The following is a 113,071-nucleotide window of genomic DNA, read 5'->3' on the forward strand; positions in this document are numbered from 1 at the left end:
ACCCGGAGGCCAGCACATCACCCTGCCCGGCCCCGTAATACCCAGGAGCTCCGGTATCAGTACCGGAGAACTCCGCGGGCCCTACGGCCCCCACGGCCCCCGCGTCCTTCTCCAGCCCCACGCCCCCGCGTTCCTCCTCCGTCACACCCCCTTCCACGGAACTCTCCGGACCGGGCCCGGCAACCGGGCCGACCTGCTCGGAACCAGCCCCGGAATCCCTGGAATCCCCGGGATCCACCGCATCCGAGGGCTCCGAGGGCTCCGCGGAACCGGAGGCCACCGCGTCCGCCTCCGGCGCATCGCCCCCCGTCCCCACGACCCGGGTCCGTTCCGTCCACGCCCCGCCGTCCCACCACCGCTCGGAGGGAGGACCGTCACTCGTCTGCCCCGGGTCGGGGTACCACCCGGGTGGAATCGCCTGCGTCATGCCCCCACCGTATGAGGCGTCGGTGAAAGCCGTATGAGAGGGAGCCCTCCGACCCCCACGAGACCCCCTCGGACCCGCCACCGGTATGGCGCGTTCCCGACGTCCGTCACGCCGTCAACCCGGCGCCCCGCACAGCGGAGTTGACCCGGACCCCCGGACGACGCAGGCCGCGGGGCCCCCGTACCCCGCCCCCCTGTCACCCGCCGGGGGAACGCCTGCCCGGACCGGCCCCTAAGACCCCTCCACTACGGCTACGCTCAAGGTTTGTACGTCGTTCGGGCGACTCGGGGAGGTAACGGGATGACGGAGGCAGGGCCACAGCCGGCCACCTCGGCCGCCCTGTGGGAGCGCGACGCGGAAGTCGTCACCCTCACCCGGGCGGTGACCGAACTGCGCCACGGCACGGCGTCCACCGGCCGACTTCTGGTCTTCCGCGGCGAGGCCGGCCTCGGCAAGACCGCCCTGCTGGCCGAGACCCGCCGCCGCGCCGAGGCCGCGGGCTGCACGGTCTGGTCCGCCCGCGCCGGCGAGACCCTCCGCTCGGTCCCCTTCCACGTCGTACGCCAGCTCCTCCAGCCGGCCCTGCTCTCCCTGCTCCCGGAGGAGGCCCGCGACTACCTGGGCGACTGGTACGACATCGCGGGCCCCGCCCTCGGCCTGACGCAGCCGGGCCCGCCGCCCACCGACCCGCAGGGCGTGTACGACGGCCTGGTGGAACTCGTCCGGCGCCTCGCGGCCCGAGACCACCCCCTGGTCCTGCTGGTCGACGACGCGCACTGGGCGGACCAGGAGACCCTGCGCTGGCTGGCCGCGTTCGCGGAACGCCTCGCCGACCTCTCCGTCCTGGTCGTCGTCGCCCACCGCCCCGGCGAGGCCGACGAGGCATCCGCCCCGTACCTGACGGCGGTCGACGACCTCGCGGGCGACGCCGTACGCGGCCTCACCGCGCTCTCCCCGGCCGCCGTCGCCGAGCTGACCCGCGCGACGCTCGGCGAGCGGGCCGACGACCCGTTCTGCCGCGAGGTGTGGGCGGTCACCGGCGGAAACCCCTACTACACGGTCGAGTTGCTCGCCAAGGTCCACGACCGCGCCCTGGAACCCACCGAGTCCGCCGCCGAGGAACTGCGCACCATCAACAAGGCCGCCCACGACGGCGGTTTCGTCGCCCACCTCGAAGGACTCGGCATCGAGGCGACCCGCTTCGCCTGGGCGGCGGCCATCCTCGGCACCGACATCTTCGTCGACCACGCCGCCGGCATGGCGGGCCTCGGCCGCGCCAAGGCCGAGCAGTGCGTGGAGGTCCTGCGCACCGCCCGCATCCTCACCGCGCCAGGACCGGCGGACGACGGCGACCTCGTCTTCGTGCACCCGCTGATAGCGACCGCCGTCTACAGCAACATCCCCGAGTTCCTGCGCGGCGCGATGCACGGCGTCGCCGCGAAGGTCGTCCTGGACGCGGGCCGGGGCATCGCCGCCGCCTCCCGCCACCTCCTCGAAGTACACCCGGAGGGCGACGCCGACCTCGTCGAACAACTCCGCGAGGCCGCCCGCGCCCACCTCGCCGTCGGCGCCCCCGACGCGGCCCGCCGCTGCCTGGAACGCGCCCTCGCGGAACCCCCGGCCGCCGGAGTACACGCCCAGGTCCTGTACGAACTCGGCTGCGCGACCCTCCTCACCTCCCCCTCCCAGACCGTCGCCCACCTGCGCCGCGCCCTCCAACTCCCCGGCCTCGAAGGGGACGTGCGCCTGGACGCCGTCTGCCGCCTCTCCCAGGCCCAGATGCACAACAACGAGCTGGACGAGGCCGTCCGCACGGTCCGCACCGAGGCCGCCCGGCACGAACCGGGGCCCGCGCGGATGCGGCTGACGGCCGTCCAGTTCATGTGGGAGCGCCTCGTCCTCGGCGAGGCGTCCGCGCCCGGCAGCTCCGAACGGCTCGCCGAACTCGCCGCGACCTGCACGGGCCGCGACAACGGCGAACGCGCCCTGCTCATCCTGCGCGGCTTCGACGCGACCTGCCGGGGCGAGAACGCGGAGGAGATCGCCGAACTGTGCGACCGCGCCCTCGTCAACGGCGGCCTCGCGCCCGGCCTCGACTGGACCGACACCGCGTGGGGCATCGAACTGCCGATGATGCTCGCGTCCGCGTACGCCTACACGGACCGCCTCGACCGCGCCGACTCCCTCTTCAACGGCGCCCTGCGCGCCTACACCTCCGCCGGCTGGAGCGGCGGCCACCTCTCCCTCGCCCACGCCTACCTGGGCCTCGGGCTGCGCCGCCGGGGCCGTCTGCGCGAGGCCGAGACCTCCCTGCGCGAAGCACTGCGCCTCGCCGAACGCGTGGGCCGGGGACTGCCGTTGTACTGGTCGGCGATCTGCAACCTCGTCGACGTCCTCCTGGCCCGAGGCCACGTGGACGAAGCCTGGCGGACGGCCACCCAGTACGACTTCGTCGCGCCCTCCCCCTCCACGATCGTCCTCCCCGACCCCCGCTCCGTCCGGGGCCGCCTGCTCCTCGCCGTCGGCCGCACGACCGAGGGCATCAACGAACTGGAGGAAGCGGAGAAGGCCGCCGCCGCCCGAGGCCACCTCAACCCGGTCATGGTCCCCTGGGCACTCGACCTCGCCCGAGCCCTCGCCGTCGAGGACCCCACCCGAGCCGCCCGCCTCGCGGCCGACACCCGCACCCGAGCGGAACGCCTCGGCACGGACACGGCGATCGGCGAGGCCCTGCGCTGCGCGGCAACCCTCGAAACCGGCCAACGAGCGGTCCGCCTGGCCGCCCAGGCAGTCACCTACCTGGAATCCTCCCCCTGCCAGTACGAACACGCGGCGGCCCGCATCGAGTACGGCACCCTCTCCCGCTCGACCTCAGAACTACGCAGGGGCCTGGACCTGGCCCGAGCGTGCGGGGCGGACGGATTGGTACGGGAGGGGGAGGGGGCGCTGAGGGCACTGGAGTAGGGGGAGCGCGGTTGGCGCTGGGGCAGCGTGCTTTACAGGGCGGCGGCTGGAGCAGGTGTCTTTTCGGGCGGCGGCGGGGGTATGACTGCTTTTCGGGCGCCGGCTGGAGCTGGGTGCTTTCTCGGGCGCTGGGGTAGGGCTGCTCTTTCGGGTGGCGGCTCGGCAGGAGCGCTTTTTCGGACGTCAGCTGGAGCGGGGGTGCCTTCTCGGGCGGCGGGCGACCTGTGTCTTTTAGGGGCGCGGGGAACTGCGCGACCAGCCACGACGGCGCCGCACCAACCCACTCACAAGCCTCCCCACTCACCCCGCCTCTTCCTCCGCCAACACCCCCTGCGCAACGGCGAACGCCGAATTCGCGGCGGGCACCCCGCAGTACACAGCCGTCTGCAACAACACCGCCCCGATCTCCTCCGCCGTCAGCCCATTACGCCGAGCGGCCCGCACATGCATGGCCAACTCGTCATAGTGCCCGTGGGCAACCAGCGCCGTCAGCGTCACAAGACTCCGCTCCCGCCGCGACAACGTCTCATCGGTCCAGATCTCCCCCCACGCATACCGGGAGATGAAGTCCTGGAACCGCGAGGTGAACGCGGACTGCCGCTCCTGAGCCCGATCGACATGCGCATCCCCGAGCACCTCCCGCCGCACCCCCATCCCCGACCGAGCCGCACCCCCCAGATGCACGCGCAGCGCACTCAACACGGCCTCGGGACACTGCGCGGGAGCGAGATGCGCGGCCCCGGGAATCTCGACCAGCGTCGCCCCAGGAACCCCGTCGGCAATCTCCCGCGCATGGGCCGGAGGCGTTGCGGGATCCTCCCGCCCGGCGATCACCAGTGTCCGCGCCTGAATCTCCCCGAGCCGCTCCCGCACGTCGAAGGAGGCGAGGGCATCACAACAGGCCGCGTACGCACCGGAGTCGGTGGCGACAAGGTCCCGCAACAGCCCCGGCGCCCGGAACTCCCCGGCGAACCACCGCCCGGCGGTGCTCTCGACGAGCCACTCCATGCCTTCCGCCCGCACCCGCGAGGCCCGCTCCTCCCACGGCGCGGCCCCACCGAAGTGCGCGGAGGAACAGATCACGGCCAACGAGGAGACCCGCTCGGGATACTCCAGCGCCAACTGCATCCCCACAGCCCCGCCGATGGACACCCCGGCATGGGCGAACCGCTCGATCCCGAGGGAATCCGCCAACCGCACGACCAGCGCGGCCAGTTCACTCATACTCGCCCCGGCGGCGACCAACTCCGCGGCAGATTCCCCGTGCCCCGGCAGATCCCACCGCACCACCCGATGCGTCACCGACAACTCGGGCGCGACCCGGTCCCACAACGCGTACGAGGTCCCCACGGAGGGCCCCAGCAGCAACGGCGGAGCCGAAGCCGCCCCCTCGACACGGTGGTTGAGCAGCTTCTCGGTCAACGTCGCTCCAGCGCACGGTCGGTGAGAACACCGGCGAGCCCGGTGTAACGGACGGGATCGGCGAGCCCGGCGAGATCGAGCCCCTTCAACTCGGGCTCGTCCCCCAGCAGTTCGAGAAGCGACCGCCCTTCGCGGTACGTCCGCTCCGCCAGCGAACCCAGCAATTCCTTCGCCCGCCCCCGCCCGAGCGCGACGGACAGCTCGGCGGCGAGCCGCTCGGACACGATCAACCCGTGCGTGAGCCCCAGGTGTTCACGCATGACGTCCGGCAACACCCGCAGCCCCTCGACGAGTTGCACGGCATCCCGCGCGGCCCCGCCGACCAGCCGCAGCAGATCCCGCAGCGGCTCCCACTCGGCGTGCCAGGCCCCGGCCGGCCGCTCGTCCTCGGCGACCAGCGCCCCGTACAGGGTCGCCGCGAGCTGCGGCGCGCGCCGCGCGGCGGCCGAGATCAGCGTGGCCCGTACGGGGTTGGCCTTGTGCGGCATCGCGGACGACCCGCCCCCGCTGCCCTCGGCGACCTCCCCGACCTCGGTCCGCGCCAGCGTCAGCACATCGACGCCGACCTTCCCGAGCGCCCCCGCCGTGAACGCCAGCGAACCGGCGAGATCGGCGACCGGCGTCCGCAGCACATGCCAGGGCAACTCCGGCTCCCGGAGCCCGAGTTCCCCGGCGAACGCCCCCGGCAGCGCGCTCACGTCACCACCGCCGTACACGCCGAACGCGGCCAACGTCCCCGCCGCACCCCCCAGTTGCGCGGGCAGCGAGCGCCGTACGGCGGCCAGCCGGTCCCGCGCGTCCAGCGCCAGCGCCCGCCAGCCGGCCGCCTTGAGACCGAAGGTCGTCGGTACGGCGTGCTGGGTGAGTGTGCGGCCCGGCATCACGGTGTCGCGGTGCGCGGCGGCGTGCCCGGCCAGCGCGTGCGCGGTGCGGTCGAGGTCGGCGAGGACCAGGTCGAGGGCGCGGGCGGCGACCAGCATCGCGGCCGTGTCCAGGATGTCCTGGCTGGTGGCGCCCCGGTGCACGTACGGCCCGTACTCCGCGCCGACCGCCGCCGTGAGGTCGGCGACCAGCGGGATCACCGGGTTCCCGCCCGCCCGGGCCCGCTCGGCGAGGGCGCGCACGTCGAAACGCGCCGGGTCGGCGGCCCCGGTGACCGCGACGGCGGCCTCGGCGGGGGCCAGGCCCAGCGTCGCCTGGGCGCGGGTCAGGGCGGCCTCCGCGTCGAGGAGGGCGCGCAGATAGGCGGCGTCGCTCGTCGCGGCGGCGGCCGGGGAGCCGCTCCAGCCCGGGGCGAGCAGACCGTCGTCACTCACCGGAACTCCAGGAAGACCGTCTCGCCCTCGCCCTGGAGCCGTACGTCGAACCGGTACGACCCCGGCCCCTCCTCGGCCGCGACCAGCGTGCTGCGCCGCTGAGGCTCCAGCCGCGTCAGCAACGGGTCGGCGGCGTGCGCGGCCTCGTCGCCCGGCAGGTAGATCCGCGTGTACAGATGCACCAGCAGCCCGCGCGCGAACACGCACACACTGACGTACGGCGCACTCGCCCCGCGCGCCGCCGGGCGCAGCGTCCGCGCCGACCAGTGCCCGTTGCTGTCGGTCTGCACCCGCCCCCACCCGGTGAACTCCACGCCGTTGCGCCCGAGGAACCCGCCGGTCGCCGGGTCCCTGCGCATCGACCCGTCCACGTGCGCGACCTTGCCCTCGGGGTCGGCGCCCCACAGTTCGAGCAGCGCGTCCGGCAGGGGCTTGCCCTCACCGTCGTACACGTACCCCTGGAGGGTGATCGTCCCCGGGTGTCCCACCGGCGCGATCTCCCCGCCGCCGGGGAACGGCAGCGCGTGCCCGTAGAACGGCCCCACCGTGTGCGACGGCGTCGGCAGTGCCGGCCCGGCCGTGTCGATCCTCGTCATCAGCGTCCTTCTTCCATCCACGTCGCCTGCGGGCCGTCCAGCACGATGTCCCACCGGTACCCCATCGAGAACTCCGGCACCGACAGCCCGTGGTCGTACGTCGCCACGAGCCGCTGGCGCGCGGCGTCGTCGGTGACGGACTGGATGATCGGGTCGTACGGGAACAGGGGGTCGGCGGGGAAGTACATCTGCGTGACGAGCCGCTGGGTGAACGCGCTCCCGAACAGGGAGAAGTGAATGTGCGCGGGCCGCCAGGCATTCACATGCTGCCGCCAGGGATAAGGCCCGGGCTGAATGGTCGTGAACTCATAGAACCCGTCCTGATCGGTCAGCGTCCGCCCGACCCCGGTGAAATTCGGATCCAGCGGAGCATCATGCTGCTCCCGCTGATGCGCGTACCGCCCGGCGGAATTGGCCTGCCAGATCTCGACGAGCTGTCCCCGCAACGGCCGCCCACCCCGATCGACAACCCGCCCGGACACGGTGATCCGCTCCCCGACCGGCTCCCCGTGATGCTGCCGGGTCAGATCATTGTCGATCTCGGTGATGTCCCGCTCCCCGAAGGCGGGGGAGAAGAGCTCGACGAGTTCGGGATCTTTGCTGGTGTCTATGGTGACGAGGGGTTGTTTGGGGTGGCGCAACACGGAGGACCGGTAAGGGGCGTAGTCACGCCGGGGATGATGCTCGACGGGAGCCCCATCGCCGACCCGCTTCTCATAGGCGGCGCGCTCGGAGGCTATTTCGAGGTCAATATCATGCTGGGTGAGCGTCATGAAGGGGAGTGCCTTTCATCTTTTAGGGGCGCGGGGAACTGCGCGACAAGCCACATACGGCCCGCACTCGCCAACGAACGGAACTGGGCAGGACCTACCGCTCAAAAACCACCGCGAGCCCTTGCCCAACCCCGATGCAAAGCGTCGCAACACCAACCCCCGCTCCCTTCCGGGCCAGTTGATGAGCCACAGTCCCCGCCAGCCGAGCCCCGGACGCCCCCAACGGATGCCCAATAGCAATAGCCCCGCCCTGAGGATTCAGCACCGCAGGATCCAGCTCGGGCCACTCAGCCACACACCCCAACACCTGCGCGGCGAACGCCTCGTTCAGCTCCAGCACATCCAGATCCCCGTACCCCTTACCGGCCTTGCCCAGCGCCCGCCCGACCGCCTCGACAGGAGCCAACCCGAAGTACTGAGGAGCGATCCCGGCAACCCCCACAGCCGACACCCGGGCAAGAGGCTCACGCCCGCTCAGGCGAAGCCCTTCCTCATCGACCAACAGCACCGCGGCCGCCCCGTCGTTGAGCGGCGACGAACTCCCCGCCGTGACCCGCCCACCCTCTTTCCGGAACGACGGCTTCAACTTGGCCATGGCCTCCAGCGAGGCGTCCTCCCGCACACACTCGTCGATCCCGAAGGAAACGGCCTCCCCCTTCCGCTGCGGAACGGGAACCGCGGCCAACTCGACGTCGAACAACCCCTGTCGCCGAGCGGCCGCAGCCTTCCGATGCGACCCCAACGAGAACTCGTCCTGCTGCTCACGCGTGATCTTGTGCTTGTCGGCGATGAGTTCGGCCGACTCACCGAGCGGAATGGTCCACTCGGGCGCCATCTTGGGATTGACCATCCGCCACCCCAGGGTGGTCGAGTACAACTCGGCATTGCCCGCGGGGAACGGCCGATCCGACTTGGGCAGCACATACGGCGCCCGGGTCATCGACTCCACCCCACCGGCGACGACGACGGACGCGTCCCCGACGGCGATGGCCCGGGCCCCCTGGACCACCGCCTCCAGCCCGGACGCACAGAGCCGGTTGACGGTCACCCCGGGCACACTCACCGGCAGCCCGGCGAGCAACCCGGCCATCCGCCCGACGTTGCGGTTCTCCTCACCGGCCCCGTTGGCGTTCCCGAAGTACACGTCCGCCACGAGCGCGGGGTCCAGCTCCGGCGTCCGCGCGAGGAGTTCCCGGATCACATGCGCCCCGAGGTCGTCGGGCCGCACACTCGCGAGCCCGCCGTTGTACCGCCCGAAGGGCGTGCGGACCGCGTCGACGATGTAGACGTCCTTCATGCCAGACCCTCCGTCACGATCACTTTGGCCTCGGTCTTGTCCACGATCTCCTCGACCGTCACTCCGGGAGCGGTCTCGACGAGCACCAGCCCGTCCCCGGTGACGTCGAGGACCCCGAGGTCGGTGATGACCCGGTTCACGCACCCCTTGCCGGTCAGAGGCAGGGCACACCGCTCAAGAATCTTCGGCGACCCGTCCTTGGCGGTGTGCGTCATCACGACGATGACGGTCCGCGCCCCGTGCACGAGATCCATGGCCCCGCCGATCCCGGTGATCAGCTTCCCGGGAATGGCCCAGTTGGCGAGATCACCGCCGGCGGAGACCTGCATCGCGCCCAGTACGGCGACGTCGATGTGCCCGCCCCGGATCATCCCGAAGGACAGCGCGGAGTCGAAGAAGGAGGCCCCCGGCAGGACGGTGACGGTCTCCTTGCCGGCGTTGATCAGATCCGGGTCGACGGCGTCCTCGGCCGGGTAGGGCCCGGTCCCGAGGATCCCGTTCTCCGACTCCAGGACCACCTCGACGCCGGCGGGCAGGTAGTTCGGGATGAGCGTCGGCAGTCCGATGCCCAGATTGACGTAGCTCCCGTCGGGCAGCTCGCGCGCCGCCCGCGCGGCCATCTCCTCGCGTGTCCAGGCCATCAGCTGCTCACCGTCCGCTGCTCGATCTTCTTGTCGGCGGCCTGCCCGGGCGTCAGCGCGATCACGCGCTGGACGAAGATCCCCGGCAGATGCACCGCGTCCGGATCGATCTCCCCGGGCTCCACCAGCTCCTCGACCTCGGCGATCGTGACCCGCCCGGCCATCGCGGCCAGGGGGTTGAAGTTGCGCGCCGACTTGTTGAAGACGAGGTTCCCGTGCCGGTCGCCCCTGGCCGCGCGGACCAGCGCGAAGTCGGTCCGGATGCCGCGCTCCATGACGTACTCGACGCCGTCGAACTCCCGGACCTCCTTGGGCGGCGAGGCCACGGCGACACCGCCCGCGCCGTCGTACCGCCACGGCAGCCCGCCGTCCGCGACCTGCGTGCCCACCCCGGCGGGCGTGAAGAAGGCCGGGATGCCCGCGCCTCCCGCGCGCAGGCGCTCGGCCAGGGTGCCCTGGGGGATCAGCTCGACCTCCAGCTCCCCGGCGAGGTACTGCCGGGCGAACTCCTTGTTGGCCCCGATGTACGACCCGGTGACCCGGGCGATCCGCCCCGCCGCGAGCAGCACCGCGAGCCCGGACTCCATCGCGCCGCAGTTGTTGGACACCACCGACAGCCCGCCCGACCCGCGCGCGAACAGCGCGTCGATCAGCACCGTCGGCACACCGCTCAGTCCGAACCCACCGACCGCGAGCGACGCACCGTCGCCCACATCGGCCACCGCCTCCCGGGCCGTGGCGACCACCTTGTCCATCCGTCGAGCCCCATCTCTCCCATTGCTCAGCACACTGAGCATTTCAGCGAGGATGCCCACACGCTCCCACTGCGGCGAACCACCGTCAAGACCCTTGCATTGAAGCAGGTGAGACGTGTGCACGGAGTAAAGACAACGGTCGGACCCTGCGGGTATCGTTCAGTACACCAACGAATTCGACGAGGGGAGCGTCCATGGGCGCGGTGGACCTCACCACCCACCCCGGGCACCTGGCCCGGCGGCTCCAGCAGGCGCACTACCTGCTGTGGAACACGATGGTCTCGGAGGAGATCACCTCCCCGCAGTTCGCCGTCCTGAACACGCTCGTCGCCGAACCCGGCCTGGACCAGCGGACGGTGGGGGAGCGTGTCGGCCTGGACCGTTCGACGATCGCCGAGGTGATCAGCCGGCTCGGCAGGCGCGGCCTCCTCGACAAGGTCCGCGACCCGCACGACGGCCGCCGCTCCCTGCTGCGCCCGACCGAGGACGGCGTACGCGTCCACCGCAAACTGACCGTCCGTACGGCACGCATGAACCAGGTCTTCCTCGCGCCCCTGTCGGTCACCGAACAGGCCCTGTTCTTCGCGCTCGTGCAGCGGCTCGCCGACGCGGCGGAGGACCTGCGCCACCCCGGCGAACCGGCCTACGCGCGCGAGAGCGCCCCCTGACGCTCAGGACGCCCGCGCGAACACCACCCACACCTGCCCGCGCGCGAAGTTCACGCTCTTCCCGTCCCGCGTCGTGAACCGCGTCCCGTCCGCCGCCCTCGGCCGCTTCCAGACGACGTCGTACGCCCGCCCGCCCCGCAGGACGGTCGCCCGCCCGGAGCCGACGGTCTGCGGGTAGGGCGTGTGGTTGCCCAGGACGTCGTGGAAGCGGCTCCTGCGGACCTTCACGTACTGCACGACGACCGTCGCCGGGGCCACCCGCCGAGCCGTCGCCCCGTCCATCCGGACCAGCCAGCGCGCCCGGCTCGCCGACCAGGTGAACGTGAACCGGGCCGCCGGGTAGCGCACGGTACGGGAGCCCACGGCCCGCCCGCCCGAGGGCGCCGGCCCGAAGCGGAACCCGGTCGCGTCCAGCGCGGCGGCCCCCGGCGCCGAGCGCACCAGCCGTCCGGGGCGCAGGTAGAGGTTGTGGGGCGCCGACTTCGCGCGGCCCCGGTAGTACGCGCCGGACACCTCACCGGGCTCGATCGCCCTCAGGGGCGCCTTGTCGATCAGCGGGTGCAGTTTGCGCTGGGCGCCCGAGAACGCGAGCACCGGGCGGTCGAACTGGCGCAACAGCTCCAGGTCCGACTGGCGCGCGCTGCGGACCGGCCCGATCGCCTGCGGGAGCCTCGTCGCGTACACCGCCATCAGGCGGCTCATCCCGCCCTCGACCGGCTCGACGTACACGACGTCCGCCGCGTCGAGGCCGGTGTGCGGGCGGGCGGCGCGCGCGTTGTCGATCTTCACGGCGAGGACGGGGCCGGTGCGCGCGCGGGGCTTGAGGGAGCCGTTCACCGCGTCGTCGCCCGCGCGCGGGGCAGCGGTACAGCCCGCCACCAGGGCCGTCGTGAGGGTCGCGGTGAGCAGGAGGGCGGCTGTGCGCGCTGTGCGTGTCGTGCGTTTCGGGTTCGATCGTGTGATGTCCACGGGTGTCACCGGTCCGTATCCCTGAGGGGTGCGCCGAAGAGGTCGCTGGTGGCCATACCCGGTCAAAAGCGATCACGCTCGATCTCCTACGCCATTCAGGTGGCGGGCGTCCCCAGGATCTCCCCGAGGTCGTACCGCACCGGCTCCTCCAGCTGCGCGTACGTACAGCTCTCCGGCGTCCTGTCCGGGCGCCAGCGGCGGAAGCGGGCCGTGTGGCGGAAGCGGACGCCGTTCTCCATGTGGTCGTACGCCACCTCCGCGACCCGCTCGGGCCGCACCGGCACCCACGAGAGGTCCTTCTTCCCCGACCAGCGGCTCGGCGCCCCCGGCAGCCGCGCCGCCTCGTGCGCCGCCGCGTCCCCCCAGGCCGCCCACGGATGCCCCGAGGCGTCGGCCATCCGCAGCGGCTCCAGCTCCGCCACCAGCTCCGCGCGCCGGGCCATCGTGAACGACGCCGACACGCCCACGTGCTGGAGGGTGCCCCCGGCGTCGTACAGACCGAGGAGCAGCGAGCCCACCACCGGGCCGCTCTTGTGGAAGCGGTAGCCGGCGACCACCACGTCCGCCGTGCGCTCGTGCTTGACCTTGAACATCGCGCGTTCGTCCTGGCGGTACGGCAGCGTCAGGGGCTTCGCGATCACGCCGTCGAGACCGGCGCCCTCGTACTGCTCGAACCAGCGCTCGGCCACCGCCGTGTCGGTCGTCGCCGGGGCCAGGTGGACGGGGGCGGTCACCCCGGCCAGCGCGCGTTCCAGGAGGGCGCGGCGGTCGGCGAGGGGGACGTCCAGGAGGGCCGTGTCCGCGAGGGCGAGCAGGTCGAAGGCGACGAACGACGCCGGGGTGCGCTCGGCGAGCGTACGGACCCGGGAGTCCGCCGGGTGGATCCGCTCGGTCAGCGCGTCGAAGTCCAGGCGCCCGTCCCGCGCGATCACGATCTCCCCGTCCAGCACGCACCGCTCGGGCAACCGCTCCTTGAGTGCTGCCACCAGTTCGGGGAAGTACCTGGTCAGCGGTTTCGTCGTCCGGCTGCCCAGCTCGACGGTGTCCCCGTCGCGGAACACGATCGCCCGGAACCCGTCCCACTTCGCCTCGTACTGCATGCCCGGCGGGATCTTCGCCACGGACTTGGCGAGCATGGGCTTCACGGGAGGCATGACCGGCAGATCCATGGGTGAAGTCTCACTCTTAATGCGGTGAAATGCCTGATATGCGACCGTGGCCCCATGGGTGAAGCGGTCGAGCTGGAGGCGGGCGGGCGGACGGTACGGCTGTCCAGCCCCGACAAGGTGTTCTTCCCGGAGCGCGGATTCACCAAGCTGGACCTCGCCCGCTACTACCAGGCGGTCGCCCCCGGCATCCTGCGCGCCCTGCGCGAGCGCCCCACCACCCTGGAGCGCTACCCCGACGGTGTGACCGGCGAGAACTTCTTCCAGAAGCGCGCCCCCAAGAACATGCCCGACTGGATCCCCACCGCCCACATCACCTTCCCCAGCGGACGCAGCGCCGACGAGATGTGCCCCACCGAGGAGGCCGCCGTCCTGTGGGCCGCCCAGTACGGGACCCTCACCTTCCACCCCTGGCCCGTCCGCCGCGCCGACGTCGACCACCCCGACGAACTCCGCATCGACCTCGACCCGCAACCCGGCACCGACTACGACGACGCGGTCCGCGCCGCCCACGAACTACGGGCCGTACTGGACGAGTTCGGCGGACTGCGGGGCTGGCCCAAGACCTCCGGCGGGCGCGGACTGCACGTCTTCGTGCCCATCGAACCCCGCTGGACGTTCACCGAGGTCCGCCGCGCGGCGATCGCCGTCGGGCGGGAGATGGAACGCCGGATGCCGGACGACGTGACGATCAAGTGGTGGAAGGAGGAACGCGGCGAGCGGATCTTCATCGACTACAACCAGACCGCGCGCGACCGCACCATCGCCTCCGCCTACTCCGTACGTCCCCACCCGCACGCCCCCGTCTCCGCCCCCCTGCGCTGGGACGAGCTGGACGACGCGCACCCCCGGGACTTCGACCTCGCGACCATGCCCGCGCGCTTCGCCGAACTCGGCGACGTGCACGCGGACATGGACGAGCACGCGTTCTCGCTGGACGCGCTCCTCGACCTGGCCCGCCGGGACGAGCACGAGCACGGGCTCGGCGATCTGCCGTACCCGCCCGAGTACCCCAAGATGCCGGGGGAGCCCAAGCGGGTCCAGCCGAGCCGAGCCCGTACCGAGTAACAGCCTTTCAGGCAAAGGGAGTCGAGTCCTGTGGGCTACAACTCCTTGATCCTGACGTCCCGGAACGACACGACGTCCGTCGTCCCGTGGACCTGGAGCCCGATGTACCCGGCCGCGTACCGCCGGCCGTCGGTCCCCGGATCGTCACCGCGCGGCGGCTCGAAGACCTGACCGCCGATGTTGTCGAACTCGTTGATCAGCACGCCGTTGCGGAACACCGAGTAGTGCTGGTCGACCACCCGGATCTCGTAGTCGTTCCAGGTGCCCTTCTGGGTGACCTGTGCCCCGGCGAGTCCGACCCGGTCGAAGCCGTAGACCGACCCGGACTTGTACATGTCGCCGGTGGGCGAGTCGAACGCCTGGACCTCGTGCCCGTACTTGATGGCCACCCACTCCGGACGCGACTCCTCGGGGTGGTCGTGGACCCACGGGAACCGCACGAACACACCGGAGTTGGTGTTCGCGGTGCCCGGCGCGTCGTCACGCCACTGGAGGCGCAGCGAAAAGTCGCCGTAGGTGCGCTGCGGGAACCAGAGCATGCCGAGGCCCGCCCGGGTGGTGCCGCTGGTGATCGAGCCGTCCGCGTTCAGCGCGAACGAACCGCCGCCCACCTGCTGCCACTTGGCGAACGAACCGGCCGTGCCGTCCATGATCGTGCGGTAGCCCTCGGTCTGTCCCGGCGTACCGATCCCGGACCCCTTGGCCGCCGCGTCGATCGCGTCGTACTCGCGCTCGTCGACCACCCCGTCCCTGAACAGCCCGTCCAGGATGGTCTTCACGTGCTTGAGGAACAGCGCGTGGGACGTCCACTGCTTCTCGTCCTCGATCAACTCGTTGATCCTGCACCGGCTGCCCGTGAGCCGGTTCGGCACACCCGAGTCGACCGTCCCGACGATGACCGTCAACCGCTCGTCGAACTCGGGGCAGTTGGGCGCCGGGACCGAGCTGCCCACGACCGTGAAGGTGACGTTCCGCGCGGCCGCCGTGTTCCCGGCCTTGTCCGTCGCCCGGTACGCGAGCGTGTGCGTGCCCGCCCGGTCGACGACCACGGGTGCCCCGTACGCCAGATAGGGCCCGGCGTCGAGCGAGTACTCGATCCGGTCGACCCCCGAACCGCCCTCGTCCGTCGCGCTCACCGTGACGCGCGCCGAACCGACGTACGCGCCGTCGGAGTTGCGCGTCCCGCCGACGGTCGCCCCGGTCACCGGCGGGACCTTGTCGGGGGCGGGCGCGGCGACCACCGTGAACTGTACGGACTTCACGGCGGACACGTTGCCCGCCTTGTCGGTGGCCCGGTGGCGGACCGTGTGCGTGCCGAGCTGATGCACCATCACGGGCGCGGTGTAGGGCTGCCAACTCCCGTCGTTCACCGCGTATTCGATGGTGTTGACGCCCGAACCGGTGTCGGACGCGGTGACGGTGACGGTCGCCATGTCGATGTACGTTCCGTCGGGCCGCTGTTCACCGCTGACCGTGGCCGACGTCTCCGGCGCGGTCGTGTCGTCGCTCGGCGGCGTGACGACCGTGAACCGTACGCTCTTCTCGGCCGACACGTTCCCGGCCTTGTCGAACGCCCGGTAGCGGCCGGTGTACTGGCCGACCTGGTCGACGACGATCGGCGCGGTGTACGGCCGCCAGACGTCCTCGTCGCCGATCGCGTACTCGATCCGGTCGACGCCCGAGCCCGCGTCGGTCGCGCTGAGGGCGACGCTCGCCGAACCGACGTACTCGCCCTGGGCGTTCTGCGTGCCCGACACAACGGCATCGGTCTCAGGGGCCGTCGTGTCCTCGCCGGTGCCCTCGGTCACGACGAGGATGCCCTGCATCTGGCCGTGGCCGGGGATCGTGCAGTGGTAGAAGTAGCGGCCCGGGGTGAGGGTCACCTCGGCGGTGTGTCGGCCGCCCGTGTCGTCGAACGGGTTGGCCAGGATGTTGAGCTGGACGTCCCCGTTGAACTCGGGGTCGCTCGTCACGAACGTCAGCGTGTGCGGCATGCCGGTCGTGTTGCCGGTCGCCTTGCTGTTCTCGAAGACGATCGTCGCCTTGCCCGCCACGGCCGTCTTCGGCGCCGAGGTGTACTTGGTGATGTCGTCCCCGGCGGTCCAGGTCAACACCTGGTCCTGCGCGGTCTGTTGGCGTGCGCTGCTGGGCAGGGACTGGAGCCCCAGCACCATCAGCACGGCCGCCAGCAGGGCCGTCCACAGGCGTTGTCGTTGTCGTTGTTCCACCGTCACCACCCCCGCGCCAGTTGTCCGGCGGCCGGGGTCGGCCCGCCGCCCGTGTAAGTGACCTTCCACAGAGCCGACCTGGCGTCGGAGGTGAAGAAACCCCGCCCGTAGTCGAGGACGTAGAGCGCGCCGTCGGGGCCGAACTTCCAGTCCATGAGGTTCTTGATGCGGTCGTTGCCGACGGGCACGATCTTCTTGAGCGACTCGGAGTGCACGGGCAGTCCGCCGTCGCCCTGGTTCGCCGGGTCCATGACGACGGCGTTGCGCGGCTGGTCGCCGTCGTAGAAGTCGCCGACGAACCACTTGCCGTCCCAGTAGGACGGCCACTTGACGGCGCTCGCGGACGCCGTGTCGTAGCGGTACACGGGCCCGTTCATCGTCGCCTGGCCGCCGCCCTTGAGCCACGGCAGCAGGTAGGTGGCCTGCGACTGCTGGTAGGAGGGGATGCCGTTCGCGTCGCGCGGATAGTCCGGTGCGCCGCCCTGCGGCGAGTACCAGATGTTGTTGCCGGTGACCGGCGGCAGGTTGACCAGTCCGTCGTTGTTCGGTGACTCGTTCCTCGGGTGGTCGCAGTCGTACCAGCCGAGCGGCTTCGTCGGGTCCGGCAGGTTCCGGTCCCGGTAGGGCTGCTTGTTGCCCATGCAGAACGGCCAGCCCCGGTTGCCCGCCCGGGTGATGGCGGCGAACGTGTCGTACTTCGCCGGACCCCATGTCGTCGAGGGCGCGGGCGCGTCGGGGCCGACCCACCCGGCGTACAGGACGTCGGTCTTCTTGTCGACGAAGATGCGCGCCGGGTTGCGGACACCCATCACATAGATCTCGCCGCGCGTCTTGCCGCCGCCCTCGGCGGTCTCCTTGCCGGTGAACAGGTTGCCCGCCGGGAGGGTGTAGGTGCCGTCGGGCTCCGGGTGGATGCGCAGGATCTTGCCGTTGAGGTTGTTGGTGTTGCCGGCGGTGCGGCGGGCGTCCGCGAAGGAGACGCCCTTGTAGTTCGGCGCCGGGTTGTTGCCGGAGTAACCCTCGCTGAACTGGCTGGAGTTGTTGTCACCCGTCGCGATGTACAGGTTGCCCTTGGAGTCCCAGGACATCCCGCCGCCCGCGTGGCAGCAACTGTGCACCTGCACCGGCCAGTTGAGGAGCACTTTCTCGCTGTCCAGGTCCAGCTTGTTGTTCGCGAGGTCCAACGTGAAGCGGGAGACGCGCCGTTCGGCCATCCGCGTGTCCCGGTTCAGCCGCGAGTGGGGTGTGTAGTGCAGGTACACCCAGCCGTTGTCCTCGAAGCGCGGGTCCAGCTCGATGCCGAGGAGGCCCTCCTCGACCTTGATCAGCTCGTCGCCGCCGCCCTTGTTGCCGAAGACGGTCAACGCCCCTGCGAGCGTCACCTTCTTGGTCCTCGGGTCGTAGACGTGGACCTCGCCCTTGCCCTTGCCGATCTCCGGGTTGTTCCAGTCGGTGACCACCGGCTGGGAGGAGTCGGCGCCGCCCCGGCCGATGTACAGCACCCGTCCGTCGGGCGCGGTCACCAGGCCGTGCGGTTCGCCGATCTGGTCGTTCTGGCCCGGCTGGTTGGGCTGAGTCAGGCGCTCCGCCCGGTAGTTGGCGGTGATGGTGGCCTTGCAGTCGGCCTGTACGAGCCGCGTCGTCCACAGCAGGGCGCCCCGCAGATGCGCGCGGAACTCGGTCTCGTCGTACGAGGACACCGTGCCGCCCATGCCGGTGTAGAAGGACCGGCCGCCGTCGTAGTCACGGCACCAACTCACCGGGTGGTCCCAGCCGTTGGCGCCCGTACCGGGCTGGTAGGACCGCTCGCGTACCCGGGCGACCGTGTGGACCTCGCCGGACGGGTTCTTCGCCCAGTTGAACCACTGGTCGGCCCGCTTCCACTGCACCGGCACGTCCTTGGTCGCCGGATGCTGCCGGTCGCCGACCTCAACCACCGCGCGCTGCACGTTGGTTGGGCTCGACGCGGCCGGCCGGGCGCCGATCAGGCCGGTGAACCAGTCGGAGTACGGCTCGGCGCGGGCCGCGTCATGGACGCCGAGGAAACCGCCGCCCGCCTCCATGTACGCCTCAAGGCCCGCCTCCTGGTCCGGGTCGAGGACGTCACCGCCCCCGGTCAGGAACGCGACCGCGTTGTAACTCCCCAGCGTGGCACCGTCGGTGAAGATCCGCGCGTCGTCCGTCGCGTCCACCGCGAACCGCTGGTTGGCCGGACCCGTCAGGCCGATGCGCTCGATCGCCGCGATCCCCGCGTTCACGACCGGCGACTCGTCACCGGCCGCCGCGGAGCCGTAGAAGACCAGCACCTTCACATCCGCGCCGCCCGGGGGCGACTTGACGGACAGCGTTGTCGGGGGTGGCGGTTCCTTCGGAGGGACCGCCTGTGCGGCGGTCGGCGCGGACAGCAGCCCCGCGACGATCACCCCGGTGGCCAGCCAGATCCGTCTTCTCGTGCTCGATCCTCGTAAGTGCACGGGCACCTCCTCGGTCACGGCGGACAGCGCCAAGGAAGCTAGACCCCTTTGTGCCGTTCGCCAACACCTAAGGCCGGAATACCTCGAACTTTGTCCTGAGTGTGGATAAACAGCCCCAGGGCCGGTACCGTCTCACAGGTTCATCACAGGCAACCCTTCTCTGGACGGGGAGTTGAGGCATGGACGGACGCGGATTCGACCGACGGACCCTGCTCGGGGGTGCGGCGGCCGCCGCCTCGCTGAGCCTCGCGCCGAGCACCCGCAGCGCCGTCGCGGCGCCCCCCACCGGCACGGTCAGACACCTCACGATGTACGCCGAGAGACTCCCCGACGGGCAGTTCGGCTACGGCTTCGAGAAGGGCAAGGCGTCCGTCCCCGGCCCGCTCATCGAGCTGTACGAGGGCGACACCGTGCACATAGCCTTCGAGAACACCCTCGACGTCCCCGTCAGCCTCCACGTCCACGGTCTCGACTACGAGATCACCAGCGACGGCACGAAGATGAACCACAGCGACGTCGCGCCCGGCGCCACCCGGACGTACACCTGGCGCACGCACCTCCCCGGGCGCCGCGCGGACGGCACCTGGCGGCCCGGCAGCGCCGGGTACTGGCACTACCACGACCACGTCGTCGGCACCGAACACGGCACGATCGGCATCCGCAAGGGCCTGTACGGGCCGGTGATCGTCCGCCGCAAGGGCGATGTCCTGCCCGACGCGACCCACACCATCGTCTTCAACGACATGCTCATCAACAACAAGCCCGCGCACTCGGGCCCGAACTTCGAGGCCACGGTGGGGGATCGCGTCGAGTTCGTCATGATCACGCACGGCGACTACTACCACACGTTCCACATGCACGGGCACCGCTGGGCCGACAACCGCACCGGCATCCTGACCGGCCCCGACGACCCCACGCGCGTCATCGACAACAAGATCGTCGGCCCCGCCGACTCGTTCGGCTTCCAGGTCATCGCGGGGGAGGGGGTGGGGGCGGGCGCCTGGATGTACCACTGCCACGTCCAGAGCCACTCCGACATGGGGATGGTGGGGCTGTTCCTGGTGAAGAGGACGGACGGGACGATCCCCGGGTACGAGGGCGGGCACGGGGGTGGGCACGAGCACTGAGAACGGCGTAACACCCTTCTCCCCGGGGGCCGTTGATCCCCCGCCGGGTACGCGGTGACTATCCTGAACCGCACACCGGCACCGGAGGAGACGACGTGACCGACACCGCCCCACGTCCCACTCTGGAGGCCGTGGCCGCGCGGGCCGGGGTGTCACGGGCGACCGTCTCCCGCGTCGTCAACGGCGGCGACGGAGTACGCGAACCCCTCGTCGAACGGGTCCGCCGAGCCGTCGAGGAACTGGGATACGTCCCCAACCAGGCCGCCCGCAGCCTCGTCACCCGCCGCCACGACGCCGTCGCCGTCGTCATCGCCGAACCCGAGACCCGCGTCTTCGCCGACCCCTTCTTCGGCCGCCAGCTCCGCGGCATCAGCAAGGAGCTGACCACCCACGACAACCAACTCGTCCTGCTCCTCACGGAGGGCCGCGACGACCACGCCCGCGTCGCCCGCTACCTCGCGGGCGGACACGTGGACGGAGCCCTGGTCTTCTCCCTCCACCTCGACGACCCCCTGCCTGGGCTGATCAGGGGGGCGGGGGTGCCGATGGTCATCGGGGGGAGACCGGGGTGGGGTGTGGTGGGGCGCGGCGGGGGGTTCCGGGCGGACAGGGGCGCGGGCGAGGCGGCGCGGCGGAACGGAGGACTCCGGGGAGACGGGGGCGCGGGAGAGCGCGGTGGCGAGCCGCGTCGAGACGACGGTGAGACGCGTGAGCGGCGCCCCGGGCCGACGGGCAACGGTTCCGCGCCGGAGCGGCACACGGGCGCGTACGGCGGAACGCCGGGCGGTGAGCGTGGTGCGGGGCTGTATCCCGGCGGGTCCCTCTACGGTGACGAGGCCGGGCGGCGTTCCGGGGGCGGGACCCTCTACGTCGACAGCGACAACCGGGGCGGTGCGCAGGACGCCGTACGGCATCTCGTCGCCCTCGGGCGTACCCGGGTCGCGCACATCACCGGGCCGCTCGACCAGACCTCGGCGGTCGACCGGCTCGACGGGTACCTCGATGTCATGGGTGACACCGACCCGGCGCTGCTCGCAGCGGGCGACTTCACGCCGGGCGGCGGGGAAGAGGCGATGCGTGAACTGCTGGCCCGACGGCCCGGTCTGGACGCCGTGTTCGCCGCGAACGACCTCAGTGCCTCGGGTGCGCTGCGCGTCCTGCGGGAACAGGGCCGCCGGGTTCCGGAGGACGTCGCGGTGATCGGCTTCGACGACATGCTCCCGATCCCCGAACAGACCGACCCGCCCCTCACGACCGTCCGCCAGGACATCGAGGAGATGGGCCGTCTGATGACCCGCCTCCTCCTGCACCGCCTCGCGCGCACCCCCGCGGCGACCGACCCCGAGGTCCCCCTCCGGAGCGTGGTCCTGCCGACGAGGCTGATCCGGAGGGCGTCGGCCTGACGGCGCACCCTCCGGACGCCCCCGCCGGTCTGACGGAGCCTTTGGGACGCCCCGTCAGCGCGCCCGCCTCACCCCTCCTCCGGCACCGCGCTGGTGATCACCGCGAACCGCGCCCCGTACGGATCCGCCAGCTTCGCGAACCGCCCCACCCCCTCCAGATCCACGGCCGGTGTCCGCACGCTCCCGCCCCGCTCCACCGCCGTCGCGACCGCCGCGTCCGTGTCGGCGACCTCGAAGTACGGCAGCCAGTACGCGCTGTCCTCGTCGGGAGCGTCGGAGAGCGGCACGAAGCCGGCGAACATCGCGTCGTCACCCATGCCCTTGGGGTTCACGCAGGTGTACGTGCCGCCCGGGAACGGCATCGCGGAGGTCTCCAGGCCGAGCGCGGAGCGGTAGAACGCGGCCGCGGCGGCGATGTCGGCGGTGAACAGCTCGGTCCAGCACAGCGACCCCGGTTCGTTCACGACGTCGAGGCCCGGCAGCAGCGCGGGCTGCCAGAGGCCGAACACCGCGTCCGCCTCGTCCGCGAGGATCGCCATCGTGCCCTGCCCCAGCACCTCCATCGGCTGGACCAGCACCTTGCCGTGCGCCTTCTCGGCGGCCTGCGCGGTCGCGCGCGCGTCCAGTGTCTGGAAGTACAGCGTCCAGGACGGCGGCCCCTGCTCCTCGGTCGTCTGCATGCCGGCCGCGACGGTCCTCCCGTCGAGCTGGAAGAACCCGTACCCGCCCGAGTCCGGCCCCGCCGACACGAACCGCCAGCCGAACAGCGCGCCGTAGAACTCGCTCGCCCCCTCGATGTCGGTCGTCCCGAGATCGATCCAGTTCGGTGCGCCCTCGACGAAGTGTGTGCTCAGCATCGCCAGCCTCCTCGCTAGGAATCCCTGCCCTGCCGAGTCTTGCACCGCCCACTGACAATCGCCCCCGAACCTCCCGCGACCTGCCGGGACCCCGTTCGCCGGGCCTCGTACCGGCCCGTTGATCGGCCGTTGATCAAACGTTTTCCCGCACCCGGCACGATCCCGTCATGTCCACCGCCACGAAGCCCGTGCCCGACCTCTCCTGGCAGCAGGAGGCGCTGTGCGCCCAGACCGGGTCGGAGTTCTTCTTCCCCGAACCGGGCAGCTCGGTCCGCGAGGCGAAACAGATCTGCGGCCTGTGCCCGATCCGCCCCGCCTGCCTGGACCACGCCCTCACCCACGACGAGCAGTTCGGCGTCTGGGGCGGCCTGTCGGAGAAGGAACGCCACCACCTCAGACGCCACTGACGCACCACGCGTACGCGCCCGCGTACGGCGAAGGGCGACCCGGGAATCCCGGACCGCCCGTGTCACCGCGCTCGGCTCACCGCAGGGTCACGCGCCCGCGCGAGCCGCCATCCGCGCCTTGCGCGCCGCGAGCTTCTCGTCGAACTTCGTCGCCTCCGCGTTGAGCCCGCCCATGAACATGCCCAGCTCCTCCTGGGCCTGGCGCCCCTCGGGGCCGAGGCCGTCGATCTCCATGACCTTGAGGAAGCGCAGGACGGGCGCGAGCACGTCGTCGTGGTGGATGCGCATGTTGTAGACCTCGCCGATGGCCATCTGCGCGGCGGCCCGCTCGAAGCCGGGGATGCCGTGCCCGGGCATCCGGAAGTTGACGACGACGTCCCGGACGGCCTGCATGGTCAGGTCGGGGGCGATCTCGAACGCGGCCTTCAGGAGGTTGCGGTAGAAGATCATGTGCAGGTTCTCGTCCGCGGCGATCCGCGCGAGCATCCGGTCGCAGACCGGGTCCCCGGACTGGTGGCCGGTGTTGCGGTGCGAGATGCGGGTGGCCAGCTCCTGGAAGGACACGTAGGCCACGGAGTGCAGCATGGAGTGGCTGTTGTCCGACTCGAAGCCCTCGCTCATGTGGGACATGCGGAACTGCTCCAGCTTGTCCGGGTCCACCGCGCGCGAGGCGAGCAGGTAGTCGCGCATGACGATGCCGTGCCGCCCCTCCTCCGCCGTCCAGCGGTGCACCCAGGTGCCCCAGGCGCCGTCGCGGCCGAAGAGGCTCGCGATCTCGTGGTGGTAGCTGGGCAGGTTGTCCTCGGTCAGGAGGTTGACGACCAGGGCGATGCGGCCGATCTCGGTGACCTTCGACTGGCCCTTCTCCCACGCCTCGCCGTCCTCGAAGAAGCCGGGGAAGTTACGGGCGTCGCCCCAGGGGACGTACTCGTGCGGCATCCAGTCCTTGGTGACCTTGAGGTGCCGGTTGAGTTCCTGCTCGACCACTTCCTCCAGCGCGTACAGCAGTCGCGCGTCGGTCCAGCCGGCGGAACTGCCCAGGTGGGGAGAGGCGATCGTCACGAGAACTCCAGGGACGTGAAACGGAGCGGAACAGTCCGGCGAGCGGTGCCGGAACCTACGGGATCGTAGGCTACGAAACCGTAGGTTACGAGACCGTAGGTTAAGCGCGTTGTAAAGGTCGCTGATCAGCGGGGTCGCCGTCGATCTCCCGCGTACTGCGACGGCTCCGGAACCCGCAGGTCCCGGAGCCGTCCGAGTGACACCGTCAGCCGGTCAGTCGTACAGCCCGCGCAACCTTACCGAGAGGCAGGTCACACAGCCCTCCAGCTTCTCGAACTCGCTGATGTCGACCGTGACGACCTCGTGCCCGAGGTCGGTGAGCAGCTCGGCCGTCTTCGGCGCGCTCGCCGCCAGCAGCAGCCTGTGCCCGCCGAGCAGCACCGCGTGCGCGCCTGACTCCTCCGGCACGGACAGGAAGCGCGGGAACAGCGCCGGCCGGTCGACCTGCGGGATGTGCCCCAGCACCGTCCCGTCGGGCAGCGCGGTCACCGCCGACTTCAGATGCAGCACCCGGCTGACCGGAACGGCCACCACGCGCGCGCCGAGCGGTTCGAACGCGGCCCGCAGCTGCTGGATGCCCGCCGCGTTCGTCCGCCCGCCGCGCCCGACGTACACCGTGTCGCCGACCTTCAGGACGTCGCCGCCCTCCAGGGTGCCCGGCTCCCAGATCCAGTTCACCGAGCAGCCCAGCCGCGCGACCGCCTCCTCCACGCCGGCCGTCTCGCCGCGCCGGGAGCGTGCCCCCGGGCGGGTGATCAGGGCGACGTTGCGGAACATCACGACCGTGTCCTCGACGAACACCGCGTCCGGGCAGTCGTCGGCGGGCTCCACCTCGACCGTCTCCCAGCCGTGCGCGGTCAGCGCCGCGACGTACCCCTCCCACTGCTCCAGGGCGAGGTCCGGGTCGATCTTCTCGCGCTCGATGTGCGTGACCAGCCCTTCCGCGAGGCGCGGGCCGGGGCGGCGGATGAGGGCCTTCTTGCTGGGCACGTCCAGTTCTCCGAATCGGCTACGGCTTCCCGGTGCCCTGGATGGAGCACCGGTCCGCCATCATGCAGCCCCGCGCGCGTGGGACAAAAGCCCTCTCCTGAGGCTGTGGCTCAGCTGAGATACCGGAGGGTCACCCCGCGTCGCCCTCGCGCAGCTCGCCGTCCAGCTCCAGCCAGCGCGTCACCCCGATCGACCTCAGGAACGGCAGGTCGTGACTGGCCACGATCAACGCGCCCTCGTACGACTCCAGAGCCGTCGTCAACTGGCGCACGCTCGCGAGGTCGAGGTTGTTCGTCGGCTCGTCCAGCAGCAGGAGCTGCGGAGCGGGCTCGGCGAGCATCAGCGCCGCCAGCGCCGCCCGGAACCGCTCCCCGCCCGACAGCGTCCCGGCCCTCTGGTCCGCTCTGCCGCCCCGGAACAGGAACCGGGCCAGCCGGGCCCGGACCCGGTTGTTCGTCGCCTCAGGCGCGAACCTGGCCACGTTCTCGACCACCGTCAGCCCGTCGTCCAGCACATCGAGCCGCTGCGGCAGGAACCGCATCGGAACATGTACGGCGGCCTCGCCCGCGACCGGCGCCAGCTCCCCGGCCACCGTCCGCAGCAGCGTCGTCTTGCCCGCCCCGTTGCGCCCCACCAGCGCGACCCGCTCCGGGCCGCGCAGATCGAGGTTCCCCACGCGCGCGCCGTACACCGTCTCCAGGTCCAGCAGCGTCAGCACGCCCCGGCCCGGCGGTACGGCCGTGTACGGCAGGTCGACGCGGATCTCGTCGTCCTCCCGGACCGCCTCCGCCGCCTCGTCGAGCCGCTCCTTCGCCTCCGCGAGGCGCTCCTGGTGCAGGATCCGGTGCTTGCCCGCCGACTCCTGCGCGGAGCGCTTGCGCAGCCCCATGACGATCTTCGGCTCGCGCTTGTTGTCCTGCATCTTCTGCCCGTACTTCTTGCGCTTGGCCAACTTCATCTGCGCGTCGCTCAGTTCGCGCTTCTGCCGGCGTACGTCCGCCTCGGCGACGCGCACCATCCGCTCGGCCGCCTCCTGCTCGACGGCGAGCGCCTCCTCGTAGGCGCTGAAGTTGCCGCCGTACCAGGTCACCTCGCCCGCGCGCAGGTCGGCGATCTGGTCGACCAGGTCCAGGAGTTCCCGGTCGTGACTGACGACGACCAGGACGCCCGACCACGCGGTGACGGCGGCGTACAGGCGGGCGCGCGCGTGGAGGTCGAGGTTGTTCGTCGGCTCGTCCAGCAGCAGGACGTCCGGGCGGCGCAGCAGCAGGGCCGCCAGCCGCAGCAGGACGGACTCGCCGCCCGACACCTCGCCGATCGTGCGGTCCAGGCCGACATGGCCGAGCCCCAGCTCGCCCAGGGTGGCCACGGCACGCTCCTCGACGTCCCAGTCGTCGCCGAGGGTCTCGAAGTGCTCCACGGAGGCGTCACCGGCCTCGATGGCGTGCAGAGCGGCCCGCCGGCCGGCGATCCCCAGGGCCTCGTCGACCCTCAGGGCCGTCCCCAGGGTGACGTTCTGCGGGAGGTAGCCGACCTCGCCCGCGACCCGTACGGCGCCGTCCGCCGGGGTCAGCTCCCCGGCGATCAGCTTCAACAGGGTGGACTTGCCGGACCCGTTGACGCCGACGAGCCCGGTCCTGCCGGGGCCGAAGGCGAGGTCCAGGTCCTCGAAGACGGGGGTGCCGTCGGGCCAGGCGAAGGAGAGGGCGGAAGCGGTGATGGAATGACTCAAGGAAGCCTCGCGGTGTGCGCATGCGGTCAGGGGCAGACGCGTGTCGAGACACCGGAGGTCGGCTCGGGATGCCGTAGGGCCGCGGGGACGGCTCGTACGCCGAGGTCGGACGCAACGCACACAGCTCGCCGAGGCGGTGGCTGTGCGACGCGGTGTCTCGGGACCTCAGACGAGCAACGTCCTTCTCCAATCGGCGGCAACAGAAGCGAGATCAACCGTAGGGAGGGCGCTGTGGGGCTGTCAAAGGATTAAAACGAGCGATCAGAACGCGTCACGCATCAGCTCCGCCAGGTCGTGGTCCAGGTCCAGCTGGAGGTGTTCCAGGCCGACCGGGACCAGCTCGCTCGTCGCCTGAAGGAAGCGGCGTACGTCCGACGAGTGCACGTGCACGATCGCCGTGCCCTCCGGGGCGTGGAACTCCAGCACCGTCCGGTCGAAGCCGTACGGCCGCACCCGCACGTCCCCGTCGCCCTCCGCGTCCTTGAGGCCCGCCGCGAGCAGCTCGCGCGCGAACGTCCAGCACACGTCGACGCCCTCCAGCGTCGCCGGCGCCGGGAACGCCATCCGTACCGCGAACGGATCGGTCCGGTCGTACTGCAGCGTGGCGGGGATGCTCTGCATCCGAGGCGCGGCGGCGACCAGACGGGCCTCTACGGGCTGCTCGATGACGGTGGACATCGCCTTGCTCCCTTGTGACTGCTGGACGAACTTCCTGTCGGACGACACTCGACACTTCAAGAGACGCCGGAACCCCCCGATCCGTGCACATGAATTCCGAGTGACATCGGTCACCGTACGAGCGGGGCTCGTGGGACATCAGGGGTACCCGGAGGCGGAGAAAGCATGCGGGGCGGACGGACGGGGGCCTCTGGACGCACGCGCCGGTGTCCGCTAGCTTCGCCCGGCATGAGGCGCTCGGGGATCATGCGACGTGTGGCGGGCAAGGGGCGGAAGGGGGCCGTCCTGGGGGTGGTCTGCGGGGTGGTGCTGGCCGTGTCGGCCGGGACGCCCGCCCAGGCCGGTACGGCGTCGCCGGACGGCGCCCGGTGGGCGCTCAAGGACACCGGGACGCCCTCCGTACGGTTCCGGGGCCTCGCGGCCGTCAGCAGGGACACGGCGTGGCTCGCGGGGACGCAGGGGACCGTCCTGCGGACCACGGACGGCGGGGCGAACTGGCGGAACGTGTCGCCGCCCGGCGCGCAGGACCTCCAGTTCCGGGACGTCGAGGCGTTCGACGCGCGCCGCGCGGTCGTGCTGGCGATCGGCGAGGGCGAGGCGTCGCGGATCTACCGCACGGACGACGGCGGGGCGACCTGGACGGAGTCCTTCCGCAACACCGACGCGCGCGCCTTCTACGACTGCCTGGCCTTCTTCGACCGCCGCCACGGCCTCGCGATGAGCGACCCCGTGGACGGCAGGTTCCGCATCCTGTCCACGGCCGACGGCGGACGCACCTGGACCGTCCTCCCGGACACCGGCATGCCCGCCGCCCTCGACGGCGAGGCGGGCTTCGCGGCGAGCGGACAGTGCCTCGTCACCTCCGGCCCGCGCGACGTCTGGCTGGCGACGGGCGGCGCCGCCCGCGCACGCGTACTGCACTCCTCGGACAGGGGCCGCACCTGGACCGCCGCCGACACCCCGGTCCCGGCCGGCGACCCGGCCCGCGGCGTCTTCGCCCTGGCCTTCCGCGACCCCCGCCACGGCATCGCGGTGGGCGGCGACTACCGCCCGGACCAGCCCTCCCCGCAGGCGGCGGCCACCACCACGGACGGCGGCCGCACCTGGCGCCCCGCTCCCACGCCCCCGCCGTCCTACCGCTCCGGCGCCGCCTGGCTGCCCCACACCCGCGCCACGGCCCTGGCCGTGGGTCCCACGGGCACGGACATCACCACGGACGCGGGCCGTACCTGGCGCCCCCTGGAGGCCGGCTCCTTCGACACGGTCACCTGCGCCCCCGACCGCACCTGCTGGGCGGCCGGGGAACAAGGCAGGGCGGCCCGCCTGGAACGCTGATCCCGCGCGCGGGAGTTCAGCCGGCGTAGACCCTGCCCTGCTTCACCACGTAGTGCACGGGGTCCGAGCAGCCGATGGACGGGGTGAGCAGCAGGCTCACGGTGAGCGGCGCGGGCTCGGTGCTCGCGGTCGAGAACTCGCAGACGGCTCCCTTGCCGGTGAGCGGGTACCAGAACCAGCCGTCGACGTCGCCCACGGTGACGCGGTCCGACTCCGTCCAGGCGCCGCCCGCCTGCGTGTAGACCTGCAACCGCACGGAGGCGGCGTACTCGTCCTCCGTCGAACGCAGGGCGGTCAGGGTGATCCTGTAGTCGGTGCCGAGGGTGGTCGAGGCGATCTCGCGCGTGGTCGGCGGTATGGCGCCGGCCGCGGTCGAGGCGCCCGCGCCGGCGGCGCCGAGGCCGGCCGCCATCAGCAGGGTGAGGGCCGCGGCCGTGCCGCGACGGGTACGTGTCGACTTCATGAGTTCCCCCGTGGAACGAGTCGGTCCGGAACGTCGGAATGTTCCGTTGTGGGTGAAGACCCGTCAGACGCCCCAAAGGTTGCCCGGCGACTCCTCCCGTACCCTCGACCCACCATGACGACCGTACAGATCCCCGCCGGCTGGCCCACCACCGAAGCCGAAGCCCGAGCCGTCCAGGACGCCCTTCGCGCGCGCGTGGTGCTCGACGAACCCGGCCCGCCCCCAGGAACGGGACAGGTGACCGGCGTGGACGTCGCCTACGACGACGAGCGCGACGTCGTCGCGGCGGCGGCCGTCGTGCTGGACGCCGGGAGCCTGGAGGTCGTCGCGGAGGCCACGGCGGTGGGGCGGATCTCGTTCCCGTACGTGCCGGGCCTGCTGGCGTTCCGGGAACTGCCGACCGTCATGGCGGCGCTGGACGCGCTGCCCTGCGCACCGGGCCTGGTCGTGTGCGACGGCTACGGCCTCGCGCACCCGCGCAGATTCGGCCTGGCCAGCCACCTGGGCGTCGTCACGGGCCTGCGCACGATCGGCGTCGCGAAGAACCCGTTCACGTTCACCTACGACGACCCGGAGCCCGCGCGCGGATCGTCGACGCCTCTGCGCGCGGGCGACGAGGAGGTCGGCCGGGCCCTGCGCACGCGCGCGGGAGTGAAGCCGGTGTTCGTCTCCGCGGGCCACCGCACGACGCTGGACGCCGCCTGCGCCCACACCCTCGCGCTGACCCCCGAGTTCCGCCTCCCGGAGACGACACGCCGGGCGGACGCCCTGTGCCGCAGGGCGCTCCAGGAGGCCACGGGCGCCCCGGCGACCCGGAGCTGACGCACAGACCGATCTGAGTATCTGTACGGATGTGACGCCCCGCCGGCCCCGGCAGGCTGGCACCCATGACGAGCCACCGCGCCCCCAAGCCCCTCACCGACCCCGACCGCCCCGTCGAGCGCGCGGTCAACGCCGCCCTGATCCTCGCCGCGCTGGCGGGGTTCGGCTGGATCGTGGGCATGATCTACACCCTCGTGGAGTGGCAGATCTGACCTCCCTCACGTCCGGGCCGCCACCCGGAACCGGATCCCCGCCTTCTGCAACCGCCCGATCAACGCGTCCCCCATGGCCACCGCGGTCGTCACCTGCCCCGCCACCGGCGGCAGTTCGTCGACGGCCAGCGACACCGCGCTCTCCGCGAACATCTTCGCCGTCTCCCCGTACCCGGGGTCCCCGCCCGACACCTCGGTGAACACCCGCTGCCCGCCTCCCTCACCGACGAACCGCACGGAGAACCAGCTCCGCGCCCGCTTCTCCGCGTCCGGCCCCTCCCCGGGCTCCAGGCGCGCGGACAGCCACCTGCGCGCGGGCGGCACCTGCGCGGCGGCGACCAGCGCACCGACCCCGGCGACACCCCCGAGGGCGATCGGCAGCCGGCGGACGGCGGCGTAGTGCCGGTAGCGGAAGTCGGGCCCGTACCGGGGCAGCGCCCGTGCGGACCGGACGACGACCTGCGGATCGAGGGTGGGCAACGGCAGCGCCCAGGCCCCCACCTCGGACGCGAACCGGGGCGCTGAGGCGGGCGCGGTGGCCCGGCGCCCGACGAGCCGGGGCTCGTACCGCGCCCGGTCGCGTGCGGCGGCGAGCACCTGGCGCCCGCGCGCGAACTGGTTCAGCGCGGAGGCGAGCGTCCCGCCGGAGATCGTCCCGTCGGCGGTCACGAACCCGTCGACACTGATCGGCACCCCTTCGGGCAGCTGGCCCACCGTGAAGTACGCGCCCAGGTCGTGCGGCACGGAGTCGAACCCGCACGCGTGCACGATCCGCGCGCCGGTCTCCCGCGCGCGGGCGTCGTGCCGCACATAGGTCAGGTCGACGAACTCCGGCTCCCCGGACAGGTCGAGATAGTCGGCGCCGCTGTCCGCGCACGCGGCGACGAGATCGTCGCCGTAGGTCACGTACGGTCCGACGGTCGTGGCGACTACGCGCGCCTGCTCGGCGAGCGCCCGCAGGGACGCCGTGTCGGCGACGTCCGCGCGCAGCACGCCGACGCCTTCGCCGCCGGGCAGCCCCTCCCGCAGCCGCTCCAGCTTCGCCTCGCTGCGCCCGGCGATCGCCCACCGCAGCCCGTCGGGTGCGTGCGCGGCGAGGTACTCCGCGGTGAGCGTGCCGACGAAGCCGGTGGCCCCGAACAGCACGACGTCGTACGGGCGGTCTGCTTTCTTCGGCCTGCTCATGACACCCCTCGGGTCGTTGTCAGTGGCTGAGGCTAGCGTGGAGGGTGCGGCACGCGATCAAGCACCCGGACGGCCCAGTTTCCAAGCGCTTGCTCTTGTGTTCGACGGGAACACGTTCCTAGCATCGGCGGTGACGACAGCGAGGGGGCTGGATGACGACGGCAGGGCACGGACCGCTCGCCGGAGTGCGGGTGGTCGAGCTGGCCGGCATCGGCCCCGGCCCGTTCGCCGCGATGCTCCTGGCCGACCTCGGCGCCGACGTCGTCCGCGTGGACCGCCCCGGCCGCCCCGTCCTCGCCATCGACCCGGCGTACGACGTCACGAACCGGAGCAAGCGCTCCGTCGTCGTCGACCTCAAGTCCCCGCAGGGCACGGCGCTGGTGCTCGACCTGGCCGCCCGCGCGGACGTCCTGATCGAGGGCCTGCGCCCAGGAGTCGCCGAACGCCTCGGCATCGGCCCGCAGGAGTGCCACACCCGCAACCCCGCGCTGGTGTACGGCCGGATGACCGGCTGGGGCCAGGAGGGCCCCCTCGCGCACCGCGCGGGCCACGACATCGCGTACATCGCCGTCACCGGAGCCCTCGGCCTCACCGGCACCCCCGACCGGCCCCCGCCCGCCCCCGCGAACCTCCTCGGGGACTACGCGGGCGGCTCGCTCTACCTCGTCGTCGGCGTCCTCGCCGCACTCCACCACGCGCGCGCCACCGGCACCGGCCAGGTCGTGGACGCCGCGATCGTCGACGGCACCGCGCACCTGACGGCGATGCTCCACGGCATGCTCGCGGCCGGCGGCTGGCAGGACCGGCGCGCGGCCAACCTCCTGGACGGCGGCTGCCCGTACTACGGCACGTACGAGACGGTCGACGGCGGCCACATGGCGGTCGGCGCGCTGGAACCCCAGTTCTACGACGAGTTCACGGCCCTCCTCGGCCTCGACGGCTTCGCGGACGCCCGCAAGGACCTCGCCCGCTGGCCCGCCCTGCGCGAGGCGGTCGCCGCCCGCTTCAAGTCCCGTACCCGCGAGGAGTGGACGGCCCGCTTCGAGGGCTCCGACGCGTGCGTGGCCCCCGTGCTGTCCCTGCGCGAGGCCCCGCACCACCCGCACCTCGCCGCGCGCGGCACCTTCACCGACCACGGCGGCATCACCCAGCCCGCTCCCGCGCCCCGCTTCTCCGCGACCCCGACCACGATCCGCACACCCCCCGCCCGGCCGGGCGCCGACACGGCGGACGTGGCCAGGGACTGGGGGATACCGGGACTCGCCACCGACTGACCCGCGCGACCGAACCCACCCCGAAAGGCCCACCCCTTGAGCACCGAAGCGTACGTGTACGACGCGATCCGCACCCCGCGCGGGCGCGGCAAGGCCACCGGCGCGCTGCACGGCACGAAACCGATCGACCTGGTCACCGGCCTCCTGCACGCCCTCCAGGAGCGCCTGCCGAGCCTCGACCCGGCGGCGATCGACGACATCGTGCTCGGCGTCGTCGGCCCGCACGGCGACCAGGGCTCCGACATCGCCCGGATCGCGGCGATCGCGGCGGGCCTGCCGGACACGGTCGCCGGGGTCCAGGAGAACCGCTTCTGCGCCTCGGGCCTGGAAGCCGTCAACTCGGCCGCCGCGAAGGTCCGTTCCGGCTGGGAGGACCTCGTCCTCGCGGGCGGCGTCGAGTCGATGTCCCGGGTCCCGATGGGCTCCGACGGCGGCGCCTGGTTCAACGACCCGATGACCAACCTGGCCGTCGACTTCGTGCCGCAGGGCATCGGCGCCGACCTCATCGCCACCATCGAGGGCTTCACCCGCCGCGACGTCGACGAGTACGCGGCCCTCTCGCAGGAGCGCGCGGCGACCGCCTGGAAGGAGGGCCGCTTCACGCGCGCGGTCGTCCCGGTCACCGACCGCGCGGGCCTCACCGTCCTCGACCGCGACGAGCACCCGCGCCCCGGCACCACCGCCGACTCCCTCGCCGCCCTGAAGCCGTCCTTCGCGGACATCGGCGAACTCGGCGGCTTCGACGCGGTCGCCCTGCAGAAGTACCACTGGGTCGAGAAGATCGACCACGTCCACCACGCGGGCAACTCCTCCGGCATCGTCGACGGCGCCGCCCTCGTCGCGATCGGCTCGAAGGAGGTCGGCGAGCGCTACGGCCTCACCCCGCGCGCGCGGATCGTCTCCGCCGCCGTCTCCGGCTCCGAGCCGACCATCATGCTCACCGGCCCCGCGCCCGCCACCCGCAAAGCGCTCGCCCGCGCCGGGCTGAGCATCGGCGACATCGACCTCGTCGAGATCAACGAGGCGTTCGCGGCCGTCGTCCTGCGCTTCGCGAAGGACCTGGACATCCCCCTGGACAAGATCAACGTCAACGGTGGCGCTATCGCGCTCGGCCACCCGCTGGGCGCGACCGGCGCGATGATCCTCGGCACGCTCGTCGACGAACTGGAGCGCCAGGACAAGCGCTACGGCCTCGCCACCCTCTGCGTGGGCGGCGGCATGGGCATCGCCACCATCGTCGAACGCGTCTGACCCCCTCCCGACGGATCACCGAGAAGGCACCCCGATGAACTCCACCACCATCCGCTGGGAACAGGACCGCGAAGGCGTCGTCACCCTCGTCCTCGACGACCCGGACCAGTCCGCGAACACCATGAACGCCGCCTTCCGCACCTCCCTCGCGGCGGTCACCGATCGCCTGGAGGCCGAGAAGGACACCATCAAGGGCGTCATCGTCACCTCCGCGAAGAAGACGTTCTTCGCAGGCGGCGACCTGCGCGACCTGATCCGCGTCACCCCCGACACCGCGCAGGAGCTCTTCGACGGCGGCCTGGAGATCAAGCGCAACCTGCGGCGCATCGAGACCCTCGGCAAGCCGGTCGTCGCCGCGATCAACGGCGCGGCCCTCGGCGGCGGTTACGAACTCGCCCTCGCCTGCCACCACCGGATCGCCCTCGACGCGCCCGGCACGAAGATCGGCTGCCCCGAGGTCACCCTCGGCCTGCTCCCCGGAGGCGGCGGCGTCGTCCGCTCCGTACGCCTCCTGGGCATCGCCGACGCCCTCCTGAAGGTCCTCCTCCAGGGTACCCAGTACAGCGCCCCCAGAGCCCTCCGGAACGGCCTGATCGACGACGTGGCCGGCACCCGCGAGGAACTCCTCGCCAAGGCCCGCGCGTTCATCGACGCCCACCCCGCCTCCCAGCAGCCCTGGGACCGGCCCGGCTACCGCATCCCCGGCGGCACCCCGGCCAACCCCAAGTTCGCCGCCAACCTGCCCGCCTTCCCCGCGACCCTGCGCAAGCAGACCGCGAACGCCCCCTACCCGGCGCCGCGCCGCATCCTCGCCGCCGCCGTCGAGGGCGCCCAGGTCGACTTCGAGACCGCGCAGGTCATCGAGGCCCGCTACTTCGTCGAACTCGCCGCCGGGCAGATCTCGAAGAACATGATCCAGGCGTTCTTCTTCGACCTCCAGGCCGTCAACTCCGGCGCCAGCCGCCCCCAGGGCGTCGAACCCCGGCCGGTCCGCAGGGCGGCCGTCCTCGGCGCCGGGATGATGGGCGCGGGCATCGCCTACGCGTGCGCGCGCGCCGGCATCGACGTCGTCCTCAAGGACGTCACCGCCGAGGCCGCCCGCAAGGGCAAGGGCTACTCCGAGAAGCTGTGCGCCAAGGCCGTCGCCAAGGGCCGTACGACCCAGGAGAAGGCCGACGCGCTGCTCGCCCGCATCACGCCCACCGCCGACCCCGCCGACCTCGCGGGCTGCGACGCGGTCATCGAGGCCGTCTTCGAGGACGCCTCCCTCAAGCACAAGGTGTTCCAGGAGATCCAGCACGTCGTCGCCCCCGACGCGCTGCTGTGCTCCAACACCTCCACGCTCCCCATCACCGCCCTCGCCGAAGGCGTCGAACGGCAGCGGGACTTCATCGGCCTGCACTTCTTCTCGCCCGTCGACAAGATGCCCCTCGTCGAGATCATCAAGGGCGAGCGGACGGACGACGAGACCCTCGCGCGCGCCTTCGACCTGGTCCGGCAGATCCGCAAGACGCCGATCGTCGTCAACGACTCGCGCGGCTTCTTCACGTCCCGGGTGATCGGCCACTTCATCAACGAGGGCGTCGCCATGGTCGGCGAGGGCATCGAGCCCGCCTCCGTCGAACAGGCCGCCGCCCAGGCCGGCTACCCGGCCAAGGTGCTCTCCCTGGTCGACGAACTGACCCTCACCCTGCCCCGCAAGATCCGCAAGGAGTCCCGGCAGGCCGTCGAGGAGGCGGGCGGCACCTGGACCGCGCACCCCGCCGAGGCCGTGGTCGACCGCATGGTCGACGAGTTCGGGCGCGAGGGCCGCAGCGGGGGCGCCGGCTTCTACGACTACGACGAGAACGGCCGGCGTACGGCCCTGTGGCCGGGCCTGCGCGAGCACTTCACGCGCGCGGGCGCCGAGATCCCCTTCCGGGACATGCAGGAACGCATGCTGTTCGCCGAGGCCCTCGACACCGTCCGCCTCCTGGAGGAAGGCGTCCTCACCTCCGTCGCCGACGCCAACATCGGCTCCCTCTTCGGCATCGGCTTCCCCGGCTGGACAGGCGGCGTCCTCCAGTACATCAACGGCTACGAAGGCGGCCTCCCCGGCTTCACAGCCCGAGCCCGCGAACTCGCCGACCACTACGGCGACCGCTTCACCCCGCCCGCACTCCTCGTCGACAAGGCGGAGAAGGGCGAGACCTTCACCGACGCATGACACCCCCTCCCCTCGGCCCGGGACCAGCCACCACCCTCGGCCCGAGGGGATTGTCAGTGCCGTCGCCTACGGTGGTCACATGCCGGAGATCACATACACGAGGGGTGACGCCACGACACCATCGGTGAAGGGCGTCAAGGTGATCGCCCATGTCTGCAACGACATCGGGGGATGGGGAAAGGGCTTCGTCCTGGCCCTGTCCCGCCGCTGGCCGGAGCCGGAGACGGCCTACCGCGCCTGGCACCGTGACCGCGCGAACAACGACTTCGGGCTGGGCGCGGTCCAACTGGTCCAGGTGGAGCGGTACTTGTGGGTCGCCAACATGATCGGCCAGCGGGGGACCAGGACCGGCAGCAAGGGGGTCCCGGTCCGGTACGAGGCGATCGACGCGGCCCTGGAGCGCCTGGCGGAGCCGGTCCGGGAGCTCGGGGCGTCCGTGCACATGCCGCGCATAGGGTGCGGGCTGGCCGGGGGCACATGGCCTCGGGTGGAGCCGTTGATAGTCGAGCGGCTGGTGCGGCGGGGGATCGCGGTGACCGTGTACGACCAGGGGGAGGGCCCGAGTTGAGCGGCAAGGACATCGACGTACTCGTCCTCGGCGGAGCCGGTGTCGACACCATCGTCCCCGTCCCCGAACTGCCCCTCCCGTACGCCGACAGTCACATGGTCGACGGGATTCACGCCCGGGCCGGGCAGACCGGGGACTTCGTGGCACTGGGACTGACCGCGCTCGGACTGGCTGTGCACCACTTCGACTTCCTCGGCGACGATCCGGAAGGCGAGCTGGTGCGGGAGTTCCATCGGGTGCACGGCATCGCGTTGACCGCGCTGCCGCAGGCCGCCGGGACCAAGCGGGCCACGAACCTGGTGAGCCCGGACGGGCGCAGGCTGTCGCTGTACGACACGAGCCGGACCCGTTTCGAGGAGCGGTTCCCGGAGAGCGCCCTGCGGGAACTCGCCGCCCGCAGCAGGCACGTACACGTATCGCTCACCCACCCCTGCGCGGACGCCCTCCCGGTCCTGTGGGAGACCGGTGTCCCCCTCTCGACGGACCTGCACGACTGGAACGGCGAGAACCCCTACCACGAACCGTTCGCCCTCGGCGCGGACACCGTGTTCCTCTCCGCCGCCGCCCTCACGGACGTGGAGGCGACGATGCGCCGCATCGCGAGGGACGGCCGCGCGAGGACGGTCGTGGTGACGGCCGGCGCGAAGGGCGCGTATGTCCTCACGAGCGGCGAGCTGACCCACGTACCGGCTGCCGTTCCCCCCGCCCCCGTCGTCGACTCCAACGGCGCGGGCGACGCCTTCGCCGCGGGCTTCCTGTACGGCACCCTGACCGGCGCGACCCCGCAGGACAGCGCCCGATACGGCGCCCGCGCGGGGGCGTACGCGTGCACGGTCCCCGCGACCCGGGCCGCGGCCCTGACGAGGGCCGGCCTATGACCCGGAAACTTCACAAACGCCCTCTACTGCACGGGAGTTCACCCCTGTACCGTCCGGCGCATGCCTCTAAGCAAGCGCTTCACGACCTGGAGACCCCTCGCGGCCGGCACCCTCACCCTGCTGGCGGCCTCGCTTCTCACCCCCACCACGGCGCAGGCCGCTTCGAGAGAAAGCCTGCCGATCTACTCGTACGACAAGGCGATACGCCAGTCCGTATGGGTGGACACGGGCCTGGACGGGGACGGCGACGGCAAGAAGGACCGGGTCGCCGTCGACATAGTCCGCCCCCGCGAACCGGCCCAGCAGGGCCGTAAGGTGCCGGTCATCATGGACGCCAGCCCCTACTACTCCTGCTGCGGCCGGGGCAACGAGGGCCAGCTCAAGACGTACGACGCGGGCGGCAACGTCGTCCAGATGCCCCTGTTCTACGACAACTACTTCGTCCCGCGCGGCTACGCGTTCGTCGGCGTCGACCTCGCCGGCACCAACCGCTCCGACGGCTGCGTCGACATCGGCGGCCCCTCGGACATCGGCTCCGCCAAGGCGGTCGTGGACTGGCTGAACGGCCGCGCGACGGCGTACACGACCCGCACGGGCACCACCACCGCGAAGGCCGACTGGACCAACGGCCGCACCGGCATGATCGGCAAGAGCTGGGACGGCACGATAGCCAACGGCGTCGCCGCGACCGGCGTCAAGGGCCTCAGGACGGTCGTCCCGATCAGCGCGATCTCCTCCTGGTACGACTACTACTTCCAGCAGGGCGCCCCGCTCTACGACGGCGGCCCCGACGACCTCTCCGACTACGTCGACAGCCCGGACGCCCGCACCAAGTGCGCCGCGGTGCAGCAGCAGCTCAAGAACGGCGCCCCCCGCACCGGCGACTGGACGCCCCTGTGGACCGGCCGGGACTACGTCAAGGACGCCGGCAAGGTGAAGGCCAGCGTCTTCGCCGTCCACGGCATGCAGGACCTCAACGTCCGCACGAACCACCTCGGCCAGTGGTGGAACGCCCTCGCGCAGCACGGCGTCAAGCGCAAGATCTGGCTCTCCCAGACGGGCCACGTCGACCCCTTCGACTTCCGGCGCGGCGCCTGGGTCGACACCCTGCACCGCTGGTTCGACCACGAACTCCTCGGCTACGACAACGGCATCGACCGCGAGCCGATGGCCGACGTCGAACGCCACCCCGACCAGTGGGAGACGTCCCGCGCCTGGCCCCCGTCCGGCACCCACGCGGCCACCCTGCGCCCCGCCACCGGCGCCCAGCCCGGAGTGGGCGCCCTGGGCCTGCGCAAGGGCACCGGCACGGAGACGTTCACCGACAACCCCGCGCTGGACGAGTCGGACTGGTCCGCGAAGATCGACACGACGACCCCGGAGAAGGCCGGGTTCACCACCCCGCCGCTCACCCGTGACCTGCGCCTCGCCGGTTCCCCGACGGTCACCGTCACCGCGACGCCCACGACCCCGACGGCCCACCTCTCCGCCGTCCTCGTCGACCTCGGCCCCGACACGATCCGCGACTACGCGGCGTCCGGCGAGGGCATCACGACGCTCACGAACCGCACCTGCTGGGGCGCGAGCACGACCGGCGACAGCGCCTGCTTCAAGGAGACGGCGGCCCGCACGACTCCCGTCGACTTCAACATCGTCAGCCGCGGCTGGGCGGACCTCGGCACGTACGCGAACCCGGGCCACGGCGTCCCGCTCACCCCGGGCAAGCGCTACACCCTCACGATCGCCCTGGGCGCCACCGACCACGTGGTCCCGGCGGGCCACCGCCTCGCCCTGATCGTGGCCGGCACGGACAAGAACCTCATCGAGCCCCCGGCCGACACCCCGACCCTGGCACTCGACCTCGCCCGCACCTCGGCGAACGTCCCCCTCGTGGGCGGCGCCCCCGCGTTCGCCCGCGCGACCTCGGGCACGGCCACCCCGCCGAGGACGGCCGGCCCCCTGGACGGCGTGGGCCCGCTGCCGAAGGCCCGACAGGTGCCGTAGCCACCCGGGACACCGGAACGCCGCCGCGCTCGCCACCTACGGCAACCCTGCCGCGTACGGCGCTCCGCTGACACACGGCGCCGCAGGACCCCTCCTGCGGCGCCGCCCCTTTCTCTGCGGCGAGTTCGGCGACGGGCACCTGTCACGCCACTCCCACGAGACGCTTTACCGGCACTCCGGCATCCCGGCACCCCCGCCCCTCACCCACCCCCCTCCACCAACCCCGCAGCCTCCCGCGCACACCCCCACGCCACGGTCACCCCCGCACCCCCGTGCCCGTAGTGATGCACCACAACCCGCCCATCGCCCAACACCCCCCGCTCCAACCGCACCGCCGGCCGAGCGGGCCGCAGCCCCACCCGGTGCCCCAGCACCCGCGCCCCCGCGATCTCCGGCCGCAACTCCGCGCACCGCCGTACGATCGCCTCCGCCACCGCGGGGTCCGGCGTGAGCGACCAGGCATCCTCCTCGGCCGTACCGCCCAGCAGGAGCCGTCCGGGCTGGGGAAAGAAGTACGTGAGGGAGGCGCCCGTGTTCCCGGACACGGTCCAGTGCTCGATCCCGGGATTCTCGACGACCACCAACTGCCCCCGCACAGGCCGCACTTCGGGATCCCCGGCCAACTCCCGCGCCCCGAGCCCGGCGCAGTTCACGACCACGGGCGAGTCGGCCTCGGCGAGTTCGGTCACCGTGCGCACCTCGACAAGGCCACCCGCCTCCTCCAACCGCCCCCGCAGCCACGGCAGATGCACGGCCATGTCGACCAACGGCAGCCGAGCCCACACCCCCGGCCCCACCGGATACTCACCCGGCGTACAGGCCCGCAACCCCAGCCCCGCCCCCTCCAGCCACCTCACCTCGCCCAAGGACGTCTCCCCGAGCACCCCCTCCGCCATCCGCACCCCCGACGCCCCGCCCGCCACCTCCCGGTACACGGCGAGCGACTCCAACGCCCAAGCGCGCGCGGCCCGTCGGGGTTCGATGTGGTACGGCCACCACAGCGCCCCGGCGACGGCGGAGGTCGTCGCCTCACCCACCTCACGGGCCCACACCCGCACCCGCCACCCCCGCTCGGCCAGCACGATCCCGGTCGTCAGCCCGATGACCCCGGCCCCGATGATCACGACGTCACGATTCATCCCCGGAACCTCCCCGAAGGAACCCGCCACCGAACCCGGCCGCCCTGGAACGAAACCCGGAAGCCCTACCCCCGGACCCCCGCTAGGATCTACTCTCTGTGACCGCCACCCTCGTCGCCAAGAACCTCGCCGCCGGCCACGGCGACCGCTCCCTCTTCTCCGGACTCGACCTCGTCGTGGCCCCCGGGGACGTGATCGGCCTGGTCGGGGCCAACGGCGCGGGCAAGTCCACGCTGCTGAGACTGCTCGCGGGCCTGCTCGCCCCGGAGGAGGGCGACCTCAAGCTCTCCCCGCCGACCGCGACCGTCGGCCACCTCCCGCAGGAACCCGAACGCCGCCCCGGCGAGACGATCCGCGAGTTCCTGGCCCGCAGGACCGGCGTCGCCGAGGCACAGCGCCTGATGGACGAGTCCGCGCAGGGCCTCGCCGACGGCGTCCCCGGGGCGGACGACGCGTACGCCGTCAGCCTGGAGCGCTGGCTCGACCTCGGCGGCGCCGACCTCGACGAACGCGCGGAGGAGACCGCCGCGTCCCTCGGCCTCGCCGTCGGCCTCGACCAGCCGATGACGTCCCTGTCCGGCGGCCAGGCCGCCCGCGCGGGCCTCGCCTCGCTCCTCCTCTCCCGCTACGACGTCTTCCTCCTCGACGAGCCCACCAACGACCTCGACCTCGACGGCCTGGAGCGCCTGGAGCGGTTCGTGAAGGGCCTGCGCGCCGGCACGGTCGTCGTCAGCCACGACCGCGAGTTCCTCACCCGCACGGTCACCAAGGTCCTCGAACTCGACCTGGCGCAGGGGCAGATCAACTTCTACGGCGGCGGCTACGAGGCGTACCTCGAAGAACGCGCCACCGCCCGCCGCCACGCCCGCGACGACTACGAGGAGTACGCCGACAAGAGGGCCGCCCTCCAGGACCGCGCCCAGATGCAGCGCTCGTGGATGGACAAGGGCGTCAAGAACGCCCGGCGCAAGGCGAACAACGACAACGACAAGATCGGCCGCAAGTTCCGCAGCGAGGCCAGCGAGAAACAGGCGGCGAAGGCCCGCCAGACCCAGCGCATGATCGAACGCCTCGACGTCGTCGAGGAACCCCGCAAGGAGTGGGAACTGCGGATGGAGATCGCCTCCGCACCCCGCTCGGGCGCGGTGGTCGCGTCCCTGCGCGACGCGCGGATCCGCCTGGGCGACTTCGACTTCGGCCCGGTGACGCTCCAGATCGACTGGGCGGACCGAGTAGCGGTCACCGGCGCGAACGGCGCGGGAAAATCAACCCTGTTGGCAGCCCTCCTGGGCCGCCTCCCCCTCGACTCCGGTACGGCGACCCTGGGTTCGGGCGTGTTGGTGGGCGAGGTGGACCAGGCCCGCAAACTGTTCTACGGCCCGGAGTCCCTGCTCGACGCGTTCTGCGCGGCGGTCCCCGACACAGAACCGGCGGAAGTCCGCACGTTGCTGGCCAAGTTCGGCCTGAAGGCGGACCACGTCCTGCGCCCGGCAGCAACCCTGTCCCCGGGCGAGCGAACAAGAGCGGGCCTGGCCTTGCTCCAGGGCAAGGGCGTGAACCTCCTGGTCCTGGACGAGCCGACGAACCACCTGGACCTCCCGGCGATCGAGCAGTTGGAGTCGGCGCTGGAGGCGTACGAGGGAACGCTGCTTTTGGTGACGCATGACCGCAGAATGCTGGACGCGGTACAGGTAAACCGGCGCCTGGAGGTCAGCACAGGCAAAGTAACCGAGCGCTAAGGTTCTTGTCTTTTAGGGGCGCGGGGAACTGCGCGACCAGCCCCAACGGACCCGCAGTTCCCCACAAACCTGTTACCGCTTCCCCTTCTTGTCCACCAACCCCGCCTTCCGCAAAGCATCGGCCATCGCACTGTTGGAAGGCGCCGGAGCCGACCGCTGACGCTGCTGCTGAGGCTGACGCCGAGGCCCAGAACCCGCACTCGACTTCGCCGCCTCATCCTCCAGCCGCAAAGTCAACGAAATCCTCTTCCGAGGAATATCCACGTCAAGCACCTTCACCTTGACGATGTCCCCCGGCTTCACCACTTCCCGAGGATCCTTGACGAAATTCCGCGACATCGCGGAAACGTGCACCAGCCCATCCTGATGCACACCGACATCGACGAACGCCCCGAACGCGGCGACGTTGGTGACAACCCCCTCCAGCACCATCCCGGAGGACAGGTCGGCGATCTTCTCGACCCCCTCCTTGAAAGTCGCCGTCTTGAAGGCGGGCCGAGGATCCCGACCGGGCTTCTCCAGCTCCTTGAGAATGTCGGAAACGGTAGGAAGCCCGAACGTCTCGTCGACGAAGTCACCGGCCCGCAGCGACCGCAGCGCCCCCGTGTTACCGATGAGCGCGGCGACCTCCTGCCCGGACGTCTTCACCATCCGCCGCACGACGGGATAAGCCTCGGGGTGAACGCTGGACGCGTCCAGCGGATCGACCCCGCCCCGGATCCGGAGGAACCCCGCACACTGCTCGTACGCCTTGGGCCCGAGCCGGGCGACCTTCTTCAGCTCGGTCCGGGACCGGAACGGCCCGTTCGCGTCACGGTGGGAGACGATGTTCTCCGCGAGCGTGGAGGTCACCCCGGACACCCGGGCCAGCAGCGGCGCGGACGCCGTGTTGACGTCGACCCCGACGCCGTTCACACAGTCCTCGACGACCGCGTCGAGGGACCGCGACAGCTTTACCTCGGAGAGATCGTGCTGGTACTGCCCGACCCCGATGGACTTGGGGTCGATCTTCACCAGCTCGGCCAGCGGATCCTGGAGCCGCCGCGCGATGGAGACGGCGCCGCGCAGCGACACGTCCATGTCGGGCAGCTCCTGCGAGGCGAACGCGGACGCCGAGTACACGGACGCGCCCGCCTCGGAGACCATGACCTTCGTGAGCTTCAGCTCGGGGTGCTTGGTGATGAGTTCACCGGCGAGCTTGTCGGTCTCGCGGGACGCGGTGCCGTTGCCGATCGCGACCAGCTCGACCGCGTGCTCCTTCGCGAGGCGCGCGAGCTTGGTGATCGCCTCGTCCCACTTGTTCGCCGGGACGTGCGGATAGATGACGTCGGTCGCGACGACCTTGCCGGTCGCGTCGACGACGGCGACCTTCACGCCCGTACGGAAACCGGGGTCGAGGCCGAGCGTCGCGCGCGTACCGGCGGGGGCGGCGAGGAGGAGGTCGCGGAGGTTGGCGGCGAACACGTCGACCGCCTCGTCCTCGGCGGCCGTCCGCAGGCGCAGGCGGATGTCGATGCCGAGGTGGACGAGGATGCGGGTGCGCCAGGCCCAACGGACCGTGTCGAGCAGCCACTTGTCGGCGGGACGGCCCCGGTCGGCGATCCCGAACCGCGAGGCGATGATCGGCTCATATGACGAAACCGAGCCCGAAACCGAGCCCGAACCGGCGTCGGCCGAAGGCTCCTCCGGCTCCAGGACGAGATCGAGGACGTCCTCCTTCTCGCCCCGCAGCATCGCCAGGATCCGGTGCGAGGGCAGCGCCGTGAACGGCTCGGCGAAGTCGAAGTAGTCGGCGAACTTCGCGCCCGCCTCCTCCTTGCCGTCCCGCACCTTCGCGGTCAGCCGCCCGCGCGTCCACATCCGCTCGCGGACCTCGCCGATCAGGTCGGCGTCCTCGGAGAACCGCTCGGTGAGGATCGAGCGCGCGCCGTCCAGCGCGGCCTGCGGGTCGGCGACGCCCTTGTCCGCGTCGACGAAGGTGGCGGCGGCGGCCAGCGGGTCGACGGACGGGTCCCCGAGCAGGCCCTCGGCGAGCGGTTCGAGCCCGGCCTCGCGCGCGATCTGGGCCTTCGTACGCCGCTTCGGCTTGAACGGGAGGTAGATGTCCTCCAGCCGCGCCTTCGTCTCGGCGCCCCGGATGCGGGCCTCCAGCTCGTCCGTCAGCTTGCCCTGCTCGCGGACCGACTCCAGGATCGCCGTCCGGCGCTCCTCCAGCTCGCGCAGGTAGCGCAGGCGCTCTTCGAGCGTGCGCAGTTGCGCGTCGTCGAGCATCTCCGTCGCTTCCTTGCGGTAGCGGGCGATGAACGGCACCGTCGAACCGCCGTCGAGGAGCTCCACGGCCGCCCTGACCTGCCGCTCCCGTACGCCGAGTTCCTCGGCGATCCTGCCTTCGATGGACCCTGCTTCGGTCACGACCCGTACCGCCTTCTCCAACGTCAGCTTGCGTCGCAATTGTGGCAGGTGCCACTGACAGCGGGTGACCGGGTGCGTGAACTCGCGCCACGTGACCGTGGCCGAAAAGGTGGGGAGCCCGTCATTGCGGCCATCCGGACACCCGCGAAGAATCGGTCGCATGGCAGAGCGCACCGTCCTCGTCGTCCTCTTCGACGGCGTCCAGAGCCTCGACGTGACCGGCCCGGCGGAGGTCTTCGCGGGCGCCCACGCGTTCGTCCCCGGCAGCTACCGCATCGTCACGGCCTCCCTGGACGGCACCCCCGTACGCACCACCAGCGGCCTCACGCTGGTCCCGGACACGGCCCTGTCCGAGGCGCCCGTCCCCGACACGCTGCTGGTGCCCGGCGGCCGGGGGACGCGGGGCGAGGCCCCGGAACTCGTCGCCTGGCTGCGCGCCAACGGCTCGCGCGCCCGGCGCCTGGTCTCGGTGTGCACCGGCGCGATCCGGCTCGCGGAGGCCGGGTTCCTGGACGGCCGGCGGGCCACCACGCACTGGGCGTACTGCGCGCAACTCGCCCAGGACCACCCGGAGATCGACGTCGACCCCGAGCCCATCTACGTCCGTGACGGCGCCGTCTCCACCTCGGCGGGCGTGACCGCGGGCATCGACCTCGCGCTGGCCCTCGTCGAGGAGGACCTCGGCCGCGACATCGCCCTCTCGGTCGCCCGCCACCTCGTCGTCTTCCTGCGTCGCCCCGGCAACCAGGCCCAGTTCAGCGCGCAGCTCACCGCCCAGATGGCCCGGCGTGAACCCCTCAGGGAGGTCCAGCGCTGGATCTCCGAGCACCCGGCGGCCAACCTCGACGTCGATTCGCTGGCCGCTCGCGCGGCTCTGTCTCCCCGCCACTTCGCCCGCGCCTTCCGCGCCGAGACCGGCACCACCCCGGGCCGCTACGTGGAACGAGTCCGCCTCGAACACGCCCGCCGCCTCCTGGAGGACACCACGTCCGGCATCGAACAGATCTCCCGCACGAGCGGCTACGGCACCCCCGAAGCCATGCGCCGGGCCTTCGTCAAAACCCTCGGCACACCCCCGGCGGAATACCGCCGCCGCTTCCGCCCCACCACGACCTGACACCCCCGAGTCCGACCGGAAGGCCCCACCCATGCAGATCGCGATCCTCCTCTTCGACGGCTTCACCGCCCTCGACGCGGTAGGCCCCTACGAGCCCCTGGAGGGCCTCCCCGACGCGGAGATCGTCTTCGTCGCCGAGCAGGCCGGCCCCGTCCGCACGCACACCGGACACCTGGCCCTCACCGCGGACCGCACGCTCGCCGAGGTCACCCGCCCGGACATCGTCGTCGTCCCCGGCGGCCCCGGCCAGACCGGGCAGATGGACAACGCACGCCTCCTGGACTGGCTGCGAGCGGTCGACGCGACGAGCACCTGGACGACGTCCGTGTGCACCGGCTCCCTGCTCCTCGGCGCCGCCGGCCTCCTCGAAGGCCGCCGCGCGACCACCCACTGGCTGGGCCTGGACATGCTGCGCACGTTCGGCGCCGAACCGACCGGCGAGCGGGTCGTGTTCGACGGCAAGTACGTCACCGCGGCAGGTGTCTCCTCCGGCATCGACATGGCCCTCGCCCTCGTGGGCCGCGTCGCGGGGGACACCCGGGCCCAGACGGTCCAGCTGACCATCGAGTACGACCCCCAGCCCCCGTACGACGCGGGCTCCCCTCAGAAGGCCCCCAAGGAGATCGTCGAGGCCCTGCGCGCCCGTACCCGCTTCCAGCAGCCCGAAACGGCCTGACCGGGAAGGCCCCTCAGAACCCCCTCACCCCACCCAACCGAACCGCGGAGCCCTCCGCTCCAGGAACGCGGCGACCCCCTCCGCGGTGTCGCCGCTCCCGCGTTCCACCTCCGCCCAGTACGCCTCCCGGCCCGCGCGCCCGTCCGCGAACTCCTTCGCCGCGACCTGCGTCAGGCGCGACCGCGACACCAGGACCCGCGTGAACTCCTCGACCCGCTTGCCGAGTTCACCGGCGGGCAGCACCTCGTCGACGAACCCGGTGCGCAGCGCGCGCTCCGTACCGATCAGCTCTCCGGAGAACAGCAGCCACTTCGCGGTCGCCGGTCCCACCAGGGAGACCAGCCGCCGGGTGGCCGACGCCGGGTAGACGATCCCGAGCTTCGCGGGCGTCACCCCGAACAGCGCCCCCTCCTCGGCGAACCGCAGATCGCAGGCCGCCGCCAACTGTGCCCCGCCGCCCACGCAGTGCCCGCGGACGGCGGCCAGCGTGGGCTTCGGGAACGCGGCGAGGGCGTCCTCCGCGAGCACGGCCAGGTCCCGTGACTCGGCGGCCGATCCGCGCATGCTGGAGATGTCGGCGCCCGTGCAGAACGTGCCGCCCTCCCCGGTGAGCACCAGCACGCCCACGCGCGGGTCGTCGGCGAGGGACGCGAGGAGCGGCGGCAGCGCGCGCCACATGTCCGGGGTCATGGCGTTGCGCCGCGCGGGGTGGCCGATGACGACGGTGGCGACCGCGTCGGCCACCCGGTGGGACAGTCGGGGCTCCATGTCAGGGGATGCTAACCGCCGTAACGAAACGGTCGTATCCGTAAACCGTCACCCCTAGGGACCTGCGATTCGATCAATATCGATCTATTTACGGCCAGTCAACAGGAGTGGACGGCGCCGTTGCCAACACTCGACGTGTGGTGACAACCGAGTACAGCGGCACCGAGGACAGAGGCGGCGACCGGAACATGGACGACCACGGGCGCGGGCCCGACCCACGCCCAGAGGGCGGCGACAGCACGACCACGCGGGTGCCCGAGCCGCTGCCGTACGAGGGGGTCTGGCGGTTCACCGCGCCCGCCGTGGACGCCTCGGTCCCGCAGGCGCGGCGGGCCGTGCGGGACCTGTTGCACCGGCAGGGGGTGCCGGTCGTGGACGAGGTCGTCGACGGGCTCCTGCTCATCGTGTCGGAGCTGGTGACCAATGCCGTGAAGCACGCGGCGCTGCTGTCGCCGACCCTCGCGGTGGAGGTGGCCGTGGGTGCGGAGTGGGTGCGGGTGTCCGTCGAGGACAGCCACCCCTACCGCCCGACCGCCCTGGAGAACCCCCACAGCCCGACCGGCGGCCGGGGGCTGCTGCTCGTGCGGGAGGTCACCCGGGAGGTGGGCGGGGTGTGCGACGTGGAGCACACGACGACGGGCGGCAAGGTCATCTGGGCCGCGCTTCCGCTGAAACCTTTGCGCGTGGGCTGACCACGGGGTTCCCGGGGCGGCCCCGGCCGGCTACCAGCCCGCCGCGTCGCCCGTCAGCTCGCGGACGGCCGGGCGGGCGGCGTCCAGGACGGTCAGGAACCAGGCGGAGAACGGGTCCTTCGCGTGCCGCTCCGCCAGTTCGGCGGAGGTCACGAAGGCCGTGTCGCCGACCTCCTCCGGGTCCGGCCGCGGGGCCGACTGCACGAGACCGACGAAGAGGTGGTTGAACTCCTGCTCCACCAGGCCGGAGGCGGGGTCCGGGTGGTTGTAGCGGACGGTGCCCGCCTCGGCCATCAGCGTCGGGGAGACGCCCAGCTCCTCGTGCGTCCGCCGGGCCGCCGCCGCGAACGGGGACTCTCCGGGGTAGGGGTGCCCGCAGCAGGTGTTCGACCACACGCCGGGGGAGTGGTACTTGCCCAGCGCGCGCTGCTGGAGCAGGAGACGGCCCTGTTCGTCGAAGAGGAACACCGAGAACGCGCGGTGCAGCTGTCCCGGCGGCTGGTGCGCGGTCAGTTTCTCGGCCGTACCGATCGTGACGCCGTTCTCGTCGACCAGTTCCAGCAGGATCGGCTCCGTGGTGCCGTTCGGCGAACTGTGCGTCGTGGTGGCAGGTGTGATCGGCATACCCATCCTTAGCATCGGTCCTCGCGCCCCCAGTCTGCCGTACACGTCCGGCTCTCCCGGCGCGAAGCGGTGCCGGGAACGGGGCCCGATGGGTGATCTTGCCCGCCCCGGACGCCCCGGAACCGTCCGGGGCGGGGCGGGGGCCGACAACCAACCCGGACGAGTGGTACGTCGCGAACATCGCGAACACGGCCGGCGATCGGATGGTAGGACCACCTCAGTGGCAGAGCTTCGCCTCGTGCTCCGCGTGGCCGCTCGGCTCCAGCTGGAACGTGCAGTGCTCGACGTCGAAGTGGTGGCCCAGGCAGCCCTGGAGGTCGTGGAGCAGCTTCTCGTGGCCGATCGCGTCCAGCGTCTCGGAGCGGACGACTATGTGCGCGGAGAGCACCGGCAGGCCCGAGGTGATGGTCCAGGCGTGCAGGTCGTGGACGTCCTCGACGCCGTCCAGGGCGAGGATGTGGCTGCGTACCTCGGTCATGTCGACGTCCCTCGGCGCGGACTCCAGCAGTACGTCGAGCGTCTCGCGCAGCAGCTTGACCGTCCTCGGGACGATCATCAGGCCGATCACCAGCGAGGCGATCGGGTCGGCGCTCTGCCAGCCCGTGGTGAGGATCACCGCGGCCGAGATCAGCACCGCGACCGAGCCGAGCGTGTCCGCGGCGACCTCCAGGAACGCCCCGCGCACGTTGAGGCTCTCCTTCTGGCCGCGCATCAGGAGCGTGAGCGAGATCATGTTCGCGACCAGGCCGATCGCGCCGAACACGGCCATCAGGCCGCCCTCGGTCGGCGCGGGCGTGAAGAACCGCTGGATCGCCTCGTACAGCACGTACCCGCCGACGCCGAGCAGCAGCAGGCAGTTCGCGAGCGCCGCGAGGATCTCCGCGCGGGCGAGCCCGAAGGTGCGGTGCGAACTTGCGGGCCTCTCCGCGAAGCGGATCGCGAGCAGCGCCATGCCGAGTCCCACGGCGTCGGTCGCCATGTGGGCCGCGTCCGCGACCAGCGCCAGCGAGTCCGCGACCACCCCGCCGACGATCTGCACCACCATCACGCTCAACGTGATCCCGAGCGCGATCCTGAGCCGCCCCTTGTACGCGGCGGCGGCCGTCCCGGTCGGCGGAGCGTGGCTGTGGCCGTGCCCGTGATCGTGTCCAGCCCCCATGAAACATGCCCTCCCAGCGGTAGCCCGAGCCCACAGTGAACTACGGGTGGGGGGTATCCGGCAACGCGGCACTGAACACCGTTGTCATGTGCTCTGACCTGCGCAAACGAACCGCAGGTCAGGGAGTCGCGCGGCCGGATCGGGCCCCCGCGCCCGCGCCCCGTTCCCGCCCGCCGCGAGCGCCGCCCGCGCCCGTCCCCGATCGGCGTCCGGCGCGGTTTGTCCGCGACCCCCTTGATCACCGATGATGATCTCGCCCAGCCCCGGTGTGGACGGTCTTGAGCGTGGTTGAACGGGCAGTGAACGAGAGCCTTCGGGTATCCGATAGCCTCTGCCGTCATATCGCCCGCCCGGAGTCGGGGACAGGGCGCGGAACATTCGTCGTACGTGGCCGGGGCGCACCGGCTCTCAGGGAGTTGACTTCGGTTGTCGACCGCCATCCTCACCGGCTCTCCGGTTCCCGGATCCCCGATCGAGGCGGATCTGAGGTCGCTGGGGTTCGAGGTGCGGACCGCGGCGGGTGCCGCCGAGGCGGAACGGGCCATCGCCGAGGCCCCCTGCGACGAACGCGTCGCGCTGGTGGACGCACGGTTCGTGGGCCATGTGCACGCGCTGCGCCTGGGCCTGACCGACCCCCGGTTCCCGCTGGCCGCCGTGCCCGGCGCCGTCACCGCCCGCCCCGACGCCCGGGTCGCCCTGACGCGGGCGCTCGCGCGGGAGACCTCGGCGGGCGGCCGTACCGCCATAGCCGTCGGCAGTGTCGCCGACCGGGTCGTTCAGGCCCTCGACGCGGAGGGCGACGCCGTGCACCGGCCCGCGCTGGGCAGCCTCGTGGCCGCCGTCCCGCAGGACGAGGAGGCCCGGGACGAGGCGCGGCAGGCGGTCGCCGCCGTGGACGACGAGGCCGTACGCCTCAAGTCCTCCGTGAAGTCCGGCGACGGCTTCTTCACGACCTTCTTCATCAGCCCCTACTCCCGCCACCTGGCCCGCTGGTGCGCGCGCCGGGGGCTGACCCCGAACCAGGTCACCACCGCCTCCCTGCTGACGGCCCTGATCGCGGCGGGCTGCGCGGCGACCGGCACGCGCGGGGGGTTCGTCGCGGCCGGGATCCTGCTGATCGTGTCGTTCGTCCTGGACTGCACGGACGGCCAGTTGGCCCGCTACGCCCTCAAGTACTCGACGCTCGGCGCCTGGCTGGACGCGACCTTCGACCGGGCCAAGGAGTACGCCTACTACGCGGGCCTCGCCCTCGGAGCGGCCCGCGGCGGCGATGACGTATGGGGCCTCGCGCTCGCCGCGATGGTCCTCCAGACCGTCCGCCACATGGTCGACTTCGCCTACCACGAGGCCGAGGACGACGTCGCCCCGCCCGCCACCGGCCCCGTGAAGAAGGTCGGCCTGTCGGTGTGGGTGCGCCGCATGATCATCCTGCCGATCGGCGAACGCTGGGCGATGATCGCGGTCCTGACGGCCGTCGCGACGCCCCGCATCACCTTCTACGCCCTGCTGGCCGGCTGCGCCTTCGCCGCCGCGTACACGACCGCCGGCCGCGTCGCCCGCTCGATCCGCCGCCGCACCCCGAACACGGACCGCTCCGCGCGGGCGCTGGCCGACATGGCGGACAACGGGGCGTTCGCGAGCCTCTTGGCGCCCCTCATGCGAGGCAAGACCCCGCGCACCGGCCCCCTCAGCGCGGCCCTGGGCGCGCTCCTGGTGGTGGCCGCGAGCGCGGTGTGGGGACCGAACTGGTGGACGGTCCTGCTGGCGGGTGCCTACGTCACACTCTCCGCCGAGGCGCTCGCCTACCCCCTGAGCGGCCCCCTCGCCTGGCTGATCGTCCCCCTCTTCCGTACCGCCGAATACGCCACCGTCCTCCTGCTCGCGGCCCACGCGGACGTGAACGGAGCGCTACCGGCGGCTTTCGGGCTGGTGGGCGCCGTCGCCTACCATCACTACGACACGGTGTACCGCATCCGCGGTGGCGCCGGAGCGCCGCCGGCCTGGCTGGTGCGCGCCATCGGGGGGCAGGAGGGACGGACGCTGCTCGTCTGCGTCCTCGCCGCCCTGCTCACCGCCGAGCGGTTCACGCTCGCGCTCACGGCGCTCGCCGTGGCCGTCGCCCTGCTGGTGCTCGCCGAGAGCATCCGCTTCTGGGTCGCCGCGCACAAGGCCGGTGCCCCAGCCGTACACGATGAAGGAGAACCCGCATGATCGGCCTCGTGCTGGCGGCCGGCGCCGGCCGGAGACTGCGCCCCTACACCGACACCCTGCCCAAGGCGCTGGTGCCGGTCGACGGCGAGACGACGATCCTCGACCTGACCCTCGGCAACTTCGCCGAGATCGGCCTCACCGAGGTCGCGATCATCGTCGGGTACCGCAAGGAGGCCGTGTACGAGCGCCAGGCGGCCCTGGAGGCCAAGTACGGCCTCAAGCTCACCCTCATCGACAACGACAAGGCCGAGGAGTGGAACAACGCCTACTCCCTGTGGTGCGGCCGTGACGCCCTCAAGGACGGGGTGATCCTCGCCAACGGCGACACCGTCCACCCGGTCTCCGTCGAGCGGACGCTGCTCGCGGCGCGCGGCGACGGCAAGCGGATCATCCTCGCCCTCGACGCGGTGAAGTCCCTCGCCGACGAGGAGATGAAGGTCGTCGCCGACCCCGAGAAGGGCGTCAGCAAGATCACCAAGCTGATGGACCCGGCCGAGGCGACCGGCGAGTACATCGGCGTCACCCTGATCGAGGGCGAGGCCACCGACGCGCTCGCCGACGCGCTCAAGACCGTCTGGGAGACCGACCCCCAGCAGTTCTACGAGCACGGCTACCAGGAGCTGGTCAACCGCGGCTTCCAGATCGACGTGGCACCCATCGGCGACGTCAAGTGGGTCGAGATCGACAACCACGACGACCTGGCCAAGGGGCGGGAGATCGCATGCCAGTACTGACCCGGCTGATCCCGTCGCCGGTCGTCGTGGACATCCGCGCGGGTGCCCTCGACGACCTGGCGTCGGTGCTCGCCGACGAACGCATCTCCCACTCGGGGAAACTGGCCGTCGCGGTGAGCCCCGGTTCCGGCGCCCGCCTGAAGGACCGTCTCAAGCCGATGCTCCCGGGCGCGAGCTGGTACGAGGTCGGGGGCGGCACCCTCGACGACGCGATCGAACTCGCCGGTGCCATAAAGGCCGGCCACTACGACGCGGTCGTCGGGCTCGGCGGCGGGAAGATCATCGACTGCGCGAAGTTCGCCGCCGCCCGGGTCGGGCTGCCGCTCGTCGCGGTCGCCACCAACCTCGCGCACGACGGCCTGTGTTCACCGGTCGCGACCCTCGACAACGACGCGGGCCGCGGGTCGTACGGCGTACCGAACCCGATCGCGGTCGTCATCGACCTCGAACTCGTCCGGGAGGCCCCCGTCCGCTTCGTGCGGTCCGGGATCGGGGACGCGATCTCCAACATCTCGGCCGTCGCGGACTGGGAGCTGTCCAACCGGGTCAACGGCGAGAAGATCGACGGCCTCGCCGCCGCCATGGCCCGCCAGGCGGGCGAGGCGGTGCTGCGCCACCCCGGCGGCGTCGGCGACGACGGGTTCCTCCAGGTTCTCGCCGAGGCACTGGTCCTGACCGGGATCGCGATGTCCGTCTCCGGCGACTCGCGGCCCTCCTCCGGCGCCTGCCACGAGATCAACCACGCCTTCGACCTGCTGTTCCCCAAGCGTGCCGCGGCCCACGGCGAGCAGTGCGGACTCGGTGCCGCGTTCGCCATGTACCTGCGGGGCGCGCACGAGGACTCCGCGTTCATGGCGGAGGTCCTGCGCCGCCACGGCCTGCCGGTGCTGCCGGAGGAGATCGGCTTCAGCGTGGACGAGTTCGTCCAGGCCGTCGAGTACGCCCCGCAGACCCGCCCCGGCCGCTACACGATCCTCGAACACCTCGACCTCACGACCGACCAGATCAAGGACGTCTACGCCTCCTATGTCAAGGCCATCGGTAGCTGAACTCCGGCCGGTCGTCCACCCCGCAGGGGTCAAGGACCGCCGCAGCGGCGAACACTGGATGGGCCGCCTCTACATGCGTGAGGTGTCCCTCAGGATCGACCGCTACCTGGTCAACACCCGCGTCACACCGAACCAGTTGACGTACCTGATGACGGTGTGCGGCGTCCTGGCCGCGCCCGCCTTGCTGGTGCCCGGCATCTGGGGCGCGGTGCTCGGCGTCGTCGCGGTGCAGCTCTATCTGCTGCTGGACTGCGTGGACGGCGAGATCGCGCGCTGGCGCAAGCAGTACTCGCTGGCCGGGGTCTACCTGGACCGGGTCGGCGCCTACCTGACCGACGCGGCCGTCCTCGTCGGGCTCGGCCTGCGCGCCGCCGACGTGTTCGGCAGCGGGCGCATCGACTGGCTGTGGGCGTTCCTCGGGACGCTCGCCGCGCTCGGCGCGATCCTGATCAAGGCGGAGACGGACCTCGTCGGGGTCGCCCGGCACCAGAACGGCATGGCGCCGGTGAAGGAGTCGGCGTCCGAGCCGCGCTCCTCCGGGATGGCGCTGGCCCGCAAGGCCGCCGCCGCGCTCAAGTTCCACCGGCTGATCCTCGGTATCGAGGCGTCCTTGCTGATCCTGGTCCTCGCGGTCGCCGACCACTACCACGGCGACCTGTTCTGGACCCGCCTCGGCACCGCCGTCCTCGCCGGGATCGCCCTCCTCCAGACCCTCTTGCACCTGGTGTCGGTGCTGGTCTCCAGCAGGCTGAAGTGACCTCCGCCGTGGCCGGCCCGAAGGTCGGCGCCGTCGTCATCACGATGGGCAACCGCCCCGAGGAGCTGCGGGCGCTGCTCGACTCGGTCGCCAAGCAGGACGGCGACCCGGTCGAGGTGGTCGTGGTCGGCAACGGCTCGCCCGTCCCCGACGTACCCGAGGGGGTGCGCACGGTCGAGCTGCCGGAGAACCTCGGCATCCCGGGCGGGCGCAACGTCGGCATCGAGGCGTTCGGGCCCAGCGGCAGGGACGTCGACATACTGCTGTTCCTCGACGACGACGGCCTGCTCCCCGAGCACGACACCGCCGAGCTGTGCCGCAGGGCGTTCACCGAGGACGCGCGGCTCGGCATCGTCAGCTTCCGCATCGCCGACCCGGAGACGGGCGTCACCCAGCGCCGGCACGTGCCGAGGCTGCGGGCCTCCGACCCGATGCGCTCCTCGCGGGTCACCACCTTCCTCGGCGGCGCCAACGCCGTACGCACCCGGGTGTTCGCCGAGGTCGGCGGGTTGCCGGACGCGTTCTTCTACGCCCATGAGGAGACCGACCTCGCCTGGCGGGCGCTGGACGCGGGGTGGGGGATCGACTACCGGTCCGACATGGTGCTGTTCCATCCGACGACGGCGCCCTCGCGGCACGCGGTCTACCACCGGATGGTGGCCCGCAACCGCGTGTGGCTGGCCCGCCGCAACCTGCCCGCCGTCCTGGTCCCCGTCTACCTCGGGGTGTGGCTCACGCTGACCCTGCTGCGCCGGCCGTCCCTGTCCGCGCTGAAGGCGTGGTTCGGCGGGTTCTGGGAAGGCTGGCGCACCGACTGCGGCCCACGCAGGCCGATGCGCTGGCGTACGGTGTGGCGGCTGACCCGGCTGGGCCGTCCGCCGATCATCTGAAAAGCTCCTCCCCGGGCCCCGCCGGCAGCCGGGAGACCGGCGACCGGGTCACCAGGTCACCCCCCGCCTCGTGCGCGGCCCGCCCAGGCCGCGCATCCCGAGACGAAAGTTTCCGCTTGTGAGTGAGAGAACCCCTGAAGGCGGCGTCATGACGAGTGAGCCCCCGTCACCGGACGACGGGCTCACGCCCGAACAGCTCGCCGCGAAGTACGGGCTGGCCGTCAGCGGAGCCCGCCCGTCCCTGCGCGCGTACGTCCGCCAGCTGTGGGGCCGGCGCCACTTCATCCTGGCCTTCTCCTCGGCGAAGCTGGCCGCGCAGTACAGCCAGGCCAAGCTGGGCCAGCTCTGGCAGGTGGCGACGCCGCTGCTGAACGCGGTCGTGTACTTCCTGATCTTCGGGCTGATCCTGGACGCCGGGAAGGGCATGCCGAAGGACGTCTACATCCCGTTCCTCGTCACCGGCATCTTCGTCTTCACCTTCACGCAGAGCTCGGTCATGTCGGGCGTGCGGGCGATCTCCGGCAACCTGGGCCTGGTGCGCGCCCTGCACTTCCCGCGCGCCTCCCTGCCGATCTCCTTCGCGCTCCAGCAGCTCCAGCAGCTGCTGTGGTCGATGCTGGTGCTGTTCCTGGTCGTGATGGCGTTCGGCAGCTACCCGGACCTGTCCTGGGCGCTGATCCTGCCGGTGCTGGTCCTCCAGTTCCTCTTCAACACCGGCCTCGCCCTGATCTTCGCCCGCGCCGGCGCCAAGACCCCCGACCTCGCGCAGCTCATGCCGTTCGTGCTGCGTACGTGGATGTACGCGTCCGGCGTCATGTTCTCCATCCCGGTCTACCTCGCCGAGCGTCCCGGCTGGGTCTCCACCGTGCTCCAGTGGAACCCGACGGCCGTCTACATGGACCTGATGCGTTTCGCCCTGATCGAGGACTACGGCTCGTCCAACCTGCCCGACCACGTCTGGATGGTCGCGGGCGGCTGGGCCGTCCTGTTCGCCGTCGGCGGCTTCGTGTACTTCTGGCAGGCAGAGGAGAGGTACGGCCGTGGCTGAGCCGAGCACGAAAGTCCCGACCGTCATCGCGCAGGACGTGCACATCGTCTACCGCGTCAACGGCGCCAAGGGCGGCAAGGGCAGCGCCACCGCCGCCCTGAGCCGCATCGTCAAGCGCAGGAAGTCCGGCGAGGAGCGCGGCGTGCGCAAGGTCCACGCCGTACGCGGGGTGTCGTTCACCGCGTACCGGGGTGAGGCGATCGGGCTGATCGGCACCAACGGCTCGGGCAAGTCGACGCTGCTGCGGGCGATCGCCGGGCTGCTGCCGCCGGAGAGCGGCAAGGTGTACACCGACGGCCAGCCCTCGCTGCTCGGCGTCAACGCCGCCCTGATGAACGACCTGACCGGCGAGCGCAACGTCGTCCTCGGCGGCCTCGCCATGGGCATGTCCCGGGAGCAGGTCAGGGAGCGCTACCAGGAGATCGTCGACTTCTCCGGCATCAACGAGAAGGGCGACTTCATCTCGCTGCCGATGCGCACCTATTCCTCCGGGATGGCGGCGCGGCTGCGCTTCTCCATCGCCGCCGCCAAGGACCACGACGTCCTGATGATCGACGAGGCCCTCGCGACCGGCGACCGCAAGTTCCAGGTGCGCTCCGAGGAACGCATCCGGGAGCTGCGCAAGCAGGCGGGCACGGTGTTCCTCGTCAGCCACAGCAACAAGTCGATCCGCGACACCTGCGACCGGGTGCTGTGGCTGGAGCGCGGCGAGCTGCGGATGGACGGGCCGACGGACGCGGTGATCAAGGAGTACGAGAAGTTCACGGGCAAATAGCCCGCCGGACACCGGGGCCCCGCCGGAACCTTCCGGCGGGGCCCCGCGTCTGCAAAAGAAATGTCAACTCGGCCGGGTCGTAGGAATCTTGACGGCAATCGGTGTGTTGTTGTGATCTGCGGGAGACCCCGACGAACCGCCGTTCGCTGTACAACGTAAGCTGTAGCGGTCTCGAATCGCGGCAAGTGGGGCGATAACGTGCGCGGACGACTTCACTGGGGACACCGCCGCGCGGGGGTCCGGGCGGCGTGTCCGAAATAGTGCGTATTGGGTCGGCAGTGTAGAACGGGAGATGTGACGGCAATGGCTACGGATACTCCCAGGACCGACCGTGGCACCCTCGACAAGGCCGCCGACGAGAACTTCCCCGTCGCCCCCTTCTTCCTCCCCCGCGCCTGGCGCGACGACCTCATGGCCATCTACGGCTTCGCGCGCCTCGTCGACGACATCGGCGACGGCGACCTCGCCCCCGGCGGCGCCGACGCCCGCCACCTCGGCGTCCCCGCCTCCGCCGCCGACGACCGCCTGGCCATGCTCGACGCCTTCGAGACCGACCTGCGCCGCGTCTTCGACGGCACCCCCGCGCACCCCCTCCTGCTGAACCTCCAGCCCACGGTCCGCCGCCGCGACCTGACCCCCGAGCCCTTCCTCGGCCTGATCGCCGCGAACCGCCAGGACCAGCAGGTCACCCGCTACGAGACGTACGACGACCTCCTCGCCTACTGCGAGCTGTCCGCCAACCCGGTGGGCCGCCTGGTCCTCGCCGTCACCGGCACCTCGACCCCCGAGCGGATCCGCCGCTCCGACGCGGTCTGCACCGCCCTGCAGATCGTCGAACACCTCCAGGACGTGGCCGAGGACCTCGGCCGCGACCGCGTCTATCTGCCCGCCGAGGACATGAAGCGCTTCCACGTCACCGAGACCGACCTCAAGGCGGCGCACGCCGGCGCGTCCCTGCGCGCGCTGGTCGCGTTCGAGGCGCAACGCGCGTGTCAACTCCTGAATGAAGGCGCCCCCCTGGTGGGTAGCGTCACCGGCAGGCTCAGACTGCTGCTCGCGGGGTTCGTGGCGGGGGGACGGGCGGCGGTCCACGCGATCTCCGCCGTCCGGTACGACGTACTTCCCGGCCCGCCGAGGCCCGGCAAGCTCAGGCTGCTGCGCGAGGTGGGCGTGACCCTGCGAGGAGAGGGGTGATCCGGTCCGTGGAACCGTCACCGAACGTGTCCGCGCCGGTACTCGCCGCCTACAGCTACTGCGAGGCCGTCACCGGCACACAGGCCCGCAACTTCGCTTACGGCATCCGGCTGCTGCCCACACCCAAGAGACGCGCGATGTCCGCGCTGTACGCGTTCTCCCGACGCGTCGACGACATCGGCGACGGCGACCTGAAACCCGAGGTGAAACGCACCCGCCTCGACGAGACCCGCGCCCTGCTCGCCCGCGTGCGCGGCGGCGACGTCGCCGAGGACGACACCGACCCCGTCGCGGTCGCCCTCACCCACGCCGCCCACGTCTACCCGATCCCGCTCGGCGGACTCGACGAGCTGATCGACGGCGTCGAGATGGACCTGCGCGGCGAGACCTACGAGACCTGGGACGACCTCAAGACCTACTGCAAGTGCGTCGCCGGAGCCATCGGCCGGCTCTCCATCGGCGTCTTCGGCACCCGCCCCGGCGCGCGCGGCGTCGAACGGGCCCCCGAGTACGCCGACACCCTCGGCCTCGCCCTCCAGCTCACCAACATCCTGCGCGACGTCCGCGAGGACGCCGAGGGCGGCCGCACCTACCTCCCCGCCGACGACCTCGCCAAGTTCGGCTGCGCGGCCGGCTTCGCCACCCAGGCGCCCCCCGCCGGCTCCGACTTCGCGGGCCTCATCCACTTCGAGGTACGCCGCGCCCGCGCGCTGTTCGCCGAGGGCTACCGCCTGCTGCCGATGCTGGACCGGCGCAGCGGCGCCTGCGTCGCCGCGATGGCCGGGATCTACCGGCGCCTGCTCGACCGGATCGAACGCGACCCCGAGGCCGTCCTGCGCGGCCGGGTCTCGCTGCCCGGCCGGGAGAAGGCGTACGTCGCCGCGCGCGGCCTGTCCGGACTCGACGCCCGGAACGTCTCCCGGCAGACCGTCAGGAGGCCCTCTTGACGGACTCTTGGGCCCCGCTTGTCACCCCCGTCTCCCGGGCAACCCCCGGCGTCCGCCCGGCGTCACAGTCGGCAAGGGAGGGCGCACGATGACCGACGAGAACACCGGCCGGCACGCCGTCGTGGTCGGCGGCGGCCTCGCCGGGGTCACCGCCGCGCTCGGCCTCGCGGACGCCGGGGTGCGCGTCACCCTGCTCGAAGGCCGGCCACGCCTGGGCGGACTCGCGTTCTCCTTCCGGCGCGGCGAACTCGACGTCGACAACGGCCAGCACGTCTACCTGCGCTGCTGCACGGCCTACCGCTGGTTCCTCGACCGCATCGGCGCCACCGAACTCGCCCCGCTCCAGGCCCGGTTGGACGTACCGGTGATCGACGTCGGCAAACCCGAGGGGCGGCGGCTCGGCAGACTCAGGCGCGACGCCCTGCCCGTGCCCCTGCATCTCGGGCGCAGCCTCGCGACCTACCCGCACCTCTCCCTCGCCGAACGCGCCAAGGTGGGCCGCGCCGCCCTCGCCCTGAAGGCGCTCGACCTCACCGACCCGGCGCTGGACGACCAGGACTTCGGCGGCTGGCTGGCCGCGCACGGCCAGTCCGCGCGGACCGTCGAGGCCCTGTGGGACCTGGTCGGGGTCGCCACCCTCAACGCGGTCGCGGGCGACGCCTCCCTGGGGCTCGCCGCGATGGTGTTCAAGACCGGTCTGCTGTCCGACCCGGGCGCCGCCGACATCGGCTGGGCCCATGTCCCGCTGGGCGAACTGCACGACCGGCTGGCCCGCAAGGCGCTCGACTCCGCGGGCGTGAACATCGAGGTCCGAACACGCGTCACCTCCATCTCCCAGCAGGACAACGGCCGTTGGACCGTGGAAGTTCCCGGCCGCGCCATCGACACCGACGCGGTCGTCCTCGCCGTACCCCAGCGCGAGGCGTACGACCTGCTGCCGTCCGGCGCCCTCGACGCGCCCGAACGGCTCCTGGAGATCGGCACCGCGCCCATCCTGAACGTGCACGTGATCTACGACCGGCAGGTCATGAACGTGCCCTTCCTCGCCGCCCTCGGCACCCCCGTCCAGTGGGTCTTCGACCGCACCGACGCCTCCGGGCTCACCGGCGGGCAGTACCTGGCGCTGTCCCAGTCGGCCGCGCAGGACGAGATCGACGCACCCGTGGCGACGCTGCGCGAGCGCTACCTGCCCGAGCTGGAGAAGCTGCTGCCCAAGGCGCGCGGCGCCGCCGTCCGCGACTTCTTCGTCACCCGCGAGAAGACCGCGACCTTCGCCCCCGCCCCCGGCGTCGGACGGCTGCGGCCCGGCGCCCGCACGAAAGCCCCCGGCCTCTACCTGGCCGGCGCGTGGACCGCCACAGGGTGGCCCGCGACCATGGAGAGCGCGGTCCGCAGCGGCACGAACGCGGCGGACGCCGCGCTCGGCGCCCTCGGCCGCCCGCGCCCCTCCCGGCTCTTCGCATCCGAGGAGGCCGCCTACCGCAACATTCCGGGGGACAACCCCCGGACCCCCGGCCGAGAGCCGACGGCGCCCGGTGCATCACCGCGAGGTGAGCTTCAGTGAAGGTCCACCAGCACAGCACGGCAGGTTCCCGCACCTCCGGTAACGCGACCACCGAGCACGCCGCGCACACCGCGACAAGAGGAGAAACTGTGCCCACTGTGCCCCCGGCCTCGCCGGCCGCCGCTCGAAGGACCGCGGTGGACGTGGCCGCGCTCCTGGAGCGCGGCCGCACCCTGGCCACCCCGGTGCTGCGGGCCGCCGCGAGCAGGCTCGCGCCGCCCATGGACACGGTCGCGGCCTACCACTTCGGCTGGATCGACGCGCACGGCAACCCCACCGAGGGCGACGGCGGCAAGGCCGTCCGGCCCGCGCTCGCCGTCCTGTCCGCCGAGGTCACCGGCGCCGACCCCACCGTCGGCGTCCCCGGCGCGGTCGCCGTCGAACTGGTCCACAACTTCTCCCTCCTGCACGACGACCTGATGGACGGCGACGAACAGCGCCGCCACCGCGACACCGTCTGGAAGGTGCACGGCCCCGCCCAGGCCATCCTGGTCGGCGACGCCCTCTTCGCCCTCGCCTACGAAGTCCTCCTGGAGTCCGGCACCGCGGGCGCCGGCCGCGCCGCCCGCCGGCTCACCGCCGCGACCCGCGCCCTCATCGACGGCCAGGCCCAGGACATCTCCTACGAGCACCGCGACCGCGTCAGCGTCGAGGAGTGCCTGGAGATGGAGGGCAACAAGACCGGCGCCCTCCTCGCCTGCGCCTCCTCCGTCGGGGCCGTCCTCGGCGGGGCGGGCGAGAAGGACGCCGACACCCTGGAGAAGTACGGCTACCACCTCGGCCTCGCCTTCCAGGCCGTCGACGACCTCCTCGGCATCTGGGGCGACCCCGTCGCCACCGGCAAGCAGACCTGGTCCGACCTGCGCCAGCGCAAGAAGTCCCTGCCCGTCGTCGCCGCCCTCGCGGCCGGCGGCAGCGCCTCCGACCGGCTCGGCGACCTGCTCGCCGCCGACGCGAAGAGCACCGACTTCGCGAACTTCTCCGAGGAGGAGTTCGCGGCCCGCGCCGCCCTCATCGAGGAGGCGGGCGGCCGGGAGTGGACGGCCGCGGAAGCACGCCGTCAGCACACCATCGCCATCGAAGCCCTCGGCGACGTGGACATGCCCGAGCAGGTGCGGGAGAGGTTCACGGCGCTCGCCGACTTCGTCGTCGTACGAAAGAGATGATCACTATCGGTCGAATAGCCCTCGCGTAGTCGCCGGCCGGTGCCGCGAGGAAAGGACAAGCACCGGCCGACGGCGGACCCACAGCAGCACGACTTCGCACGACTGCACTGATAGGGGAAGCCATGACAGCGACGACCGACGGAAGCACCGGGGCCCTGCCGCCCCGCGCTGCCTCGGCCAGCGACACCGACATCACCATCCCCGTGGCGGCCGGGGTACAAGAAGCCGCCGCGCTCGCGATGCGCCGCGCCACCGACCACCTGCTCGCCCACCAGGACGCGCAGGGCTGGTGGAAGGGCGACCTGGAGACCAACGTCACCATGGACGCCGAGGACCTGCTGCTCCGCCAGTTCCTCGGCATCCGCGACGAGAAGACCACACAGGCGTCCGCCCTGTTCGTCCGCGGCGAGCAGCGCGAGGACGGCACCTGGGCCACCTTCTACGGCGGCCCCCCGGACCTCTCCACGACCATCGAGGCGTACGTCGCCCTCAGGCTCGCCGGCGACGCGCCCGAGGCCCCGCACATGGCGAAGGCGTCCGCGTGGATCCGGGAGCGGGGCGGCATCGCCTCCGCGCGGGTCTTCACCCGGATCTGGCTCGCCCTGTTCGGCTGGTGGAAGTGGGAGGACCTGCCCGAACTCCCGCCGGAACTCATCTACTTCCCGCGCTGGTTCCCGCTGTCCATCTACAACTTCGGCTGCTGGGCCCGGCAGACCATCGTCCCGCTCACCGTCGTCTCCGCGAAGCGGCCGGTGCGCCCGGCGCCCTTCCCGCTCGACGAGCTGCACACCGACCCCGCCCACCCCAACCCGCCCAAACCCCTGGCACCGCTGGGGAGTTGGGACGGGCTCTTCCAGCGGCTCGACAAGGTCGTGCGCGGCTACCGGCCGTTCGCGGTGCGCCGGCTGCGCCGCTCCGCGCTGAACTCCGCCGCCCGCTGGATCGTCGAGCGGCAGGAGAACGACGGCTGCTGGGGAGGCATCCAGCCGCCCGCCGTGTACTCCGTCATCGCGCTCCACCTGCTCGGCTACGACCTCGAACACCCCGTCATGCGCGCCGGGCTGGAGTCGCTGGATCGTTACGCCGTGTGGCGCGAGGACGGCGCCCGCATGATCGAGGCGTGCCAGTCGCCCGTGTGGGACACCTGCCTCGCGACCATCGCGCTCGCGGACGCCGGAGTGCCCGCCGATCACCCGCAGTTGGTGAAGGCCGCCGACTGGATGCTCGGCGAGCAGATCGTGCGGCCCGGCGACTGGTCCGTGTCCCGGCCCCAACTGCCGCCGGGCGGCTGGGCGTTCGAGTTCCACAACGACAACTACCCCGACATCGACGACACCGCCGAGGTCGTCCTCGCGCTGCGCCGGGTCAGCCACCACGACCCCGAGCGCGTGGAGAAGGCCATCGCGCGCGGGGTGCGCTGGAACCTCGGCATGCAGTCCCGGGGCGGCGGCTGGGGCGCCTTCGACGTCGACAACACCAGCCCCTTCCCCAACCGGCTGCCGTTCTGCGACTTCGGCGAGGTCATCGACCCGCCGTCCGCCGACGTCACCGCGCACGTCGTCGAGATGCTCGCCGTCGAGGGACTCTCCCACGATCCGCGCACCCGGCGCGGCATCGCCTGGCTGCTGGCCGAACAGGAGCCCGACGGCTCGTGGTTCGGGCGCTGGGGCGTCAACTACGTCTACGGCACCGGCTCGGTGATCCCCGCCCTCGTCGCCGCCGGGCTGCCCGCCCAGCACCCCGCGATCCGGCGGGCCGTGTCCTGGCTGGAGCACGTCCAGAACGAGGACGGCGGTTGGGGCGAGGACCTGCGCTCCTACCAGGATTCCACGAAGTGGGCGGGTAGCGGGGAGTCCACCGCCTCCCAGACCGGCTGGGCCCTGATGGCGCTCCTCGCGGCGGGCCGGCGCGACTCCCGTGCCGTCGAGCGGGGCATCGCCTGGCTCGCCGAGACCCAGCGGGAGGACGGCACCTGGGACGAGCCGTACTTCACCGGCACCGGCTTCCCCTGGGACTTCTCGATCAACTACCACCTGTACCGGCAGGTGTTCCCGCTGACCGCGCTGGGCCGGTACGTCAACGGGGAGCCGGTGTTCGCACGGACGCCGGACACGGTGACGGGGGCCGTGGGGAAGGGAGCCGTGGGCAAGAGGGCCGGTTCAGGCGGCCGGCCTGCCGGGGTCTCCGAGGCCGGTGTGCTGTCGGGCGGGGCGGCCGACGCGGGGACGGGCGGCGCGGCACTCTCCTCCGACGGAGCCTCCGCGCGGACCGCCGCCTCCGGTGCCGGCGGCCGGGGTTCGCGCGTAGCCTCGGCCGGCGGTACAGCCCCCGCAGCGCCTTCCGCCGGTTCGCCCGAAGCCAAGGCCGGCTGATGGGAGCCCCCGCCGGACCGGTTCCGCTGCTGATCGCCTGTGCGCTCGGCATCGAGCATGTCGCCCTGCGCCTGGGGGACCGCAGCGGGGCCGCCGGGCCCGTGACCGTGCTGCGCACCGGGATGGGGCCCAGGGCCGCCGAGCGGTCGGTCGGGCGGGTGCTCGCAGATCCGGTGCTCGAAGGGGCCGCCGTACTCGCCACCGGGTTCTGCGCCGGGCTCGCGCCCGGGATGCACCCCGGTGACCTGGTGGTCGCCGAGGAGACCCGGGATCCGCGCGGGAGCGTCCCGTGCGTGGACATCGAACTGCTCGTCAAGGAACTCGCGCGCACCCTGCCGGGGCGCACCGTCCACACCGGGCCCCTCGTGGGGTCCGACCACGTCGTCCGGGGCCCGGAGCGTTCCGCGCTGCGGGCCACCGGCGCGATCGCCGTCGACATGGAGTCGGCCGCGACGCTCCTGAGCGCCGTGCGCGCGGGCACGCGCCCCGTTGCGGCCGTCCGGGTGGTCGTGGACGCTCCAGAACATGAACTCGTCCGGATCGGCACGCTGCGCGGTGGAATATCGGCTTTCCGCGTCCTTCGTTCCGTCCTGCCTTCTTTCTTCGAATGGCACCGTAATGTGCTGCTCCCTCGGAGGTGAGCCAGATGGCCATGCCGCTGCGTCAGTCCATCAAAGTCGCCACATACCTGGCCGAACAGAAGCTCCGTAAGCGGGACAAGTTCCCGCTGATCGTGGAGCTGGAACCCCTGTTCGCCTGCAACCTGAAGTGCGAGGGCTGCGGAAAGATCCAGCACCCGGCCGGCGTCCTCAAACAGCGCATGCCCGTCGCGCAGGCCGTCGGCGCGGTCCTGGAGTCCGGGGCGCCGATGGTGTCCATCGCGGGCGGCGAGCCCCTGATGCACCCTCAGATCGACGAGATCGTGCGCCAGTTGGTGGCCCGCAAGAAGTACGTCTTCCTCTGCACCAACGCGCTGCTGCTGCGCAAGAAGATCGAGAAGTTCACGCCGTCCCCGTACTTCGCGTTCACCGTGCACATCGACGGCCTGCGCGAACGGCACGACGAGTCGGTGGCGAAGGAGGGCGTCTTCGACGAGGCGGTGGAGGCCATCAAGGAGGCCAAGCGGCGCGGCTTCCGCGTCACCACCAACTCGACGTTCTTCAACACCGACACCCCGCAGACCATCATCGAGGTCCTCAACTACCTCAACGACGACCTCAAGGTCGACGAGATGATGATCTCGCCCGCCTACGCCTACGAGAAGGCCCCCGACCAGGACCACTTCCTGGGCGTCGAGCAGACCCACGAGCTGTTCCGCAAGGCGTTCTCCGGCGGCAGCCGGCGCCGCTGGCGGCTCAACCACTCCCCGCTCTTCCTGGACTTCCTGGAGGGCAAGGTCGACTTCCCGTGCACGGCGTGGGCGATCCCGAACTACTCCCTGTTCGGCTGGCAGCGCCCCTGCTACCTGATGGCCGACGGCTACGTCCCGACGTACCGCGAACTCATCGAGAAGACCGACTGGGACAAGTACGGCCGCGGCAAGGACCCGCGCTGCGACAACTGCATGGCGCACTGCGGGTACGAACCGACCGCCGTCCTCGCCACCATGGGCTCGCTGAAGGAGTCGCTGCGGGCCATGCGCGAGACCGTCGCGGGGAACCGCGAATGACCACCGTCCCCCTGGGCGTCCCCGAGGTACCGGCCCGTCCGATCGCCGCCCGCCGCGTCTCGCGGCGGATCGACGTCGGGCCGGTACCGGTCGGGGGCGGGGCCCCTGTGTCGGTGCAGTCGATGACGACGACGCGTACGTCGGACATCGGCGCGACGCTCCAGCAGATCGCCGAACTCACCGCGTCCGGCTGCCAGATCGTCCGGGTCGCCTGTCCCACGCAGGACGACGCGGACGCGCTGGCGACGATCGCCCGCAAGTCGCAGATCCCGGTGATCGCGGACATCCACTTCCAGCCGAAGTACGTGTTCGCGGCGATCGAGGCCGGGTGCGCGGCGGTGCGCGTCAACCCCGGCAACATCAAGCAGTTCGACGACAAGGTCCGCGAGATCGCGCGGGCCGCCCGGGACCGCGGGACGCCGATCCGGATCGGGGTCAACGCCGGTTCCCTGGACCGGCGGCTGCTCCAGAAGTACGGGAAGGCGACGCCGGAGGCGCTGGTCGAGTCGGCGCTGTGGGAGGCGTCGCTGTTCGAGGAGCATGGATTTAGGGACATCAAGATCTCCGTCAAGCACAACGACCCGGTCGTGATGGTCGAGGCGTACCGGCAGCTCGCCGAACAGTGCGACTACCCCCTGCACCTGGGCGTCACCGAGGCGGGTCCGGCGTTCCAGGGGACCATCAAGTCGGCTGTCGCGTTCGGGGCGTTGCTGGCCCAGGGCATCGGGGACACGATCCGCGTCTCGCTGTCCGCGCCGCCCGCCGAGGAGGTCAAGGTCGGCATCCAGATCCTGGAGTCGCTGAACCTGCGCCAGCGGCGGCTGGAGATCGTGTCCTGCCCGTCCTGCGGGCGGGCGCAGGTCGACGTGTACAAGCTCGCCGACGAGGTCATGGCCGGACTCGACGGCATGGAGGTGCCGTTGCGTGTCGCCGTGATGGGCTGCGTCGTCAACGGGCCCGGCGAGGCGCGCGAGGCCGACCTCGGGGTCGCCTCCGGCAACGGCAAGGGGCAGATCTTCGTCAAGGGCGAGGTCGTCAGGACCGTCCCCGAGTCGAAGATCGTCGAGACCCTCATCGAGGAGGCGATGAAGATCGCCGCGCAGATGGAGCAGGACGGCACCGAGGCAGGGGAGCCGGCCGTCACCGTGAGTTGAACCGCATGGACAGAAGGGGGACCGAGCGTGACGATTCTGGAGAGTGTCCGACAACCGCGCGACCTGAAGGCGCTGACCGAGCCGCAACTGCGGGTGCTGGCCGAGGAGATCAGGGAGTTCCTGATCGAGGCGGTCGCCCGGACCGGCGGCCATCTCGGCCCCAACCTGGGCGTGGTCGAGCTGACGATCGCCCTGCACCGGGTGTTCGCCTCGCCCGTCGACCGCATCCTGTGGGACACCGGCCACCAGGCGTACGTACACAAGCTTCTGACGGGGCGTCAGGACTTCTCGAAGCTGCGTGGCAAAGGCGGGCTGTCCGGCTATCCCTCCCGCGAGGAGTCCGAGCACGACGTCATCGAGAACAGCCACGCCTCCACCGCGCTCGGCTGGGCCGACGGGCTCGCCAAGGCGCGGGACGTGCAGGGCGAGAAGGGCCACGTCGTCGCCGTGATCGGGGACGGCGCGCTGACCGGCGGGATGGCCTGGGAGGCGCTCAACAACATCGCCGCCGCCAAGAACCGGCCGCTGATCATCGTCGTCAACGACAACGAGCGCTCCTACGCGCCCACCATCGGCGGCCTCGCCAACCACCTCGCGACCCTGCGCACCACCGACTCCTACGAGCGTGTCCTCGCCTGGGGCAAGGACGTCCTCCAGCACACCCCGGTCGTCGGCCGGACCGTGTACGAGGCGCTGCACGGCGCGAAGAAGGGCTTCAAGGACGCGTTCGCGCCGCAGGGCCTCTTCGAGGACCTCGGCCTCAAGTACGTCGGCCCCATCGACGGGCACGACATCAAGGCCGTCGAGTCCGCGCTGCGCCGCGCGAAACGCTTCCACGGGCCCGTGCTGGTGCACTGCCTCACCGAGAAGGGCCGCGGCTACGAGCCCGCCCTCGCGCACGAGGAGGACCACTTCCACACCGTCGGCGTCATGGACCCGACGACCTGCGCACCCCTCGCGCCCTCGGGCGGGCCCTCCTGGACGTCGGTGTTCGGCGAGGAGATGGTCAGGATCGGGGAGGAGCGCGACGACGTCGTGGCCATCACGGCGGCCATGCTGCACCCCGTGGGGCTCGGCAGGTTCGCGGAGCGCTTCCCCGACCGCGTCTGGGACGTGGGGATCGCCGAACAGCACGCGGCGGTGAGCGCGGCGGGGCTCGCGACCGGGGGACTGCACCCCGTCGTCGCCGTGTACGCGACCTTCCTCAACCGGGCCTTCGACCAGCTCCTCATGGACGTCGCCCTGCACCGCTGCGGGGTGACCTTCGTCCTCGACCGGGCCGGGGTCACCGGGGTCGACGGGGCGTCCCACAACGGGATGTGGGACATGTCGATCCTCCAGGTGGTGCCGGGGCTCAGGATCGCCGCGCCGCGTGACGCCGACCAACTCCGGGTGCAGCTGCGGGAGTCGGTCGCCGTCGACGACGCGCCCACGCTGATCCGGTTCCCCAAGGAGTCGGTGGGGCCCTCGATCCCGGCGCTCGAACGGGTCGGGGAGATGGACGTGTTGCGGGAGGGGACCGACGTACTCCTCGTCGCCGTCGGGGTGATGGCGCCGGTGTGCCTCCAGGCCGCCGAGCTGCTGGCCTCGCGGGGGATCGAGTGCACGGTCGTGGATCCCCGGTGGGTCAAGCCCGTCGACCCCGAACTGCCCGGTCTCGCCGCGCGGCATCGGCTCGTCGCCGTGGTCGAGGACAACTCCCGTTCGGGCGGGGTGGGTTCGGCGGTCGCGCTGGCCCTCGGGGACGCCGAAGTGGACGTGCCCGTACGGCGGTTCGGGATCCCGGAGCAGTTCCTCGCGCATGCCAAGCGGGGCGAGGTGCTGGCGGACATCGGGCTGACTCCGGTGGAGATCGCGGGGCGGATCGGGGGGAGCCTCGCGGTGAGGGGGGACCTCGCCGGGAGGGGCGACGCTGTCAACGACGCCGGCGGGCGACCCGGCGGCCCAGTCAAGGAGACCGAATGAGCACGGAGTTCGACCTCGGCGCCCTCCTCGCCGCGCGCGGCGCCGAGCGCTACGAGCTGCACGGCAGGTACCTCAACCCCCAGCTGCCGCGCATGCTGCACACCATCGGCTTCGACAAGGTCTACGAGCGTGCCGAGGGCGCCCACTTCTGGGACGCCGACGGCAACGACCACCTCGACATGCTCGCCGGGTTCGGAGTCATGGCCCTCGGGCGCCACCACCCCGTCGTCCGCAAGGCGTTGCACGACGTGATCGACCTCGGCCTCGCCGACCTCACCCGCTTCGACTGCCAGCCACTGCCCGGACTCCTCGCGGAGAGGCTCCTCGCGCACAGCCCGCACCTGGACCGCGTGTTCTTCGGCAACAGCGGCACCGAAGCGGTCGAGACGGCGCTGAAGTTCGCGCGGTACGCGACCGGCAAGCCGCGTGTCCTGTACTGCGAGCACGCCTTCCACGGCCTCACCACCGGCGCGCTGTCGGTCAACGGCGAGGACGGCTTCCGGGACGGGTTCGCGCCGCTGCTGCCCGACACGGCCGTACCGCTCGGCGATCTCGACGCGCTGGCCCGGGAGTTGCGGAAGGGCGACGTCGCCGCGCTGATCGTCGAGCCGATCCAGGGCAAGGGCGTGCACGAGGCGCCGCCCGGGTATCTGCGGGGCGCGCAGGAGCTGTTGCGTCGGCACAAGGCGCTGCTCATCGCCGACGAGGTGCAGACCGGGCTCGGGCGGACCGGGGACTTCTACGCCTACCAGCACGAGGACGGGGTCGAGCCGGACCTCGTGTGCGTCGCCAAGGCACTGTCCGGCGGGTACGTGCCGGTGGGGGCGACGCTCGGCAAGGACTGGATCTTCAAGAAGGTCTACTCGTCGATGGACCGCGTCCTCGTGCACTCCGCGAGCTTCGGGTCCAATGCGCAGGCCATGGCCGTCGGGCTCGCCGTCCTCGACGTGATGGAGAACGAGCAGACCGTCGCGCACGTCCGCCGGGTGGGGGAGCTGTTGAAGTCCCGGCTCGCCGCGCTGGTCGACAAGTACGAGCTGCTCGCCGACGTACGCGGGCGCGGGCTGATGATCGGCATCGAGTTCGGGAAGCCGTCCTCGCTGAAGCTGCGCAGCCGCTGGGCGATGCTCCAGGCCGCCCGCAAGGGGCTGTTCGCGCAGATGGTCGTCGTGCCGCTGCTCCAGCGCCACCGGATCCTCACGCAGGTCTCCGGGGACCACCTGGAGGTCATCAAGCTGATCCCGCCGCTCGTCGTCGACGAGGCGGACGTGGAGCGGTTCGTGGACGCGTTCACCGAGGTCATGGACGACGCGCACCAGGGCGGCGGGCTGATGTGGGACTTCGGGAAGACGCTGATCAAGCAGGCGGTGGCGAACCGGTAACGCGGTTTTTGCCTGTGGGGCAAGAAATTTGCCCCACAGGCAAGCTCGCGGCTGAATGGAGGCATGAGCACTCCGGATGCCGAGCCGACCACGGCCCTCCCGGCGATGGCCCCGCACCTGCGTGCGCTCAGGCGCCGCGCCTCCCTCACGCTGGAGGCCGCCGCCCGGTCCGCCGGACTCTCGCCCGCCTACCTCTCCCGGCTGGAGACGGGCCAGCGCCAGCCCTCGCTGCCGATGCTGCTCGCGCTCGCCCGGGTCTACGGTACGACGGTCTCCGAGCTCCTCGGCGAGACGTCCGCCGTACGGGACGCGGTCGTGCGCGCCGGGGACATGGAGCCGACGGAGGCGGGCGGCTGGACCTACGTCCAGGCCGGGGCCGCCGGGCGCGGGATGCAGGCCCTGCGGGTGCGGGTGCCGCACGGGGCGCAGGGCGACATCGTGCGCGTGCACCCCGGCGAGGAGTGGCTGTACGTCCTCAAGGGGCGGCTGCGGCTGACCCTCGGCGACTCCACGCACCTCCTCGACCCCGGGGACAGCGCGCACTTCGACTCGCTGACCCCGCACCGCATCGCCGCGCGCGACGTCTCCGGCGTCGACCTCCTGTTCGTCCACACCCTGCTGCAGAGCCCCACGGCCACCCTGTGCCTGGGCCCCAACCCTGGAGACACGCCATGAGCGACAACCGTGAGGAAGGCCTCCCGCGCGCCCTGTGGATCAGGCTGCTGGTCTACGTCGTCGGCGGGCACGTCCTGGCGCTGTTCATCTGGTTCCTGTTCGAGGCGGGGTCCCGGCAGTAGCCGGCGCCGGGTTGGGGCGCGCTCACTCCAGGAAGCGATCCTTCAGGCGGGCCCGCAGCTGCGGCGTCACCCCGAGGCCCTGCTCCAGATACGCCTCCATCGACCCCCACTGCTCCTCCATCGCGTCGAACCCCGCCTGGAGGTACTCCGCGCGGGCCTCGAACAGGGGGCTGAGCAGGGCGGTGATCTCGGGGTCGCGCGCGGGGGGCGTGGAGCCGTCCGTCCGGCGCAGCTGGTAGCGGCGGTGGGTCGCGTTGGACTCCAGGTAGTCCGCGACGATCGCGTCCCGCTCGACGTCCAGCGCGAGGAGCGTCACGGCTATGGACAGGCCGGCGCGGTCCTTGCCGGCCGCGCAGTGCATCAGCGCGGGCGCGCTGTCGTCGGCGAGGGCGGCCAGCACCTGGGAGTGCTCGGGCGTCCGCACCTTGACGATCGTCCGGTACGAGGCGATCATCCGCCCGGCCGCCCTGTCCCCGCCGAGGATCTCCCGCAACTCCTCGATGCGGCCGTCGCGGACCATCGTCCAGAACTCCGCGCCGTCCGCCGGGTCCGACAGCGGCAGGTTCACGTTCCGCGTGCCCGGCAGTTCGATGTCCGGGCCCTCCAGCTTGTGGTCCGCCGCGTTGCGGAAGTCGAAGACCGTGTGCAGCCCCAGCGAGGCCAGGAAAGCGGCGTCCTCCTCGGTCGCGTGCGCCAGGTGGCCGCTGCGGTACAGCACGCCATGGCGCACCCGGCGCCCGTCGGTCGTCGGCAGGCCGCCCACATCACGGAAATTGCGGACGCCTGCCAGCTCGGGTTCGGTCGAGGGGATCTGCTGCGTCACGGGGTCTCCCTCCCAGTCGGCCCCTACCCGGCGCGGCTCAGAAATGGCCGGTGGGACACGCTGTCGACGATACGACATGGGGGTGACGGCCCATGAGTTGTCCACAGGCGTTGCAGGTGGCCCCCAGGACCCCCGATGATGTTGCTGTCTGGTCGTACGTGTTCGTATGTGTTTTAAATGATTTTCGATCGTGTGAGGGTCTGATGCTGGAAACCGCTGAGAACGGGCGTACGTGGCTCCTGTCGGGCCCGACGAGCAGTTACGCCCTCCACCTCACGGAGGGCGGCGAGCTGCTGCACCTCCACTGGGGACCGGCGATCACCCTCGCCGACGCCGAGGCGCTGGCCGCCGTGCCGCTGCCGCACGGATCGTCCTTCGAGTCCGCCCTCGACGGCCGCGAGGAGTACCCCGTCGAGGGCGGCCCCCGCTTCACCCGCCCCGCGCTCTCCGTACGCACCCCCGCGCGCCGGGGCACCGAGTGGGCCTTCGAGGCGTACGAGGCGTACGAGGCGGACGGCGCCGCACTGCGGCTCGCGTTCCGGGACGGCGGACTGACCGTCGCCCTGCACTACCGGATGCGCGGGGACGTCGTCGAGCGCTGGGCCGTCCTCGGCAACGACGGAGACGAACCTCTGGAGCTGCTGCGCGCCGACTCCGCGACCTGGACCCTCCCGCACCGCGAGGACTGGCGCCTCTCCCAGCTCCACGGCCGCTGGGCCGCCGAGTCCCGCCTCACGCGGACGCGGCTCACCTACGGCGAGAAGGTCATCGGCAGCCGCCGGGGCCACACCGGGCACCCGCACCTGCCCTGGGTCGCCCTCGACACCGACGCCACCGAGGAGCGCGGCGAGGTCTTCACCGCCGCCCTCGGCTGGTCCGGCTCCTGGCGGATCGCCGTCGCGCAGCTCCCCGACGCGCGCGTGCAGATCACCGGCGGCGCCGGGCACGACGACTCGGGCCTGCTCCTCCTCGCCGACGGAGACTCCTTCACCACGCCCGTCTTCGCGGCCCTGTGGTCCGACGGAGGCTTCGGCGGCGCCAGCCGCGCCTGGCACGCCTACCAGCGCGAGCACGTGATCCCGGACGCCGGCCAGGACCGCCCGGTGCTGTTCAACTCCTGGGAGGCGACCACCTTCGACATCTCCGAGGAGCAGCAGCTCGTCCTCGCGCGCAAGGCGGCCGACATCGGTGTCGAGCTGTTCGTCGTCGACGACGGCTGGTTCGGCGAGCGCGTCAGCGACCGCGCGGGCCTCGGCGACTGGACGCCCAACCCGGACCGCTTCCCGCAGGGCCTCAAACCGCTCGCCGACCAAGTGCACGGCCTCGGCATGCAGTTCGGCATCTGGGTCGAGCCCGAGATGGTCAACCCGGACAGCGACCTCTACCGCGCGCACCCCGACTGGGTGCAGTTCCAGGAGGGCCGCACGCGCACGGAGTTCCGCAACCAGCTGATGCTGAACCTCGCGCGCGAGGACGTCCAGGAGTACCTGTGGGAGCGGCTCGACACGCTCCTGTCCAGCGCCCCCGTCGACTACGTGAAGTGGGACTTCAACCGCTGCTTCACCGACGCCGGCTGGCCCGGCGACCCCTACCCGCAGCGCCTGTGGGTCGACCACGTGCGCGCGCTGTACGGGCTCCTGGACCGGCTGCGCGCCAAGCACCCCGGCGTCGCCTTCGAGTCCTGCTCGGGCGGCGGCGGCCGGATCGACCTCGGCATCCTCAGCCGCACCGACCAGGTGTGGACCTCCGACAACACCGACCCGCTGGACCGGCTCGCCATCCAGCACGGCTTCAGCCAGATCCACCCCGCGCGCGTGATGGCCGCCTGGGTCACCGACAGCCCCAACACCCAGCTCAACCACCGGGTCAGCTCGCTGAAGTTCCGGTTCGTCAGCTCCTTCGCCGGGGTCCTCGGGGTCGGCGGGGACCTCTCGGAGTGGACCGACGCCGAACTCGCTGAGGCGCGCGAGTGGGTGGAGCTCTACAAGGAGATCCGCCCCGTCGTCCAGCAGGGCGACCTGTACCGGCTGCGCGCCCCCGAGGGCGGCCTCAGCGCCGTGCAGTACGTGCGCGGGGACGAGGCGGTCGTGCTCGCCTGGCTGCAGGCCCAGCACTACGGGGAGACCGTCCCGGCGGTGCGGCTGCGCGGGCTCGACGCGACGGCGTCGTACGAATGCCTCGAAACCGGTGAAATCCATCGAGGTGCGGTATTGCTGCACCACGGGCTGCGGACCGGGCTCAGTGGTGACCTGGATGCGGCGGTATTCCGGCTGCGCCGTATCTGAGGTTTCTGTCCGAATTGGGAAACCTGTGAATCGGGCGCGTGAGCAGGGTCATATTTCTGGCCCTGCGTCACGCGTCATGTGCACGTAATAGCCCGGATTTTCAAGGGGATTCAGGGGTTCGGGCGGGTTTTCGCGCGGTGTGCCGGGACGGTCGAAACACGCCGTGAATCGACAGGAAAAAGATTCATATACAACTTCTGCTTGTCCCCGTGCGTCCGCGTCGCCTACGTTCATCACCAATCCGGGCGGACGCCGAATCCTGCCGCAGCCCGGAGCCGAAGACACCCACCAGGAAAACGGCAGGAGCGGGGGACCCACAGGCAGTTCCGTCTGGTCCGGTCTTCCGGAGCAGGCTTGGGGTAAAGCCGTGCCCAGTGCACGGCCGGACATCTCCTGTCCGCACCCGACAGCTCACCTCGCAGGCGCAGGAGAGGATTTCCATGCCCGCCAGGGGTAAGCACCGCCGCCCGAAGCCGCCTCGTTTCTCCCGGTCGCTCGCCGTGGCCGGAACGGGTGGCGCGGCGCTCGCACTTCCGCTCATCGGGGCCACCGGGGCACACGCGGAGACCGCGTCCTCAGTGTCCTCGGCGGGTACCTCCACCGCCGCCGCCACGGCGCCGGTCCCGGGGACGACCGTCCAGGCCGTGCCGGTCGCGCGCACCGCCTCGGCCACGACGCCGGCCACCACCCGCAAGACGACCACCTACACCGTCCGCTCCGGCGACTACCTCTCGAAGATCGCCGAGGAGCAGAACGTCACCGGCGGCTGGCAGCGCATCTACGAGGACAACCGGGACGCCGTCGGCTCCGACCCCTCGCTGATCCACCCCGGCCTGCGGCTCTCGCTCGGCGCGAAGGCGGCGCGGGCGGAGAGCCGGGCGAACACGGACACGCAGTCCTCGCAGCGGTCGTCGCAGAAGTCCCAGGGCTCCTCGGGCTCTTCGGACTCCTCGTCCTCGGCCTCGTCGTCTTCTTCGTCCTCGTCGAAGAAGTCCTCCGGCTCGTCGTCCTCCTCGAAGGCCACCACAGAGAGCGCCTCGTCCTCCTCCGGCTTCACCGCGCCCGTCCGGGGTGCGATCGTCGGCACGGGCTACCGCGTCTCCGGCAGCATGTGGTCCAGCGGCTACCACACGGGCGTCGACTTCGTCGTCCCGAGCGGTACGACCCTGCGGGCCGTCGGCGCCGGCACGGTCGTCTCGGCGGGCTGGGGCGGGGCGTACGGCAACCAGGTCGTCATCAAGCTCGCGGACGGCTACTACGCGCAGTACGCGCACCTCTCGGCGCTCAACGTCTCGGCCGGCCAGAGCGTCAGCGCGGGCCAGCAGATCGGCTACTCCGGCTCCACGGGCAACGTGACCGGGCCGCACCTGCACTTCGAGATACGGACCACGCCCGACTACGGCTCGGACGTCGACCCGCTCGCGTACCTGCGCTCGCACGGGGTCTCCGTCTGATCTTGCGCGATCATGATCGTTCTGTTGCGGTCATGTGGCATACGTCGACAGCCGGGAAAGCGCGGGGACAGAGTGATCTCCATCCCCTGAAAGCGCTTTCCCGGAGGTCCCGTGTCCGGCGTCAACCGACGTACCGTCATCAAGAGCGCCGCCGTCGCGGCCGCCGCCACCTCGTTCACCTGGCCCCTGTCCCGCCCGGCGGCAGCCGCCACCGGCACGGACACCGCCACCGAGCTGCACTGGCTGGAGGGCACCCCCGACGCCCACCCCGGCACCACCTGGGGCGTCCCCTGGGCGCGCGGAACGCACAGAACCGGACAGCCGCTCAGGCTCACCACCGCCGACGGCACCGACGTCCCCGTCCAGTCCTGGCCCACCGCCTACTGGCCCGACGGCTCGGTCAAGTGGACGGCCCACGCCATCGCCCCCGACGCCCCCAGAGCCGACCGCTACCTCCTCGGCACCGGCACCCCGGCCGCCCCGGAACACCGGGTGACGGTCCGGCGCGCGAAGGGCGGCGTCGAGGTCTCGACCGGCGTCCTGACGGCCCGCTTCGCGGAGAAGGGCGCCGACACCGTCGTACGGAGCCTGAGGCGCGGCGGGGTCGAGGTCGCGCGGGACGGGCGGCTCGTCGCGCTGCGGCAGGGGAGTGTGCGCGACGGGGCCGATGTGGAGGCGTTCGCCGGGCGGGTGGAGAAGGTGGAGGTCGAGCAGGACGGGCCCGTGCGGGCCGTCGTACGGGTCGAGGGGCGGCACCGGCACGACAAGCGCGGGTGGCTGCCGTTCGTGCTGCGGTTCGCGTTCTCGGCGGGCGCTGAGTCCTTCCGGCTCGTGCACACCTTCGTCTGGGACGGTGAGCAGGAACCCGGCCGCGACCAGGGCGACTTCCTGCGCGGGCTCGGCGTCCGCTTCACGGTCCCGCTGCGCGACCAGGCGTACGACCGGCACATCCGCTTCGCCGACTCCGGCGGCGGCCTCTTCGCCGAGGCCGTCCAGGGGATCACCGGCCTGCGCCGCGACCCGGGCGCGGCGGTCCGGGCCGCGCAGATCGCCGGGGAGAAGCTCCCCGACCCCGCGACCTGGGACACACGCGTCGCGAGCCGCCTCGCCTACATCCCCCAGTGGGGCGACTACACGCTGTCCCAACCCACCGCCGACGGCTACCAGATCCGCAAGCGCACCAAGCCCGGCCACGGCTGGATCCCGGCCGCCGCCGGTCAACGGGCCGCCGGCTTCGGGTACGTCGGCGGCGCGGGCGGCGGACTCGCCTTCGGCGTACGGGACTTCTGGCAGCGCCACCCCACCCAGCTCGACGTACGCGGCGCCGCGACCAGCGCCGCCGAGGTCACCCTCTGGCTCTACTCCCCGGAGGCCCAGCCCCTCGATCTGCGCTTCTACCACGACGGGTTGGGCCAGGACACCTACGACAAACAGTCGGACGGTGGCCTGGAGATCACCTACGAGGACTACGAACCCGGCTTCGGCACGCCCTACGGCATCGCCCGGACCAGTGAACTCACCTTCTGGGCCGTGGAGAAGACACCGGACGCCCCTCGGCTCGCCGCCTTCGCCAAGGCCGTCGCCACCCCGCCCCAGCTCGCCGCCACCCCTCAACGCCTGCACGCCGCCGGGGTGTTCGGCGACTGGGCGCCCGTCGACCGGTCGACCAAGGCCCGTACGGTCATCGAGGACCACCTCGACGACCTGTTCGCCTACTACCGCGACCAGCGCGAGGAGCGGCGCTGGTACGGGTTCCTCGACTACGGCGACGTCCAGCACACCTACGACGACGACCGGCATGTCTGGCGCTACGACGTCGGTGGATTCGCCTGGGACAACTCGGAGTTGGGCACCGACCTCTGGCTCTGGTACCACTTCCTGCGCACCGGCTCCGCCGAGGTGTTCCGGTTCGCGGAGGCGATGACGCGGCACACCGGCGAGGTCGACGTCTACCACCTCGGCAAGTGGGCGGGGCTCGGCACCCGGCACGGCGTCCAGCACTACGCGGACAGCGCCAAGCAGGTCCGTATCTCCACGGCCGCCAACCGGCGCTTCTTCTACTACCTCACCGGCGACGAGCGCACCGGCGACCTGCTGCGCGAACTCGCCGACGTGGAGCTGACGTTCCTCGCCGTCGACCCCCAGCGCAAGGTCCGCACCGACGGCTACACCCCCGGCGACCGGCACGCCCTCTCCGTCGGCTTCGGCACCGACTGGGGCGGCATCTCGGCGGCCTGGCTCACCGAGTGGGAGCGACGCGGGCCGGGGGCGGAGAAGGCGCGCACGAAACTGGTCAACTCCCTGCGGACCATCGCCGCCCAGCCCAACGGGTTCTTCACCGGAGCCGGTCTCCTCGACGCCGACACCGGCCGGTTCGCGCCCACGACGAGCACGGCGGTGAACGTCTCGCACCTCAGCGCCGTGTTCGGGCTCGTGGAGACCAACAGCGAGATCGTCTCGCTCCTCGGCGAGCAGGAGCCGGAGTTCCGCACGGCCTGGCTGAACTACGCCCGCAACTACAACGGCACCGATGCCCAGAAGCGTCAACTCACCGGCTCCACCTGGAAGTCGGCCCTGCCTGCCGCCCACTCCCGCATCACCGCGTACGCCGCCCACCACCAGGACGACCCCGCCCTCGCGAGCCGCGCGTGGAAGGAGTTCTTCACGGGCGCCGACACCTACTTCCCGTCCAACGACTGGACCCGCGTCACCGTCCCCACGCCCCAAGTCCTGCGCACCACACGGGAGATCCCCTGGGTCTCCACCAACTCCTCGGCGCAGTGGGCGCTCGCGGCGATCCAGAACCTGGCCCTGATCGGAGATGAGATCCCCTCGTGAGACGCCTCCTGATACCGGCGCTCGGCCTCGCCTTCCTCGTCCCGCAGCCGGCGCACGCCACGGCGGACACCGTCCGCCCCGACGACCGGCGCCTCGCCTACGAGGGCCACTGGAGCCGCGGCCCCGAGGCCGCCGTCTCCGTCAACTCCGGTTCCCGGCTGCGTTTCCGCTTCACCGGCAACACCGTCCACGCCCTCTTCGACGTCGCCTCCGTCACCGTCCCGGCACAGGTGTACGTCTCCGTCGACGGCGGCCCGAAGCAGCGGTACGCCGTCGACCGCGCCGACATCGAGATCACCGCACAGGGACGCGGGCCGCACAGCGTCGAGCTGTCCGTGAAGGACGTGTTCTCGCGGGTGAACCGCTGGGTGCCGCCCCTCCAGACGGGGGTGACGCTCACCGGGCTCAAGGGCCGGATCATCTCCCAACATGTGCAGCACGAGCGGCAGTTCGTGTTCTACGGCGACTCCATCACGCAGGGCGTCAACGCTCTGTGCGGCGACAACAGCACCTCCGACTGCGCCGACGGGACCGCCGCCTACCCGACCCTCGTCGCGGACGCCCTGCACGCCTCTCTCACCCAGGTCGGCTTCGGGCGGCAGGGTGTGATCCTCGCCGGGAACGGGGGAGTGCCGGACGCGCGGGACGCGTACGGCTGGAACTACGCGGGATCGGCGGCGAGTTCGGACCGCAAGGCCGACGTGATCGTCGTCAACCAAGGGTCGAACGACGCGGCGTACGGGGCCGAGGAGTTCACGGCCGCCTACCGCGCGTACCTCGCACGGCTGCGTCAAGCCGCCCCGCACGCGCGGATCCTGGCGCTGCGGCCCTTCAACGGGACGCACGGGGCGGACGTTTCGGCCGCCGTCGCCCAACTCGCCGACCCGCGTACCGAGTTCGTGGACACCACCGGCTGGATCTCCACAGAAGATCTCAACGACGCGGTCCACCCGAGCGTCCAGGGCCACCGTAAGGTGGCGGACCGGTTGATCACTTTGTTGACCGAAGGAGCACACCGACATGACGACCACGCGTAGAGCGTTCGGCGCCCTCGCGGCGGGGGCCGCCCTCGCCGCCGTCGCGCCTGCGACGCAGGCCGCAGCCTCCCCCCGCCGACGGCTCCTCGCCCACGACGACTTCTGCCACGGGCTCGGGAAGTGGGCCGTGGAACTGGAGAAGGGCGGGACGGTCACCGCCTCGCGGGGTGTCCTCGAAGTGGACGTGCCCGCCGGGGCGACCCTCTGGTTCCGGCAGGCCCTGAAGGGGCCGTACGTCATCGAGTACACCGCCACCCCCGTCTCGGCGGGCGGGGTCAACGACCGGGTCTCCGACCTCAACAACTTCTGGAACGCCGTCGACGTGCGCTCGCCGGACGATATTTTCGCGACCGTACGCGGGGGAGCGCTCGCCGAGTACGACTACCTCAAGACGTACTACTCCGGGTACGGGGCGAACTACAACACGACGACCCGGCTGCGGCGGTACGTCGGTGAGGCGGGGGTGCGGCCGTTGATCTACGACTACACCGAGCCGCTGCTCGTCGCGAACGAGCCGAACCGGGTGCGGATCGTCTCCGACGGGTCCACCGTGCAGTGGTGGGACAACGGGCGGCTCGTCTTCGACTACGCCGACCCCGAGCCGTACACCGGGGGGCACTTCGCGTTCCGGACCACCTGGAGCCATTTCCGGATCGAGGGATTCCGGGTGTGGTCGCTACATCACGGACGCCGTTGAGGCGCGGGGTTATTCCCGGATTGGTCAAGTCTTTAAGGGTGGCTTATCTCACCGTCCGTCAACCCTTTATTACGGTCGCGTAGGTCACATTCGAAGGTGCAGCATGGGCTGCTGTGGCAGACGATTCGAAGAGTGACAAGACAGTGATGATCGGGTCGTACGTGGCGGTGGGGGACAGCTTCACCGAAGGCGTCGGCGATCCCGGCCCCGACGGGGCGTTCGTCGGCTGGGCCGACCGGTTCGCGGTACTCCTCGCGGACCGGCGGGCCGAGGACGACTTCGAGTACACCAACCTCGCGGTGCGCGGGAAGCTGCTCGACCAGGTCGTGGCCGACCAGCTTCCCCAGGCCGCCGCGATGGCACCCGACCTGGTGTCCCTGTGCGCGGGCGGCAACGACATCCTGCGGCCCGGCACCGACCCCGACGAGGTCGCCGAACGGTTCGAGCTGGCCGTCGCGCAGCTCGTGTCCGTGGCCGGCACGGTCATGGTGACGACCGGGTTCGACACCCGGCAGATGCCGGTCCTCAAACACCTGCGCGGCAAGATCGCGACGTACAACGGACACGTCCGGGCCATCGCCGACCGGTACGGCTGTCCCGTCCTCGACCTGTGGTCCCTGCGCTCCGTCCAGGACCGCCGGGCCTGGGACGACGACCGCCTCCACCTCTCGCCCGAGGGCCACACCCGGGTCGCGCTCCGCGCCGGCCAGACCCTCGGCCTCGACGTCCCCGCCGACCCCGAGCAGCCGTGGCCGGCCCTGCCGCCGCGCGGCCCGCTCGACGTCCGGCGCGACGACGTCCACTGGGCGCGGGAGTACCTGGTGCCGTGGATCGGCCGCCGGCTGCGCGGCGAGTCGTCCGGGGACCATGTGACGGCGAAGGGCGCGCTGTCGCCGGACGACATCAAGATGCGGATCTCGGCGGTGGCTTGAGGCGGAGCGAGGGCGCGGCGTTCGGCCGGCCCTCCCGCGCACGCGCGCGGGCTCGGCTCGGTGGCGTGAGCCTTCCCGTGCGTGTCACGGGTGCTCCGCCAGTGAGGTGATCGTGCTGGAGTGGTGCGGGCGGGGGTTCGCGCGGGGGTGCTGGGATGGCCCGACGCCGGTTCCGGGGGTCCCCCGGTCGGCGGACCGACGTCCCCGACCCGTGTGAGGACCCGCCCGCATGACCCGCTCCCGTACCTCCCGCGCCACCGTCGCGCTCGCCGTCACCCTCCTCTCGCTGGGCCTGTCCGCGCCCGGTGCCGCCGCGCTGGACGGCGGGCACGCGTCCGCGCCCCTCGCAGCGCGCGCCGAGTCCGCGCCGACCACGGTCAGCGTGGCCGGCGACGGCAGCGCGACCGCGGCGCCCGACCTCGCGGTGCTGAGCGTCGGTGTCGAGGCGACCGCGAAGACCGCGAAGGACGCGATGGCCGCGCAGAACAAGGCGGCCGACGCGCTGCTGAAGGCGGTGCGCAAGCAGCAGATCGCCGACAAGGACGTCCGGACCGACGGGGTCTCCCTCAACCCCGTCTACGACTACACGGACGGCACCTCCGTTCTCACCGGCTACCGGGCCGCCCAGTCCTTCACGGTCAAGGTCCGCGTCATCGGCCGCGCTGGCGCCGTCCTCCAGGCCATCACCGACGCCACCGGCGACGCCGGCCGCGTCCACTCCGTCACCTTCGACCTCGCCGACCGCGAGCCCCTCCAACGTGCCGCCCGCAAGGCCGCGTTCACCGACGCGCGCAAGAAGGCCGAGCAGTACGCCGCGCTGAGCGGCCGGAAACTCGGCCGCCTGGTCACCTTGAGCGAGGGCAGCACGGGCTACGCCACCCCGGCACCCCCGATGGCCGCGGACATGCCGGCCGGCGGCGTCGGCGCCGTACCGCTCGCCCCCGGCGAGATCAAGGCGACCTCGTCGGTGACGGCGGTGTACGAGCTGGTCTGAGCGGGACACGTACGCGGGCCGTCCGGGCTGGGGCTCGGGCGGCCCGCCGTGTTGTCCCGCGACCGCATGACCGTTTCCGGCGATCCGGAATCAAGTCGCCCGCCACAGCGTTTTCCCAGGTGGTCCGGCGCTGCCGGGAGCGCGTCCGCGCAGGCCCCCGGGGCCGGGCCGGTTGTCAGAGGGGCTGACCATAATGGGAGTCTCAGCAACATCACCTGGAGGTACCGTGGCCGGTTCCCGTTCTCTCAGCTCCGGGCTCCGCGCGTTGACACCCGCGGCGTTCGGCGTGGACCCGAGCGGTGAGCGCATGGCGCGGATCCGGAGATCGCCGCACTTCAAGGACGGTGTCTTCGTCAACCCCGGCGGCCCGACGACGATGCGCCCCTCCGGTTCCGCGGCCGACTTCGCGAAGGTGTTCTTCGACAAGGACACCCGCCCCCACCGCGCCCCCTCCGGCACGATCCCCGTCCACGCCACGACCCTCGCCGACCTCGCCAAGCCCCCGGCGACGGGCCTGCGCGTGACCTGGATGGGCCACTCCAGCGTGCTCGCGGAGATCGACGGCCACCGCGTGCTGTTCGACCCGGTGTGGGGCGAGCGCTGCTCCCCCGTACCCTTCGTCGGCCCCAAGCGGCTGCACCCCGTCCCCCTGCCGCTCGCCGCGCTCGGACCCGTGGACGTCGTCGTCATCTCGCACGACCACTACGACCACCTCGACCTCCCCACGATCAAGGCGCTGGCCGGGACGGACACCCTGTTCGCGGTCCCCCTCGGCGTCGGCGCGCACCTGGAGCACTGGGGCGTCTCCCCGGACCGCCTGCGCGAGCTGGACTGGCACGAGGAGACGAAGGTCGGCGGCCTCACCCTGACCGCGACCCCGGCCCGCCACTTCTGCGGCCGCGGCCTGCGCAACACGCAGCACACGCTGTGGGCGTCCTGGTCGGTCGCCGGCTCCGAGCACCGGATCTACCACAGCGGCGACACCGGCTACTTCGAGGGCTTCCAGGACATCGGCGCCGCGCACGGCCCGTTCGACATCACGATGATCCAGATCGGCGCCTACTCCGCGCTGTGGCCGGACATCCACATGACGCCCGAGGAGGGCATGCGCGCCCACCTCGACCTCCAGGGCGGTGCCCCGTCCGGGGTGATGCTGCCGATCCACTGGGGCACCTTCAACCTCGCGCAGCACGCGTGGGCCGAGCCGGGGGAGTGGACGCTCGCGGCGGGCGAGGCGGTCGGCCAGGCCGTCGCCGTACCGATCCCGGGGCAGCCCTTCGAGCCTGGCGGGGTGCTGCCGACGCGGGCCTGGTGGCGGAGCGTCTCGGCGCCGCTGAAGAAGGAGTGGCCCGCGCCGCAGGTGTCGCGCGACGACCTGGGGCTGGTCGGCGAGAGCTGAGGCCGGCCGTACGCCGGGGCGGGGTTCCACGGAACCCGCCCCGGCTTTTTGTTGGCCAGAACGAACACGCTGAGTGACCGGCGTTCGAAAGGGTGTCCAGCTTCCGTACGGGACCGCTTGAGACCGTCCCTGATCAGTTCTTTTCCCTGCGTGACACCCGTTCGTGACGGGCTGTCGGGCAGGTGTGCGAACGCTCATACCAGAGCGGGACGATTGCCGCAGGAGTTCGCCAACTGCCCGTCGTACCTGCCTCGTTGGCAACTACTGTGAGTCGCCGTACAGCCCCCGACTGACCAGGACGAGGACACGGATGTCGCATCTCCGCGCACCCGCCGCACGTGCGGACCGCCGTGAGGGCGGACGGCACGGACGACCGGTCGCCCGCACCGCGGCGGCCGAGACCCACATACGGCCGCACCTGATGCGGCTCGCGGTACTGCCGCCCACCGCCGTCGCTCTCGGCGCATGCGCGGTCGTGCTGTTCACCGTCCGCGCCACCGGCGTACGGCTCGGCCCCACCCTGTGGGCCGTCCTCGCGGGCGCGGCCGTCGTCACCGGGGCGGGCATCGGCGTCGCCGCCGTCGCCGCGGGGCGCACCGCGCGGTCCGTCACCGACCGGCTCGACGCGCTGCGCCGGGCCGCCGCGCGCGGGGAGGCCGACCTGCGGGCGCTCGTCGAGGCGTTACGGCGCGGGGAGGCCCCGCCCCAGCGCCGTACCCGGGGACTGCCGCCCGGGGACGCCGACGAGTTCGAGCTGCTCGCGGCGGATCTCGCGCGGGCGCACGACGGGGCCGTCGCGGCGGTCGTCCAGGCGACGCAGCTGTCCAGCCGGACCGGCAGCGAACAGAAGCTGGAGGTCTTCCTCAACCTCGCCCGGCGCCTCCAGTCGCTCGTGCACCGGGAGATCCTCCTCCTCGACGAGCTGGAGAACGAGATCGAGGACCCCGACCTGCTCAAGGGGCTCTTCCACGTCGACCACCTCGCCACCCGGGTGCGGCGGCACGCGGAGAACCTCGCGGTGCTCGGGGGCGCGGTGTCGCGGCGGCAGTGGAGCCACCCCGTCTCCATGACCGAGGTGCTGCGGTCCGCGATCGCCGAGGTCGAGCAGTACTCGCGGGTGAAACTCGTCCCGCCCGTCGACGGCGACCTGCGCGGGCACGCCGTCGCCGACGTCATCCACCTCCTCGCCGAGCTCGTCGAGAACGCGACCGTGTTCTCCGCGCCCCACACGCAGGTCCTGCTGCGCGCCAACCTCGTCACCTCCGGGCTCGCCGTCGAGGTCGAGGACCGCGGCCTCGGCATGCCGCCGGAGGAACAGGCCCGCATGAACGCGCTCCTCGCCGACCCCGACCAGGTCAACGTCGGCCGGCTGCTGTCCGACGGCCGCATCGGGCTCTTCGTCGTCTCCCAGCTCGCGCGCCGCCACGGCATCCGCGTCCGCCTCCAGAGCAACATCTACGGCGGGGTCCAGGCCATCCTGGTCGTGCCCCAGACGCTGCTGGGCGAGACGGGCCGGATGCCGGCCGGTACGGCGACGGGGGCCCGCCCGACGGACGGCACCGGCACGCAGGCACCCGCGAACACGCCGCCTCACGGCACGCAGGCATCCGCGAACACCCCGCCCCACGGCACTCCGGCACCGGCGACCCCGCCGACCCCCACGCCCCCGCACGGCACGCCCGGTCCCCGTCACGCGAGCCCCCGGCCCGCCCCGAGACCCGACGGCCCCCAGCCGGGCCCGCCCCCGTCCCCCGGCCGCCTCGACGGGACCCGGCCCGGGGGACACGCGGCCGGCACCGCACCCCGGCCCACCGGCCCCGGCGGGGTACCCCGCTCGGCCGGCTCCCACGCGAAGGACGCCGGCCTGCCCGGTTCCGAAGGGGTCCGGCCCGCCCCCCTGCCGATGCGGAACACCCGGGAGGAGCGGCCCAACCCCGCCGAGGCGCGGCCCGGGATCAGGGCCGAGGACCGGGCCGCCGTCGAGGAGGTGCAGGGCGAGGCGCCGACGCCCCGGGTCGGGGCCGTACGGGGCACGATCGGGAAACCCCGGCTGCCCAGGCGGCGCGCGCAGGAGCATCTGGCCCCGCAGCTGCGCGGCGGCCCCGCACCGAGGCCCGGGAACGAGGAGCCAGGAGGCCACGACCCGGGCCTGATGGCGGCGTTCCAACGCGGCATGGGCCTCGCGGAGGCCCAACTCGGCCTGGAACCGGACCCCGACACCCCCCTCACCTCCCACGCCCACGGGTACGACGGCACCACCCCCACCGGATGACCGACCACCGCCCCACACCCCACATCTCCGCAACCCCCCTCAAGGAGTCGATCCACCATGGCGAGCGATGCGCCGACGACCGGCCAGGTATCCGATCTCGACTGGCTGATGAGCGGCCTCGTGCAGCGTGTGCCCCACACGACGAGCGCGGTGCTGCTGTCGTGCGACGGGCTGGTGAAGTCCGTGCACGGTCTGGACCACGACAGCGCGGACCATATGGCGGCGCTGGCCTCGGGCCTGTACTCGCTGGGCCGCAGCGCGGGCGTACGGTTCGCGGACGGCGGCGACGTACGGCAGGTGGTGGTGGAGCTGGACTCCGCGCTCCTGTTCGTCACGACCGCCGGATCGGGGACCTGCCTCGCCGTGATGGCGGGCCGGGAGGCCGACGCCGCGGTCCTCGGCTACGAGATGGCGATGCTGGTCAAGAGCGTCCGGCCCTACCTCGTGACCGCCCCCCGCCAGCAGCCCGTCGAACCCCCGGCGATGAGGTCGTGAACGTGATGGCGGCCGACGGGCCCTGGCTCGACGACGCGGCCGGCCGCCTGGTGCGCCCCTTCACCGTGAGCAACGGCCGCACCAGGCCCACCGTCGCCCTGGACCTGATGTCACAGGTCAGAGCCACCGGCATCAGCCCCCTCGGCTATCTCGGCCCGGAGCACGCACAGGCCCTGGACCTGTGCCGCGCCCCGGTCTCGGTGGCCGAGGCGGCCGCCCATCTGAAGCTGCCGGCGGCGGTCACCAAGGTGCTGCTGTCGGACCTCGTGGACTGCGGGGCCCTGACCACGAAACCCCCGGAGTTCCACCACAACCCCACCGACCGGGCCCTACTGGAGGCGGTGCTCGATGGACTACGACGACAACTGTGAGTACGACGCGTACGACCCGTACGGCTCCCCCGATGATCAGTCCCCGTTCCCGACCGCGCTGAAGGTGCTGGTCGCGGGCGGGTTCGGGGTCGGCAAGACCACCTTCGTCGGCGCGGTCAGCGAGATCGCGCCGCTGTGCACGGAGGAGCTGCTCACGACCGTCAGCGCCGGCACCGACAGCCTCGACGGCGTCGAGAACAAGGTCGAGACGACCGTCGCCATGGACTTCGGCCGGATCAGCCTGGACCCCGAACACGTCCTGTACCTGTTCGGGACGCCGGGCCAGCAGCGGTTCTGGTTCATGTGGGACGAGCTGTGCGAGGGCGCGCTCGGCGCGGTGATCCTCGCGGACACCCGCCGCCTCCAGGACTGCTTCGCCGCGGTCGACTTCTTCGAGGAGCGCGGCCTCGGATTCATCGTCGCGATCAACGAGTTCGACGGCTCCCACCGCTATCACCCGGAGGAGGTCCGGGCCGCTCTGGACCTCGACCCGGCGATCCCGGTGGTCCGTTGCGACGCGCGGATCTCCGCGTCCGGCGTCCAGACCCTGCTGACCCTCGTCAAGCACCTGATCGCCCACACGCCCGCCGAGAACGCCCGCGCATGACCCCCAACTCGCAGAGAGGAGCCGGGAGATGAGCTACGGACCGCCGCGGCCGGTGGGGCGGCTGCTGGTCACGCCGGAGGACCGGGAGGCCCCCGCGCGGGCCCGGAGGCTGAGCCGACTCGGCCTCGGGGAGCGCGCGGAACCGATGCTGGACCGCCTCGCGCAGCGCCTCGCGGAGATCACCCGCGCCTCGTACGGGATGGTCAACTTCGTGGGCGAGGAACGCCAGTTCCTCGCGGGTCTGTACGTCGCCCCGGGCGCCAAGAGCCAGCTCGGCCGCGAACTGCCCCGCGACCACGGCTACTGCCCCCATGTCGTCGTCAGGCGGCGCGCGCTGGCCCTCGGCGACGTCGGCGACTATCCGCGGTTCGCCGGTAACCCGATCGTGGACGAGTACGGCGTCCGCTCCTACCTCGGCGCCCCCCTGATCGACAGCACCGGCATGGTCCTCGGCACGGTCTGCGTCGCCGACCTCACCCCAAGGGCCTGGGGGACCACGGGACTTGAGACCGTCAAGGCGACCGCCGCCGAACTCGTCGGCCGGCTGGAGGAGAGGGCGTGAAGCGAAGCTGCGGCGCAGCTTAAGAAAAGCTCGATGGACCGGGCGGCACGGATACGGCACATTCGACGTCGTATCCATCCCCCTCCCCGGACCCGGGTCACCTCGTCGTGCCCGCGAGCCGGTCAACTCACTTCAGGAGCCGCTGCGTTGAAGGCGCTGGTCAAGGAGAAGGCGGAGCCGGGACTGTGGCTGCGGGACGTCCCGGAGCCGGCGGTCGGCGCCGGGGACGTACTGATCAAGGTGCAGCGCGCCGGGATCTGCGGCACCGACCTGCACATCAGGGCCTGGGACGGCTGGGCGCGGCAGACGATCCGTACGCCGCTGGTCGTGGGGCACGAGTTCGTCGGCGAGGTCGTCGAGGTGGGCGCCGCGGTCACGGACGTCGCGATCGGCGACCGGGTCAGCGGCGAGGGGCACCTCGTGTGCGGGAAGTGCCGCAACTGCCTCGCCGGGAGGCGGCACTTGTGCCGGGCGACCGTCGGGCTCGGGGTCGGCCGGGACGGCGCCTTCGCGGAGTACGTCGCGCTGCCCGCGTCCAACGTGTGGGTGCACCGCGTCCCCGTGGACCTCGATGTCGCCGCGATCTTCGACCCGTTCGGCAACGCCGTGCACACCGCGCTGTCGTTCCCGCTCGTCGGCGAGGACGTCATCATCACCGGCGCCGGGCCGATCGGGTTGATGGCGGCGGCGGTCGCCCGCCACGCCGGCGCGCGCAACGTCGTGATCACCGACGTCAGCGAGGAACGCCTCGACCTCGCGCGGAAGGTGGGGGTCAGCCTCGCGCTGAATGTTTCAGAGCGTCAGATCGTCGACGGGCAAAGGGAGTTGGGCCTCCGCGAGGGCTTCGACGTCGGCCTGGAGATGTCCGGCCGCCCCGAGGCCCTGCGCGACATGATCGCCAACATGACACACGGCGGCAGGATCGCCATGCTGGGCCTGCCCACCGACGAATTCCCCGTCGACTGGGCCCGGATCGTCACCTCGATGATCACCCTCAAGGGCATCTACGGCCGCGAGATGTTCGAGACCTGGTACGCCATGTCCGTCCTCCTGGAGGGCGGCCTCGACCTCGCCCCCGTCATCACCGGCCGCTACGGCTACCGCGACCACGAGGCGGCCTTCGCCGACGCCGCGAGCGGCAGGGGCGGCAAAGTCATCCTCGACTGGACGAGCTGAAGGAACACCATGTTCGACTCCGTACGCGACGACCTGCGCGCCACCCTCGAAGAGATCCGCGCCGCCGGCCTCCACAAGCCCGAACGGGTCATCGACACCCCGCAGTCGGCGACCGTCAACGTCAGTTCCGGCGGCCGCCCCGGCGAGGTCCTCAACTTCTGCGCCAACAACTACCTCGGCCTCGCCGACCACCCCGACGTCGTCGACGCCGCGCACCGCGCCCTCGACCGCTGGGGCTACGGCATGGCCTCCGTCCGCTTCATCTGCGGCACCCAGGAGGTCCACAAGGAACTGGAGGCCAGGCTCTCCCGGTTCCTCGGCCAGGAGGACACGATCCTCTACTCCTCCTGCTTCGACGCGAACGGCGGCGTCTTCGAGACACTGCTCTCCGAGGAGGACGCGGTCATCTCCGACGCCCTCAACCACGCCTCGATCATCGACGGCATCCGCCTCTCCAAGGCCCGCCGCCTGCGCTACGCGAACCGCGACATGGCCGACCTGGAACGCCAGTTGAAGGAAGCGGGGTCCGCCCGCCGCCGCCTGATCGTCACCGACGGCGTCTTCTCCATGGACGGGTACGTCGCACCCCTGCGCGACATCTGCGACCTCGCCGACCGCTACGACGCGATGGTCATGGTCGACGACTCCCACGCCGTCGGCTTCACCGGCCCCGGCGGACGCGGCACCCCCGAACTCCACGGCGTCATGGACCGCGTCGACATCATCACCGGCACCCTCGGCAAGGCCCTCGGCGGTGCCTCCGGCGGGTACGTCGCCGCGCGCGCCGAGATCGTGGCGCTGTTGCGGCAGCGGTCACGGCCGTATCTGTTCTCCAACACCCTCGCGCCGGTCATCGCGGCGGCCTCCCTGACCGTCCTCGACCTCCTGGAGTCCGCCGGTGACCTGCGCGAACGCCTCGCCGAGAACACGGCGCTGTTCCGGCGGCGGATGACCGAGGAAGGGTTCGACATCCTCCCGGGTGACCACCCCATCGCGCCGGTGATGATCGGGGACGCGGTGCAGGCGGGGCGGCTGGCGGAGCTGCTGCTCGACCGGGGGGTGTACGTGATCGGGTTCTCGTATCCGGTGGTGCCGCAGGGGCAGGCGCGGATCCGGGTGCAGTTGTCGGCGGCGCACTCCGTGGAGGACGTGAACCGGGCGGTGGACGCCTTCGTGTCGGCGCGGGAGGAGCTGGAGGGGCGGGGAGAGCCGGGAGAGGTGGGGGAGCCGGGGGCGCTGGAGGGCTGAGTCCAGGAGAGGCTTGGGATACTTTGCGATAATCGCACCCATGATCGAAGCTCGGCGGCTCCACATCCTCCGCGCGGTGGCCGACCACCGTACGGTCACCGCGGCTGCCGCCGCGCTCTACCTCACCCCCTCCGCCGTCTCCCAGCAGCTCGCCGCCCTCGAACAGGAGACCGGCCACCGCCTCGTCGAACGCGGCGCCAAGGGCGTACGGCTCACCCCGGCCGGTGAGATCCTGCTCGGCCACGCCAATGCGGTGCTCGCCCAACTGGAGCGCGCCGAGGCCGAGTTGGCGGCGTACAGCAACGGCGAGGCGGGTACGGTCACGGTCGCCGCGTTCGCGACCGGCATCGCCCTCGTCGTCGCCCCCGCCGTGGCCCGCCTCGCCCGCACCGCACCCGGCATCCGGCTGCGCGTCCAGGACGCGGAGGGGGACGCGAGCCTGCCGATGGTCCTCGACCGGCAGGTGGACGTCGCCGTCGCCGTCGAGTACCGGGGTGCCCCCGCCGCCGACGACCCCCGCCTCACCCACGTACCCCTCTACGCCGAGCCCTTCGACGCCGTCCTCCCCGAGCACCACCGCCTCGCGGACATGCTCGAGGTCCCCCTCGCCGAGCTCGCCAAGGACACCTGGGTCGGCCCCTACCCCGGCAACCCCTGTCACGACGTCGCCGTCCTGGCCTGCGAGAACGCCGGTTTCCAGCCGCGTATGGAGCACGCCTCGGACGACTTCCGCGCGGTCGTCGCGCTGGTCTCGGTGGGTGCGGGAGTGGCCCTCGTACCCCGCTCGGCCCTGCGCGGAACCGACCTCACGGGTGTCTCCGTCCGCCCCGTCGACGGGGTCGCGCCGACGCGGCGGGTCTTCGCGGCGATAAGGCGGGGCGCGGAGACGCATCCGCTGATCCGGCCTGTCCTGGAGGCGCTGGCCGAGGTGAGCCGGCCGTAACGGGGACGTCGTGAGCTGGGGATAACGTCTCGGGCATGTCTGAGGCACGCATGGACGACGATCCGATCGTACGACTGGACCCCTCCGCTCTGGACGGCCTGGCCGACCTCCTCGTCGAGGTCGTGGACGACGGTGCGTCCGTCGGCTTCCTGGCTCCCCTGGACCGTGCGGAGGCCCTGGCCTGGTGGTCGGCGCGTGCTTCCGACCCCCGCCTCGCGGCCTGGGTCGCCTACGACGGCCCGCGCGTCGTCGGGACGGTGTCGCTCGCGTACCCGGACAAGCCCAACAGCCGGCACCGGGCGGAACTGGTCAAGCTGATGGTCGGCCGGGACGCCCGGGGCAAGGGGCTCGGACAGCGGCTCCTGGCCACCGCCGAGGCCGCCGCCCTCGCCGCCGGGGTGACGCTGCTGCACCTCGACACCGAGACGGACAGCCCCGCCGAGCGGCTGTACGCGAAGGCCGGGTGGACGCGGGCCGGGGTGATCCCCGACTACGCGGCCGACCCCGGCGGGGTGCTGCGCCCGACCACCCTGTACTACAAGCAACTCGCCGACGGGTGACTGTCAGTGGCGGCCGGTACGGTGCGGAGCATGCCGGACGCCGAAGATGTACGCCGAATCGCCCTGTCCCTGCCCGACACCACGGAGAAGATCGCCTGGTCCATGCCGACCTTCCGCGTCGCCGGGAAGATGTTCGTCACGCTTCCCGAGGACGAGACGTCCATCGCGGTGCGCTGCCCCAAGGAGGAACGCGACGAACTCGTCCTCGCCGAGCCCGGGAAGTTCTGGATCGCCGACCACGAGTCCCAGTTCGCGTGGGTGCGGGCACGGCTCGCGGAGGTGGAGGACGAGGAGGAACTCCGGGCGATCCTGGCGGACTCGTGGAGGCAGGCGGCGCCTACGCGGTTGCTGGAGGCGTATCCGGGGCTGGGGGTGGCGGGGGTGTAGGGGGTTTCTACCGGTGAGGCCGGGCCCCAGGGTTGTGCCCCCGGGGCCGGGATCGTGGGGTGTGTGGGTCAGGCCGCCGTCGCTCTGGGGGCGAGGAAGCCGTCGATCCGTTCCCGTAGGGACCCCGCGTCCAGGCCGTGCGCCGCCGTGTGTTCCTCCGTCGTGCCGTAGCGGCGCAGCTCGCGGCGGCCCACGCCCAGGGCGAGGACCCGGTGCGGGCGGTCGGCCAGCGCGTCGTTCGCGGCGGGGGTGGAGGTGCCCGCGAGGTACGGCTCGACCAGGACGACGTCCGTGCCCGCCGTGTCCGTCGCCCGGCGCAGCGCCTCCGCGTCGAAGGGGCGGACCGTCGTCCCGTACAGGACCGTCACGTCCAGGTCCTCCGTCGCCGCGAGGGCCGCGTCCAGCGTCGGTCCCACGGCGAGGACGACCCCGCGCCGGCCCTCCCGTACGGTCAGGAAGCCCTGTCCGTCCACCGGCCGGGCCCGGTCGTTGGACAGCTCCGACAGGCGGACGTACACCTTGTCGTCCCCGGCGGCCACCGCGTGCCGCAGCAGCGTCTCGGCCTCGTCGGGGTGGCCGGGGACGTGTACGGTCCAGCCGTCCAACGTGTCCAGCACGGCGACGTCCCCCGGCGACATGTGCGTGAAACCACCCGCCGGCCAGTCGTACGACGCTGCCGCGCTGACCAGCACCGCGCCCACGTCCTGGTGTCCCAGGTCCAGCTTGACCTGCTCGAAGGGGCGCTCCACGAGGAAGCTGGCGAACGTGTGCATGACCGGGCGCATACCGGTCAGCGCCAGTCCCGCGCCCGCCCCGATCAGCAGCTGTTCCCTGATCCCGACGTCGATGACCCGGTCCGGGTGACGCCGGCGTGCCTCGGCGAAGCCGTCGGAGCCGATGACCGCGAGGACGACGGCGAGGCGGGGGTCTTCGTCGAGGAGGCGGGTGAGGGTGGGGGCGAGGCGGTCGCGCATGGTGTCCATCGGGGGCTCCTTCGGGGGGTGGGGGCGGGAGTGTTGCCGTGGGGGAGAAGGGAGTTGGGGGTGAGGGGGTGTCGGGACGTGGGTGTCGCTGGGGTGAGGAGTTGCTCGGGTGCGAGCGCCGTCTAGGTGAGAGGTCGCTTGGGTGGGGGGCGCTGCCGGGCCGAGGGCTCTGTTCAGCTGGTCGTGCTGCTCGGGTGAGGGTGTCGCCGGTGCGCGGGCCTGGCCGGAGGGGTGAGGCCGCTGTGTCAGCCCTGTCGGACCTGGACCGGGTTCTTCGGCTCCACCCGTGCGATCACCGCGTGCGGTCGCCCGGGGTGCTGTGCGGTGAACGCCTCGTACAGGGCCTCGTGGTCGCGCCCGTCGACCGTGGCCGTCGACCACCCCGCCGCCTCGAACCGCGCGGCGATCCCGCCGGGCCGGGCGTGGCTCGCGGAGGCGTTGTCGACGACGACCGTGTGAAGCCGGTCGAGCCCCTCGGGGCCGGCGTAGGCGATGGCCTCGTGGTTGCTGCCCTCGTCGAGTTCGGCGTCGCCGATCAGGACCCAGACGGCGAGGGTGGGCGAGTCGGTGATGTCAGGCCGGACAGCGGGGGCGGGTGGGACGGCGATGCCGGACCGGACGGCCGGTCCAGGGCGGTGCTGGGCGCGCAGGCCCAGCGCGGTACCCACCGCGATCGGCAGCCCGTGCCCGAGGGAACCGCTGCCGATCTCGACGCCGGGGACGAGGAGGCGGTCGGGGTGGTGGCCGAGGGGTGAGTCGTACGAACCGAAGCCGTCCAGCCACTCCACCGGCAGGAACCCCTTCGCGGCGAGGACCGCGTAGTACGCCATCGGCCCGTGCCCCTTCGACAGCAGGAACCGGTCCCGCGCGGGGTCCTCGACCCGCTCCGGCGCGACCCTCAGCACCCTGTCGTACAGCACCCACAGCACGTCCAGCGTCGACGTCGCCGCCGGCCCGTGCTTCTCGGCACCGGTCATCCGCCCCATCAGCTCGGCCAGTTCGTCGTACCCGTACGTCCGACGCGTTCCCTCAGTGATCGTCATGCCACCGATCGTGCAACCTCGACCAAGCTTGAGGTCAAATCCCGCCCCACCGAAAAGGGATGCGCGACCAGCGATCCGAGTGCGGTATATTTTCCCTGCGCGTTCAACCAGGGGAAACCCCAGGTCAAACGGGCAACGGGACGTGGCGCAGCTTGGTAGCGCACTTGACTGGGGGTCAAGGGGTCGCAGGTTCAAATCCTGTCGTCCCGACTGTGGAAGTCGCGGCTCAGGGGTCGTGCCAGAGGAATCTGGCACGGCCCCTGAGGCGTTTTGAGGTCGCCCCACCCCGAACGCGGTCGTCTCCGGGGCCGGGCGGATCCGGCGGGTCCTCGGTGGGCTCCTGGTGAGAATTCCCCCGGCTCATGTCGGCGCTCGGTGAAGCGGGGAAATGGGTGACAGGCCGCCGAACCGTTTCCGGTACTCCCGTGGATAGGCGTGCGAATCATACAGTTCCTGACGCGCTATTTACTGTCACTATACCTTCACTGAGCGATGATTCGTCTAGTCTGAACTTCTACGGGGCTGCCCGTTCGCGTACGGGGTGGAGGGTGTGCGGCCCCTGATTTCGCCGACCGGAATGGTTCGTACCGCTTTATCCTCTCCTGTTTCCCGTGGCCTCACACACTGTCTCACCTGCATCGAAACGCTTCATGTCGACGTTTCGCGCAACCCTGACGTGAATCGGGAAGGGCAGGTGTATATCAGTCCCTCATTGAGGCACTGTTGAACACGTAAACGCTACCCGTCACACTGAGGATCGAAGCTGCCGTGGCAACGGGCAGTGCCTGATTTGTCGGCTCCAGGGTCTACGCGTGCCGAAATTCGCCGTTCCCTCTGTGCCCATGCGTCCAGCTCCTGCCGGGAACCCGCGCACGCTTCTGACCGGGTATGCCTCCGGGCCGCGTCGATGCACTTCCCGTACAGGTCTGCGAAAGGAAAGCAGCGTCATGGCTGTGGGAATCCACCACTTGAGGACGTTCCTCATGGCGGTCGACGAAGGGAGCATCTCGAAGGCCGCGACCCGTCTGCATGAGGCCCAGTCCGCGGCGTCCCGCAGACTCGCGGAGCTGGAACGTCACGTGAAACAGACCCTGTTGGAACGCTCCGCGGAGGGGGTGCAGCCCACCGTGGCGGGAAAGATGTTCTGCGCCAAGGCGGACACCGCCGTCACCGCCTTCGACGATGCCCTGCACGCGGACCTGCACCGGGTGCGGGCCCTGCGGGTGGGCCACGCCTGGTCGGCGATCGGTGTGTACACCAGCGAGATCCTGCGTCAGTGGAAGGAGGCGAACCCGGAGGTCCTGGTACGCCTCAAGCGGGTCGACGACCCCGCGGGCGGGCTCACCACCGGCCAGTCGGACGTGGCGATCATGCGCACGCACACCGGGCGGCGCAGTCTGCGCGAGGTGCTCCTCCTCATGGAGCCCCGGGTCGTCGCGGTCCCTTCGGGCTGCCCGCTGACCGGGCTGGACGAGGTGCTGCTGCGGGACCTGGCGGACTACCCGCTGGTGATCAACTCCTTCTCCGGAACCACCAACCTCGACCTGTGGGAGGAGGGCGGACAGCCCGTGGTCGCGGTGGAGGCGGACACGACCGACGACTGGCAGAGCTATATCGCCGCCGGCGTCGGGATCGGAGTGACCCCGGCCTCCACCGCCTGGATGCACCCGCACGCCGAGATCAGCTACCTCCCTCTGCGGGACGCGCCCGCGGTGCCGGTGTACCTGGTCTGGGCCTCCAACAACGCGGTACTGCACCGAGTCCGCCGAGCGGGAGAGCGAGCGGCTGCGCGGCCCGGACCAGCGGTGCTCCCTGGAGCGGCTCAACGCGGAGACCGTCGACCTGCGCCGCGCCCTGGACCTCGCGGTCGAAGCTGGTCCTGCGCGGTGCGCACGCGGTCGAGGACCTGCCCGCCACCGCCCCGGTCCTGCGGATCTCCGGGCTGTACCGGGGCTCCGGCCGGCCGCTCGGGCGCACCGCGGGTCCGCGGGACGTCGCGTACACCATCTACACCTCCGGCTCCACCGGGCGCCCCAAGGGCGTGATGGTCGAGCACCACGCGGTGGCGAACCGGCTGACGTGGATGCAGCGCCGCTACCCCATCGCGCCGGGCGACACGCTCCTGCAGAAGACGCCCATCTCGTTCGACGTCTCGGTGTGGGAGCTGCTGTGGTGCGCCGTCCAGGGCGCGCGGGTGGTGCTCCTGCCGCCGGGAGCGGAGAAGGACCCGGAGCGGATCGCGCGCACGGTACGCGACCACCGGGTGAACGTGATCCACTTCGTGCCCTCGATGCTCGGCCCGTTCCTGGACCTGCTGGAGGACCACCCGGAGCTGGCCGCCGGGGCCGGCTCGCTGCGCTCCGCCTTCCGCAGCGGGGAGGCCCTGCCCCCGGAGCGGGCCACCCAGTTCAACCGGATCTTCGACGGCGGTGACCCGCCCCGCCTCGTCAACCTCTACGGCCCCACCGAGGCCGCCGTCGACGTGACGTACTTCGACTGCCCGCCCGCGTCCGAGGGCCCCGTCACCCGGATACCCATCGGGCGTCCCGTGGAGAACACCACGCTCCACGTGCTCGACCGGCACGGCCGCCCGCAGCCGGTCGGCGTCCCCGGCGAGCTGTACATCGGCGGTGTCCAGGTCGCCCGCGGCTACCTCGGCCGGCCCGGACCCACCGCCGAGCGCTTCGTCGAGGACCCCTTCGTCCCCGGCGGCCGCCTCTACCGGACCGGGGACCTGGGCCGGCTGTGGAGCAGCGTGACCTGAGGGCCGCGGGGGCGGGGTGGTGGGCCGCCGTGTCACCACGGCCCACCACCCCGTCGGTACGAGCACGGAGGCGAAGTCGTCCAGCGGGATGGTGCCGCCGTACTCGGACACGTCGCCGAGGTCCGGGTAGACCTCGACCTGCGTCGGCACGTACCGGGTCGCGAACCCCATGCGGTAGTCCTTCTCGCTCCCGGTGTGAGGCAGCGAACCGTGCATCAGGGTCGACCAGAAGATCACGCACTCACCGGGCTGCATGACGAGGGAGAACGCCTTGGACTCGTCGGGGCGCCAGTCGGGGTCCTTCTGGAGCTCGCGGTGGTCGTAGCCGAAGAAACCGCGCCGGATGCTGTCCTTCTCCCGCTTGTTGATCGTGTCGGGGTTGTACGACATGCCGAGGGATTCGTCGTAGTTCATCACCCGGTGCGTGCCCGGCATGAGCTGGAGGCAGCCGTTCTCGCGGGTGGAGTGGGCGAACGCGGTCCAGGCGGTGATCGCGCCGCCGAACGCGGGCGCGTCGTTCTGCGCGGGCCACCGGATCTGGGGGCGGCCGCTGGAGTGGGCGAACGTCGACGCCTGGTGCCAGTCGGTGCCCTCGTCACCCTGGTACTTCGGGAAGAACTCGGTGCGCCAGCACAGCAGGTCAGGACCGAGGATGGAGGTCACCCGCTCGACGATCGCCCGCGAACGGTCCGGAACGGCTCGGCGTATCTGGTTCCAGCGCTTCTCCATCTCCTCGGGTTCATACACCTTGATGGGACCGATGAAGCCCTGCTCCTCGAACATGGCGAGTTCGTCGGGGGAAAGTCGGAAATCGGCGGTGCGGTCGTTCACGGCTACTCCAGTCTCTGGGCCGAGGCGGGGTGAGCGAATTACGTGGCAGGCTGTGCGGCCAGCCGCGCGTGCAGTTCTGCGATCGCGCTGCCGAGCGACTCCTCGAACAGGACCTTCACGTCCAGTTCATGCCCGAAGCGCTGCTGGACACGTGTGTTGAGGTTCATGGCGAGGAGCGAGTGACCGCCGAGGTCCAGGAAGTTGTCCTCGGGGGACACATCCGGATTCTCGATGAATTCGCCCACCCAGTCGACGAGTAGCTTCTGAAGTTCGTGCACGCCCTCAGGAAGGGAAACGGGCATTGCCGCCGCACTCCTCTCGTAATAAGCATGGCCTGCTGCACGCCTTGCTCTATTGGCCGCCCGGGTGAACGCGGTAATGCCGGATAATTGGGGGGTATGCCTCGCGAACATACGCCACGAACATAGGGCGGCTTTCTGTCGCGTGACAGTTCCGCGGTTCGGTTCGCCGCACCGGAACGCCGGAATGCCCGACCGGCGGGGGCGTGCGCCCGGCGCAGCCGTCGGGGCCCGCCCCGGTCGTGAAAAACGCTTGGACGCCGCCCCCGCCCCCGCGGGAGACTTCCCGTTCCTCCTCCGAATTGTCCCGCTTGCGCGCGCTCTCCTTCGCGCGCCCGGGGCCTGAGCGACGCAGGGACGGGATGGATACGGCTGAATCACGCAAGGGCGCGGTGCTGCTCGCCCTTCGCTACTACGGACGGGAGTTGGGACGGCTCAAATGGCTGGCGCTGCCCGCGCTGCTGCTGCCCGCGCTGGGGAACGCGGGCATCAACTACGTGGCGCCGCTGGTGGTGGCGAAACTGGTGGGGCGGATCGCGGACGACGGGGACGTGGTGGTGTCGACGGCGCTGCCGTACGTCGTGGGGTTCTCCGTCGTGATGCTGGTGGCGGAGGCGCTGTGGCGGGTCGGCATCCACTGCCTGAACCGCGTCGACGCGCTCGGCGTCGAGAATCTGTACGTCGTCGGCATGGACGAACTCTTCGCGAAGGACGCGTCGTTCTTCCACGACAACTTCGCCGGGTCGCTCACCAAACGGGTGCTGGGCTTCGCCGCGCGGTTCGAGGAGTTCGGGGACACGCTGGCCTTCCAGATCGTGGGCAGCCTCGTGCCGCTGCTGTTCGGGTCCGTCGTGCTGTGGCAGTACGAACCCTGGCTCGTCGTCTGCCTGCTGACGATGATCGTGATCACCGCCGTCGGCGTGACGCCGCTGATCCGGCGCCGGCAGCGGCTCGTCGACGAGCGTGAGGCGGCCATCGCGCGGGTCTCGGGACACGTCGCCGACAGCCTCATGAACATGGACACCGTGCGCGCCTTCGCCGCCGAGGAGCGCGAGGCCGCCGAACACCGGGTCAGGGTCGCGGAGTCGAGGCGGCTGATGTTGAGGTCGTGGGACTACGGGAACCTGCGCATCGACACGTTCGTCGCGCCGATGTCCGTCCTCACCAACGCACTCGGGCTCCTGCTCGCGGTCACCCTGGCCGGCAGCGGGCGCAGCGTCGAGGGCGTCATCGTGGCGTTCACGTACTTCGCGAACGCCACCCGCATCATGTTCGAGTTCAACCAGATCTACCGGCGCATGGAGAGCTGCATGACCGAGGCGGCACAGTTCACCGCACTGCTGCGCACATCGCCGACCGTCGTCGACGCGGCCACCCCCGAACCGCTCGCCCCGCGCTCCGCCGACGTCCGCTTCGACCAGGTCACCTTCGCGCACGGCGGCGGCGCCCCCCTCTTCGAGAAGCTCGACCTGGACGTGCCGAGCGGTACGAAGATCGGGCTGGTCGGCAGGTCGGGCGGCGGGAAGACGACGCTCACCCGGCTGCTGCTGCGGATGACCGACATCGACGGCGGGCGCATCCTCGTCGGCGGCCAGGACATCAGCCGGCTGCGCCAGGCGGACCTGCGCAGCCTCATCGCGTACGTCCCGCAGGAACCCGCCATGTTCCACCGCAGCCTGCGCGACAACATCGCCTTCGCCCGCCCCGGGGCCACCGACGAGGACATCCGCCGGGCCGCCGAGGCCGCCCACGTCACGGAGTTCGCCGACGCGCTCCCGGACGGCTTCGACACGATGGTCGGCGAACGCGGCGTCAAACTCTCCGGCGGCCAGCGCCAGCGCGTCGCCCTCGCCCGCGCGATCCTGCGCGACGCGCCGATCCTCCTCCTCGACGAGGCGACCAGCGCGCTCGACTCCGAGAGCGAGATCCTCGTCCAGGACGCCCTGTGGCGGCTGATGGAGGGCCGGACGACGCTCGTGGTCGCGCACCGGCTCAGCACCGTCGCCGGGATGGACCGGCTCGTCGTCCTCGACCGGGGGCGGATCATCGAACAGGGCAGCCACACCGAGCTGTTGGCGGCGGAAGGCGCCTACGCGAAGCTGTGGCAGCACCAGTCGGGCGGCTTCCTCGACGACAAGGAGGAGCCGACGGAGGTGAGGGCGTGAGGTGAGGGGGCGGGGCGCGGGGTGAACCGGCGGACGGGGACGCCGGGTCATCCCGCGCTGTCGGTACGGCTCGCCGGCGTCTCCCGGCGAACGGGCGTTGCTGGTACGGCCCGCCGGAGTCCCCGGGCGAACGGGCGTTGCCGGTGCGGCCGGCCGCCCCCGCCGCCGTGTCGCGCGCCCGCACCTGGCAACCGGCTACGGACACCCTGTGGGTTCCCCCGCCACCGGGGTCCAGGACCGCCCCCGCTGCCAGGATGAGGCGCCATGAACCCCGGCAAGCACACCAAGCGCCGCCTGCCGCCCAGGTCGGGCCACCGCAAGGCGTCCCGTGTCCATGACGACACCGTCACGACGGCCCTCGCCCTCGCCGCCCGCGACGGCGACCCGGCCGCCGGGCAGGAGTGGACGCGGGCGCTGTACCGGGACGTCCTGCGGTACGTCGTCCACCTCGGCGCCGACCCGCAGGCCGCCGACGACGTCGTCCAGGACACCTTCCTGCGGGCGCTCACCGCGCTGCACCGCTTCGAGGGGCGGTCCTCGGCGCGCTCCTGGCTGCTGGCCATCGCCCGGCACGCGGTCGCCGACAGCCACCGGCGCCGGGCGTCGCGACCCCGGCTGCGCGAACAGGCCGAGACCGGCGGAGGTTTCGAGGAGGGCGTCGCCCTGGCGGAACTCCTCGGGCTGCTCCCGGCCGAGCGGCGTGAGGCGTTCGTCCTGACGCAGCTCGCGGGATGGTCGTACGAGGAGGTCGCGGAGCGGGCGAAGTGCCCGGTGGGGACGGTCCGGTCGAGGGTGTCGCGGGCGCGTACGACGTTGCTGGAGCAGGTCGTGCGGGGATGACGGGGCGCATGGGGAGGCGTCCGGCGCCTATGCCCCCGGCGCCGGGCGCCGATGCCCCCGCCCCCTACCTCACCGCCGCCCCCGAGCCCTGCTGCCCCGCGGCGCCTTGACGAACTGCATCTCCAGGGCCGTCGGCGGCTCCGCCACCCCCGGTCCGCCCGCCTCGGCCCAGCCGATGATCTCCTCCGTCGCGTCGTCGTCCGTCGCGAAGCCGATCCACACCGCTCGCGCGCCGGACTGGCGTGCGGCGGTGGAGGGCTGGACGACGAGGACGTTCGCTTGGTCGCAGGGGCCGAGGCAGTCGGTCGTACGGACCGTGAACGTGCCCCCGGACGCGGCGGCCGCCGCCCGCAGCCGGTCGAGCTGCCAGGCGTGGTCGAAGCCGGGGTTCTTGCGGCGGTCGCCACAGCAGCAGCCCCTGCACACCACGACCGTGCAGGGGGCGCCGCGCTGGAAGGGGAGCATCAGGACGCGGAGAGGCCGACGTGGGCGAGGGCCTGCCGCAGCAGGAACCCGTGCCCGCCGGGCATCTCGCTCTGGACGGCCGGGGAGGCGGCCTCCTGCGGCTCGAACCAGACGAGGTCGAGCGCGTCCTGCCGCGGCTGGCAGTCCCCGGTCACCGGAACGATGTACGCCAGGGACACGGCATGTTGACGCGGGTCGTGGTAGGGAGTGACGCCCTGCGTGGGGAAGTACTCGGCCACCGTGAACGGCTGGAGCGCGGCGGGCAGCCGGGGCAGCGCGACGGGGCCGAGGTCCTTCTCCAGGTTGCGCAGGAGGGCGTCGCGGACGCGCTCGTGGTGCAGGACCCGGCCCGAGACCAGGGTCCGGCTGACATCGCCGTCCGGTCCGATGCGCAGGAGCAGGCCGATGCTGGTGATCTCGCCCCGGTCGTCCACGCGGACGGGCACGGCCTCGACGTACAGGATCGGCATCCGGGCGCGGGCCAGTTCCAGCTCGTCCTGGCTCAGCCAACCGGGCGTGGTCTCGGTCATGTCAGACATTGCTTGATCATACTTTCAGAACCGGTCGGACAACCGGTAGACCCGACGGGCGTTCTCCGCACCCGCCCACCGCGCGAGGCGCACCGCGTCGGGCGGACTCAGCTCACCCGCGTCCACCCGGTCCTGGAGGAGATCCCCGAGGCCCCGCCGGAACGCCAGCGCGCCGAGCGCGTAGAACTCGGCGACACCGTACGCGTCCGAGCTGTACAGCAGTTTGCCGAACGGCGTCATCTCCAGTACCTCCGCCAGTACCGCCCGCGCCCGCACCGGCCCCACATGGTGCAGCGTGAGCCCCACATCCAGGTACACCTGGGGAAACACCGAGGTCAGATAGGCCGCCTGCCGCTGATACGGCCAGCAGTGCAGCAACAGCACGGGTACATCGTCCGGAATCAGGCGCAGCCAGTCGGTGAGCAGACTCGGGTCCACCCGGTGCAGCCGGATGTCCCGGTCCCCGAACCCGGTGTGCAGCTGAAGGGGGAGCTTGAGGTCCACGGCCGTCCACAGGAGATGCCGGACGAGTACGGGGTCGTCGAGGCGCCCCGCGTGCGCGAGCCACCCTCGGGCGGCCCGCTCGATCTCCTGTTCCGTCGGGCGTGTCGGCGCGAGACCGAACCCGGTGCGGTAGGCGGCCACCGACTTCACGCCGACGACCCCGGGCGCGCGCACGGCGTCGTGGACCGCCCGCGTGAATTCCTCGGCGTAGGCGTCCGGTTCGACACCCCGGGCCTTCAACCGCTCGGCGATCGGCTCCAGTCGGACCACCTCGTACGCGGTTGCCCGCGCCGCGTCCGCGAGTTCGGCCGGGGTGGTGAGGGGGAGCGGGGTGTGGCCGGTGTCGACGCAGAAGGTGCCGGTCCGGGAGGCGTGCAGGAAGCGCCGGTTGACCTCCTCGGCACCCAACTCGGTGCGCCGGTCCAGGTATTCGCCGGGCGGGGCGTGCGGCGGGAGGTCCAGGACGGGGGCGCAGTGGCGGCGTACCGCGATGCCCGTCGGGGTGTCGAAGGGGGTGATGCCGCCCTCGGTGAGCAGGGACTCGAAGGCGGGGCGGGTGAGGTCGTGGGGGACGACGCCGTGGCAGTGGTGGTCCACCAGCTCCAGTTCGGCGAGCGCCTCATGGACCCGCATCTCAGTAGGCCCAGCGGTAGGCGGCGGCGATCCGCTCGTCGTCCAGGCCCCGGACGGCGGCGAGTTCGCCCTCGCGGACCGCGATCACGGCGTCCGCGAGGACCGGGCCGAGGGCGGCGCGCACGACCTTGTCCTCCCGGAACGCGGCGACGGCCTCGGCGAGGGAGGCGGGGAGCCGGCGAACTCCCTTGCGCTCGGCCTCCGCCGGGGTCAGCGCGGCGGGGTTGCCCCGCGTCTCCTCCGGGAGGTCCGCCCGCGCCGCGATGCCGTCGAGCCCGGCGGCGATCAGACCGGTCAGGGCCGCGTACGGGTTCGCGGCGAGGTCGATCGGCTTCACCTCCAGGTTGGCCTGCTCGGCGCGGTGGCCCTTCGTGCCGGGCACCAGACGCACGGCCGCCTCCCGGGTCTCCAGGCCCCACGCGGTGAACACCCCCGCCCACTGGGAGGGCACCAGGCGCAGGTAGCTCGCGGGGCTGGGGGCGGTCAGCGCGAGGAGGGCGGGCAGGCGGGCGAGGACGCCGGCCGCGAACGACTCCGCCTCCGGGGCGAGGCCGTGCCTGCGGTCGCCGCCCGTGTGCAGGTTGCGGCCCTCGCGCCAGGCCGAGAGGTGGACGTGGCCGCCGTTGCCGACGTTCGTCGTCGTCACGGTCGGGGCGAACGAGACGCGCAGGCCGTGCCGCCCGGCGACCGCGCGGATCGTCTGCCGGGTCAGCACGGAGCGGTCGGCCGCCGCGACCGGGTCCGCCGCGCCCACCGAGATCTCGAACTGCCCCGCCCCGTACTCCGGATGGACCTGGTCGACGTCCAGCTCCTGCGCCGCGCACGCCTCCAGCAGGTCCGCGAGGAACGCGCCCAGCTCCACCTGGCGCGTCGCGCCGTACGCCGGGGCCGTCGTCGCCGGGACGAACTCGCCGGGGGCCGCTGTGCCGAGGCCGAGCATCCACTCGACCTCGATCGCCGCGCGGAAGGAGACGCCGTGGTCGAGGGCGGCGCGCTCGGTGATCCGGCGCAGGGCCGTGCGGGAGCAGCCCGGGTGGGGTTCGCCGTCCTGCGTGATCCGGTCGACCGGCGCCCACGCCCAGCCGGGCTGCGCGGCCAGCACGGTCAGCAGGTCCAGGTCCGGGTAGAGGCGCAGGTCGCCGTCCGGGGAGCCGAGGACGTCCGTCGTGACGATGTGGTCGTTCGCGAGGAAGGTGTCGAACACCGGGGACATGCCCACGCCCCAGGCCGCGGCGGCGGGGAGCTTCGCCGTGGGGACCGTCTTCACGCGGTGCACGCCGGCCGTGTCCACGTACGCGAGGACGACGCCGTGCACCTTGCGGGCGGCCAGGGTCTCGGCGAGCGACACGGCCCGCTCGACGTCCCCCGGCCTGCCGCCGGGGATGGGGTCGGTGAGGGTGGTCATAGGGGGCGCTCCTCGGGCAAGTCGGGCTTTTGGGCCAGGGTTTCACGACCGGGGGGTGCGGATGGGGTGGCCGAGGGGCGCGGCGTCGTCTTTGTGCGGGTGCTCGTGTCGCCTCGCGCCGGACCGTCCCCGCCGGTGAGACGGGCCGAACGCCTTTCGGGTGCCCCGGTAGTCTGACGATCGGCCCGCCTCCGTACAGAAAGCAGGACATGCCCTCCTCCGCCCCGCCTCGCCCCGACCGGGCCGTTCGCCCCCGCCGCCGACATCCGGCTGATCGTCACCGACATGGACGGCACGCTCCTCGACGACGACAAGCGGCCACCGGAGGGCCTCAAGGACATGCTCGGCCTGCTGCGCGAGCGCGGCATCCTCTTCAGCCCGGCCAGCGGACGCCAGTACGCCACCCTGGAACGCGACTTCACCGGCCTCGCCGACGGCATGGTCTTCATCGCCGAGAACGGCACCTACGTCGTCCGCGACGGCCGTGAACTCAGCTCCGACCCCCTGGACCCCGCCGTCGCCGCCGAGGTCGTCCACACCGTACGGCGGCTCGCCGCGGCCGGCGTCGACGTGGGTGTCGTCGTCTGCGGCAAGCGCTCCGCCTACGTCGAGCAGACCGACGAGCCCTTCCTCGCCGAGGTGCGCCGCTACTACCTGCGCAACGAGATCGTCGAGGACGTCACCGCCGTCGACGACGACATCATCAAGGTCGCCCTCTACTCCTTCGGCTCCGTCGAGCGGACCGTCGCCCCGGCGCTCGCCGCCTTCGCCGAGGCCCACCAGGTCGTCGTCTCCGGCGAACACTGGGTCGACATCATGAACCGCACCGCCAACAAGGGCGCCGCCCTGCGCCGCCTCCAGGGGGAGCTGGGCATCACCCCGGCCCAGACCATGGTCTTCGGCGACTACCTCAACGACCTGGAGATGCTCGACGCCGCCGAGTGGTCCTTCGCGATGACCGGCGCCCACCCCGACGTCATACGCCGGGCCCGCCACCTCGCCCCCTCCAACAACGACAACGGCGTCCTGCGCACCATCGCCCGCGTCCTGGACCTCGGCCCCGACGCCGCTCGCTAGTCCGGGTCCACCTGCCCGTGCCGCCAGGCCCACGCGGCGATCTCCACCCGGTTCCTCGTCCCCAACTTCACCTGCACGCTGGACAGATGCGTCTTCACCGTGGACAGGGAGACGAACAGCTCGGTCGCGATCTCCGCGTTCGTCCGCCCCAGCGCCACCAGCCGCACCACCTCCAGCTCCCGGTCGGTGAGGGGGTCGGCCAGCGCGGGGGCCGACGCGCCGGCCCGGGCGGCACGGCCGTCCTCCTGCTCCGTCAGATGCTTCAGCAGCCGGACCGTCACCGACGGCGAGACCAGCGAGTCGCCCGCGGCGGCCGCCCGCACCGCCTCCGCGAGCAGGATCGGCCCCGAGTCCTTCAGCAGGAACCCGCACGCCCCGCCGCGCAGCGCCCCGTACACGTACTCGTCGAGGTCGAACGTCGTCACCACGACGACCCGCAGCGGATCCTCCACCCCCGGGCCCGCCAGCAGCCGTGTCGCCTCCAGGCCGTCCAGCCTCGGCATCCGGATGTCCAGCAGGCACACGTCCGGCCGCAGCCGCCGCGCCAGCGCCACCGCCTCCTCCCCGTCCGCCGCCTCCGCGACCACCGTCATGTCGGGCTGCGCGTCCAGGAAGAACCGGAATCCCGTACGCACCATGTCCTGGTCGTCGGCGATGAGCACCCGGATCGGGGCGGCGGCGGTCGGCACGGGGGCCGGGGTGGGGGCGGTCATGGATCAGATCATGCCTCACGGGAAGAGGGGGACCGGGTGTGGTACTCGGGGCGCCGGGCTCGGGGCGGGCCGTGTGCTCTCGGACCATCAGGCCACCGTGTACTGCGTGTGCCCGCTGATCCGGCCGTCCCTGACCTGGAGGATCCGATCGCAGTGGGCGGCGACGTCGGGGTCGTGGGTGACCATCACGAGAGCCGCTCCCTGGGCGCGGGTCACGGACGTCAGGAGCGTCACCACCTCCGTGCTCGTGCGCTGGTCGAGAGCGCCCGTCGGCTCGTCGGCGAAGACGACGTCCGGCTCGATGACGAGCGCCCGGGCGATGGCGACCCGCTGCGCCTGCCCACCGGAGAGCGCGCCGGGGCGCCGGGCCTCCAGCCCCTCCAGACCCAGCGGCGCGAACCAGCGGCGGGCCCGCTCCACCGCCTGCTTGCGCGGCACGCCCTCCAGCATCAGCGGCAGCGCCACGTTCTCCTCCGCCGGCAGCTCGGGCAGGAGCTGGCCGAACTGGAAGACGAACCCGAACCGCTTGCGGCGCAGCGCGCTCAGCTTGTTCTCACCGAGCCGCTCGATGCTCTCGCCGCGCAGCAGCACCGTCCCGGAATCGGGGCGGACGACGCCGGCCAGGGTGTGCAGCAGCGTCGACTTGCCGGAGCCGGACGGGCCCATGATGGCGAGCGAGTCACGCTCCTGGACGTGGACGTCCACGCTGTCGAGCGCGACCGTCGAGCCGTACTTCTTCACAAGGCCGAGACCGGCCAGAACGGGGTTCATGAGAGGGGAGAGCCTTTCGCCGGGAGGGGGTGGATGCCGGAGCGGTGACCGCTCAGCGTTCGAACTTCCAGGTGACGGAGGAGGGCGTCGCCTTGACGACGCTCACCGGTATCTCGACGCTCCGTCCGTCGCTGCGCTCTCCCCGGCACGTGATCGTCGCGCCCGCCACCGCCTTCAGGCCGGTCGGACAGCTGACGCCCTTCAGCCGGTCCCCGACCCACGGCAGCGGGTGGTACCGGCTCTGGATCCGGCCCTCGGCGATGTTCTTGGCCAGGGCCGGATAGCCGTTCACCCGCACCGCCGACCGTTCGTCCAGCCCCGTCGTGGACTGGGTGCCCGACAGCAGGTGCGTACCCACCGCGCCCACGGCGACGGCGGCCGTGGCACAGCCGACCAGACCGATCACGAACCTGTTGCGCTGCATGACATGCCTCCGAACCGGGAGCAGGGGGGAAAGAAGAGGAGAGGCGGAGCGACCGTTTCGCTCCGTGACCCCACTCTCGCCGCTCGACCCCGCCCTCCGCCTCGGCCGTCCGGCCAGGTTCTCGGCCCGATTCACCCACTCGCCCTCGGCCGTTCGGCCGATCCGCGGCGGGGGCCGGCGGCGCTACCGTGATCGCCATGTCATCAGTCACCGGCAGGGCCCGGGGCTGTGCACGGGGTCTGGCCCACGGCACCGTGCCCGCCGCCGCGGCCCTGGATCTCGTCTTCGCCGGCACCGGCGGCCAGCCGCTCTGGGGAGCGGCCGCCGTCCTCGCCGTCGGTGTCGCCGCCGTGCTGTGGCCCGCGAGGAGCCGGCCCGCCTGGCTCACCGAACAGGTCCGCACCGCCGTACCGGCCTTGCTCTCCCTTCTCTACTCGGGCGTGATGCTGGTCCTGGGGGAGCCGGGGTGGTTCGGGCCGGGCGAGGTCCTCGTCCTGCTCTGTCTCCTCTTCCTCGCCGTGCGGCAGGCGCCGGGGCGGTGGGCCGTCGTGTGCGCCGTGCTGGACGGCCTCGCGCTGTTCGCCCTGCCGGTGCGCTACTTCCGGACCATCTCCCTGCGCGACGATGACCTGCTCGCGGCGCTGGTCATCGGCCTGCTGCTCGTCGGGCTCGTCGCCGGGCTCGCCGGGTATCTGCGGTCGCTGGACTACCGGCGGGTCGTCGCCGTGGGGGAGACCCGGCGGGCCGAGCGGCTCGCCATCGCCGCCGACCTGCACGACTTCGTGGCGCATCACGTGACCGGCATCCTCGTCCAGACCCAGGTCGCCCGGATGATGGCCGACGCCCCGCAGCACGAACTCGACGGCGTCCTCGCCGGCATCGAGCGCGCCGCGACCGAGGCGCTCGCCTCGATGCGACGCACGGTCGGCGTCCTGCGGGACGTCGGACCCGAGGCCGTCGAGCGGCGCCCCGTCGGCGACCTCGACGGCATCCGTGAACTCGTCGACCGCTTCCCCGGCCCCGGACAGCGGGCGATCCTGCACCACGACCCCGAACTCCCCGCCGGCCTCCCCCACGAGATCCAGGCCGCCGCCTACCGCGTCGTACAGGAGTCCCTCACCAACATCCGCCGCCACGCCGCCGACGCCACCGACATCCTCGTCACCCTCTTCCCCGACGCCGACCGCCTAGTCGTCATCGTCCAGGACGACGGCCACGGCACCAGCCACCTCCCCACCGAGGCCCACGGCGGTGGCTTCGGCCTCGTCGGCCTCAAGGAACGCGTCACGGCGCTCGACGGAGAACTGTCCGCGGGCCCCCGCGAGGGAGCGGGCTGGGAGGTCCGGGCCACCCTCCCGACAGGGCTCAGACCCCGGGCGGGGAGAAAGAACTGAGACCGACGGGGAGATTGAAGGAGGAACCGGGCGAGCAGCATCAAGCATCAGTATCTGGGCACACAGGGGGTGGAGCCGATGTCTCGTCGGTCCGACAGTTCATCAGACAGTTCATCAGAAGAGGTCGGGACGGACCCCGCCGGTACCCCTCCGGAATCAGGCCGCTGGGGAAAGGTGATCGCCACGGTCGCGGCACTGGGCGGGCTCGGCGGACTCGCGGTGTTCCTGCCCGCCGTCGGAGACATGTTCGGCTGGGGCGGGGACGACCCTCAGCCGAAACAGACCGTCGTGGCATCGGAGCCGAGCCGTTCCTCCACCGCTGTGAGGATCGAATACCCCGCGGCGCGCGGGGACGAGCAGGTCGCGATCGGCCTCTGTCAGGAGTTCAAGGGAACGTCACGGCTGGCCGACGGCTACCGGCTGTGGATCGCCGGACGGGCGGCGACCGATGACGACTACGTCCTGTTCGGCGAGGCCACCGTCTCCGCGACAACGGGCAAGTGGACCCACACCATTCAGGTGGGCGCCGAGGAACAGAAGGGAGTGGTCTTCGAGATCTTCGCGGTGCCGGTACCGCGGACGATGTCGGACTACCTCCTCAACGCCACCGACTACCAGGGCAGACACCTGGCCCCGCACGGCGACGGAACCCTGGAACTCGGCCTGCGCAACACGGCCCTCCCCCCAGGCTCCGACACCCGGCACAGCGACAGCATCAAGGTGCGGCGGAGCAGCGATCCGGGCGCCTGCTGAACCCCCGCAGCCCCGAGGTACCGTGCGCCTCGGCCCCCCACCCACGGAGGAGAAGCAGATGCCCGCCCCTCACACCCTCGACCTCACCTCCGCCCTGAAACCCGGCGACCTGGAGGACTTCTACCGGGACCTCCACCGCCACCCCGAACTCGCCTTCAGGGAACACCGCACGGCGGGCAAGCTCGCCGCCCGCCTCAAGGGCGCCGGGTACGAGGTCACGGAGGGCGTCGGCGGGACCGGAGTCGTGGGGGTCCTGCGCAACGGGGACGGGCCGGTCGTGTGGCTGCGGGCCGACATGGATGCGCTGCCCGTGCAGGAGGCGACCGGACTGGAGTACGCGTCGCTGACCGACGGGATCATGCACGCCTGCGGGCACGACCTGCACGTCACCTGGCTCGTGGCCGCCGCCGAGACCCTCGCCGCCGGGCGGGACGTCTGGGCCGGGACCGTCGTCGTGATCGGCCAGCCCGGCGAGGAGGCCGGGAGCGGCGCGGCGGCGATGGTCGCGGACGGCCTGCACCAGCGCTTCCCCTACCCCGACGCCCTGCTCGGACAGCACGCCGCGCCCGGACCGGCCGGCTTCTACCCCCACACCCCCGGCCTCGCCATGTCCGCCTCGGACGACATCGACGTCGTCGTGCACGGCGTCGGCGGCCACGGCTCACGCCCCGAGTCGACCGTCGACCCCGTCGTGACCGCGTCCTACATCGTGACCAGGCTCCAGACGGTCATCGCCCGCGAGATCGCCGCGAGCGAGCCGGCCGTCCTCACCGTCGGCGCCTTCCAGGCGGGCACCAGCCACAACATCATCCCCGCCGAGGCCCGCCTCGCCCTCAACCTCCGCACCCAGAACCGCCGTACCCGCGACAAGGCCCTCGAAGCGATCCGCCGGATCGTCACCGCCGAGTGCCGGGCCGCGGGCTGCCCGACCGAGCCCGAGGTGGACGTCGTCTCCAGCTACCCGGTGACCGTCAACGACCCCGCGCTCGACGCGCGGATCGCCGCCACGCACCGCGAACTCTTCGGCGAGCACACGGTGTTCGACTTCGGGACGGTGACCGGCAGCGAGGACTTCTCCGAACTCGCCCCCGACGGCGTGCCGTACGACTTCTGGTACGTCACCACCACCCCCGCCGACGTCTGGGAGGCCGCCGAGGGCGAGGAGTTGCGGGAGAAGTTCGCGGGCGTACCGGGAAACCACAGCCCGTTGTTCGCGCCCGACCTGTCGGTGCTCGTGCCCGGGGTGCGGACCCTCGTCTCGGCGGCCCTCACCGAACTGGAACCACGGCGTCCAGGAACCGCGTGAGGTCCCCGAACACCTCCTCCCGGTTCGTCTCCGCGAACACCTCGTGCCGCGCCCCCGGATAGAGACACGAGGTCAGAGCGCCGCCCCCGCTGAGCCGCTCCACCCCGGGGCGGCTCCCGGCGAGGGGCACGAGCCGGTCGTCCTCGCCGTGCAGCCACAGCACCGGCAGCCGCCCCACGTCCCCGGCCGACGCGACCGTCCGCAACGTCGCCTCGAACGCCTCCAGCGTCGCCCGCTTCATCGCCCCGTGCCACACCAGCGGATCCGCCACGTACGCCGCCCCGACCGCCGGGTCCCGCGACAGCGAGGCCGGGCTGATCGGGACGTCCGGGATCTCGTCGTACGCCAGGAGCTTCCCCGGCAGCGCCCACTCCCCGATGACCGGCCCGGACAGGACCAGCGCGGCGAGCCGGTCGCCGAGGCGCTGGGCGAGACGGGCGGCGATCAGGCCGCCCATGGAGTGGCCCACGACGACCAGCGGCAGCCCCGGCCACGACTCCCGCGCGAGGGACACCACCGCCTCGACGTCCGTGACCACCTCCTCGAAGTCCCCCACCAGCACCCGCTCCCCGTCCGACAGCCCGTGCCCGGCGTGATCCGGCCCCAGCACAGCCGCCCCGTGCCCCCGCAGCACCCCGGCCAGCTCCTCGTACCGGCCGAGATGCTCCCCGTACCCGTGGACCAGCAGTGCGACGTACCGAGGCCGAGGCGGCGGCGCCCACTCGTGCACCGCGATCCGGCCCCGCACGCCGGTCAGGTAACGGATGTCGCCCACATCGCCTCCAGAGATCCGGGAAGTCCACAGTTTCACGCGGTGAGACGGTCTTTCCCTACCCCTGTTGCGTGGGCATAGCATCGGTCAACGCAATGAACACGATGACTCTGTGGCACATCACCGGCTGGGAGTTCGCCGCCCTCGCCCTCGCCGCCCTCCTCGTCGGCTTCTCCAAGACGGCCGTCAGCGGCGCGAACACCGTCAGCCTCGCCGTCTTCGCGGCGGTCCTGCCGGCCCGCGCCTCGACGGGCGTCCTGCTGCCGATCCTGATCGCCGGGGACGTCCTCGCCGTCCTCACCTACCGCCGGCACGCCCACTGGCCCACGCTGTGGCGGCTCTTCCCGGCCGTCGCGGCGGGGGTGATCGTCGGGACGGTGTTCCTCGTGTGGGCCGGCGACGAGGTCGTACGGACCTCCATCGGGGCGATCCTGCTGCTGATGGCGGGGGTGACGATGTGGCGCCGGCGCACGGCCGAGGCCGCCGACGAGCCCGACGCCGTCGTCACCCGCGCGGGGCGGTTCAAGGCGCGGTCGTACGGGGTGCTCGGGGGGTTCACGACGATGGTCGCGAACGCCGGAGGGCCCGTGATGTCGATGTACCTGCTGTCCGCCGGGTTTCGGAAGCTGGGGTTCCTGGGTACGTCCGCGTTCTTCTTCCTCATCGTCAACGTGACCAAAGTGCCCTTCAGCGCCGGGCTCGGGCTCATCGACGGGAACTCGCTGCTGCTGGACGCCGCGCTGGTCGGGTTCGTGGTGCCGGGAGCGCTGATCGGGCGGTGGGCCGTGGACCGGATCAACCAGCGGTTGTTCGAGCAGCTGGTGATCGGGGCGACCGTGGTGGGGGGACTTCAGCTGCTGCTGCGCTGAGCCACGCCGACGTCGCCTCCAGCCCGCCGAACGTGTAGAAGTGCAGGGCTACCTCGCCGTGGCGTTCCGGTACGAGACCCGCCGCGAGCGTCCCCAGGAAACGGTCCGGGCCGGCCGTACCCATCAGGTGCGTCAGCGAGAAGCCGTACTTGCGGGCTATGCCGGTGCTCGTGGCGACGCCGAAGCGGCGGGCGTACGACAGGAGGCGGCGGACGCCGGCCGGGCCGGGGAC

Annotated in this window: 100 protein-coding genes, 1 tRNA gene, 4 pseudogenes and 1 riboswitch (2 of these 106 only partly in view); of the genes and pseudogenes, 66 read left to right on the forward strand and 39 right to left on the reverse strand. The window is 71.8% G+C overall.

The window, feature by feature from the left end; all coding sequences use genetic code 11:
- Nucleotides 1-145, reverse strand: partial view of a hypothetical protein gene (locus ACLZOT_RS24785; RefSeq protein WP_416971350.1) — the beginning only. 902 nt of this gene lie to the left of the window's left edge; 145 of the gene's 1,047 nt are visible here — the first part of the coding sequence; its start codon is at nt 143-145; its stop codon lies beyond the left edge, outside the window.
- A gap of 204 nt (nt 146-349) precedes the next feature.
- Nucleotides 350-427 (reverse strand): annotated as a pseudogene (locus ACLZOT_RS24790) (hypothetical protein); the annotation flags it as partial.
- 300 nt (nt 428-727) lie between these two features.
- On the opposite strand from ACLZOT_RS24790, the gene ACLZOT_RS24795 reads away from it, so the two are divergent.
- Nucleotides 728-3,391, forward strand: a complete 2,664-nt coding sequence (locus ACLZOT_RS24795; protein WP_416971252.1) for an ATP-binding protein — start codon at nt 728-730, stop codon at nt 3,389-3,391.
- A gap of 300 nt (nt 3,392-3,691) precedes the next feature.
- Here ACLZOT_RS24795 and pcaD read toward each other — a convergent pair whose 3' ends face one another.
- The 7 genes from pcaD to ACLZOT_RS24830 form a co-directional block, all read right to left on the reverse strand.
- Nucleotides 3,692-4,813: a 3-oxoadipate enol-lactonase gene (gene pcaD / locus ACLZOT_RS24800; protein ID WP_416971253.1), complete on the reverse strand. Its 1,122-nt coding sequence runs from the start codon at nt 4,811-4,813 to the stop codon at nt 3,692-3,694.
- Nucleotides 4,810-6,129 carry a 3-carboxy-cis,cis-muconate cycloisomerase gene (pcaB, locus tag ACLZOT_RS24805; RefSeq protein ID WP_416971254.1) on the reverse strand — a complete coding sequence of 440 codons (1,320 nt, stop codon included), beginning with the start codon at nt 6,127-6,129 and terminating at the stop codon, nt 4,810-4,812. The genes pcaD and pcaB overlap by 4 nt, the downstream gene beginning before the upstream one ends.
- On the reverse strand, nt 6,126-6,725 hold the full coding sequence (gene pcaG / locus ACLZOT_RS24810; RefSeq protein ID WP_416971255.1) for a protocatechuate 3,4-dioxygenase subunit alpha: 600 nt from the start codon (nt 6,723-6,725) through the stop codon (nt 6,126-6,128). The genes pcaB and pcaG overlap by 4 nt, the downstream gene beginning before the upstream one ends.
- Nucleotides 6,725-7,498, reverse strand: a complete 774-nt coding sequence (gene pcaH / locus ACLZOT_RS24815) for a protocatechuate 3,4-dioxygenase subunit beta (protein ID WP_416971256.1) — start codon at nt 7,496-7,498, stop codon at nt 6,725-6,727. Before pcaH ends, pcaG begins: the two co-directional genes overlap by 1 nt.
- 94 nt (nt 7,499-7,592) lie before the next feature.
- Complete coding sequence (locus ACLZOT_RS24820; RefSeq protein WP_416971257.1) at nt 7,593-8,795, reverse strand: thiolase family protein; 1,203 nt, start codon at nt 8,793-8,795, stop codon at nt 7,593-7,595.
- Nucleotides 8,792-9,436: a CoA transferase subunit B gene (locus ACLZOT_RS24825; RefSeq protein ID WP_416971258.1), complete on the reverse strand. Its 645-nt coding sequence runs from the start codon at nt 9,434-9,436 to the stop codon at nt 8,792-8,794. The genes ACLZOT_RS24820 and ACLZOT_RS24825 overlap by 4 nt, the downstream gene beginning before the upstream one ends.
- Nucleotides 9,436-10,191 carry a CoA transferase subunit A gene (locus ACLZOT_RS24830; protein WP_416971259.1) on the reverse strand — a complete coding sequence of 252 codons (756 nt, stop codon included), beginning with the start codon at nt 10,189-10,191 and terminating at the stop codon, nt 9,436-9,438. The genes ACLZOT_RS24825 and ACLZOT_RS24830 overlap by 1 nt, the downstream gene beginning before the upstream one ends.
- 194 nt (nt 10,192-10,385) lie before the next feature.
- On the opposite strand from ACLZOT_RS24830, the gene ACLZOT_RS24835 reads away from it, so the two are divergent.
- On the forward strand, nt 10,386-10,859 hold the full coding sequence (locus ACLZOT_RS24835; protein WP_416971260.1) for a MarR family winged helix-turn-helix transcriptional regulator: 474 nt from the start codon (nt 10,386-10,388) through the stop codon (nt 10,857-10,859).
- A gap of 3 nt (nt 10,860-10,862) precedes the next feature.
- Here ACLZOT_RS24835 and ACLZOT_RS24840 read toward each other — a convergent pair whose 3' ends face one another.
- Together ACLZOT_RS24840 and ACLZOT_RS24845 are read right to left on the reverse strand one after the other, a co-directional pair.
- A complete protein-coding gene (locus ACLZOT_RS24840) occupies nt 10,863-11,837 on the reverse strand; it encodes a DUF3048 domain-containing protein (RefSeq protein ID WP_416971261.1) in 975 nt (324 codons plus the stop codon).
- Nucleotides 11,838-11,923: 86 nt separating this feature from the next.
- On the reverse strand, nt 11,924-12,997 hold the full coding sequence (locus tag ACLZOT_RS24845; RefSeq protein ID WP_416971262.1) for an ATP-dependent DNA ligase: 1,074 nt from the start codon (nt 12,995-12,997) through the stop codon (nt 11,924-11,926).
- A gap of 54 nt (nt 12,998-13,051) precedes the next feature.
- On the opposite strand from ACLZOT_RS24845, the gene ligD reads away from it, so the two are divergent.
- Nucleotides 13,052-14,062 (forward strand): non-homologous end-joining DNA ligase, encoded by a 1,011-nt coding sequence (ligD, locus tag ACLZOT_RS24850; RefSeq protein WP_416971263.1) that lies wholly within the window; start codon nt 13,052-13,054, stop codon nt 14,060-14,062.
- A gap of 35 nt (nt 14,063-14,097) precedes the next feature.
- Here the strand turns inward: ligD and ACLZOT_RS24855 are convergent, their stop codons facing one another.
- Together ACLZOT_RS24855 and ACLZOT_RS24860 are read right to left on the reverse strand one after the other, a co-directional pair.
- Entirely contained in the window at nt 14,098-16,236 is a 2,139-nt protein-coding gene (locus ACLZOT_RS24855; RefSeq protein ID WP_416971351.1) for an OmpL47-type beta-barrel domain-containing protein, read from the reverse strand.
- Nucleotides 16,237-16,292: 56 nt separating this feature from the next.
- Nucleotides 16,293-18,764, reverse strand: coding sequence for a ThuA domain-containing protein (locus ACLZOT_RS24860; protein ID WP_416971352.1), 2,472 nt, complete (start codon nt 18,762-18,764; stop codon nt 16,293-16,295).
- A 179-nt stretch (nt 18,765-18,943) separates the two neighbouring features.
- Here ACLZOT_RS24860 and ACLZOT_RS24865 point away from each other — a divergent pair, with 179 nt between their 5' ends.
- Both ACLZOT_RS24865 and ACLZOT_RS24870 read left to right on the forward strand, forming a co-directional pair.
- Entirely contained in the window at nt 18,944-19,891 is a 948-nt protein-coding gene (locus ACLZOT_RS24865; RefSeq protein WP_416971264.1) for a multicopper oxidase domain-containing protein, read from the forward strand.
- A 95-nt stretch (nt 19,892-19,986) separates the two neighbouring features.
- On the forward strand, nt 19,987-21,294 hold the full coding sequence (locus ACLZOT_RS24870) for a LacI family DNA-binding transcriptional regulator (protein WP_416971265.1): 1,308 nt from the start codon (nt 19,987-19,989) through the stop codon (nt 21,292-21,294).
- Nucleotides 21,295-21,362: 68 nt separating this feature from the next.
- On the opposite strand, the gene ACLZOT_RS24875 is transcribed toward ACLZOT_RS24870, so the two are convergent.
- On the reverse strand, nt 21,363-22,151 hold the full coding sequence (locus ACLZOT_RS24875) for a VOC family protein (RefSeq protein ID WP_416971266.1): 789 nt from the start codon (nt 22,149-22,151) through the stop codon (nt 21,363-21,365).
- A 167-nt stretch (nt 22,152-22,318) separates the two neighbouring features.
- On the opposite strand from ACLZOT_RS24875, the gene ACLZOT_RS24880 reads away from it, so the two are divergent.
- Nucleotides 22,319-22,558, forward strand: a complete 240-nt coding sequence (locus ACLZOT_RS24880) for a WhiB family transcriptional regulator (RefSeq protein WP_416971267.1) — start codon at nt 22,319-22,321, stop codon at nt 22,556-22,558.
- Between the two features lie 87 nt (nt 22,559-22,645).
- Here the strand turns inward: ACLZOT_RS24880 and ACLZOT_RS24885 are convergent, their stop codons facing one another.
- The 4 genes from ACLZOT_RS24885 to ACLZOT_RS24900 form a co-directional block, all read right to left on the reverse strand.
- The gene (locus ACLZOT_RS24885; protein ID WP_416971268.1) at nt 22,646-23,620 is read right to left on the reverse strand and encodes an acyl-ACP desaturase; all 975 of its coding nucleotides are present in this window, start codon (nt 23,618-23,620) and stop codon (nt 22,646-22,648) included.
- A 213-nt stretch (nt 23,621-23,833) separates the two neighbouring features.
- Nucleotides 23,834-24,610: a dimethylargininase gene (ddaH, locus tag ACLZOT_RS24890; protein WP_416971269.1), complete on the reverse strand. Its 777-nt coding sequence runs from the start codon at nt 24,608-24,610 to the stop codon at nt 23,834-23,836.
- 130 nt (nt 24,611-24,740) lie between these two features.
- A complete protein-coding gene (locus ACLZOT_RS24895; RefSeq protein ID WP_416971270.1) occupies nt 24,741-26,342 on the reverse strand; it encodes an ABC-F family ATP-binding cassette domain-containing protein in 1,602 nt (533 codons plus the stop codon).
- A 261-nt stretch (nt 26,343-26,603) separates the two neighbouring features.
- Nucleotides 26,604-27,020, reverse strand: coding sequence for an SsgA family sporulation/cell division regulator (locus ACLZOT_RS24900; protein ID WP_416971271.1), 417 nt, complete (start codon nt 27,018-27,020; stop codon nt 26,604-26,606).
- A 246-nt stretch (nt 27,021-27,266) separates the two neighbouring features.
- Between ACLZOT_RS24900 and ACLZOT_RS24905 the strand changes: the two genes are divergently transcribed.
- Nucleotides 27,267-28,355: a WD40/YVTN/BNR-like repeat-containing protein gene (locus ACLZOT_RS24905; protein WP_416971272.1), complete on the forward strand. Its 1,089-nt coding sequence runs from the start codon at nt 27,267-27,269 to the stop codon at nt 28,353-28,355.
- 16 nt (nt 28,356-28,371) lie between these two features.
- On the opposite strand, the gene ACLZOT_RS24910 is transcribed toward ACLZOT_RS24905, so the two are convergent.
- Complete coding sequence (locus ACLZOT_RS24910) at nt 28,372-28,818, reverse strand: hypothetical protein (RefSeq protein WP_416971273.1); 447 nt, start codon at nt 28,816-28,818, stop codon at nt 28,372-28,374.
- Nucleotides 28,819-28,932: 114 nt separating this feature from the next.
- Here ACLZOT_RS24910 and ACLZOT_RS24915 point away from each other — a divergent pair, with 114 nt between their 5' ends.
- Both ACLZOT_RS24915 and mmpA read left to right on the forward strand, forming a co-directional pair.
- Complete coding sequence (locus ACLZOT_RS24915; RefSeq protein WP_416971274.1) at nt 28,933-29,640, forward strand: endonuclease V; 708 nt, start codon at nt 28,933-28,935, stop codon at nt 29,638-29,640.
- Nucleotides 29,641-29,705: 65 nt separating this feature from the next.
- Entirely contained in the window at nt 29,706-29,852 is a 147-nt protein-coding gene (mmpA, locus tag ACLZOT_RS24920; RefSeq protein ID WP_416971275.1) for a morphogenic membrane protein MmpA, read from the forward strand.
- 6 nt (nt 29,853-29,858) lie between these two features.
- Here mmpA and ACLZOT_RS24925 read toward each other — a convergent pair whose 3' ends face one another.
- The gene (locus ACLZOT_RS24925) at nt 29,859-31,037 is read right to left on the reverse strand and encodes a saccharopine dehydrogenase family protein (protein WP_416971276.1); all 1,179 of its coding nucleotides are present in this window, start codon (nt 31,035-31,037) and stop codon (nt 29,859-29,861) included.
- A 152-nt stretch (nt 31,038-31,189) separates the two neighbouring features.
- Between ACLZOT_RS24925 and ACLZOT_RS24930 the strand changes: the two genes are divergently transcribed.
- The 6 genes from ACLZOT_RS24930 to ACLZOT_RS24955 all read left to right on the forward strand — a co-directional run bounded on the left by ACLZOT_RS24930 (nt 31,190) and on the right by ACLZOT_RS24955 (nt 39,218).
- Complete coding sequence (locus ACLZOT_RS24930) at nt 31,190-32,311, forward strand: CaiB/BaiF CoA transferase family protein (protein WP_416971277.1); 1,122 nt, start codon at nt 31,190-31,192, stop codon at nt 32,309-32,311.
- Between the two features lie 36 nt (nt 32,312-32,347).
- Nucleotides 32,348-33,562: an acetyl-CoA C-acetyltransferase gene (locus tag ACLZOT_RS24935; protein WP_416971278.1), complete on the forward strand. Its 1,215-nt coding sequence runs from the start codon at nt 32,348-32,350 to the stop codon at nt 33,560-33,562.
- A 34-nt stretch (nt 33,563-33,596) separates the two neighbouring features.
- Nucleotides 33,597-35,768, forward strand: a complete 2,172-nt coding sequence (locus ACLZOT_RS24940; RefSeq protein ID WP_416971279.1) for a 3-hydroxyacyl-CoA dehydrogenase NAD-binding domain-containing protein — start codon at nt 33,597-33,599, stop codon at nt 35,766-35,768.
- Nucleotides 35,769-35,847: 79 nt separating this feature from the next.
- Nucleotides 35,848-36,336: a macro domain-containing protein gene (locus ACLZOT_RS24945; protein ID WP_416971280.1), complete on the forward strand. Its 489-nt coding sequence runs from the start codon at nt 35,848-35,850 to the stop codon at nt 36,334-36,336.
- A complete protein-coding gene (locus tag ACLZOT_RS24950) occupies nt 36,333-37,214 on the forward strand; it encodes an adenosine kinase (protein ID WP_416971281.1) in 882 nt (293 codons plus the stop codon). The genes ACLZOT_RS24945 and ACLZOT_RS24950 overlap by 4 nt, the downstream gene beginning before the upstream one ends.
- 60 nt (nt 37,215-37,274) lie before the next feature.
- Entirely contained in the window at nt 37,275-39,218 is a 1,944-nt protein-coding gene (locus ACLZOT_RS24955) for a Xaa-Pro dipeptidyl-peptidase (RefSeq protein ID WP_416971282.1), read from the forward strand.
- A gap of 200 nt (nt 39,219-39,418) precedes the next feature.
- On the opposite strand, the gene ACLZOT_RS24960 is transcribed toward ACLZOT_RS24955, so the two are convergent.
- Nucleotides 39,419-40,357, reverse strand: coding sequence for an FAD-dependent oxidoreductase (locus ACLZOT_RS24960; protein WP_416971283.1), 939 nt, complete (start codon nt 40,355-40,357; stop codon nt 39,419-39,421).
- A 98-nt stretch (nt 40,358-40,455) separates the two neighbouring features.
- Here ACLZOT_RS24960 and ACLZOT_RS24965 point away from each other — a divergent pair, with 98 nt between their 5' ends.
- Complete coding sequence (locus tag ACLZOT_RS24965; RefSeq protein ID WP_416971284.1) at nt 40,456-42,096, forward strand: ABC-F family ATP-binding cassette domain-containing protein; 1,641 nt, start codon at nt 40,456-40,458, stop codon at nt 42,094-42,096.
- Between the two features lie 72 nt (nt 42,097-42,168).
- On the opposite strand, the gene ACLZOT_RS24970 is transcribed toward ACLZOT_RS24965, so the two are convergent.
- A complete protein-coding gene (locus tag ACLZOT_RS24970; RefSeq protein WP_416971285.1) occupies nt 42,169-44,508 on the reverse strand; it encodes a Tex family protein in 2,340 nt (779 codons plus the stop codon).
- Between the two features lie 160 nt (nt 44,509-44,668).
- Between ACLZOT_RS24970 and ACLZOT_RS24975 the strand changes: the two genes are divergently transcribed.
- Both ACLZOT_RS24975 and ACLZOT_RS24980 read left to right on the forward strand, forming a co-directional pair.
- Nucleotides 44,669-45,625 carry a GlxA family transcriptional regulator gene (locus ACLZOT_RS24975; RefSeq protein ID WP_416971286.1) on the forward strand — a complete coding sequence of 319 codons (957 nt, stop codon included), beginning with the start codon at nt 44,669-44,671 and terminating at the stop codon, nt 45,623-45,625.
- A gap of 31 nt (nt 45,626-45,656) precedes the next feature.
- Nucleotides 45,657-46,301, forward strand: a complete 645-nt coding sequence (locus tag ACLZOT_RS24980; RefSeq protein ID WP_416971287.1) for a DJ-1/PfpI family protein — start codon at nt 45,657-45,659, stop codon at nt 46,299-46,301.
- A gap of 24 nt (nt 46,302-46,325) precedes the next feature.
- Here ACLZOT_RS24980 and ACLZOT_RS24985 read toward each other — a convergent pair whose 3' ends face one another.
- Nucleotides 46,326-47,069, reverse strand: a complete 744-nt coding sequence (locus tag ACLZOT_RS24985; protein ID WP_416971288.1) for an enoyl-CoA hydratase/isomerase family protein — start codon at nt 47,067-47,069, stop codon at nt 46,326-46,328.
- A 188-nt stretch (nt 47,070-47,257) separates the two neighbouring features.
- Here ACLZOT_RS24985 and ACLZOT_RS24990 point away from each other — a divergent pair, with 188 nt between their 5' ends.
- The gene (locus ACLZOT_RS24990) at nt 47,258-47,761 is read left to right on the forward strand and encodes an ATP-binding protein (protein WP_416971353.1); all 504 of its coding nucleotides are present in this window, start codon (nt 47,258-47,260) and stop codon (nt 47,759-47,761) included.
- Between the two features lie 30 nt (nt 47,762-47,791).
- Here the strand turns inward: ACLZOT_RS24990 and idi are convergent, their stop codons facing one another.
- Nucleotides 47,792-48,385 (reverse strand): isopentenyl-diphosphate Delta-isomerase, encoded by a 594-nt coding sequence (gene idi / locus ACLZOT_RS24995; protein ID WP_416971289.1) that lies wholly within the window; start codon nt 48,383-48,385, stop codon nt 47,792-47,794.
- A 217-nt stretch (nt 48,386-48,602) separates the two neighbouring features.
- Complete coding sequence (locus ACLZOT_RS25000; RefSeq protein WP_416971290.1) at nt 48,603-49,544, reverse strand: cation diffusion facilitator family transporter; 942 nt, start codon at nt 49,542-49,544, stop codon at nt 48,603-48,605.
- 426 nt (nt 49,545-49,970) lie between these two features.
- Here ACLZOT_RS25000 and ACLZOT_RS25005 point away from each other — a divergent pair, with 426 nt between their 5' ends.
- From ACLZOT_RS25005 to ACLZOT_RS25095, 19 genes are all read left to right on the forward strand, one after another.
- Nucleotides 49,971-51,755, forward strand: a complete 1,785-nt coding sequence (locus ACLZOT_RS25005; RefSeq protein ID WP_416971291.1) for a DUF5941 domain-containing protein — start codon at nt 49,971-49,973, stop codon at nt 51,753-51,755.
- Nucleotides 51,752-52,489: a sugar phosphate nucleotidyltransferase gene (locus ACLZOT_RS25010; protein ID WP_416971292.1), complete on the forward strand. Its 738-nt coding sequence runs from the start codon at nt 51,752-51,754 to the stop codon at nt 52,487-52,489. The genes ACLZOT_RS25005 and ACLZOT_RS25010 overlap by 4 nt, the downstream gene beginning before the upstream one ends.
- Entirely contained in the window at nt 52,477-53,538 is a 1,062-nt protein-coding gene (locus ACLZOT_RS25015) for an iron-containing alcohol dehydrogenase family protein (protein WP_416971293.1), read from the forward strand. The genes ACLZOT_RS25010 and ACLZOT_RS25015 overlap by 13 nt, the downstream gene beginning before the upstream one ends.
- Nucleotides 53,516-54,295, forward strand: coding sequence for a CDP-alcohol phosphatidyltransferase family protein (locus tag ACLZOT_RS25020; RefSeq protein ID WP_416971294.1), 780 nt, complete (start codon nt 53,516-53,518; stop codon nt 54,293-54,295). The genes ACLZOT_RS25015 and ACLZOT_RS25020 overlap by 23 nt, the downstream gene beginning before the upstream one ends.
- A 44-nt stretch (nt 54,296-54,339) precedes the next feature.
- Nucleotides 54,340-55,185, forward strand: coding sequence for a glycosyltransferase family 2 protein (locus ACLZOT_RS25025; protein ID WP_416971354.1), 846 nt, complete (start codon nt 54,340-54,342; stop codon nt 55,183-55,185).
- 148 nt (nt 55,186-55,333) lie between these two features.
- Entirely contained in the window at nt 55,334-56,233 is a 900-nt protein-coding gene (locus tag ACLZOT_RS25030; RefSeq protein WP_416971295.1) for an ABC transporter permease, read from the forward strand.
- Complete coding sequence (locus tag ACLZOT_RS25035) at nt 56,226-57,008, forward strand: ABC transporter ATP-binding protein (protein ID WP_416971296.1); 783 nt, start codon at nt 56,226-56,228, stop codon at nt 57,006-57,008. The genes ACLZOT_RS25030 and ACLZOT_RS25035 overlap by 8 nt, the downstream gene beginning before the upstream one ends.
- Before the next feature lie 303 nt (nt 57,009-57,311).
- Nucleotides 57,312-58,202: a squalene synthase HpnC gene (hpnC, locus tag ACLZOT_RS25040; RefSeq protein ID WP_416971297.1), complete on the forward strand. Its 891-nt coding sequence runs from the start codon at nt 57,312-57,314 to the stop codon at nt 58,200-58,202.
- Entirely contained in the window at nt 58,199-59,149 is a 951-nt protein-coding gene (gene hpnD, locus ACLZOT_RS25045) for a presqualene diphosphate synthase HpnD (RefSeq protein ID WP_416971298.1), read from the forward strand. The genes hpnC and hpnD overlap by 4 nt, the downstream gene beginning before the upstream one ends.
- 88 nt (nt 59,150-59,237) lie before the next feature.
- The gene (gene hpnE / locus ACLZOT_RS25050; RefSeq protein ID WP_416971299.1) at nt 59,238-60,713 is read left to right on the forward strand and encodes a hydroxysqualene dehydroxylase HpnE; all 1,476 of its coding nucleotides are present in this window, start codon (nt 59,238-59,240) and stop codon (nt 60,711-60,713) included.
- A 98-nt stretch (nt 60,714-60,811) separates the two neighbouring features.
- Nucleotides 60,812-61,879 (forward strand): polyprenyl synthetase family protein, encoded by a 1,068-nt coding sequence (locus ACLZOT_RS25055; RefSeq protein ID WP_416971355.1) that lies wholly within the window; start codon nt 60,812-60,814, stop codon nt 61,877-61,879.
- Nucleotides 61,880-62,001: 122 nt separating this feature from the next.
- Nucleotides 62,002-64,251: a squalene--hopene cyclase gene (shc, locus tag ACLZOT_RS25060; protein WP_416971300.1), complete on the forward strand. Its 2,250-nt coding sequence runs from the start codon at nt 62,002-62,004 to the stop codon at nt 64,249-64,251.
- Nucleotides 64,251-64,892 (forward strand): 1-hydroxy-2-methyl-2-butenyl 4-diphosphate reductase, encoded by a 642-nt coding sequence (locus ACLZOT_RS25065; protein ID WP_416971301.1) that lies wholly within the window; start codon nt 64,251-64,253, stop codon nt 64,890-64,892. The genes shc and ACLZOT_RS25065 overlap by 1 nt, the downstream gene beginning before the upstream one ends.
- 5 nt (nt 64,893-64,897) lie before the next feature.
- Complete coding sequence (gene hpnH / locus ACLZOT_RS25070) at nt 64,898-65,920, forward strand: adenosyl-hopene transferase HpnH (RefSeq protein ID WP_416971302.1); 1,023 nt, start codon at nt 64,898-64,900, stop codon at nt 65,918-65,920.
- A complete protein-coding gene (ispG, locus tag ACLZOT_RS25075) occupies nt 65,917-67,074 on the forward strand; it encodes a flavodoxin-dependent (E)-4-hydroxy-3-methylbut-2-enyl-diphosphate synthase (protein WP_416971303.1) in 1,158 nt (385 codons plus the stop codon). The genes hpnH and ispG overlap by 4 nt, the downstream gene beginning before the upstream one ends.
- Nucleotides 67,075-67,101: 27 nt before the next feature.
- The gene (gene dxs / locus ACLZOT_RS25080) at nt 67,102-69,039 is read left to right on the forward strand and encodes a 1-deoxy-D-xylulose-5-phosphate synthase (RefSeq protein WP_416971304.1); all 1,938 of its coding nucleotides are present in this window, start codon (nt 67,102-67,104) and stop codon (nt 69,037-69,039) included.
- Nucleotides 69,036-70,421, forward strand: a complete 1,386-nt coding sequence (locus tag ACLZOT_RS25085; protein ID WP_416971305.1) for an aspartate aminotransferase family protein — start codon at nt 69,036-69,038, stop codon at nt 70,419-70,421. Before dxs ends, ACLZOT_RS25085 begins: the two co-directional genes overlap by 4 nt.
- A 63-nt stretch (nt 70,422-70,484) precedes the next feature.
- A complete protein-coding gene (locus tag ACLZOT_RS25090; protein WP_416971306.1) occupies nt 70,485-71,096 on the forward strand; it encodes a helix-turn-helix domain-containing protein in 612 nt (203 codons plus the stop codon).
- Entirely contained in the window at nt 71,093-71,218 is a 126-nt protein-coding gene (locus ACLZOT_RS25095) for a DUF6126 family protein (RefSeq protein WP_416971307.1), read from the forward strand. Before ACLZOT_RS25090 ends, ACLZOT_RS25095 begins: the two co-directional genes overlap by 4 nt.
- A 22-nt stretch (nt 71,219-71,240) precedes the next feature.
- Here the strand turns inward: ACLZOT_RS25095 and ACLZOT_RS25100 are convergent, their stop codons facing one another.
- A complete protein-coding gene (locus ACLZOT_RS25100; RefSeq protein ID WP_416971308.1) occupies nt 71,241-72,041 on the reverse strand; it encodes a tyrosine-protein phosphatase in 801 nt (266 codons plus the stop codon).
- A 203-nt stretch (nt 72,042-72,244) separates the two neighbouring features.
- Between ACLZOT_RS25100 and ACLZOT_RS25105 the strand changes: the two genes are divergently transcribed.
- The 18 genes from ACLZOT_RS25105 (at nt 72,245) to ACLZOT_RS25190 (ending at nt 92,298) form a co-directional block, all read left to right on the forward strand.
- A complete protein-coding gene (locus tag ACLZOT_RS25105) occupies nt 72,245-74,326 on the forward strand; it encodes an alpha-galactosidase (protein WP_416971309.1) in 2,082 nt (693 codons plus the stop codon).
- 240 nt (nt 74,327-74,566) lie between these two features.
- Nucleotides 74,567-74,764: riboswitch (cyclic di-AMP (ydaO/yuaA leader) on the forward strand.
- 2 nt (nt 74,765-74,766) lie between these two features.
- Nucleotides 74,767-75,780, forward strand: coding sequence for a M23 family metallopeptidase (locus ACLZOT_RS25110; RefSeq protein ID WP_416971310.1), 1,014 nt, complete (start codon nt 74,767-74,769; stop codon nt 75,778-75,780).
- A 111-nt stretch (nt 75,781-75,891) separates the two neighbouring features.
- Nucleotides 75,892-78,618, forward strand: coding sequence for a Tat pathway signal sequence domain protein (locus ACLZOT_RS25115; protein WP_416971311.1), 2,727 nt, complete (start codon nt 75,892-75,894; stop codon nt 78,616-78,618).
- Nucleotides 78,615-79,655 carry a GDSL-type esterase/lipase family protein gene (locus ACLZOT_RS25120; RefSeq protein ID WP_416971312.1) on the forward strand — a complete coding sequence of 347 codons (1,041 nt, stop codon included), beginning with the start codon at nt 78,615-78,617 and terminating at the stop codon, nt 79,653-79,655. Before ACLZOT_RS25115 ends, ACLZOT_RS25120 begins: the two co-directional genes overlap by 4 nt.
- Nucleotides 79,639-80,352 (forward strand): DUF6250 domain-containing protein, encoded by a 714-nt coding sequence (locus tag ACLZOT_RS25125; RefSeq protein ID WP_416971313.1) that lies wholly within the window; start codon nt 79,639-79,641, stop codon nt 80,350-80,352. The genes ACLZOT_RS25120 and ACLZOT_RS25125 overlap by 17 nt, the downstream gene beginning before the upstream one ends.
- A 146-nt stretch (nt 80,353-80,498) precedes the next feature.
- Nucleotides 80,499-81,284: an SGNH/GDSL hydrolase family protein gene (locus tag ACLZOT_RS25130; RefSeq protein ID WP_416971356.1), complete on the forward strand. Its 786-nt coding sequence runs from the start codon at nt 80,499-80,501 to the stop codon at nt 81,282-81,284.
- A gap of 229 nt (nt 81,285-81,513) precedes the next feature.
- Nucleotides 81,514-82,278: an SIMPL domain-containing protein gene (locus ACLZOT_RS25135; protein WP_416971314.1), complete on the forward strand. Its 765-nt coding sequence runs from the start codon at nt 81,514-81,516 to the stop codon at nt 82,276-82,278.
- A 226-nt stretch (nt 82,279-82,504) separates the two neighbouring features.
- Nucleotides 82,505-83,677, forward strand: coding sequence for an MBL fold metallo-hydrolase (locus tag ACLZOT_RS25140; RefSeq protein WP_416971315.1), 1,173 nt, complete (start codon nt 82,505-82,507; stop codon nt 83,675-83,677).
- A gap of 310 nt (nt 83,678-83,987) precedes the next feature.
- Nucleotides 83,988-85,949 carry a sensor histidine kinase gene (locus ACLZOT_RS25145; RefSeq protein ID WP_416971316.1) on the forward strand — a complete coding sequence of 654 codons (1,962 nt, stop codon included), beginning with the start codon at nt 83,988-83,990 and terminating at the stop codon, nt 85,947-85,949.
- A gap of 57 nt (nt 85,950-86,006) precedes the next feature.
- A complete protein-coding gene (locus tag ACLZOT_RS25150) occupies nt 86,007-86,444 on the forward strand; it encodes a roadblock/LC7 domain-containing protein (RefSeq protein WP_416971317.1) in 438 nt (145 codons plus the stop codon).
- Nucleotides 86,445-86,449: 5 nt separating this feature from the next.
- Complete coding sequence (locus ACLZOT_RS25155; protein ID WP_416971357.1) at nt 86,450-86,815, forward strand: DUF742 domain-containing protein; 366 nt, start codon at nt 86,450-86,452, stop codon at nt 86,813-86,815.
- Nucleotides 86,793-87,422, forward strand: coding sequence for a GTP-binding protein (locus ACLZOT_RS25160; protein WP_416971318.1), 630 nt, complete (start codon nt 86,793-86,795; stop codon nt 87,420-87,422). The genes ACLZOT_RS25155 and ACLZOT_RS25160 overlap by 23 nt, the downstream gene beginning before the upstream one ends.
- A 28-nt stretch (nt 87,423-87,450) precedes the next feature.
- Nucleotides 87,451-87,984: a GAF domain-containing protein gene (locus ACLZOT_RS25165; protein WP_416971319.1), complete on the forward strand. Its 534-nt coding sequence runs from the start codon at nt 87,451-87,453 to the stop codon at nt 87,982-87,984.
- A 147-nt stretch (nt 87,985-88,131) separates the two neighbouring features.
- Nucleotides 88,132-89,160, forward strand: a complete 1,029-nt coding sequence (tdh, locus tag ACLZOT_RS25170) for an L-threonine 3-dehydrogenase (protein ID WP_416971320.1) — start codon at nt 88,132-88,134, stop codon at nt 89,158-89,160.
- 9 nt (nt 89,161-89,169) lie between these two features.
- Nucleotides 89,170-90,408 (forward strand): glycine C-acetyltransferase, encoded by a 1,239-nt coding sequence (locus ACLZOT_RS25175; RefSeq protein WP_416971321.1) that lies wholly within the window; start codon nt 89,170-89,172, stop codon nt 90,406-90,408.
- Nucleotides 90,409-90,448: 40 nt separating this feature from the next.
- Nucleotides 90,449-91,351: a LysR family transcriptional regulator gene (locus ACLZOT_RS25180; RefSeq protein ID WP_416971322.1), complete on the forward strand. Its 903-nt coding sequence runs from the start codon at nt 90,449-90,451 to the stop codon at nt 91,349-91,351.
- 35 nt (nt 91,352-91,386) lie between these two features.
- A complete protein-coding gene (locus tag ACLZOT_RS25185) occupies nt 91,387-91,911 on the forward strand; it encodes a GNAT family N-acetyltransferase (RefSeq protein WP_416971323.1) in 525 nt (174 codons plus the stop codon).
- Between the two features lie 30 nt (nt 91,912-91,941).
- A complete protein-coding gene (locus tag ACLZOT_RS25190) occupies nt 91,942-92,298 on the forward strand; it encodes an MmcQ/YjbR family DNA-binding protein (RefSeq protein ID WP_416971324.1) in 357 nt (118 codons plus the stop codon).
- Between the two features lie 68 nt (nt 92,299-92,366).
- On the opposite strand, the gene ACLZOT_RS25195 is transcribed toward ACLZOT_RS25190, so the two are convergent.
- Together ACLZOT_RS25195 and ACLZOT_RS25200 are read right to left on the reverse strand one after the other, a co-directional pair.
- Nucleotides 92,367-93,281: a transketolase family protein gene (locus tag ACLZOT_RS25195; RefSeq protein WP_416971325.1), complete on the reverse strand. Its 915-nt coding sequence runs from the start codon at nt 93,279-93,281 to the stop codon at nt 92,367-92,369.
- Nucleotides 93,282-93,526: 245 nt separating this feature from the next.
- Nucleotides 93,527-94,324 (reverse strand): transketolase, encoded by a 798-nt coding sequence (locus ACLZOT_RS25200; protein WP_416971326.1) that lies wholly within the window; start codon nt 94,322-94,324, stop codon nt 93,527-93,529.
- Between the two features lie 136 nt (nt 94,325-94,460).
- On the opposite strand from ACLZOT_RS25200, the gene ACLZOT_RS25205 reads away from it, so the two are divergent.
- From ACLZOT_RS25205 to ACLZOT_RS25215, 3 genes and pseudogenes are all read left to right on the forward strand, one after another.
- Nucleotides 94,461-94,534: transfer RNA gene (locus tag ACLZOT_RS25205), tRNA-Pro, on the forward strand.
- Between the two features lie 737 nt (nt 94,535-95,271).
- Nucleotides 95,272-96,033, forward strand: a pseudogene (locus ACLZOT_RS25210) (LysR family transcriptional regulator); the annotation flags it as partial.
- Between the two features lie 152 nt (nt 96,034-96,185).
- Nucleotides 96,186-97,067, forward strand: a pseudogene (locus ACLZOT_RS25215) (AMP-binding protein); the annotation flags it as partial.
- Between the two features lie 138 nt (nt 97,068-97,205).
- Here ACLZOT_RS25215 and ACLZOT_RS25220 read toward each other — a convergent pair.
- Nucleotides 97,206-97,871 (reverse strand): annotated as a pseudogene (locus ACLZOT_RS25220) (chlorinating enzyme); the annotation flags it as partial.
- Between the two features lie 86 nt (nt 97,872-97,957).
- The gene (locus ACLZOT_RS25225; RefSeq protein ID WP_416971327.1) at nt 97,958-98,221 is read right to left on the reverse strand and encodes an acyl carrier protein; all 264 of its coding nucleotides are present in this window, start codon (nt 98,219-98,221) and stop codon (nt 97,958-97,960) included.
- A gap of 359 nt (nt 98,222-98,580) precedes the next feature.
- Between ACLZOT_RS25225 and ACLZOT_RS25230 the strand changes: the two genes are divergently transcribed.
- Together ACLZOT_RS25230 and ACLZOT_RS25235 are read left to right on the forward strand one after the other, a co-directional pair.
- The gene (locus ACLZOT_RS25230; protein ID WP_416971328.1) at nt 98,581-100,383 is read left to right on the forward strand and encodes an ABC transporter ATP-binding protein; all 1,803 of its coding nucleotides are present in this window, start codon (nt 98,581-98,583) and stop codon (nt 100,381-100,383) included.
- Nucleotides 100,384-100,647: 264 nt separating this feature from the next.
- Nucleotides 100,648-101,223, forward strand: a complete 576-nt coding sequence (locus tag ACLZOT_RS25235; protein WP_416971329.1) for a sigma-70 family RNA polymerase sigma factor — start codon at nt 100,648-100,650, stop codon at nt 101,221-101,223.
- 69 nt (nt 101,224-101,292) lie between these two features.
- Here ACLZOT_RS25235 and ACLZOT_RS25240 read toward each other — a convergent pair whose 3' ends face one another.
- The 4 genes from ACLZOT_RS25240 to ACLZOT_RS25255 are packed head-to-tail and all read right to left on the reverse strand — an operon-like array spanning nt 101,293 to nt 104,760.
- Nucleotides 101,293-101,688, reverse strand: a complete 396-nt coding sequence (locus ACLZOT_RS25240) for a (2Fe-2S) ferredoxin domain-containing protein (RefSeq protein ID WP_416971330.1) — start codon at nt 101,686-101,688, stop codon at nt 101,293-101,295.
- Nucleotides 101,688-102,227 carry an NUDIX hydrolase family protein gene (locus ACLZOT_RS25245; RefSeq protein WP_107103903.1) on the reverse strand — a complete coding sequence of 180 codons (540 nt, stop codon included), beginning with the start codon at nt 102,225-102,227 and terminating at the stop codon, nt 101,688-101,690. The genes ACLZOT_RS25240 and ACLZOT_RS25245 overlap by 1 nt, the downstream gene beginning before the upstream one ends.
- Before the next feature lie 15 nt (nt 102,228-102,242).
- Entirely contained in the window at nt 102,243-103,355 is a 1,113-nt protein-coding gene (locus ACLZOT_RS25250; RefSeq protein ID WP_416971331.1) for an amidohydrolase family protein, read from the reverse strand.
- 1 nt (nt 103,356) lies between these two features.
- Complete coding sequence (locus ACLZOT_RS25255) at nt 103,357-104,760, reverse strand: glutamine synthetase (RefSeq protein WP_416971332.1); 1,404 nt, start codon at nt 104,758-104,760, stop codon at nt 103,357-103,359.
- Between the two features lie 285 nt (nt 104,761-105,045).
- Here ACLZOT_RS25255 and ACLZOT_RS25260 point away from each other — a divergent pair, with 285 nt between their 5' ends.
- Entirely contained in the window at nt 105,046-105,837 is a 792-nt protein-coding gene (locus ACLZOT_RS25260; protein ID WP_416971333.1) for a Cof-type HAD-IIB family hydrolase, read from the forward strand.
- Here the strand turns inward: ACLZOT_RS25260 and ACLZOT_RS25265 are convergent.
- The 3 genes from ACLZOT_RS25265 to ACLZOT_RS25275 form a co-directional block, all read right to left on the reverse strand.
- Entirely contained in the window at nt 105,834-106,550 is a 717-nt protein-coding gene (locus ACLZOT_RS25265; RefSeq protein WP_416971334.1) for a response regulator, read from the reverse strand. The genes ACLZOT_RS25260 and ACLZOT_RS25265 overlap by 4 nt on opposite strands.
- A gap of 87 nt (nt 106,551-106,637) precedes the next feature.
- Complete coding sequence (locus tag ACLZOT_RS25270; RefSeq protein ID WP_416971335.1) at nt 106,638-107,321, reverse strand: ABC transporter ATP-binding protein; 684 nt, start codon at nt 107,319-107,321, stop codon at nt 106,638-106,640.
- Nucleotides 107,322-107,373: 52 nt separating this feature from the next.
- On the reverse strand, nt 107,374-107,745 hold the full coding sequence (locus ACLZOT_RS25275) for a DUF4333 domain-containing protein (RefSeq protein WP_416971336.1): 372 nt from the start codon (nt 107,743-107,745) through the stop codon (nt 107,374-107,376).
- 197 nt (nt 107,746-107,942) lie between these two features.
- Here ACLZOT_RS25275 and ACLZOT_RS25280 point away from each other — a divergent pair, with 197 nt between their 5' ends.
- From ACLZOT_RS25280 to ACLZOT_RS25290, 3 genes are all read left to right on the forward strand, one after another.
- Nucleotides 107,943-109,139, forward strand: coding sequence for a sensor histidine kinase (locus ACLZOT_RS25280; protein ID WP_416971337.1), 1,197 nt, complete (start codon nt 107,943-107,945; stop codon nt 109,137-109,139).
- Between the two features lie 174 nt (nt 109,140-109,313).
- On the forward strand, nt 109,314-109,892 hold the full coding sequence (locus tag ACLZOT_RS25285) for a hypothetical protein (RefSeq protein WP_416971338.1): 579 nt from the start codon (nt 109,314-109,316) through the stop codon (nt 109,890-109,892).
- 58 nt (nt 109,893-109,950) lie between these two features.
- Complete coding sequence (locus tag ACLZOT_RS25290; protein WP_416971339.1) at nt 109,951-111,198, forward strand: amidohydrolase; 1,248 nt, start codon at nt 109,951-109,953, stop codon at nt 111,196-111,198.
- Here ACLZOT_RS25290 and ACLZOT_RS25295 read toward each other — a convergent pair.
- Complete coding sequence (locus tag ACLZOT_RS25295) at nt 111,161-111,973, reverse strand: lysophospholipase (RefSeq protein WP_416971340.1); 813 nt, start codon at nt 111,971-111,973, stop codon at nt 111,161-111,163. The two genes, ACLZOT_RS25290 and ACLZOT_RS25295, sit on opposite strands and share 38 nt — an antisense overlap.
- A 92-nt stretch (nt 111,974-112,065) precedes the next feature.
- On the opposite strand from ACLZOT_RS25295, the gene ACLZOT_RS25300 reads away from it, so the two are divergent.
- On the forward strand, nt 112,066-112,839 hold the full coding sequence (locus ACLZOT_RS25300) for a sulfite exporter TauE/SafE family protein (RefSeq protein WP_416971341.1): 774 nt from the start codon (nt 112,066-112,068) through the stop codon (nt 112,837-112,839).
- On the opposite strand, the gene ACLZOT_RS25305 is transcribed toward ACLZOT_RS25300, so the two are convergent.
- A protein-coding gene (locus tag ACLZOT_RS25305) for a methylenetetrahydrofolate reductase (RefSeq protein WP_416971342.1) crosses the window boundary here: on the reverse strand, nt 112,766-113,071 show its 3' portion. It continues 582 nt past the right edge of the window; the window shows 306 of its 888 coding nt (coding positions 583-888); its start codon lies off the right edge, out of view; the stop codon is at nt 112,766-112,768. The genes ACLZOT_RS25300 and ACLZOT_RS25305 overlap by 74 nt on opposite strands.

It is taken from the genome of Streptomyces sp. 4F14, from assembly GCF_048159485.1.
Classification (GTDB): domain Bacteria; phylum Actinomycetota; class Actinomycetes; order Streptomycetales; family Streptomycetaceae; genus Streptomyces.

Excerpts from the sequence above, each read along its gene's own strand:
- ACLZOT_RS25265 (WP_416971334.1), bottom strand. The coding sequence starts at position 106,550 with ATGACCGCCCCCACCCCGGCCCCCGTGCCGACCGCCGCCGCCCCGATC.
- ACLZOT_RS25150 (WP_416971317.1), top strand. The coding sequence starts at position 86,007 with ATGGCGAGCGATGCGCCGACGACCGGCCAGGTATCCGATCTCGACTGG.
- ACLZOT_RS24915 (WP_416971274.1), top strand. The coding sequence starts at position 28,933 with ATGACGACCGTACAGATCCCCGCCGGCTGGCCCACCACCGAAGCCGAA.
- ACLZOT_RS25145 (WP_416971316.1), top strand. The coding sequence starts at position 83,988 with ATGTCGCATCTCCGCGCACCCGCCGCACGTGCGGACCGCCGTGAGGGC.
- shc (WP_416971300.1), top strand. The coding sequence starts at position 62,002 with ATGACAGCGACGACCGACGGAAGCACCGGGGCCCTGCCGCCCCGCGCT.
- ACLZOT_RS24795 (WP_416971252.1), top strand. The coding sequence starts at position 728 with ATGACGGAGGCAGGGCCACAGCCGGCCACCTCGGCCGCCCTGTGGGAG.
- ACLZOT_RS25020 (WP_416971294.1), top strand. The coding sequence starts at position 53,516 with ATGTCAAGGCCATCGGTAGCTGAACTCCGGCCGGTCGTCCACCCCGCA.
- ACLZOT_RS24910 (WP_416971273.1), bottom strand. The coding sequence starts at position 28,818 with ATGAAGTCGACACGTACCCGTCGCGGCACGGCCGCGGCCCTCACCCTG.
- ACLZOT_RS25015 (WP_416971293.1), top strand. The coding sequence starts at position 52,477 with ATGCCAGTACTGACCCGGCTGATCCCGTCGCCGGTCGTCGTGGACATC.
- ACLZOT_RS25190 (WP_416971324.1), top strand. The coding sequence starts at position 91,942 with ATGCCGGACGCCGAAGATGTACGCCGAATCGCCCTGTCCCTGCCCGAC.
- ACLZOT_RS24845 (WP_416971262.1), bottom strand. The coding sequence starts at position 12,997 with ATGGATCTGCCGGTCATGCCTCCCGTGAAGCCCATGCTCGCCAAGTCC.
- ACLZOT_RS25230 (WP_416971328.1), top strand. The coding sequence starts at position 98,581 with ATGGATACGGCTGAATCACGCAAGGGCGCGGTGCTGCTCGCCCTTCGC.
- ACLZOT_RS24955 (WP_416971282.1), top strand. The coding sequence starts at position 37,275 with ATGCCTCTAAGCAAGCGCTTCACGACCTGGAGACCCCTCGCGGCCGGC.
- pcaG (WP_416971255.1), bottom strand. The coding sequence starts at position 6,725 with ATGACGAGGATCGACACGGCCGGGCCGGCACTGCCGACGCCGTCGCAC.
- ACLZOT_RS25135 (WP_416971314.1), top strand. The coding sequence starts at position 81,514 with ATGACCCGCTCCCGTACCTCCCGCGCCACCGTCGCGCTCGCCGTCACC.
- ACLZOT_RS25095 (WP_416971307.1), top strand. The coding sequence starts at position 71,093 with ATGAGCGACAACCGTGAGGAAGGCCTCCCGCGCGCCCTGTGGATCAGG.
- mmpA (WP_416971275.1), top strand. The coding sequence starts at position 29,706 with ATGACGAGCCACCGCGCCCCCAAGCCCCTCACCGACCCCGACCGCCCC.
- ACLZOT_RS25130 (WP_416971356.1), top strand. The coding sequence starts at position 80,499 with ATGATCGGGTCGTACGTGGCGGTGGGGGACAGCTTCACCGAAGGCGTC.
- ACLZOT_RS25160 (WP_416971318.1), top strand. The coding sequence starts at position 86,793 with ATGGACTACGACGACAACTGTGAGTACGACGCGTACGACCCGTACGGC.
- idi (WP_416971289.1), bottom strand. The coding sequence starts at position 48,385 with ATGCCGATCACACCTGCCACCACGACGCACAGTTCGCCGAACGGCACC.
- ACLZOT_RS24980 (WP_416971287.1), top strand. The coding sequence starts at position 45,657 with ATGCAGATCGCGATCCTCCTCTTCGACGGCTTCACCGCCCTCGACGCG.
- ACLZOT_RS25000 (WP_416971290.1), bottom strand. The coding sequence starts at position 49,544 with ATGGGGGCTGGACACGATCACGGGCACGGCCACAGCCACGCTCCGCCG.
- hpnC (WP_416971297.1), top strand. The coding sequence starts at position 57,312 with ATGGCTACGGATACTCCCAGGACCGACCGTGGCACCCTCGACAAGGCC.
- ACLZOT_RS25090 (WP_416971306.1), top strand. The coding sequence starts at position 70,485 with ATGAGCACTCCGGATGCCGAGCCGACCACGGCCCTCCCGGCGATGGCC.
- ACLZOT_RS24930 (WP_416971277.1), top strand. The coding sequence starts at position 31,190 with ATGACGACGGCAGGGCACGGACCGCTCGCCGGAGTGCGGGTGGTCGAG.
- ACLZOT_RS25275 (WP_416971336.1), bottom strand. The coding sequence starts at position 107,745 with ATGCAGCGCAACAGGTTCGTGATCGGTCTGGTCGGCTGTGCCACGGCC.
- ACLZOT_RS25255 (WP_416971332.1), bottom strand. The coding sequence starts at position 104,760 with ATGACCACCCTCACCGACCCCATCCCCGGCGGCAGGCCGGGGGACGTC.
- ACLZOT_RS25225 (WP_416971327.1), bottom strand. The coding sequence starts at position 98,221 with ATGCCCGTTTCCCTTCCTGAGGGCGTGCACGAACTTCAGAAGCTACTC.
- ACLZOT_RS24865 (WP_416971264.1), top strand. The coding sequence starts at position 18,944 with ATGGACGGACGCGGATTCGACCGACGGACCCTGCTCGGGGGTGCGGCG.
- ACLZOT_RS24900 (WP_416971271.1), bottom strand. The coding sequence starts at position 27,020 with ATGTCCACCGTCATCGAGCAGCCCGTAGAGGCCCGTCTGGTCGCCGCC.
- ligD (WP_416971263.1), top strand. The coding sequence starts at position 13,052 with ATGGGTGAAGCGGTCGAGCTGGAGGCGGGCGGGCGGACGGTACGGCTG.
- ACLZOT_RS25235 (WP_416971329.1), top strand. The coding sequence starts at position 100,648 with ATGAACCCCGGCAAGCACACCAAGCGCCGCCTGCCGCCCAGGTCGGGC.
- hpnE (WP_416971299.1), top strand. The coding sequence starts at position 59,238 with ATGACCGACGAGAACACCGGCCGGCACGCCGTCGTGGTCGGCGGCGGC.
- ACLZOT_RS24985 (WP_416971288.1), bottom strand. The coding sequence starts at position 47,069 with ATGGAGCCCCGACTGTCCCACCGGGTGGCCGACGCGGTCGCCACCGTC.
- ACLZOT_RS25245 (WP_107103903.1), bottom strand. The coding sequence starts at position 102,227 with ATGTCTGACATGACCGAGACCACGCCCGGTTGGCTGAGCCAGGACGAG.
- ACLZOT_RS25195 (WP_416971325.1), bottom strand. The coding sequence starts at position 93,281 with ATGGACACCATGCGCGACCGCCTCGCCCCCACCCTCACCCGCCTCCTC.
- ACLZOT_RS24940 (WP_416971279.1), top strand. The coding sequence starts at position 33,597 with ATGAACTCCACCACCATCCGCTGGGAACAGGACCGCGAAGGCGTCGTC.
- pcaH (WP_416971256.1), bottom strand. The coding sequence starts at position 7,498 with ATGACGCTCACCCAGCATGATATTGACCTCGAAATAGCCTCCGAGCGC.
- ACLZOT_RS25085 (WP_416971305.1), top strand. The coding sequence starts at position 69,036 with ATGAGCACGGAGTTCGACCTCGGCGCCCTCCTCGCCGCGCGCGGCGCC.
- ACLZOT_RS25010 (WP_416971292.1), top strand. The coding sequence starts at position 51,752 with ATGATCGGCCTCGTGCTGGCGGCCGGCGCCGGCCGGAGACTGCGCCCC.
- ispG (WP_416971303.1), top strand. The coding sequence starts at position 65,917 with ATGACCACCGTCCCCCTGGGCGTCCCCGAGGTACCGGCCCGTCCGATC.
- ACLZOT_RS25260 (WP_416971333.1), top strand. The coding sequence starts at position 105,046 with ATGGACGGCACGCTCCTCGACGACGACAAGCGGCCACCGGAGGGCCTC.
- ACLZOT_RS24820 (WP_416971257.1), bottom strand. The coding sequence starts at position 8,795 with ATGAAGGACGTCTACATCGTCGACGCGGTCCGCACGCCCTTCGGGCGG.
- ACLZOT_RS24880 (WP_416971267.1), top strand. The coding sequence starts at position 22,319 with ATGTCCACCGCCACGAAGCCCGTGCCCGACCTCTCCTGGCAGCAGGAG.
- ACLZOT_RS25200 (WP_416971326.1), bottom strand. The coding sequence starts at position 94,324 with ATGACGATCACTGAGGGAACGCGTCGGACGTACGGGTACGACGAACTG.
- ACLZOT_RS25185 (WP_416971323.1), top strand. The coding sequence starts at position 91,387 with ATGTCTGAGGCACGCATGGACGACGATCCGATCGTACGACTGGACCCC.
- ACLZOT_RS24925 (WP_416971276.1), bottom strand. The coding sequence starts at position 31,037 with ATGAGCAGGCCGAAGAAAGCAGACCGCCCGTACGACGTCGTGCTGTTC.
- ACLZOT_RS25125 (WP_416971313.1), top strand. The coding sequence starts at position 79,639 with ATGACGACCACGCGTAGAGCGTTCGGCGCCCTCGCGGCGGGGGCCGCC.
- ACLZOT_RS24945 (WP_416971280.1), top strand. The coding sequence starts at position 35,848 with ATGCCGGAGATCACATACACGAGGGGTGACGCCACGACACCATCGGTG.
- ACLZOT_RS25240 (WP_416971330.1), bottom strand. The coding sequence starts at position 101,688 with ATGCTCCCCTTCCAGCGCGGCGCCCCCTGCACGGTCGTGGTGTGCAGG.
- ACLZOT_RS25290 (WP_416971339.1), top strand. The coding sequence starts at position 109,951 with ATGCCCGCCCCTCACACCCTCGACCTCACCTCCGCCCTGAAACCCGGC.
- ACLZOT_RS25065 (WP_416971301.1), top strand. The coding sequence starts at position 64,251 with ATGGGAGCCCCCGCCGGACCGGTTCCGCTGCTGATCGCCTGTGCGCTC.
- ACLZOT_RS24835 (WP_416971260.1), top strand. The coding sequence starts at position 10,386 with ATGGGCGCGGTGGACCTCACCACCCACCCCGGGCACCTGGCCCGGCGG.
- ACLZOT_RS25165 (WP_416971319.1), top strand. The coding sequence starts at position 87,451 with ATGAGCTACGGACCGCCGCGGCCGGTGGGGCGGCTGCTGGTCACGCCG.
- ACLZOT_RS25030 (WP_416971295.1), top strand. The coding sequence starts at position 55,334 with ATGACGAGTGAGCCCCCGTCACCGGACGACGGGCTCACGCCCGAACAG.
- ACLZOT_RS25250 (WP_416971331.1), bottom strand. The coding sequence starts at position 103,355 with ATGCGGGTCCATGAGGCGCTCGCCGAACTGGAGCTGGTGGACCACCAC.
- ACLZOT_RS25110 (WP_416971310.1), top strand. The coding sequence starts at position 74,767 with ATGCCCGCCAGGGGTAAGCACCGCCGCCCGAAGCCGCCTCGTTTCTCC.
- ACLZOT_RS24975 (WP_416971286.1), top strand. The coding sequence starts at position 44,669 with ATGGCAGAGCGCACCGTCCTCGTCGTCCTCTTCGACGGCGTCCAGAGC.
- ACLZOT_RS25280 (WP_416971337.1), top strand. The coding sequence starts at position 107,943 with ATGTCATCAGTCACCGGCAGGGCCCGGGGCTGTGCACGGGGTCTGGCC.
- ACLZOT_RS24825 (WP_416971258.1), bottom strand. The coding sequence starts at position 9,436 with ATGGCCTGGACACGCGAGGAGATGGCCGCGCGGGCGGCGCGCGAGCTG.
- ACLZOT_RS25175 (WP_416971321.1), top strand. The coding sequence starts at position 89,170 with ATGTTCGACTCCGTACGCGACGACCTGCGCGCCACCCTCGAAGAGATC.
- ACLZOT_RS24960 (WP_416971283.1), bottom strand. The coding sequence starts at position 40,357 with ATGAATCGTGACGTCGTGATCATCGGGGCCGGGGTCATCGGGCTGACG.
- ACLZOT_RS24830 (WP_416971259.1), bottom strand. The coding sequence starts at position 10,191 with ATGGACAAGGTGGTCGCCACGGCCCGGGAGGCGGTGGCCGATGTGGGC.
- ACLZOT_RS24990 (WP_416971353.1), top strand. The coding sequence starts at position 47,258 with ATGGACGACCACGGGCGCGGGCCCGACCCACGCCCAGAGGGCGGCGAC.
- ACLZOT_RS25300 (WP_416971341.1), top strand. The coding sequence starts at position 112,066 with ATGAACACGATGACTCTGTGGCACATCACCGGCTGGGAGTTCGCCGCC.
- hpnH (WP_416971302.1), top strand. The coding sequence starts at position 64,898 with ATGGCCATGCCGCTGCGTCAGTCCATCAAAGTCGCCACATACCTGGCC.
- ACLZOT_RS24875 (WP_416971266.1), bottom strand. The coding sequence starts at position 22,151 with ATGCTGAGCACACACTTCGTCGAGGGCGCACCGAACTGGATCGATCTC.
- ACLZOT_RS25025 (WP_416971354.1), top strand. The coding sequence starts at position 54,340 with ATGGGCAACCGCCCCGAGGAGCTGCGGGCGCTGCTCGACTCGGTCGCC.
- ACLZOT_RS25180 (WP_416971322.1), top strand. The coding sequence starts at position 90,449 with ATGATCGAAGCTCGGCGGCTCCACATCCTCCGCGCGGTGGCCGACCAC.
- ACLZOT_RS25270 (WP_416971335.1), bottom strand. The coding sequence starts at position 107,321 with ATGAACCCCGTTCTGGCCGGTCTCGGCCTTGTGAAGAAGTACGGCTCG.
- ACLZOT_RS25105 (WP_416971309.1), top strand. The coding sequence starts at position 72,245 with ATGCTGGAAACCGCTGAGAACGGGCGTACGTGGCTCCTGTCGGGCCCG.
- ACLZOT_RS24905 (WP_416971272.1), top strand. The coding sequence starts at position 27,267 with ATGCGACGTGTGGCGGGCAAGGGGCGGAAGGGGGCCGTCCTGGGGGTG.
- ACLZOT_RS24855 (WP_416971351.1), bottom strand. The coding sequence starts at position 16,236 with ATGGTGCTGGGGCTCCAGTCCCTGCCCAGCAGCGCACGCCAACAGACC.
- ACLZOT_RS25155 (WP_416971357.1), top strand. The coding sequence starts at position 86,450 with ATGGCGGCCGACGGGCCCTGGCTCGACGACGCGGCCGGCCGCCTGGTG.